Source organism: Lewinella sp. W8, from assembly GCF_004375085.3.
Taxonomy (GTDB): domain Bacteria; phylum Bacteroidota; class Bacteroidia; order Chitinophagales; family Saprospiraceae; genus Neolewinella.
The window spans coordinates 1-115,343 of the sequence record NZ_SNAQ03000022.1 but is presented as its reverse complement, the minus strand read 5'-3'; the positions used below and the strand labels follow the sequence as shown (position 1 = coordinate 115,343).

The window sequence follows — 115,343 nt, the reverse complement described above, 5'->3', positions numbered from 1 at the left end:
CAGGGGCACGAATCCCTCTTCCATCGGGATGAGGATGGGTTTGGCGGATGGATTTGCCATGGACTACGTTTTTCGGGCCACTGATGATTGAAAGTTAAGGGTTGCCGGCATACTGCCCGGGAGCGGCGGTTGGTAACTCCCGTTAAACCGCTAACGTCACGAAAAGGGGAAAGGGTGGGGCGGAACTTCCCCTGGCGTTCAGTTTTTGCTGTGCACAGCACAAAAGCCTCGTTAAAGAGGCGATGTATAGTCTTCTTCTTTCGTGGAGGGCCTTTACGTAGCGCGAGGTGCCCCGATAGCTATCGGGGGAACCGCCGACCATTCTCTACAGTCATCCACCTGGCTGGCTAAAAAGAGAAAAGGCCCTCCACATCGTGAAGGACCTTCTTTCGTAGCGCGAGGCGGACCCGAACCGCCGACCTCAGGATTATGAATCCTGCGCTCTAACCAGCTGAGCTACCGCGCCATGTGGTGCTTTAATCGCAAGCGTTGAGCTTGCCGGACGGTGGCCTCGTGGTTGTGAATCCTCCCCGATAGCTATCGGGGTAACCAGCTGAGCTACCGCGCCGTTTGGTTAAGCGGCTGCAAAGATAGGCGCTTTGTGGTTTTTGTGCAAGACCTGTGCGTTTTCTTGAAAGAATCTTCGGCCCCGACCCGGGAACACCACGCTGCCTGGCCACCGGAAGATTGCCGGCACCTGCGCTTGCGCCCAAATTTTATTTGCCTGCGATGACCGCTGCCCTTTGCGATGATACAATGGGCAGAGAGCGGTCAATGGTTTCGGTCACCACCAAAAAATGGGCAGCTGATGATAAATTTTGCAATTTTGCGGGTGACTTTATGAGGTTTAGGGGTCTAAAACCCCGGACACTACTCCGGAGTCTTTCGGTCGACCCTGGATATCATTTTACTTACCATCAAATTTTCACTCGTATGAAAAATTTTTTCCTGTTAACGCTACTGACGCTGCTGTCACTGAGCGGTTTGCAAGCCCAGACGCTGGAGGAGCTGAAGGCAAAAAAAGCCGAACTGGAAGCCAAGAAGAGCGAGATCATGGCGGAAGCCAATTCCTTCAATGGGGAGATTGCTGACCTGCAAAAGGAAATTACGCTGCTGTCTGGCTGGCAGACCGGGCTGACCGGCCTGGTGGGACTGAACTTCAATAGCTCCAGCAACTGGCAGGCTAACGCCAACCCCAACAGTTCTTCTTCTGCCCTGAACCTGGGCATCAACGCCTACGCCAACATCATCAAGGAGAAGTCCTTCTGGCGGAATACCCTGGCTACGAACATCAGCTGGCAGGGACTCGACAACAACACCAACGATGATGACGGTGGCACCGGCTTCCTGGCCAACCGCAATGGTGACGTGCTGATCGGTTCTTCCCTCTACGGCCTTCGCTTCAGCGAAAGCCTGGCCGCCACTGGTTTACTCGACCTGAATACCTCCGTGTTCAATTTCCTCTCTCCCGGTACGGTCGACGTCGGCGTGGGGGTTACCTGGACGCCAAAGACCATTCCTAACTTGGTCGTCGTGGCGCACCCCCTGACCTACAACTTCGCCTTCTCCGGTTTTGAGGGCATCGAAAGTCAGTCCGCACTCGGTGCGAAGGTCAAAGCGACCTACGCCCTGGAGCTGCCCGGTGGCGTTACCTGGTCTTCTAACCTGGGTATGTTCCTTCCCTACGACGACACCCAGACGCTCATCACCTTCATCGACGAAGACGGCGTAGAGCAAACCAGCGAAGAGGGATTGTTCTCCTACACCTGGATCAACTCCTTCAACATTGCTGACCTCTGGAAGGGCATCGGCGTCGGCTTTACGGTCGGTATCCGTCAGGCTGGATTTGAGTACCCTCCCGGACTGCAGTCCTACACCGCCATGGGCCTGACCTACAGCTTCTAAAGCTGCGGGGGCAACCCAAAAAAAAAGCCCGGTTCGATCTCGTCGAACCGGGCTTTTCTCTTTTACTTCCGTCCCTCTTCGTGGGGCGGAAGGGCCGGTCCGGCATCCGGACGGCTGTGGATTTCTACCCCCTCACTGGCCACCTTACTGAAGGGAACGATGAAGTCACTCTCATCTCCCCGCAGGGTGAGGGCATTGTTGTTGATGGTGATCACCTCACCGCGTTTTCCTTCGATGCTGATTTCATCGCCCACGCGGATCCGACCGCGGTTGTAAAAGGAAGCGAGGATGCTGCCCATCAGATGACGACTGGCCAGGCCGTAGCCAATGGCAAAGGCAGCGACCACGCCGGCCACGATGATGGAGATGTTGTCTTCCATGAATTCCGTTTGCAGCTGGGCCTGCCGCAACGAAATGAGGATGATGTTCAGGAGAATGAAGTAGAAGACAATGTTAGAGATCAGGTTGCCGGAGGAAATCCCGAGACCGCGGCAAGTGGCGGCGACTACCTTTTTAATGGAGTCGGCAATGAAGACCCCAATGAGCAGGACGACGAAGGCCGTAATGGCGTTGGGGATGTAGGCGATGGTGGACACCATCATGTCGGAGATGACCTTCATACCCAGGGCCTCAACGGTAGCCATCAGGAAGACGATGATCGTCAGGTAATAAATGATGGCCGCCCCGATTTTACTGGGGACAATTTCAAAGCTGGAATTTCGGATCAAATCCACTTCGCCGAGCTTCTTGGCGAGGCTGTCCAGGCCAATGGCCTTGAAGACCCGCTCCACTACCTTGGCCAGCACCTTCGCCAGAATCAGACCAATGATGAAAATGGCACCTGCCTTGAGCAGGGCGGGAATGACGGCGAATAAGGAATTAATCTGAGTGAGCAGTTCGTCTAACACGGGTGGTCTTACTTTTTATCTGATAATCTCGTCGTTGTTATCGGGGCCCTTGGGCGCTCCCGGACCGAGGGGAGGATTGTCGGACTCCTCGTCGTCGATTTCCTCGATGGTGCGGTATTCATCGTCATCGTCGATGGGGTCACTGCCCATAATGGCGGTCATGGTGTCGGCCATCATGGGAAGGTACATCTCAAAAAGAGATCCGATGAATTCATAAGTGCTGAGTTTGGTTTCGACCTGCTGGCGAACCCGATCCTGACGCAGTTCTACGAACTGGTTGATCTCTTCCTCCTTGATTTGCAGAAAACTGCTCATTTAAGAAAGGCTTTTTGCCGGAAAAAGCTTTTGGTGAATCTTGAGTGCTTTCTCCTTGGCGCGTTTGAGCTGCATCTTTACTGCAGATTCATTTTTTCCTAACATCTCGGCGATGGCTTTGATTTTTACGCCATCCTTATACTTCAGCAATAACAGCGTGCGATCAGCATCCGATAACTTATTGAGTACTTTCCGAAGTTCATTCAATTGTATCCGGGTCAGCTCTTCGTCGTTGTCATCTTCTTCCTCCACGTCGGGGGGATTGTCCAACTCATCAGCGAAAAGCGCACGGCTGCGCTTTTCCTTGCGGATTTTATCAATGCAGTAATTATACGTCACGGAATAAACCCAGGTAGAGAACTTAGACTGGCCCTGGAACTTGCCCAGGTTCAAAAAGACCTTGGTGAAAATTTCTTGTGTTGCGTCTTCGGCTTCGTCTTCATTACGAAGCATGGTGATCGCCTTACTGTATATTTTAGCTGCGTAGCGATCGTGTAATAGTCTAAAACAGGTAGCATGCCGCTTTTCCCGGTAAGCACGGATGATGTCCATGTCTTCCATGGTCGGCGTACAAGGTCCCGAGGCCGTTGCGCTTGCCATCTAAGCTGAATTGTGTTGCTTAGCCGAGGCCAACAACTGTTATTAAGACGTTAAGATTTTTGATCGGTCACAAGATAGACATTGTTGGTGGGCAAACAAGGTTGTTTGGGGGTAATTCTGTCAAATCTGGGGTCTAAAACTGTTGCAATCAGACACTTGTGGGTAGTGGTGGCGGTAGCGTATTTATCAAAGACAGGGGGGCAGAATGCGCTTTTTCGTTTTGCCCGGCTTACCCCGTCCCAAAAGTTTTCTCTTCCGGACCGCTAAAATCTAATCCCCGCTCAAAACGTTTACTGGTTTTCGGCCATTACAAAAAGCAATGCAACAGTACTGGGATACATTCAAGGCCTTCGCCGCGAAATACGGTAAGCTATGCTGGGCGTACCTCCGGGAACAGCCCCCCCTGAAGTTAATCTTCCTGGGGGTACTGATCCCCACGGTGTCGGTGGCGCTCCTGTTCGGAATTCTGTTCATGCGGGTGCTCAATGAGCGCTACGGCCACCTGCCCGAACACGAAGAACTGGCCCTGATCGAAAATGCCGAAGCCTCCTCCGTCCTCAGCGAAGACGGAGTACTGCTGGGTAAGTACTTCCGGGAAAACCGGATCAGCGTTTCCCAGGAAGACATCTCTCCCTACGTAGTGGACGCCCTCATCGCCACCGAAGACGCCCGCTTCTTTGAACACCAGGGCATCGACCTGCGGGCCCTCGCCCGCGTCGCCGTGCGCACCATCCTGCTCGGCGACCGGAGCAGCGGCGGCGGAAGTACCATCAGCCAACAGCTCGCCAAACAACTCTACCCCCGCCAGCCGAACGGCCGCTTCGGCATCCTTAAGACCAAACTGCGGGAAATGGTCATCGCCAGCCGCCTGGAAGAGGTCTACTCCAAGGAAGACCTCCTCAACCTGTACCTCAACACGGTCCCCTTCGGAGAAAACGCCTACGGTATCGAAGTAGCCTCGGGCCGCTTTTTCAGTAAATCCGCCAGCGAGCTTACCGTGGAGGAAGCCGCCGTGCTGGTGGGCCTGCTCAAGGCCAATACCACCTACAATCCCCGTCTGCGCCCCGAAGCGAGTCGCGGACGGCGCAACGTCGTCCTGTCGCTGATGGCCAGAAACGGCAACCTGTCGGTGGCGGAAGCCGACAGCCTCACCGCTCTGCCGCTGGAAATCAACTACCGCCGGGAAAACAATAAGGTGGGCGGAGCGGCCTACCTGCGCGATCGCCTCCGCCGGGAAGTCATGGACATCCTGCAGGACAAAACCCACGCCGACGGCCGCCCCTACGACATCGATCGGGACGGACTCCGGATCTATACCACCATCAACAGCAGCCTCCAGCGTTTTGCGGAGGAGGCTGTACGCGAACAGATGCCCACCATCCAGGGCAACCTGGCCATCGACTGGAAGTCGGCCAAACGGGCACCCTGGGAGGATGCCTTCCTCAAAGAAGTCCGGCGGAGCCAGCGCTACCAGTCCCTGGAAGCCAGGGGCATGGAAGAGGAGGCCATCTTTGCCGCCCTCCGCGAGCCGGCACCGATGACCATCTTCGACTGGAAGACGGCCGGCCCCAAGGACACCCTGATGCGCCCCATGGACAGCATCCGGCACTACTTCACCCTGCTGAACGCCGGCCTGCTCGCCACGGAACCCAAGACGGGAAAGGTCCTGGCCTGGGTGGGGGGCGTGGACTACAGCTACGTCCAGTACGACCACGTATCCGCCCGCCGGCAGGTGGGCTCGACCATCAAGCCCGTCATCTACGCCACCGCTCTGCAGGAGGGTATGCTGCCCTGTGAGTACACCCCGGCCCAGCAGTTTACCTACGAAGACTTCAACAACTACAACCCCCGCAACCCGAGCGGGGAATACGAGGGCGCCTACTCCATGCGGGGCGGCCTGGCGAAATCCATCAATACGGTGGCCGTGAACGTGGCCGTCCGGACCGGCCTGCCGCGGGTGGTCCGCGAAATCCACGAGATGGGCATTGAGGGGGAAGTGGAAGAAATCCCCAGCGTGGCCCTCGGTACGGTAGAGGCCAGCCTGATGGAAATGAACACCGTCTACGCGGGCTTCGCCAACCGCGGCCGCCGGCCGCGCGGGGTTTACTACCTCGATAAGATCGAAGACGCCTACGGCAACATCGTCTACGCCGCCGAACCGAGAACGGACTACGTGCGGGTGATGAGCGATACGGTGGCCAACGTGGCCACCTACCTCATGGCCGGAGTGGTCAACCGCGGCACGGCCAGCCGACTGCGCACCACCTACGGCCTCCGGGGCGCCATGGCCGGCAAAACGGGCACCACCCAGAACCAGAGCGACGGCTGGTTCATGGGCTACACCCCCAAGATGGTGGTCGGTGTGTGGGTGGGCGCCGAATATCCGGCGGTCCACTTCCGGACGCTGCGCCGGGGCTCGGCCACGGCCACGGCCCTGCCGGTGTGGGGCACCTTCATGCGTAAGGTGCAGGAGGCCGAGGAGGTAAAAGATTTCCGGGGGGGCTGGTTCCCGAAGCTGGACGAAATGACGACGGCCCTGCTCGAATGTCCGGACTACCTGGAGGAACTGCCCATCTACCGCGATCCGACGGAGTTCAACCCCGCCGACGATCTGCTGGCCCGCCTGCGGGCCTTCGAGGCCGAGGAAATCGAGCGGATGATGGCCGAAAAACGCCGCCGCGCCAACGAAACGCCCGAAGAATACGCGGACCGGATCGTGCGCCAGCTGGAACGCGACGCCCGTCGGGACGAACGCCGGGAGCGCCGGAAAGAATTCTGGTCCAAAACCCTTTTTGGGAAGAAGAAGGACGGTTAGTCCTGAGTAGCCCTTAGCTTTGTGCCCACCTTTCACCGATAAACCACCTGCCGATGGCTTCGCCGATTGAACAAATTCTGGAATCCGTAAAGAACCTGGACTTCTCCACCATCGAGAAGGTAACCGGGCACCGGGCCGATACGGTAGATGAGTTTATGGCGAGGACGCAGGTGCGGGGTAAAACCAATTTTGGCCGTGGTCTTGTGGCCGGCCTCATCGGTGGGTTGGTCGGCGCCGGGGTCAAAATGCTCGTGGATCGGGCCGTTACCCCGGACCAGGAGCACTTTGAAGACAAGGCCGCCGCCGCCGTGGTGGATTCCGCCGACCTCGAACTCACCGAAGATCAGCAGGCGCTGGCCGAAACGGTGGTGGAACTCGGCATGGGAGCACTGGTGGGTGGCCTCTACGGTCTGCTCGTCGAAGCCATGCCCGAGGCCCAGAACGAAGACGGCGCCGCACTGTGGACGACCACCCAGCAGGTGGCCGCCCCGCTCCTCGGACTGGCCCCGGCCGCCCTGCAGGACGAAGCCCAGGACCGCCTCGGCAACCTGGCCGGCCACGTGGCCTTCGGGGCCACGGTGGAGGTCGTGCGCCGGGGCGTACGCTACGCGATGGAAGAAGATATCCTATAGGATGCTGTACCTGGTCCCCACCCCCATCGGCAATCGGGAAGACATGACGGCCCGGGCCATTCGCCTCCTCGGGGAGGCCGACCTGATCCTCGCCGAAGACACCCGTACCAGCCGGCCGCTGATGCAACACTACGGCGTCGAGACTCCGCTGCGGGCCTACCACGCCCACAACGAGCACAAGGTAGTCGATGGCCTCGTCGCGGAGCTGAAGGAAGGCGCCACCTACGCCCTCATTACCGACGCCGGCACCCCCGGCATCAGTGACCCCGGTTTCTTGCTCGTCCGCGCCTGCCGGGAGGCGGGCGTCGAGGTGAGCTGCCTGCCCGGTCCGGCGGCCTTCGTGGCGGCGCTTGCCGCTAGCGGCATCCCCTGCGACCGCTTCCACTTCGAAGGCTTCCTGCCCCACAAAAAGGGCCGCCAGACCCGCCTGCAGTACCTGGCCGAGCTGCCCCATACCTTCGCCCTCTACGAGAGTCCGCACCGCATCGCCAAGCTGCTCGGCCAACTCGAAGAACACTGCGGCCCGGACCGGCTCGCCTGCGTCGCCCGCGAAATCTCCAAACTCCACGAAGAAATCACCACCGCTCCCCTGTCCGCCCTGAAGGCAGACTACGCAGCGCGAGGTAAGGTGAAGGGGGAGATTGTGGTGGTGGTGGCGGGAAGGTGATGGAGGCTGGGTGCTACTCCCTGGATATATGTCGTGGCGGACTTTTACCTGGCATGGACGTTTTAGCCTTTGTTAGCTGCTGGCTTCTTTTTTTATTCGATTATTTACCAAAACTTCCACCAGGGTTTTCCGCCATTTTCATCCACTTCAATAAATCCTTCGGGTATTTCTCCGTCAAAATTCATATATTTTTTTACTGCTATTGCCGTGTAATGATAGACATTATCCTCTTCGCCATTTTGTAGTCGTTTCATTACTCGATGAGCTGGAAACATTTCAGTTCCATTTGCCGAAACTAATTTGATATTTATTTCCCCTTGTGGATCATTATCATCGGTTACCCATTTTGTTGCTTTGGTATTTCGAATTATCACTTCTCCGATGTAGGAACTTATTGCAAATAATTTTCCTCCTAATCCGCTCGCAAATAACCCGTCAGGTCTTGGTTGCCCGTTTTCAAATTGTTCAGTTAAGACTGTTTCAATATGTTCCACACTTTTTACTGAGAAATCTAATTCTTTGTCGAGTGCTCGAAATGCTTGTACAAGCCAATTTGCTGATTTTTTAATGTCTTTTTTCAAAGATGCCATTCGTTAAATTTTGGTGTTTATTGATTCGTAATTAAAGGTTTACTCATTATTCGTCGCTACGAATATGCTGTTTTTTCTGTTTGCCACCAGCTCCGGACTTGGCTCTGTGCGAGGAACGAGTATTGTGGCAAAGCTAAAATTAGGCACCGTTTATTATTTCTTTTAAGTCAAAATAGTACTTCTTATGAATCGGTCCTTGTTGGAAGTCGTCACTTCTTAAGATCAATTCGATCGAAATCATGCATTCTGCATAATCACTTGGTAGAGCTCCAATTAGAATTTCATCCAGAAAAATGTTTTCCTCCCGATCTCTTTGAGAAATTGTTACTGCGTAACTTTCACTAGCTTTCCTTAGCCTCGAAACTTTGTATGAATCATGCTGCTGTTCTATCTCTAAATCAAGTATAGTGAGATCAATCTTTGGAGGAAAGTGTTGAGGATAAATTCCTGATAGCCCTTTATCTTCAGTCTTGTCTTTGAAGTCGAATTTTTTCTGAAGACTAATGCCTTCTTTGTACTGCAACCTCAGCTCTGCATCAAACCCGATTGATTTCCTTGATAGATTTTCAATCATAAAATCAATAAGAAAGAGCGATGGAATGCCCTTAATGGGCGATACAAAATATTTAGATATAAATGGCGTAACCTTCAAGTCTGATACCCGGTCTCTTGCCTCAAGTCTTTTAGTATAGATTTCTTCGTAGTCCTTTCTTGAAAGTTTTCGAGTACTAGTCCCAGTTCGAATAAAACCATCCCCTATTCTAAATTCTTGACTACCGCCATCCGTCCTTCGTAGGTGCTTCCTAAATAAATAAGGTCTTTCTTCATTATTCGATATGATGAACGCTGACAACGTATATCCCTTATATTCAAAAACTCTGTAAGCAAAGTTTATTCTTGGCTCAATATTGTCCTCAACAAACTGCTGGTAGCTTGCTTGATCAGTTGGCGATTCTATATTGACAAATTCAGATGCCATCCCATCGAGTTCTTTGACTCCTACTAATATATATTTTGGCTCTTTCGATGGATGATTAGCCATAGCCGAAATATCTTTTAGGAGTTCATTTTTCTTTGGATGCTTCCCTAAAGGATACTCGTAAGCCTTGAAGTCTACATGTACGCTCTCAGAGTGATATTCGATTATTTCAATTAATTTTTCAACCATGTCTTTTCTTCTGATCTCTTCGTACTTCTTCTAATGGGGCCTGACATGTTTACATCCGCATTACGCATGCACCAACTGTCTGTGGTTTCAAGTCCTGCTGTTCAGGATAACAACCCAACTTTCTTTCTTCACGTAGTCGTAAAATAGCACTTTGGCCCCGCATTTCGGGGAAAAACTTGACGTTGTTGCCGTCGGCGTCGCAATGACAAAGTTGACGTGGTCTCAAGGAATACACCAAAAACCACGCAACTCAATCACGGTCATCGCTTCCCTCCAAACGGTTCCGCTTCTGGATATCACATGACCACTGGTTAATAGAATGGGTAGGTTGTTCCGACCTCCACTAATTCCTTCTCCTCAGCCTCATCCTTCGCCTCCTCCTCCCCAGCCCAGGTTGACGCCGGGCGCAGTGTTGTGGCCAGTACCTTTATTCTTTTAGTAGTAAAAATAAATCTACGTTGATGTAGATGGTTTCTCGACCGACCCGTTTGCTTTTCAAAACACCAACCTCTTCCAGTTGCCGCAAGTACCGAGAAGCCGCCTTCCTTTCTACGCCCAATTTGTTAACGACGTATTCAATTTTTGAATATGGCTGCTCAAATATTAGTTCGACTAGTTCTCGCGAGTAGATTTTTGGAAGGCGTGATTTTATGAGCGCTATCTTTTCTTTTAGCTGGGATCGTATGGCTAGGATCTGCCGCTTTGTTTCTATGGCCGTTTTCTCCACGGCATCCAGCATAAATAGTATCCATTCCTCCCATTCACCCGTTTTATTTACCTGATTCAGTAGCCTGTAGTATTCTGGTTTGTTTTGAATAATATGTGAACTCAGGTATAGTATTGGAATATCGATCATGCCATTCATGATCAGAAATAGAATGTTGAGAATCCTTCCCGTTCGTCCGTTACCATCATAAAATGGATGAATGCTTTCAAACTGGAAATGCAGCACTGCTAACCATATCAAATCGGGCACTCCATCCCTCAGGCTTTTGTCATTGTAGTATTTTATAAAGTTTGACAGCAGGTTTTCTATTTCGATTTTGTCTTGAGGAGGAGTATAAACTACTTCTCCCGTTGCATCATTTTTAAGAACTGTTCCTGGCGTAGACCTTATGCCGGCATCGTTATTGATTAAGTCCTTCTGAATATTGACAATGTCGTTGACCCGGAGGAATCCTTGAACTTTGAAAATTTCAAATCCAAGCATGATGGATCTCCGGTAATTGACCACTTCTTTAGTTTGGGGTCTAACCGTACTGTCCTTAGTCGCTAGAGCTTCGTACAGTTCGTCCGTACTCGTGATGATGTTTTCGATCTCCGAACTATCTTTTGCTTCCTTTAGAATGATCGCATTGACCAGCATTTGCTGGCTAGGAATGGTTTCAGCAATTCCCTTCAGTTCAGCTATCGCAAAAGTAGCCGAAGTGGCTTTCTTCAGCGTGGCTATCGTTTGAATCTTCTCCGTTGCCGGCGGAAGATAGGGTAGTTGATATGGTGTCTTTTGTCCCACATCATAAATATAAGGGACTTTTTTTGTATTTTTGGTACACAAATGGCACGATTGCATTGGCCACAACCTTTGGATACATCTGCATAGCGCATGTGTAGCCTCCCCGGGAAACCACCCTCGCCCATCTAAAGGAGAAAGCTACCAACCGGTAAACACCTACTCCGACGGCTCGCCCAGGTGGCGGTCAAAGTATGCGATGATCTTGCCGAATAGGTAGCGATCGTAATGTTGCTCACGGCTCCATCCGTGCGTCGCCCCCGGGGCAAAGACAAAGTCGAAGTCTTTGCCCAGTTTGATCAATTCTTCCGCCAACGTGGCCGTCGTCTTGAAGGGGACCACCTGGTCCTGGAGGCCGTGGATGAACAGGAGCTTATCCTCCAGATTCGCCGCATACTTGAGCGCCTTTCGTTCGAATATCTCCGGGTGGGTCTGTGGGCGACGGACAATGGCGACGTCGTCCGTGCCAAAGAACATCGGATCAACGGCCGCTGCGGCCGCAACCCCCACCTGGAATAAGCCCGGCTTCATCAGCAGCGAATAAACGGAGAGGGTGCCCCCGTAACTACTGCCCCAGATGCCGATGCGGTCGGGGTCAACGTAATCCAGCGACTCCAGGTACGCAACGGCACTCGCGTAGTCCTCAATGTCCTGGTCGGCAAAGCCCAGCAGGAACTCTTCCCGGAACGCCCGGCCATAACCGTTGCTGCCCCGAGAATCCACCTGCACGACAATGTATCCCTTCTTGACCAGCAGCTGCTGCACTAAGCTGTAGTTACCGGCCCAGCGGTTCCGGGCGGTATTCGAGTACACGGGGCCAAATACCACCGGATACTGCTTGCCGGGCTGCAGATTGGCGGGTTTCAGGATCCGGGCGTGCAGCGTGTAGTCATCCACCAGGCTGGGGAAACTAACGTATTCCGCAGCCGTCCAGCTGCGCTCCGTGAAGGCGGGCAGGGGCGAGTGGGTGACGCGCGTAGCGTCACCTCCCTCACTGGTGACTACGTAAAGCTCGGGTGGGGAGGTGTCGTTGCTGTGCAGGAACGCCAGGTGCCGGCCATCCGGTGAGGGGTAGCCAAGGTTGCGGCCCGGAAGGTTTGTCACTCGCTCGGGGGCGCCATCGGACATACGCAGTCGATACACGTGTTGCTCGTACGGATTAACGCCGTTACCGGCATAGAACAGGGCATCCCCAGCAATGCTGGGGGTGGATAGCACATCGTAGGACGAATCCGTCAGGAGCCGCGGACGATCCCGCGACGGTGAGGCATCGATCTTGTACAGGCCGTAGCGATCCCCCATGTCGCTTAGGAAAACGACGTGCTGCCCGTCCGGATGCCAGGCAGACCCGAAGGAGGTGTACATACGGCTTTCCCGCACCCCTCGCCAAATCTCCCGCAGCCGGCCGTCGCCGGGAGCAACGACGAACAACTTACGGTCCACCGCCGTGTCGGATGCGGTATCCACCAGCAGGGCACCGTCCGGTGACCAGTTGAAGTCAATGACCTGGTTGGACTGCGGGTCGGGCAAATCGAGGAACGTTACGGCACCACTCGCTACGTCGAGCAGGCCAACCCTACGGATCTCGTTGGGGTCGCCCGGGTAACCCCGGCGTACCTCGTTGGGATTGGTTTCGTCTGCTAGGTAATCCGGGAACGGCACCTTGCGCATCTCGCGTCGGTCCACGGCGTGGAAAGCGATGGTCTTGCCGTCCGGCGACCACTTGTAGGTGGGCCCACTCCAGATGCCCGGACCGATCTCCCGTTCCGGTCGGCTGTAGCGCCCCTTCCGTAAGCTCGATAAACTGGCGATACCGATCTCGGTGAGCTGGCGATTCTGTTTGGAGGTAAGGTTAGCGAGCCACAGGTCACCGTCCCGGATATACGCCACCTGGTTGCCAGTTGGCGATACCGACAGGTTATGGGCACCTCCTTCGACGGGCATAAACTGGAGGTCGTCTCCCCGGTTCAGCGACGTTTGCCATAGGTGGTTGCCGCGCAGGCTGACGATGGTGTTCGCGTTGGTCCAGGCCATATCCCGCACGGCTCCGGATGCCGGATCGGAAAGGAGGCGTACTTCCTTTCCGTTGCTGGTGGATACCCAGAGGCCACGCCCAGGTTTTCCTGGTTCACTCCAGGAAAAGGCGAAGTGCTCGCCGTTCGGTGCCCACGCGGGCCGGGACGGGCTGGTGCCCGTCAGCTTCGGCGTGGCGAACAGGTCATCAAGCGTGAGATCACCTTCCTGTGCGGTAACGGTTGCGGAAAGCGCCATCAGTATCCCCGCCACTACCCAGGTTTGCCAAAAAGAAATCTGTTGCATTGGTTTGCTTTAGTAACTGTCTGGCAAAGTAATCATATCCTGCTCAAATAGCGTTTTTGGCAGTGGGGAGGGTGTTCGCTGGAGGTCTTCTAAATCGGATTTTTGGTTTTTTCGTGACGTCTTTTTAGTAGAACGGTCTCGGCTATGAACAGTTGCTTGGGTTACCACAGACTTGGCACGTATACGACAAGCTGAAAATTCAAGCTGAATTTTCAGGATAAGCCTGTAATGGCAATTGTTTATAGCCATTGATGTGGCACGTTTTTATTTAAATCTATTATATAATTCTTTAATAATATAAAATGTATTATCGACATTTGCATTTTGAAAAACAATTACTCCCAATTTATCTTTTTTATTAATGTACATTCTGGTGCTAACTCCAGGGTCTGAACCACCGTGATACCAGGTTGGATATAGACTTGGACTTTGAAACCAACATAATCCTTGGTCTTTATCTACATTAATTTCTTCAGAGAGCTGAGGACTCATCATAAATTCAATAGTTTCTTTTTTGAGAATACGCTTGCCTTTGTAAATCCCTCCATTCATGTAGGCTGTTGCAAACTTTGCTAAATCAAGTACCGATGTTCTAACTAATCCATCTGGATAATTCCAAAAACTATATTGGCAGTAAGGGTTGTAGTATGGAAGTTTACTATTTTGAGGTTCAGTCAAATTTTCCTGTAGAGGGCCTAAATATAAATACGAGGTCGCCAATCTGTTGGCATCAACTTCATTCAAGAAATATCCTGAATTACTCATTTCTAATGGTTCAAAAATTTTTACTTTTACGTATTCATTAAATGGAACACCTGAAATTTCTTCGACAATTAATCCTAGTAGGCCAAATCCAACATTTGAGTACTCTCTGAAAGATGCAGGTTCTTTATTGTGAAAATTATCAATTTCATTATAATATTCTCCATCGGTGTCAAAATAATTAAATAACCAATCTTTTAATTCTTTCTTTGGGTCTCCACATTGATAACCAACTTTTAATGAGCTTCCATCGGCTATTGAAGAGGTGTGAGTTAGAAGTTGTTTAATCGTTATAGGTGTATTTGGGAAATTAGGATTTGTTACACTGAAATCTAGATAGTTATTGACATCGGCATCCAATTTTAAAAGCCCCTTTTCCCAAAGTTGCATTATTGCAGTTGCTGTTATTGTTTTTGAAATGGAAGCGATATTAAGTATAGACTCAGAAGTCATTTTTTTTTCGTCCTCAATGTTGGCATAGCCATAACCATTATGCCAAACTATGCTATCCCCTTTGATGACGCAAGCTGCAATTCCGGGAACATGAAATCTCTCAGCCTGATTATTGATAAAATCATTCAAAGAATCTAAGCTTTGATCTTGGCCTAATAAAAGGTTAGTTAAACCGATGAAAAATATAAAATTGGTAAGAATTAGTTTTTTCATAACGTATTTTAGATGTGCCACAACGGTAAGGTGTATCTGCATTACGCCTGCACCAACGGTCTCTCTTGCTTGAAGAGGCTGGAATTGTAACAACGCAACGTAGTCCCCCTAAAAATAGGATAAAAACCACGGTGTACGACCGCATGGGTGAAATTGACGTCCTTACGAATAATACATCGCTAACCACGGCACTCAATCACGGTCATCGCCTCCCGTCAATCGGTACGGATTCCACTACTTCCTTCTCCTCAGCCTTCGCCTCCTCCCCCCCCGCACTCCTCGTCGGACGCGTTTGATCGCCCCCGGCGATCCCCTCGTCCGTCGAGTCGAGTGCCACGCAAGCCTCCATACCGACTCCTAAATCCTCGATCCTAAGACCTAAATCCTCCGCTTCTTACCTTTGCGCAAATTTCAGTTATGCTCGCAACTAAAGTGCTCGCCGCCGGCATCACCCACCTGACGGATGCCCGCTACTTTGCGGCCTGGGAGGTCGACTTCCTGGCCTTCCCCATCGGAGACGGGACGGGAGAAAACATCACCTGGACCTACCTAAACGCCATGCGGGAATGGGTGGAAGGACCGGCCATCGTGGCGGAGTTGGGGAGCATCACCGACGGCGCGGCCTGGGCCGCGCAACTCACCGAGCACCGGGTAAATATGGCGCTACTGGACCACACGGCACCTGCGTCCGCGCAACGTGATCTTCGTGCGGCGGGAATTGAACTGATCGCGCACGTGAAGGTGGAAGGCTATCAGGACGCGGAAACGGTGCGGGAAGCGATGGAGGACATGCCGGAAGCGCAGTACGTGGTGCTGGATTTTGCCCACGGCGGCATCACCTGGGAGGACCTGGAGGAGGGGCAGCCCCTCTCTCTGCCGGAACTGGAAGCGCTTGCGCAAGGACGGTCGGTGCTACTCCAAATCGACCTCGGCGACCGTGATCCGAAGGCCGTCAACGCGGCCTATTCCATTGCCGGCTTCGCCGTCCGCGGGAGCAGTGAAGAAAAGGTCGGCTACAAAAGCTTCGACGATTTGGACGGGCTTTTCGAGGGGCTGGAAGTTTTTGAGTAGTCAGATCCGTTCCCCGCACCTCGAAGCGTGCGCAGCGCCTTTGGGTGTGCTACCGGTCCTATTAAACATTGCATCACACCTGTAAGACTTCTCGCAAGTACACCCCCGGAAAAGGCTTGCTCCGCAAGCCGGTCGTAACGGCCACCCAAAACGGCGACGGCCCGCCAACTCCGGGAGGGAGCCGACGGGCCGTCATCAAAACAAGTGCGTTCCGGTAAGCCGGGTTCTGTCGTCCCGACGGAGTCGGGAGCTCCACCATTTATCCAGGCCGACCGTTACCGATCGGCTCGATCTACCTACCCGTATTGCTGGAGTGGCGAGCGGGCCGCCCGCGTTCCGCCCGAAGGCGGAAGGCAATACTGTTTGGTATTTCAACCCACGGGGTTTACCCCCGAATCGTATTACTACGAAACGGCGTGCGCTCTTACCGCACGTTTTCACCCTTACCCACGGCCAGGCCGGGGCGGTATAGCTTTCTGTGGCACTTTCCGTATCCTTCCCGTTGGAAGAACCCCGGCCGTTAGCCGGCGTGGCGCCCTGCGTTGCCCGGACTTTCCTCTTGCGGTCACCGAAGTACCGCAAGCGGTGGAGTGGACGTACTTGCGCGGGGAAAACACCCCGTCCGCCCATAAAGTTGCCCAGTGAAAGGGAGGGAATACGGACCAAAAGCTGACCGGAAACCGCAACAAATTGCCGGGAGCCAGTCTTTCCTATGGACAAAGCAATTGGATGAAAACCGCAATCATTGGTGCCGGAATCGCCGGCCTGGCCGCCGCCGTACGCTTAGCCGCCGACGGCCACCGGGTAGAAGTTTTCGAGGCCAACGACGGGCCGGGCGGTAAGCTGAGCCAGTTCAGTTTGCCGGGAGGCTACCGCTTCGACTTCGGTCCCTCCCTGTTCACCATGCCCCAGTACGTCGACGAACTCTTCTCGCTGGCCGGGGAAGACCCCAAGGAGCATTTTCACTACGTCCGCCTGCCCGAGGTCTGCCGCTACTGGTGGGCGGACGGCACCCGCTTTACCGCCCCCGCCACTACGGAAGCTCTGGCGACCGGGGCCGCGGCCACCTTCGGCGTTCCCCGGGAGCGCATCGCCGACTTTATGGACGAGGCCGCCCGCAAGTACGAACTCACCGGAAGGACCTTCCTGGAGAAAAGCCTTCACCAGATGGATACCTGGCTGGACCCCAAAGTGGCCGCCGCGATGCTCCGGATTCCCGGTCTGGACCTCCTCAACAGCATGCACGAGGTACACGCCCGGGACCTGGGCCACCCCAAACTGGTGCAGCTCTTCGACCGCTTTGCCACCTACAATGGCTCAAATCCCTACAAGGCACCGGGCCTGCTGTCCATGATCCCCCACTTTGAACACCACTTCGGGGCCTACCTCCCCGAAGGCGGGATGTTCGACATCAGCAAGAGCATCCACGCGCTCGGCGAGCGCCTCGGCGTAACCTACCACTTCGGACGGCGGGTGGACGAAATCCTCCGCGAAGGCGGACGGGTTACCGGGGTGCGCGTGGACGGAGAAGACCTTCCCTTTGATCTGGTCGTTTGCAACATGGACGTCTGGCTGGCCTACGAGCGGTTGCTGCCCGGGGCCCGCCAACCCCGGCGGACCCTCAACCAGCAAAAAAGTACCAGCGCGGTGATCTTCTACTGGGGAATGGCCGATAGCTTCCCCGAACTGGGCCTCCATAACATCTTCTTCAGCCAGGATTACGCCCGGGAATTTGCGGAACTGGAAGCGGGCCGCCTGAGCGACGACGTGACGACCTACGTCAACATCAGCTCCAAGCTCGTGGCCGAAGATGCTCCGGCCGGTCACGAAAACTGGTTCGTGATGGTCAATGCGCCGGCGGACGTCGGACAGGACTGGCCGCAAATCACGGCCGGTCTACGGCAACGGGTGATTGATCAGCTCGACCGGGCGGGCCTGGCCCGCCGACTATCCCCCGCGGCCACGTCGATCGGGGAGTTGATCGCCGCCGAGCGGATCATTACTCCGCCGGACATCGAAAAACTGACCGGCTCCCACCAGGGTGCGCTCTACGGCACCAGCAGCAACAATCCCATGGCGGCCTTCCTGCGTCACCCCAATTTCAGTCGGCGGATCGGTGGCCTCTACTTCCTTGGGGGCAGCGTTCATCCCGGGGGAGGGGTGCCCCTTTGCCTGCTGTCGGCAAAGATTACGGCGGAGTTGATTGCGAAACGCGAGGAAAAAATCGTTGTGTGAGTTTTGAACCTTAACAAACCTGTGAGCTGAATTCCGGGTTACGGAGGAAATAACCCAAGGAACATGCAAACCTTCAAAAATTATTTCCTGGTCTTCCTGGTGGCCATTTCACTGCCCTTTGCACAGGGCTGTAATACCAGCAAAGCCGTTAAGGGCGGCGCCATTGGCGGTGCCGTGGGCGGCGTCGTCGGCGGTGCCATCGGCAAGAAAAGCGGTGACGGTACCAAGGGAGTCATCATCGGCTCCGTAATCGGCGGTACCGCCGGTGCCATCATCGGTAAGTACATGGACAAACAGGCCGAAGAAATCGAGCAAATCCCCGGAGCAGAAGTAGAACGCGTCGGGGAAGGCATTATGGTCACCTTCGACAGTGGTGTACTGTTCGGTTTCGACAGCTACCAGCTTACTGACGCCAGTAAGGCTGAAGTCCGCAGAATGGCGGAAATCTTCCAGCGTTATCCGGAAACGGACATTCTGGTGGACGGCCATACCGACAGCAAGGGCGCCGAAGATTACAACCAGCGCCTGAGTGAACAACGGGCCGCGGCGGTGTCCGATTACCTCGTCGTTCAGGGGATTACCCGCAGCCGCATCCAGACAGTTGGTCACGGAGAAATGCAGCCCGTGGCCACCAACGAAACGGAGGCTGGCAGAGCCCAGAACCGTCGGGTGGAAATTGCCATTACGGCCAACGAAGAACTCCAGGAGAAAGCGGAGAACGGTACCCTGACCGTACCCGAATAAACCAACGAAATTCATCCTGATTACCCGAGCGGCGATTTGTCAAAATCGCCGCTTTTTTATTGCGTTATACCGGAGGAAATTGATGCATGCCGGGCTGCCATGGCGGGGCGGGTCAGTTGTCTGGAAAAGAAGATGCCCCCGCAAAAAACGGAGGTGATCGGGAATAGTAAGACTGATTATGGAACAGGAAGGTAGCGGCAGGAAATTTCCTGCTGCTACCGTTTGCCCTACGGAACAACCGCGATTCCCCCGGAATCGCTGATCACCCGTCGCGGTGCATGCAGCATTTGCGGGTAGGGCCAGGCTCCGGGGTGACGGAAATTTTGGTGCCGTTGTCATAAAAAAAGCCCGCAACCAAAGCTGGTTGCGGGCACCCAATAAATCGAAATCTGGATACAAGGAATGAAGCTGTGCTATGATAGTTTACGATGCTTGAATTCCCAGCGATTGAGCATCATTGCTTCAGTACCCTACGCGTAATTGTGCTACCGTCCCGCAGCGGGACACGCACCAGATAGATGCCGTTGGGCAACTGCTCGATTCTCAGGGTTTGTTGGCTACGTAAGGCCTGGCTAATGACCACCTTTCCGTTGACGTCCATCACCTGGAGTAGGTCGGAGGAGGAAATATCTTCCTCCGAGACACGGACGTTAAGCAGGTCCTGCGTCGGGTTGGGGTAAAGGCTGATCGTGGCGCCGCTGGCCACGGTGCTCACTTGCTGAATGTCCGTCGGATGGGTGGCCCCGTCGAAGTCTTTCTGCAGCAGTCGGTAATAGTAGGTTTCTCCCCGCACGATGTCGGCATCCGTGAACTGATACGTAGTTCCTTCGGGGAAGTCTTTCTCCGGTTGAATCCAGCCGATGTCGCGGAATCCGTCGGTTGGGGTGCTGGACCGCTGAACGACGAAACCTTCGTTGTCACGCTCCTGGGAGGTAGCCCAGTTCAGTTGGTTATGATCCCCCTCGTTTTGTGCGTAGAAGCTGCTGAAGAGGACGGGTAAGGAGGAATCTTCCATGCCCAGGGAGAAAAATTCGTCTCCGGAACGCACGGAGGTGAAGATGGCCACCCCGCCCTCAATGTCGTCCATGAGGGTGAACTCAGCCTCGCGGCGGCGGTCGGACCCGGTGGCGCAAACGTAGGACCGGCTGCTGTAGGCGACCACGTCCTCCATTGACTGCCCACTCGAGTTTTCGAAACCAGTAGCTTCCGCGTCGCTGACGTACCAGGTGATTTCCAGTGGTTTGTTGTTGGACCTTCTTTCTGGCACAATCCGGAAGGTCTTATCCAGGAATACACCGCCCGAACAACGGTTCTTACCCGTACCGGAAGTCACGATTTGTACGGAAGTACACCCGAAGTCATGGTTGCTCAGGTTGGTGATTTTGGCAATCGTTTCGGTGCCGGAAGCATCCAGGAAATAGATGGTTTCCTGCGGGCCAAGGGGCTCCTCCGTGGCCATGGTCTGGGTGGCGATACCCGGATGGCTGGCGTTGAGGTTTACGTTTTCGAAGGAAAAACTATAGGCCGATCCCACCAGTGGGTCGTTGCGCCAGCGCCACCCGAGGTAAAACTGGGTGCCCTGGAGGTAGTCGGGGAGCACTTCATTAAAGGAACCGGAGGCGACGGTCGCCAGTATGCTGACGAAGGCATCGTATTCCGGGAAATCTTCCCAGGTCTCTCCGTCGAAGGAGTACGCCAGGTTACCGTAGTCCAGCGGCACGGCGGTTACCCCGCCATCCACCGAGACGTCGGTGGGTACGTCAGTTTCTCCACCGGCTCGCCAGTCGAAGGACAGCTGCAGGCTGTGCATCCCACGAGCGTCAATTTTGGGTGAGGCCAGAATGACGTCAACGGATACTTGCTCGTTACCGTCGTAGGTAGGCGTCGCTCCGCCCGCGGCGGTAATGCCGATTTGTGCGCCATTGGCCACCGATGCAAACCAGCTGTTGGCGCCACCGCTCTGGGTAACCACCGACCAACCGGGAGGAAGACTGGAGGCCCGCATGGTGTGGTTCAGCAGGCTCTCGGCGGGACTGCCCACGGAAAGATCGGTGTCGTTATCGATGATGGTCAGCCGGTGGGTTGGTCCGCCGGGAAGACTCAGCGTAATGGTCTCGTCGCCCTCGATGCTGGCGTCGTCGTAGACCAGTACCTGGAAGTTGTGGACGCCGAAGCCCGCGCTCCCGGTAGAGAAAAACTTGTTGAGGACGTCGTAATCCTCGCCTTCGGTGGCGTTGCCGCCGAGGGATACCTGTCCGCTGCCCACTACGGCCGCTTCCACGGTAATTATCTTACCCGCATCGCAATCGTTGCTGGACATCACCAGTTCGCTGGTGAAGGACTTGCGTTCGGTAAAGGAAGCCACCTGGGCGCAACTGAAGGCTTCACCCACGCCAACGGCGAACCAGGCATCGGTCAAGACTCTTTCGTAGGTGCCACATTGTCCACCACCGGCTTCCGTCATGTTACGGACGAAGGCAATGGAGGCCGCCCGTGCCTCGGCAAAGGTGGCGTTGGGCGTGAGCAGCAATTCCGTACCGTAGGCAATGCGTTCGGAAACTTCGAACCCAAGCCCGTTGACCGCGTAGTTGTCGCCCAGGTCGTTGGTGCCGGCGTCGCCCGCGGTGATGATGTAGTACCATTTGTTAAGAACGCCACTGTTGGTGTGAACGCCACACTGGTCGTTGGCGAGGTTGGGGCTACAGTCCTGGTCCACCCAGTTGGCGCCCCCGTAGGTGTCGGGGTCTCCGGCCCTGCCGGGTTCGTCCATGTAGCGCAGGGCCCTCCATCCGTTATCCGGATACTGAATGCCGCCGTCGCGCTCGTCAATTTGTTCGCCGATGCCCCAGGGGTTCATGATCGCTCCCAGGGAAGGATCAACCGCCCGGGCGACGTAGGCTTCGATGGCCGCACCCCAGATGTCGCTGAAGCCTTCGTTCATGGCGCCGGATTCGTTGGCGTACACCAGATCCGCCGTGAAGGTGCAAATGGCGTGGCCGATCTCGTGGCCGCACACGTCCAGGCTCATCAGGGGCGCAAAGGTGCCGTCGGGGTTAGCCCCTCCCTGGTAACTGCCGTCACCGTAGGTCATGGCGGTACCGTTCCAGAAAGCGTTGTCGTAAGCTACCCCGTAGTGGAGGAAGCTCTTGATAGCGATGCCGTTATCGTCGTAGCTGTTTCTTCCGTGGACGTCTAGCCAGTAGTCGTACACCACCTGAGTGCCCCAGTGGGCGTCCCAGGCGATGTCGTCGTTTTCGGCCTCGTTGATGGTGCCTCCGCGGCGGTGTTCGCTCAGGCTCCAGTTCAGGTCGTCGTCCGTGAAGGCCTTGCCCTGAGCGTACAGCAAAGGGAGCGAAAGCGGTACGCCGCCCACGCCGTTGAGGTCGTAGGTCTCCAGTCCGTCACCGCGCGTATCGTCGCGGAGTACGTACAGCGGCCCCGCGGCGGGGGCGTTGGTGCGGCTGTCCAGCAGGGGCAGTCCGTTATGGGGGTCCGTGCCGCTGGTCTCCAGGTCGACCATGATGGTACGCGGACCGGCGTACCGTGTCTGCACGTTCACGGGCTCGGAGGCGTGCTTGATGATCCGGTCCTTGAGCATGATTTTTCCGGAATGAGCGTTGACGTAAATCCAGGCGCGGCTGAGGGGAGCACTGGCGTAGACGTTGAATTTCCAGGCCAGATCGGGATCGGCTTCCGGGGTGTCGTAATCGTCAACGATCGTCAGTTCACCGCCGGGTTGGACGGCCCGAAGCTCTTCGTCAATCTGCTTTACGAGATCCAGAGACCAAACGTACCGGACGTAGTCCTGGTCAATCTGTTCCCAGGCGTAGGTCGTGGCGCCCACGTAGTTCAGGGCGATCTTCAGCGCCGCAGCCCTGGTGAGCGTCGGCTTCGTGCGCAGGTTGTTCGGCAGGTCGTAGTGCTCGGCGGCAATGACCCGCGGACCCGCCGGTCCACTGAGTACGTTGTACCGCTCGTGTTCAACCGGAATACCCCGGTGAATGCGCTGGTACTTGTTGACCGCAAAGCCCCGGGCCGGCTGGGTGGTGGAGAGGGGGCTAACCGCGTCTACCCCCGCCTTCAGGCCGTAGTAGCGCTGCACCAGCACGGGGGCAACGTTGGCGTTTTGCTGGGATTTGGGCAGGTCCCCCAGTTCAATGATGGAAGCAGTGCTGCGTGCGGGGTTGAGGGAAACCGCGTTAACTTCCTGGAAACGCTCGGGAAGTTGGTTAAGGTCAGTTTTTTGGGCCGTGAGGCTGGTGGTGGAAAGGGTGAAGAAGAGGGAGCAAGTCAGAATGAGCAAGCGTATGGGTGATACCATGGAATTTGGTTTTAATGGTTGTATGCACCACCACATACGTCAGCTAGCCGACAATCGGATTCACGTATTTTGAAAAAATCTAAATACTCCGAATATTCTTCTTTGCTGAGGCTCGATTGCCTCATGAAATTGTACAATTCCCCGGAAGTATGAAGCATCTGGAAAACACCACTGATTTACGCACCTTTCTCCCCGCCAAAGACTTTGCGCTCTCGCGAGAATTCTACGCCGAGCTGGGGGCCAAAGAGCTGTGGTCCTCCAACGATATGGTCCTTTTTCGCCTGGGGCAGTCCACTTTTTACCTCCAGGATTACTACGTGAAGGACTGGGCCGAAAACCTGATGATGTTTCTCATGGTCCCGGAACTGGACGCTTTCTGGGAGGAGCTCCGGGCGCTCGATCTGCCCAGTCGGTATGCCGGCGTGCGTTGGAAAGCGCCCACGGACTACGACTGGGGCTTACGGGAAATTCACCTGATTGATCCGGCCGGTACCCTGTGGCACTTCGCCAAAGATATCGGGTAGGGGAACGGTTCGGGTTTGGGGAGCTACGACCGGATGAAGTCCAGCAGGTCCTGCTCCCGCCAGTGGTCGGCCATGAGCTGATAGCCCACCGGGAGTTGATCGATCTCCCCGGTCGGGACGGCTACGGCGGGTAGGCCCGCCAGGTTGGCGATGACCGTGTAGATGTCGGCCAGGTAGTTGGCCACGGGATCATCAACCTGCTCGCCGACCAGCCAGGGCAGGCTCGGGCTGACGGGCATGAGGATGAAGTCGTGTTCGGCCAGGATGTTCCGCAGCTGGTCCCGAATCAGCCGGCGTGCCCGCTGGGCCTGCCCGTAGTAGGCGTCGTAGTAACCGCTGCTGAGTACGAAGGTCCCGAGCAGGATTCGCCGCTGAACTTCCGTGCCGAAACCCTCACTCCGGCTTTTGGTGTAGGTATCCTGCAGGTCGCGGGCCTCGGGGCTGCGGTAGCCGTAGCGCATCCCGTCAAACCGGCTGAGGTTGCTGCTGGCCTCCGCCGTGGTGAGCACGTAGTAGGTCGGCACCACGTAGTCGAAGTAGTCGAAGGTGACCGCCGTTACTTCGTGGCCTTCGTTGCGAAATTCATCCAGGGCGTTTTGGGCGACGGCGCGCAGGTGCGGGGCCAGCCCGTCGGAGGCCATGACTTCGGGGAAGTAGGCAATCTTTTTCTTCTCTCCGCTGGCGGGAGGCCGGGAGTAGGGTGGGACGATTTTATTGGGGGCCGTGCCGTCGTACGGGTCAGCACCGGCGGAAATTTCCAGGGCCAGGGCGATGTCCGCCGGGTCGTGGGCGAGAAAACCGATCTGGTCAAAACTGGAGCCGTAGGCGATCAGCCCGTGCCGGCTGATCCTGCCGTAGGTGGGCTTGAAGCCGTAGAGTCCGCAGAAGGAGGCCGGCTGCCGCACCGAGCCCCCGGTGCTGGAGCCAAGGGCCAGCAAACAGGTGCCCGCCTGCACGGATACGGCGGCCCCGCCGGAGCTGCCGCCCGGCACCCGGGCGGGGTCGGCGGCGTTGCGGGTCGGGCCGTAGTGGCTGTTCTCGTTGCCGGAACCCATGGCAAATTCATCACAGTTGGTACGGCCGATGACGATGGCGTCTTCGGCCAGCAGCCGCTCCAGGCAGGTAGCGGTGTAGGGGGAAACGAAGCCCTCCAGGATGCGGGACCCGGCGCTTACCCCGTGTCCGGCGTAACAGATCACGTCCTTGATGCTGATTACGACTCCGGCCAAACGACCTAGCTGGGCACCTGCGCTCCGCGCCTCATCCTGCCTTGCCGCTTCCGCCAGGGCTTCCTCGTCAAATACTTCCACGTAGACATTGAGGTGCCGCTGCGCCTCGATGGCCCGGAGGTATCCGCGGACCAGATCGACCGTCGTCATTTTTCCCGAATCGAGGGCTTCCCGGGTGGCGGCTATGGATTTTGGCAACATGCGGTAAAGGTAGATTAGCCCACCGGAAATCTGGTGGCGGGCGAATAATATTTGGCCCTTTTTTACGGAATCTACACCCGCCCCGTCCGCATCCACCACCACTGCATCCCCGCCCGGTAAACCATGAAAAGCAGCAGGCTGACCCACAGCCCCCAGTTGCCGTAGAACTGTCCGAAGGCGTAGTAGGTCAGCAGGTAGGCGGCAAAGGCCAGGATCATGGTTTGCCGCATCGCCTTTGCTGCCGTCAGCCCCACGTAGATGCCGTCAAACAGGTAACAGGGCGTGGCCAGAATGCAGAAGGCAATCACCAGCGGCAGGTACCGCAGGGCGGCGGCCAGGGTGTCCTCGGCGGTGTTTTCGGGGGCAAATAACTGCAGCAGGGCCGTGTCGCCAAAGTAGTAGATCAGGGCATACAGGACGGCCAGTCCCATCCCCCAGTAAAACACCAGCCGGATGGCCCGCCGCAGGGCCGCGGGATTGCCCGCACCGTGGTATTTACCCACCAGGCTTTCCGCCGCAAAGGCGAAACCATCCACGCCGTAGCTGAGCCAGTTGACGAGCTGAAGCAGGATGACGTTGGCCGCCACGACGGCCGTGCTGACGTCCAGCGCGTTGGCCCGGTTGTAGAAAAAAACGAAACTCAGTGTGAGGCAGACGGTGCGGATGAAGATGTCCCGGTTGATGTGGAAAAAGTCCTTTAGTGAGGTAACCGTTGCGGCTTCCGCATCCGGTCGCAGGGCGGCCCGGATTGTTTTTAGGGAGATTCCGTAGCGCGTAGCCAGCAGGACCCCCAAAGCGCAGGTGAGCCCCAGGTACTGCGCCGCTACCGTCCCCCAGGCCACCCCCTTGATGCCCCAGTCCAGTTCGGTGACCAGGTAATAGCTCATCGCCATATTGCCCAGGTTGATGATCAGGGTCAGGACCAGCGGGACGACCGCATTCTGCCGCCCGAAGAACCACCCGAACAGTACCATGAGCAATAGGGCGGCCGGGGCGGCCAGGAGCCGGGTGTAGAAGTATTCGTCGACCATCATGATCTGGTCGGCCCGCAGGTTGAGCAGCCAGTGGGTGAGCTCGGCGAAGGGGTACTGAAAAACCAGGAGCAGGAATGAAATTCCCAGCGCCAGCAAAGCCGCCCGCCCGAGGGCCGCGGCCTGGCCGCGGGCGTCTTCCCGGCCGTAGGCCTGGGCGGTCAGACCCGTAGTGCTCATGCGCAAAAAACCAAAATTCCAGTAGACGAAATTGAAGGCCATGCTACCCAATCCGACGGCCGCAATGTGGGCGCCGCTGAGTTGCCCCATCAGAATGGTATCGAAACTGGACAGTAACGGGACCGAAATGTTGCTGAGGATGTTGGGAACGGCCAGCCGGAGGATTTCTCGGTTCATGGGGGGAGGGGGAGGATTGAGGAGCTAGGATTGAGGATCCAGGACGCAGGAATCAAGAGTGCCTAAAATAGCTTGCCCTCAACCTCAATCCTAAATCCTTCCGCCTTAATCCTATTTTTTAAGACATCTTTATCAACCCTTCCCTGGCCTGCGGCTTTCTTTTGTACGACCTTTGGTGTGAACAAGAAAATAACCCGGACCATGAAAACGAATTCCCTTACCCTGTTACTCCTTCTTGTCGTCGGGCTGCTGAGCTGGACGGGCTGCGAAGACGACGATCCGATCCGCCCGGATCAGTTAAGCTACGATGGGCCCAATTTCACCTCCCCGCAGATTGTGCCGGGAACCACCGTATTTGCGGCTTACTTCCCCCCGAGCGAAACCGAGCCCTTCGTGGGCCGGCTGCTGGACCGGGTCAGCTTTGACCTGATCCGCGTCCCCAACAGCACCAGTGTGGTGATTTATGAGGAAGGCGCCTCGGCCAACGCCCCCGGTAACGAAATTTACCGGGTGGACCTCAGTGGCCGCATCAACAACGTCGGAGAAATCGTTCACCGCCTGCCGAGTCCCATCGAAATTACGCAGGATGGCATCTGGATTGGCGTGGAAGTGGTCGTGGACGATATCGTCCAGTCCGTAGGCTGCGACCAGGGAGAGAACTATAATCCCAATGGTGACCGTATCCTTACCCCGGAAGATCCTTCCGGCTGGACGAACTTCAACGCGCTGCGTTCACCCGAGCGGGTCAACTGGAACATTCGTGGTATCCTGGCGGACGAAGAATAGCTTCGCCAAAGTGGGATAGTCGTCGGGGATTGGACATCAACGATTAGGCGTGAAACCGTATCTTGCGGCCAACGTCCCCCATAAAGACCAGATTTCTACTTGCGCGCTCCGTTTCACATACTTCTCCTGCTGATGGTCCTGTGCGTGACCACCGCCTGCGGGCCCGATTTCCGGGACCCCGGCGAAGTATTTGAGGTGCGGGGAGTGGACGTGAGTCACTATCAGGGCGTCATTGACTGGGAAGCCCTGGCTAAAGACAATCACCATTTCTCCTTCATCAAGGCTACGGAAGGTCGCGAACTTCGGGACAAGGCCTTTGCAGCCAACTGGTCCTCGGCGGGCCAGTGGGGATTCTGCCGGGGTGCCTACCATTTTTTCCGACCCGAGGTACCCGCCTCCATTCAGGCCAGGCACTTTTTTGACGTAGTGGAGTTAGAAGTTGGTGACTTACCTCCGGTACTGGACGTGGAAGAACGGGGCCGCCTTTCCCCGGCGGATCTGGTCACCTCGGTGAAGCAGTGGCTCAAGATGGCCGAACTGCACTACGGCGTCAAGCCCATTCTTTATACCGGTCAGAATTTCTACAATCGCTACCTGGCCGGTCAGTTCGACGAGTACCCGCTGTGGATTGCCCGCTACGACGCCGAAGAACCCGTAACCGTTTGCGGCCGGGATTACCAGTTCTGGCAGTATACGGATGAGGGGCAGCTACCGGGTGTCGTTGGCGACGTCGACCGTAACGTTTTCTACGGCACGCGGATCGACCTGGCGCTGCTCTGCATTCCGCCACGGTCGGCCAACCCGGTGGATGATCTGGCTAAGTTTGGGGAGTAGGCCGGGCTCCCCTATGGCCTACACCTCTTCCGACCCCGGAAGGGCAAACGACCGTCCGCCCAGTCCGTCGGTAAAGGCCCGTCTGGTGGCTTCGTTGATGGTGAGCTGATCGGCGAGGAAGTCGGCCAGCAGCCGACCAATGGTGGGCGTCTCCACCAGGAAGCCATCGTGTCCGTAATCCGACTGCATGACGTCCAGTCGGCTGTTGGGAATGTAACGGCTGAGGAGAGACTGCTCTTCGGTGGGGAAAAGTAAGTCGGTGTCAATACTGATGATCAGGGTGGGGCAGCTGATGGTGGCCAGCGCTTCCTCTTTGCTGCCGCGGCCCCGACCGAGATTATGGGTGTCCATACCCCGGGAAAGCGAGTAGTAGCAGGTGGGGTCAAAGCGCTTCCAAAGCTTGTACCCCTGGTACCGCTGGTAGCTACTGGCCCGGAAATCGTCGGTGGTGCTTTCGGAAGGTTCCTGCTGGGTGTCTGCGTAGGTCCGGTAGTGGCGGTACGACAGGATGGCGATCGCCCGGGCGGCTTCCAGTCCGGCGCGCCCCGCCTCGGGATGATCGGTGCCCAGGGTGGGGTCCGCCCGCAGGGCCATTCGTTGCGATTCGTTGAAGGCTACTCCAAAGGGAGAGTGCTTGGCGTTGGTGGCCAGGGCACAGAGCAGGTCAAAACGATTGGGTTGCAGGCAGGCCCATTCCAGTGCACACTGCCCACCCATGCTTCCGCCCATCAGGAGGCGGATGGCGCGAATGCCCAGATAATCTGCGACGAGGGAAAAGAATCTGGCCTGGTCGCGGGTCGTAATCAGGGGGAAGTCCAGCCCGTAGGCTCGCCCGGTCGCGGGATTAAGATCAAGGGGGCCGGTACTGCCGTAACTGCTGCCGAGCATATTGACGCAGACGATGAAGTACCGATCGGGGTCAATGGTGAACCCCCGGCCCACGAGGCCGGGCCACCAGTCCTCGGCGTCGCTGTTGGCCGTCAGGGCGTGACAGATCCAGATCACGTTATTACGTTCCTCGTTAAGCCTGCCGTAGGTATGGTAGGCGGCCCGGAGCGCGGGAAGCGCTTGGCCCGATTCCAACGTAAAGGGATGATCGATGTAGAGGTATTTGGTCAAGGGGGCAACGAAAATTTAGCGTTGTGGGGAATAAAAAACGGAATTACTGTTCCGCCCTGGTCTTAAGGATGGCGGCAATCAGGTTGATCTGTCCGAGATGGTAGATGTCGTGGTGTACCCCACCTTCCAGGAGGTCGACATTGGTGTAGTCATAGTCCGGATGAAGTTTATCCTGCAGGGTGGAGTAATCAAATTTGTCCAGGCCTTCCCGGATCAGTTGAGCGGCCTCCTGAAAGGCCTTGATGTACTCGTCCCGGGTTTTTCCGGAGGGCGTCGGCCAGTCCTGCGGACTGTTAAGCTCGATTTTCTCCCGGGGAATTCCGTTGAGGCGTTTACCTAGATCGTGCCTCCAGGCCAGCATGTGCTCCAGTAACTCGGCAATCGACCGGTGACCCACTTGCTCGTGAAAATGTTCCTCGGGAATCCGCTCCAGGCTCTCCTCTATACCGGAACCGAAAAAGGGCATTTCGCGGTGAATGAGGTCGTATAAATGGTGGAAGTAATCATTCATGGGAGGGGGTTCTGGTTCGTTAGTTTTTTAGTCTGTTAGTCTGTTAGTCTGTTAGTTTTTTAGTTCGTTGGTCGTTTAGTCTGTTGGTTTATTAGTTCGTTATTATGTGGGGCTAACCGGTGGCCGGGGTAGCCGAACCGGCTAGCCACAACAAATTTCGCAGTGGAGGACCAAATGCTAACTTCAGTCATTCAGTCATTCAGTCATTCAATCCTTCAGTCCTTCAATCCATTAAATCAGGGCGAGGGCCTGGTCGAGGTCCGCTTTGATGTCTTCGATGTGCTCGATGCCGACGCTGATCCTCAGGGCGGTAGGCAAGACCCCGGCGGCCTTTTGCTCCGCCTCTGAAAGCTGCTGATGCGTAGTGGCGGAGGGCTGGATGATGAGCGTCTTGGCGTCGCCGACGTTGGCCAGGTGACTGATGAGCTTTAGGTTGTCCACTACCTTGGTGGCGTCTTCCTTGCTGCCCTTGACGGTGAAGCTCAGTACGCCGCCGAAGCCGTTTTGCAGATATTTCTTGGCGTTTTCGTGGCCGGGGTGCCCGGGTAGGCCGGCGTAGCTGACTTCGTCAACCTTATCGTGGGCGGCCAGCCATTCCGCCAGTGCCTGGGCGTTGTCTACGGTACGTTGTACCCGGAGACTTAGGGTCTCGAGGCCCTGAACGTGCAACCAGGCATTGAAGGGACTGGCGGCGGGGCCGAAGTCCCGGAGGCCTTCCACCCGGGCGCGGATGGCGAAGGCGATGTTGCCGAAGGGGCCATCTTTACCGAAGACGTCGTTGAATACCAGGCCGTGATATCCCGGGCTGGGATCGGTAAACTGGGGGTATTTCCCGTTGCCGAAATCATAGGTTCCCGCGTCGACGATTACGCCGCCGATACTAGTCCCGTGGCCGCCGATCCACTTGGTGGCGGACTGCACCACGATGTTAGCACCGTGCTCAATGGGCCGGCAAAGGTACCCGCAGGCCCCGAAGGTATTGTCCACGATCAGGGGGAGGTCACGCTCTTTGGCCAGCGCACTTAGTCCGGCAAAATCGGGCACCAGGAAGCTGGGGTTGGGCAGCGTTTCGGTGTAAATGGCCTTGGTGTTTTCGTCGATCAGCTTCGCAAAGTCAGCCGGATCGGTACTCGCGGCAAAGCGCACCTCAATGCCGATGCGCTTGAAGGCAACCTTAAACTGGTTGTAGGTGCCGCCGTAGAGGTTGGCACTGGAAACAATGTTGTCTCCCGCCTGGGCGAGGTTGTTGATGGCCAGGAACTGGGCGGCCTGTCCCGAAGCGGTGGCCAGGGCCATTACGCCTCCTTCCAGGGCCGCCACCCGCTTTTCGAAGGCGTCCGTGGTGGGGTTCATGATCCGGGTATAGATATTACCGAATTCCTGAAGGGCAAAAAGTTTGGCACCGTGTTCGCTGTCGCGGAAGGTGAAACTGGTCGTTTGGTAGAGGGGGAGCGCACGGCTGCGGGTGGTCTCGTCGACCTCCTGACCGGCGTGTAATTGCAAGGTTTCAAAACGCATTGGGGGAATATTTAAATTGTTAGTAATGGGTTATGAGAGGAAGGTGAGCAGCTTTTCAGCGCGCCGCCTCACGGATTTTCGGGGTTCTTTCAGTCGTTCCTTTAGCCGGGGAAGCAACCAGGCCCTGAGTTCGGGCTGGTGCACGGACCACTCGGCCAGCGTCTGCAGGCTGTGATTCTGTACGATCCAGTCATCACAACTTTCCAGGTTGTGCTGCAGGATTGAGGTAGCCCGAGCCAGTTGCCTGGGCGTCAGATCAGTAGTGTAGCACTGAAAAAGCTGCGCCAGCGTCCATTTGGTGGAGGCTTGCTCGATCTGACTGACGTCGTCTAGTAGGCCCTGCAGGTAGGGTAGGAGTAGCGGCCGGTTAGCCTGTGCAATCCGTTTCATGGCGTTGGAAACCCGCAGCCGCACGACTTCATCTTCGCTGAAGTAACACCGGTATAGGGCTTCCAGCCGGTCCGGATGTTGCAGTACCTCCTCGACCACCTCAATCGTGTTGCCCAATGAATTGGGGTGCCCTCCGCTGAGACGTTTTTCGTAGTTCATGGGAGTCGTTTTCGTTGAAAACCGCTGGTCTTGCCCGTTCCCGCTGTGGTTTTCCGGAAATGAGTACAGATGTACGAAAGGGGAAAGAGGGTGAAGCGGGCGACGCCGCGCGGGGTGCCGCGTAGATTCCAGACAGCCGACAACAAGCCGAGCGCTGTAGGAAGCACACGGAGCCTTTCCAGTGGCATTAAACCAGTGGACAAAACCAACAAGCGAGTGGTAGATTCGGACCATGCTGCGCTACAATCGACCCCCCGCAAACGGGGTAGGGGATAGCGCAAAAAGAGATGGAGGAGAAATCATGGGCAGTACGATTTTATATTTTCCCGAAAAATTTCGGGACAGGATTTGGCACCTTTTCTCCCAGCGGGAGAGTGGTTGCCAGGGTTTCGTAGAGCCTGGTCTCTCCACCCTTCGTTATAAAATCACTCCGTCGGTCCGGAATGAGGGGCAAAGTTATGGCGCCCAGCCGGACCAGACAAATGATGAATCTTTCATGTAATTTTACTTGATAGTAAAGCTATCATGTTTAAAAGTTATGCTATCTTTGTGCCGTCGCACAGGAATCAGTTGATGAATGTGCGGAATTAGTGCATTAGACTTGTTGTGGTGGGCCTCTGGTCCCGTACCGTGGCCCGCTGCCACAAGTCCCCTAAACGGACCCCAACATGAAAACCAGTAACCTCGTTCCCTTCTTCCGGGCTTTTTGCCTCATCCTCGCCGGAGTATTTCTGAAGATTCAGCAATCTGACCCCACTTCCTCCAACGGTACCCTGACCATCGTCTGCATTGTGGTAGCGCTGGCCGCGCTGGCCCTTTTTGCCCGTGACCAGGCCTCCGTGAGTAAGGACCGCTCTCGCTTAGACGCCTAGCCCGCTGGAGCAAACTGTGGCAAGGGTAACCCCGTCGTTCCTGCTACCGGGAATCGCCCTTGATACTAGCGAAACACCCCTTCGCCCCGGACATCGGTTGTGCCGCCTGACGCGAGCAAGCGGATTGCGGTCAACCGGATGACTCACGGGGCCGATGGCCTCCGTAACTTTGCGGTATGCCCCTCCAGTTTCGTCTTTCGGTACTGCTCTTTCTTCAGTTTTTTGTCTGGTCTTCCTGGTTAATCAACCTGGGGACCTACATGCTGCAGAGTCTGGACTTCTCCGGCCGGCAGGTGGGTATGATTTACGCCACCAACGCCATCGCCGCCACCATCACCCCGCCACTGATGGGCTTACTGGCGGACCGGCTCTTTAGTGCCGATCGCCTGATGGTTCTCCTGAATATTCTGGGGGGTGGCGCACTCATTGGTTGTTACTTTACTACCTCCTTCCTGCCCTTTTACACGCTGATGCTGGTGTATAACCTTTGCTTTATTCCCACCTTCAGTCTGGCGGCTTCCCTCTGTTTTCACCACCTTCCGGAGCCCAGCCGCCAGTACCCGGCCATCCGGGTGTGGGGCACGGTCTCGTTCATGATGATGGGCCTGCTGCTGAGTTACTTTCGGGTAGAAAACTCTCCCTATCCGCTGCTGGCGGGCGGCATCACGAGCGTACTGCTCGGCTTCTATTGCCTTACCTTGCCCCATACTCCGCCGCAGCCGGGCTTTAACTGGGCGGCGGTGAAGGGGGAGAATGTTCAGAAAATTTTCCGAGAGCGGGGCATGGTCATCCTGCTGCTGGCGATGCTCGCCAGCTGCGTGCCCTCCTCTTTCTACTACAGCTTCCTCAATCCCTTCCTCAACGAAGTAGGGTGGCCGGCCGCGGCGGCAAAAATGGCGCTGGGACAGTTCCTGGAAATCTGGATCGTACTCCTCCTACCCTGGTGCTTCCACACACTACGGTTTCGTACCATCCTGTTCTGGGGGCTCATGGCCTGGGGGCTGCGCTATTTCGCCTTTGGTATCGGTCGGCCCGGTTACTACGAGTGGCTGCTGTACGCCGGCATCGCCGTTCAGGGCTTCGCCTTCGCCTGGATCATCATTGCCGCCCAGATTTACGTGGACAACCGGGTGCCTTCCTACCTGCGCAGTACGGCCCAGGGGCTGATTTCCTTCGCCAACCTGGGGGTAGGCGCCTTTCTGGGCAACTGGATTGCCGGAGAGGTGGTCAACGCGAACCTCGTGGCGGCGGGCCAGCACGACTGGTGGTCCATCTGGCTGGTGCCCGGCACGGTCGGGGTGCTGGCCGCCCTGTTCTTTTGGGGCTTTTTCCCGAAGGACGGGAAATTGTAAATGATCGCTGGCCCCCGGGATTATGTCGCCATTTTTTTCGGTCGAGCTTGATGAATTGATACGGCTACACGTCGCTTTTACCCATCGACCCGGCACCCGCGGTGACCGCCCAACTACTTAAACTCACCAACCGTCACCGGGCCTCCCACCGGAAAGATTCCATGATGGTGAAAATGTCTTCCTTCACGTAATCGATGACCGGCGCGAGTGAATCCGGTTGAATGGTCGTGTCGAAATACAGCGCTCCCCGCAAGAAGTGGTTGGTGGAATCGGTCAGGAAAAACTGAAACGGACTGGCGGCGGGACCCGCAATGTCAAAGGCGATGCCGTGGACGTCGTTTTCCTCCCGGTGAATGACGATTTCCTCAATGTCACTGGCCCGGGAATTGTGCACCCCCACGAGTTCAAAGGCCTGGTCCCGCAGCTCCTCCCACTGAGCGTAAGAGGTCACGGGATAGTAGGAAAAATGGATTTTCCCGTTCAGGGCCGGATCCAGTTTCAGGTCGAACCAGCAGGAATCCGGCGGGGCTTCGTCGAAGAACAACTCCTCCCGCACCATCTGGGCGCTCACCGGAGCGTTGAAGGTGAAGTCACAGTATTCGCTGCTTACCGGCCGGTAGTCGCGGTCCGGGTACATGATCCGGGGGTAGGAACGGGGCTTGGGAACGGGCGGAACGTCTCCGTCGCAGCCCGTGCCGCAAAGGGCGAGGCAAACCAGCAGAAAGATAGTGGGAAGGGAAAACCGCATAGAGGGGAATGAATCTTACTGTTAAGAGCATGCTTGGATGTTGGCCAGATGACCAAAATTCAAGCATGCTCTAATTAATCGTTCCCCGACCGGGAATAGTTTGTGGCGGCGGGAAAAACCGCTGCTTGGGGCAAAAAAAAACGCGCCGGATAATTCCGGCGCGGAGATAATGCTTAAGAACTGGAATAAACTAGAATGCTCTTAAAACCGGTTGTGCCCCGGCAGGAGCCGTGGGGCCGGTTATTTCCATTCACTGCACATCACCCCGTGATCGGCAATCAGGATCACTTGTTGGCGTACGGTGTTGTTCTTGGTTACGGAAAGGAGGTAACGCCCCTTGGGGAGCTTGTTGAGGTTCAGGTTGTAACTGTACCCGTTGTGGTTGCGAACGATGTCGGAATACACCACCTTTTCCTGATCCAGATTTTCCAGTTTCAGGGTGGTGCGGGTTTTTTCCAGGTTGGCCAGGGTGATCTCCAGTCCGTCGGTCACCAGGTAGGAACGAACGATTAGTGGTTCCTGAGGATCTTCGACGGGAGTGTTGGCCGCGGCGTTAGTGGAAAACAGGCAAAACAACAGGCATAAAGTGAACAAAGAGGTTTTCATGGTACTTGGGTTACTGGGTTGGCAATCAGGCGGTTCTTGTGTGTAATACGGTTGAAAGACGAGGGGCTTGCCCGCGGGGTTGCACCTTCGGCCCCCGGGATCGATGAATCTTCCCAAATTGTCGATGAATGACCCCGTCGGTCGATGAACGGCGGAAATTATTTGTCCTCTTCTCCCCAGCGGTAGGTTTCGGGCGGCGTGAATGCGGCCAGGTCAAGGACCCGGTCTACGACGGTCAGCGCCAGCTCCTCGCGGGTTGCTGCCCCGGAGTAGAAACTGGGGATGGCCGGACAGATAATGGCGCCGGCCTCGGTCAGGGCCGTCATGTTACGGAGGTGGATCAGGCTGAGGGGCGTTTCCCGCGGCACGAGGATCAGCCGGCGCCGTTCCTTCAGGACGACGTCCGCCGCCCGGGTGATGAGATCCTGGCTGATGCCCGCATTGATGCGGCCCAGTAACCCCATACTGCAGGGACAGATCATCATGGTGTCGTAGCGGGCGGAGCCGGAGGCGAAGGGGGCGTGAAAGTCCTTGTTATCGTAAAAATCAAAGGGATAGTCCTGCGGATCAAAGGCACCTAGTTCCAGCTCCCAGTTGTACTTCCCGTTGGCGGTCATGACCACGCCCACCTTGTCCCACTGATCGGACATGCTCACGAGCCGGTCCAGGAGACATTTGGCGTAAATACTTCCACTGCTGCCACCGATGGCCACGACAATTTTTCTGCTAGTTGCTTGCACGCCAACGGAACGGTTCAGGGGACTAATGGTTGTTGAAAACCAGTAGTTCACGGCCCGAAAAGGAGAAAGCGACGACTCCGTCTCCAGAGCCGCCGCCTATTCATAACACTATGAACAACATCTTTAAGCCGTTTCGGCAATACGCTCGTTTTCGCGCGCCTTGCGGAAGACGACTACATCGTCAAATACGTCAAGCACCATTTGGCTCCCGGCCTGAACGCTTCCTTCGAGCATTTGCTTGGAAAGCTGACGAAGGACCCGCTTTTTGATCACTCGCTTAAGCGGACGGGCACCAAACTCCGGACTGTAGCCTTCGGCGGCCAACCAATCCATCGCTTCTGGTGCTATACTAAGTATAATGTTTTGTTCTTCCAATTGTTCGCGAACTTTAATTAATTGTAACTCAACAATTTCGCGAATGTCTTTCCGGCTCAACGGTTTGAACATGACAATGTCGTCGATTCGGTTCAGGAACTCGGGTCGTACCGTTTGCTTGAGCAGGCCAAAGAGTTCCTCCTTCGTGGAGGCAACAATTTCGTCTTCGTTGTTGCCATCGATCTGACTGAACCGCTCCCGGATGATGTCCGATCCCATGTTCGAGGTCATGATGATGATGGTGTTTTTGAAGTTGGCCACCCGGCCCTTATTGTCCGTCAGTCGGCCGTCGTCCAGCACCTGCAGCAGGATGTTGAACACATCGGGGTGCGCTTTTTCAATCTCGTCCAGCAGCACGACGGAGTAGGGCTTACGACGGACGGCTTCGGTGAGCTGGCCCCCTTCGTCGTAGCCGACGTATCCCGGAGGCGCTCCCACCAGCCGGCTGACGGCGTGCCGTTCCTGGTATTCGCTCATGTCGATCCGGGTCATCATGTTCTCGTCGTTGAACAGGTATTCGGCCAGCGCCTTGGCCAGCTCCGTCTTACCGACGCCGGTAGTACCCAGGAACAGGAAGCTACCGATGGGGCGTTCCTGATTGCTCAGCCCCGTGCGGCTCAGGCGAATGGCGTCGGCTACGGCCTCCACCGCTTCCTCCTGACCCACTACCCGCTGGTGCAGTTCGTGCTCGAGTTGCAGGAGCTTGTCGCGCTCCGATTGTAGCATCCGGGTGACGGGGATGCCCGTCCAGCGGGCGACGATTTCGGCAATGTCTTCCGCGTCCACCTCTTCCTTGACCAGCATCTTGGCCGTCGTCTGCATGTCGGTGAGTCGCTCGTTGTAGCTGGCGAGTTCTCCCTCAATTTCGGGAATACGCCCGTAGCGGATTTCGGCGACCTTGCTGAATTCACCGGCCCGTTCGGCCCGCTTGGCTTCGTTGCGAAGCTCTTCTATCCGCTCCTTGGCCTGCTGGATGCCCAGCACAACTTCCCGCTCACTTTCCCACTGGGCCCGCAGGCCGTTGCGCTGTTCTTCCAGGTTGGCCAGGTCTTCGTTGATCCGGCTGATTTTATCGGCATCGTTTTCCCGCTTCACGGCCTCCCGCTCGATCTCCAGCTGTCGGATTTTACGCTCGATCTCGTCGAGCTCTTCCGGCATGGAGTTCATCTCCAAACGCAGGCGGGCGGCCGCCTCGTCGATCAGGTCGATGGCCTTATCGGGCAGGAAACGGTCCGAAATGTAGCGCTCGGAAAGTTGCACGGCCGCCACGATGGCTTCGTCCAGAATGTTGATCTTGTGGTGGGTTTCGTACCGCTCCTTAAGGCCGCGCAGGATGGAGATGGCGTCCTCTTCGCTGGGTTCGGCCACCAGTACCTGCTGGAAGCGACGTTCGAGTGCCTTATCCGTTTCGAAGTACTTCTGGTATTCCCCGAGGGTCGTCGCGCCGATGGCGCGAAGCTCCCCGCGCGCCAGCGCGGGCTTCAGGATATTGGCCGCATCCATCGCGCCCTGCCCCTTACCCGCACCCACGAGGGTGTGGATTTCGTCGATGAAGAGGAAAATCTGTCCGTCAGCCTGGGTGACTTCGTTAATCACCGCCTTGAGCCGTTCCTCAAACTCCCCTTGATATTTGGCCCCGGCGATCAGGGCACCCATGTCAAGGGAGTAAATGTCCTTATCCCGCAGGTCTTCGGGGACGTCGCCGTTGACGATCCGGTGCGCCAGTCCCTCCACGATGGCGGTCTTACCAACCCCGGGTTCTCCGATCAGGATGGGATTGTTCTTGGACCGGCGGGCCAGAATGTGCAGCACCCGGCGAATTTCTTCGTCCCGCCCGATGACGGGGTCCAGTTTACCGTTACGCGCCCGTTCGTTCAGGTTGACGGCATACTTTTCCAGGGAGTTGTAGCTGTTCTCCGCGGAGTTGGAGGTCACCCGCTTTCCCTTGCGCAGTTCCTCAATGGCCAGCTTCAACCCCTTTTCGTTTACCCCGGCGTCGCGGAGCACCTGAGCGGTCTGGTCACTGATCTTCAAAGTGGCGAGTAGGAGATGTTCCAGGGAAACGAATTCGTCTTTCATCTCCTTGGCCACCACGTTGGCGTGCTGAATTAATTCGGCGGCCGTCCGGCTGAGCATCTGCTGCCCCCCGGATACCTTCGGGTAGCCAGCCACAATACTGTCAATCGCCTGCCGGACGGCAGTGATGTTCGCCCCCATCTTTTTAAAGAGAAAGGGCGTAACGTTTTCATCAATCTCAAAAACCGCCTTCAACAAATGCCCGGGCTCAATGGACTGCTGCTGGTTACCCAGCGCAATTTCTCCCGCCCGCTGCAGTGCCTCCTGGCTCTTGATCGTGAAGTTGTTGAAATTCATAAATTTTATGCTTTGCGGTTTCGGTGCGAAACCGGTTTACTAATGGGAACCGGTTCCTAGATCGAACGCCCTCTGAGGGCATTCAAGTTTATCAACCAGTCGCCATTTAGCGCACAAAGCGCGTTCCCAAAGCAGTTGGTGGAAAATTTGTCAGGCAATTGAAGGCTTCGGGTGACTTTTTGTCGCGTATGGCGTGACCGCAGGTGCAGCGAAACGCAGTGGAGCGGAATCCTCGCGCGCTGCCGGGATGCAAGGAACGCAGTGGAGCGGAATCCTCGCGCGCTGCCGGGATGCAGTACGAGCAATTGGAGCGTAAGCTCCTTGTCTGGGCGGCGGGGAAGCAATGGGCTGGCGGGACTTAGCCAGGGCAAAGAGTTTCGATCAATCTCTTTTCACCCCTCCATCAGCAATCCGGCACGGGCTCGGTGGGGGTAACCTTGCTGTTCTCGATGACCTCGCGGTAGTAGGACTCGTATTTAGGAATCATTTCCTCGATGTCAAAGCGGGCGGCCTGGGCCAGGGCGCCGGCCCGGAACCGGCCGAGGGTCTGGTCATCCCGTAAAATCTTGAGGGCGTCTTCGGCCATTTTATCCACCATGCCCACCCCGGAGGTGTAGCCGGTCTCCCCGTCGATGTTTACTTCGGGAATACCCCCGACGTCGCTGGAGATGACGGGGACCTGGCAAGCCATAGCCTCCAGGGCCGCCAGCCCGAAGCTTTCACTGGCCGAGGGCAACAGGAAGAGGTCAGACACGGCAAGCAATTCCTCTACGGCATCCTGCTTGCCTAGGAAGCGAATGTCCTGACTGAGTTTCAGCCGGCGACTGAGTTCTTCACACCGGCTCCGCTCCGGACCGTCACCGATCAGCAGCAACTTGCTGGGGATCGCGTCGTTGACGATCTTGAAGATGTAAATGACGTCATCCACCCGCTTGACGGGCCGGAAATTGGACACGTGGATCAGAATGCGCTCTCCGTTGGGCGCAATGGCGGCCTTGAAGTGGTCCTTGTTGTTGCGTTGAAACCGCTTGAAGTCGATGAAGTTATAAATCACCTCAATGGGCCGACAAATCTCAAAATTATTGAGGGTGTCTTCCCGCAGAGACTTTGAAACGGCCGTGACCCCGTCGGATTTGTTGATGGCGAAGGTAATCGTGGGGGCGAAGGCGGGATTAGTACCCACCAGGGTGATGTCCGTGCCGTGGAGGGTGGTGACGAAGGGGACGTACCTCCCCCGGCTGATCAGAATTTTTCGGGCCATGTAGGCTACGGACGCGTGCGGTACGGCGTAGTGCACGTGCAACAGGTCAAGGCCGTAGTTCTCGACCACGTCCACCAGCTTGGAGGCCAGGGAGGTTTCGTAGGGGGCGTATTCGAACAGGGGGTAATCGGCGTTTCCGTCCACTTCGTGATAAAAGACGTTGGCCTGAAAGTGCCCCAGCCGCGCAGGACGCCGGTAAGTAATGAAGTGAATCTCGTGACCCTTACGGGCCAGACCGAGGCCTAACTCAGTAGCCAAAACACCACTTCCACCGTAAGTGGGATAACAAACAACACCGATTTTCATAGTAGAGCTGGAAACGTCCTGAAATAAACCCCGCGAAGCAATCTTTACTTCGCGGGGTTATTTCAAAATGCCCGAAGGGGGGATTAAGTTCTATCGGCGAATCACCCGCAGCGTTCGGCTGGCGTCAACCGTCCTCAACTGGAGGAAGTACAACCCGGCCGGATAGGCACTCAGGTCAAGGGGAGCATCCAGCCGGACGTTACGGCCAAAATCAAGCACCCGCAGTTGCCGTCCGGTAACGTCCATCAGGATGATCGAAAGCGGCGCGGCCTCTTCCAGCTGAAGTTGGACCAGAAGCATCCCCGACGTTGGGTTCGGGAATACCTGAAGGTCCGCCAGAATGCCCTCCGGATCGTCGGTGTCCACCGTCAGGTCAATGTCGAAGCGGATGGTATCCGTACAGCCCAGGACGTCGGTCACCACCACCTGGTAGGGACCACGGGCCAGCCCGTCAAGCGTTTGCTCCGTGTCTCCGGTATTCCAGTCGAAGGTATAGGGAGGCGTACCCGCTCCGGGGAAAATGGTTGCCGCCCCGTCGGTAGCCAGGCGGTCGGTCACAGCAATGACGTCAGCGGTCAGGCTCAGGCTTTCCGGGCAGCGGACGATGTTGATGTTGTCGAAATCCACGGTGACTTCCCCGGACTCCCGTTCGAGGTAAAAACCGAAGCGAGCCAGGCCGTTCGCACTGGGCGTTACAGCCACCGCGTAGGTTCCGGCTACGAGGGTGTCGATCTCGAAGATGTCGGTGGAAACGTCACAGAAGTCCACGTCGATCCGCAGGCTGACGATTCCGTCACCCTCCAGGGCCACGTCGAAGCGCAGGGTGTCCTGGGCGGATAAATCTCCGTAAGTGGCCGTGAAGAACAGCATCGTGGAGTCCGTGTCGTTGAAGGTGTCGTAGAGGGTGACCGAGGGGCTGCCCGCTCGCTGGCCGATGACCGCGTCGCCGTCCAGCGCCCAGCTGTCGGGTAGTTGTCCGTTCTCGAAGTCTTCGTAGAAGGGCAGCTCCATGATGCCGGGGAAGCTCAGGAAGGTGGTGTCGTTATTGAGCTGGACGTCGCCGGCGATGCTGACCCAGGCCGTGATGCCGTCGGGGAAGGCCCCGCCGTTGAGCGGGTCGGTAAAGGTGAAGGTAGACTGCTCACCCGGCAACAGACTGCCCGGGAAGGGCTCGCTGATGATGTCCGTGCCGTTGAGGGTGTAGTTCACGGTAAAGTCGCTGGCGATCGTGGTGCCGAGGTTGACGACGGTGAAATTGAGGTTACTGTTGTCGAAGGCGATGCATCCCGCGTCCAGGCCCGCCTGCAGGGCGGCCAGGTTGATCTCCGCCCGCTCGCCGATGCTGACGGCGTCGACGAGCACGCCCTCCAGCACGTCACTGCGTCCGCTGCTGAAGACGTAGCGCAGCTGAATTTCGTTACCGGCGGCACCCGAGAGCAGCTGGGCGACCATGGACGGCCCGTTGCCGAAGCCACCGTCACCTTCCCACCACTGGTTGCCCCGGTCGTTGTACCAGCGGATGTCGGCGGGACTGGTTTCCACTCGTCGCCAGTTCTCCCCGCGGTCGGTGGTCATCTCCAGGTACACCTCATCGAAGTTTTCCTCGGTTTCGATGTACATTATGGCGGAGAAGAGCGGGTCTTCTTCCATGTCCGTCAGGTCAAAACAGGGGCTAATGAGGTAGCTCTCTTCGTTGTTGAAGTAGTTGCCGCGTAGGTTGGTTACCCAGGCGCGGGAGCCCTGGGGCGCCCGGTTGATGAAGGTGCCCTGGGGTGTTCCCCACTGCCAGCTGACCGGCCCACGACCCGCGCGCTCTGCCCGCCAGAATCCGTCGTTGTTTTCGAAGTTCTCGACGTAGGGGAATTCCGTGATTACCGGCACGTGGCGGACGATGATGCTCAGGGTATCGTTCGTGGGGTCCTGATCGCCTTCGAGTTCCGTCCAGAGCTTGAATTCGTAGTCTCCCGGCGTGGTGAGGAAGGCACGGACGTCGAAGGTGAAGAACTCAATGCTGTCCACCCCAACGACGCCGGTGAAGATGCCGTCGGCGGGGCGGCTGACGCCGCCGCCGTTGCCGTTGATGGTGAAGTCGACGTTGAAGAATTGCTGCGGAGCGCCCCCGTAGTTGCGGATGCCGATGGTTACTTCCTCGCTGCCCAGGTCACAACCCGTCATGGGCGACATCAGCTCGGCGATGCCCACGTCTTTCTCCTTCTGGGTAACGATCTGGAAGGGGCCACGGCGCACCGTCGTATCGTCGCTGGCCCGGCAGATGGTGCTGAGCCAGAAGGTGTACAATACGTCAGACTCCAGGTCGTTGATGCGCAGGAAGGTGTCCTGGGTCGTCAGGCTCTCCCCGTTGGTGGAGACTTCGGGGTCATAGTCCCCCGTGCCGTACTCGAAAAGGTAGACCGGATCGGCCGCACTGCTACTCGGCTGGAAGTTGACTTCCGCGGAATTGAAGCGGACCCGGGAAAAGACAATGCTGGCGGCGGGCGGTGGCGCACAGTCCACGCAGGCGGCGGTGAAGCTGAACACGTTGGTGCTGTTTTCGGGGGCGGTGTCGGCCCGGAAGATCAGACTGTCGGCGTTGTTGAGGATGGAGAAACTGGTTTCCTCCGGGAACGGGCCGCGTGCGTAGCCCAGCACCACTTCGTCGCCGTTGTTTACGTCAAAAAAAACCGAAAAGGAACGCCCTTCCCCCAATTCCTCAGTGAGGGTGTAGGTGCTGGGAACTCCGGCAACGGTAATGGTCAGTTCGCCACCGTTCCATCCGTCTTCCGAAACGAGGTCTTCCATGAGCAATTGGTAGCGACAATCCTGGGCCCTCAATCCGCTGGCAAAGCAGATCAGCAGGAAGAACAGCGGTAAAAGACGGTTGAGCATAATTTTAGGTTTAGGCTGAAAGCCGTGATGTTTGGGTTGAACGAGGCGCGGGCGCGGAGCGCAGGTGCCGGGTCAAGGCGGTGCTGCCAGCCGTAGGCCCGGGATCAATCACCAGATACCCGGAAATGCGGCGCTATATTGTTACATTGCATCCTGCGGTCACGCCCGAATCAAGTTCGGAGGCGAAAAATAGCCAAAAGCGAATAAAGAACCCGTGTCCGGCGCACTGAACTATTCTGGAAGACCGATGTTAGTCCCCCGGCTTCCATTTCTGACAAGTTTAAATACCCTCCTAACCCCGCATTTTGGCCGTTTACTCCATTAGTGATCTCGAAAAGCTTACCGGCATCAAGGCGGCCACGCTACGCGCGTGGGAGCAGCGGTATGCGATCGTGACACCCAAAAGAACGGCTTCCAACATCCGCTACTACCTCGACGAGGACCTCCGCGAATTACTCAACGTGGCCCTGTTGAACAAGAACGGCATGCGCATCTCGAAGATCGCCAAGATGCCGTCGGATGAGCGGGCCGAACGGGTGGCGGCCATCAGCTCCATCAACGTCAGCGCCGATACCCAGCTGGACGCCCTGACCCTTTCCACCGTGGAGATGGATGAATTCAAGTTCAGCCACATCATCGACACGAACATCAAGCAACGGGGCTTCGAGGAAACGATGCTGGAGGTGATCTACCCCTTTCTGGATAAACTCGGCGTGCTCTACTTCACGGGCTCGGTTACTCCGGTACAGGAAGCCTTCATCGGGAACCTAATTCGCCAGAAGGTGATCGCGGCTACGGATGCACTACCGCCGCTCAAACAGCGGCGGGGGCCGACCTTTGCGCTCTATCTGCCCGAAGGCGAACGCCAGGAACTCAGTTTACTCTTCGTTCAGTATCTGCTCCGCAAGCGGCAGTTCTCCACCCTCTACCTGGGGGGAGACGTGAGCGCCGTGGACCTGGCGGATGCCGCCCGCTGCACCCGCATCGATTACTTGTTCACCATCCTGTCCAACGCCTTCGTCCACGAACCCGTGGAGGCCCACGTGGAGAGCGTGCTGACGGGCTGCCCGGACGCCACCCTTCTCCTGACGGGCTACCAGGCCTCCCTGCACGATTTTTCGGAATTTGATCGCGTAAAGATCGTCGGCGGCCTCGATGAAATGATGACCTTCATCGGTGCCCTGCACGGAGCCGAAGCCGTTTCCGACTAGGGATTTCATTTCAGTTTTTAGTGGTGCTTCAGGTCGGAAAAGGCGGCCAGGGAGATGATCTGCCAATCGTTGAGGCAGCGTTCTACTTCGGCGGGGTGGATGGCGGCGATGGCCGCCAGGGTCGTGCCGTGATCTTCCCGGGGGAGCAAATCGCTGTAGTACTCCGGAAAGGCCTTCCGCTCGGCGTCGGAGGCCAGGGTCGGACTCAGTTGGATGGCCCGACTGGCGTTACTCCAAACCTCAAAGCCCAGTCCCGCCTCGAAGCAAAGCTGCTCCAGCTGGCGAATGCTTTTTTCGTCGCTGGTGTGCAGCAGGCAACTGAAGGTCTGGTAGGGAGACCGCTTGAGGCGGTCCAGCGACTGAAAAATGGGTACCCGCCGGCGTTGCACGACGTTGGTTCCCCGCTGGGAACGGCGGTCGTAGAGCATCAGGTCACGGTAGCGCATGCCGCTGGCGGGGTGGGGGATGCTCAGAATGCGCCCGCGGGCGGCGTCGAGGGGCTGCATCCAGAGGATTTCGTAGCCGTCGGGGGTGCGAAGTTCCAGCCCCAGGGGCTGGCCGAGTGGCACTTCCCTGAACCCGAATTTTCCCCAGACGGTAGCGGCCACCCGTTTCCGGCCGAGGGCGATGGCGGCCAGACCGAGGTGCCACCAGGCCTCCCGGTCGTCGGCGTCGAGGGCAACGGTCTTTTTCCAGTAGTGGAAGGCGGGCTTCCATTCTCTGCGGCGGTGATAAATCTTGCCCAGCACGGCAAAGGAATCGGGCCAGTCGGGCACCAGCCGCCCCACCTTCTTGAGCAATTTCACGGCCGTGTACACGTCCCCCACCTTATCGTAGCGGAGCGCCTCCTCGTAGAGGGCCCAGTGGTTAGGATCGTTCAGTTGGCCGTGAGACAATGCAGGAGTAATTTTTCTATTCGTGAGGGTGAAGGTAACGTACCAGACGGATTGAAGTTGCATATCCTGGCCGGCAATTCTGACGGGTGAATCCGTTTTGGAAAGCTGGCGGACAGGGGAAAGTAGTCGCTAGGTCCTTTTTTTAAGGGCTTATTTTTTACGGACGGGGGAGCGTCATGGGTGAGGAACATACTTTTTCGGACCACCCGACGGTTTTCCGGGAATTTCTTTCGCCCTATCTTTGCGGCCGTTTTACAACTGCCTAAGTTTTTGGGTGTTGTATCGAAAATGTGGGGCGACGGGGCGCAGGTGCCATGGTATTCCCAATGGGCATCGCACATAATGCATGCCCACGAAACCGTAGAGACAAGGCATGCCTTGTCTCTACGGTTGCGGCCCTTAACCTAACACGCTGCACCTGCGCCCCGTCGCCCAATTGATTACAAGCATTATCCATGTCTGCCTCTACCGCCACCACACTAACCGATATCCGGAGCCTTTCCCTCGAAGAGCTCACCTCCGCCCTCGTGCTGATGGGCGAACGGCCCTTCCGTGCCAAGCAGGTCTACGAGTGGTTGTGGAAAAAGGGCGCCCGGAATTTCGACGAGATGACCAACCTCTCGCTGGCCCTCCGGGAGCAACTCAAGGCACAGTTCAGTTTTCCGGTCATGACGCTCGACAAACAGCAGCGGAGCCTGGACGGCACCATCAAAAACCGCTTCCGGCTGCACGACGGCCACCTGATCGAATCGGTGCTGATTCCCGTGGAGGCCGACGACCGGTTTACCGTCTGCGTCAGCAGCCAGGTGGGGTGCAGCCTCACCTGTACTTTTTGCGCCACGGGCCGCATGAAACGACTGCGCAACCTGACGGCCGCAGAAATCTACGACCAGGTCTTCCTGGTCAACGAGCAGTGCCTGGAGGTCTACGGCAAGCCCCTGACCAACATTGTCTACATGGGCATGGGCGAACCCCTGCTGGCCTTCAACTCCGTCCTGGGCAGCATCGACCGGATCACCTCCCACACCGGACTGCACATGGCCCCCCGCCGCCTGACGGTCTCGACCGCCGGCATCGCCAAGATGATCAAAAAACTCGCCGATGCGGACACCAAGGTCAACCTCGCCCTGAGCCTCCACGCGGCCGACGACGAGAAGCGCAACGAGATCATGCCGATCAACGAGACCAACAACCTCGAGGTGCTCATGGAATCCCTGGAATACTTCTACGCCAAAACCAAAAAGCGGATCGGCTACGAATACATCACCTTCCAGGACTTTAACGATACCCTCGAAGACGCCGAGCGCCTCTACCAGATCTGCCGGCGGGTACCCAGCATGGTCAACATCATCGAATACAACCCGATCGACAACGCCCCCTTCCGCAAATCCACCGAGCACCGCATCGACGATTTTGCCACCTACCTCCGCGACCGGGGCATCATGGTCACCGTCCGTCGCAGCCGGGGCAAGGACATCGACGCGGCCTGCGGGCAGCTGGCGAATAAGGAGTAGGGGGAACACTTAATTAGCGAGGGCCCTGGAAGGGTCCTCCTACGTGAGCGAGGTCTGCAGACCGTTCGCAGAACGGACCAGGGCCTCTGCGATCATCGCCTACCGCCCGGCTACCTCCGTCAGTACCCGCAACAATTCCTCCTGTTTTCCCCCGTCGGCCACCAGGTAGATGGGCAGCATGGTTTCTCCGCCCACGTGGCTGATCTTCAGGTCCCGGACGTTCACCCGCTCGACGGACTGAATATCCGCCAGCGGCAGGCTCTCCTCTCCGTCCTGCTGGCAGAGGTGCCAGCGCAGGGTGTCTTCGCCCACGCGAACGAAGCGGTCTTCGGCGCCGTCGCTGGCGTTGGCCATGCGGTAGCCAAAAACCGCCAGCGCCAGACCGACCACCAGGTACCCGACGCCAAGGATCAGTTCCCACCAGTGCGGATCGGCGTCCCCCCAGTGGGTGAAGTAGCGGTACAATTCAACGGTGGCGGCCACGAGCAGCAACAGGGCGCCAACGAAGACGATAAAATGACGCCAGCGGTCGGTGGTGGCGGCATTGTGGGCCGAGTGGTAGCTGTAGCGGAGCTTCATAGGGCTCAAGGTAAGTCGCTTACCGGATAAACACAATCTTGCCCGTTGCGGAGTCGGGGTTGGTAAGCCCGAAACGGCCGTTGCTGGAGGCGAAAATCAGGTACACCCCGCTCGTTACCCGCCGTCCGTTGTAGTCGGCCCCGTCCCAGATGAACTGCCCGCCGGTGGCGTTGCCTTCGGCCACGAGTTTGCCACTCACGTCGGTAATCTTGACCCGCGCGTCCCGCGCCAGGCCGTTGATGGCAATCGGTCCCCCGTAGCTGGGCTCCACGGGATTGGGGAAGATGACCAGCTCCTCCCGAAAGCGCCGGGTGGCGGTGGTGGCCTCCGCCCGGTAGCTGATGATGCCCAGTTCCGTGCCAAAGTAAACGATGCCGGTGTTGGGGTCGATGGCAATGTCGCGGACGATGTTGTCCAGTAACGGACTGTTCCCCTGATCAAAAAAGAGCAGCTGCTCGTCGCCGGTGGGCGAGAGCAGGTAGGCGCCTCCACTGGTGCCGATCCACTTGCGGTTGCCCCCGTCGACGGTGATGGAGCGGATTTCTTCCGTTTCGAGCAGGAAACCCCCGAACTCATCCTCCGCCTCGACGATCGGCCGACGGCCGATGCAGATGTCCGTGTCGAACACGGAGGCGCCACACTCGAAGAGCACGATGCCCTGCGAAGTACCGACCCAGACGTTCCCGTCCAGGTCCACGGCGATGCTCCGGACGTTGTTCGAGGGCAGCTCGCTGTTGCTGGAGGTGATGCTCCGGCAGCGGTCGTCGCTGGGGTCCAGGGGCGTGCCCATGGGGTCCGTGACGGTCAGTCCGCCACCCACGCTGGTGGCGTGGACGGTCCACAGGTAGCCAAATTGGTCAATGTCGATGGCGATGGCGTCGTTGACGCCGCAGTTTCCCCCCAGGGCGGCCCAGTCGCCTTCGGGACTGACTACGCTGATGAAGTCGCCGTTGGTCGCCTTGTTGTTGGTCAGGTAAGTGAACCCCTGCGGGTCCGTTACCGCCCCCGACACCCGGACGCGCCCGGGCCCCGCCCCCGCACTCAGTTGCAGGCTGCTGTTGGTCTCGTCAAAGAGTTCACCGGTTTCGGTTTCGGGGTCAAAGGCAATCGCCCCTTCAAAATAGGAACCAAACCAGTAGCGGTCGTTGATCTCGTCGTAGTGCACGTCAACGATGGAGGCGACGTCATCGTCGCCTCCCTGCTGCCCGTCCCGGCCGAGGAAGACGGCGGTATTGTCGCGGTTGAAGGTGCTCCAGTCTCCGTCCCGGAACCGGTAAACGCCCCCGAAGGAAAAGCTGGGGGAGAAGTTTTCGTCCAGGACGCCGGGGGCGACCCATAGGCTGGTCCCGTCGTGCAGCATCCGGTAGTTGTTGTCGTCGCGGGGGCCGCTGTACTCAATTTCGTTACAGTCGCCGTCGTCAATGCCGTCGAGGTAGCGAATGAGTGGGGTTTCCTCGTCTTCGCCAAACCAGATGCGGCCACGGTCGTCTTCGATTGCGTAGTTGGTGCGGATGATGCACTGAGCAAAGATCCTTTTGCGCTGCCCTTCCTCATCCAGAAAAATGAGCTGGCGGCTGTTACAGCTGTTGGTCGTGCAACGGTAACCCGCCAGCAGGAAGGTAGGGCCGACGCTGAGGTACTGTAATCGCCACTCCCGCTCGTCGTCGGTGTCAAAGAAGAGCTCGGCACCGGATGCGGTGAGCTTGAAGACGTCTTTGTCCACGCCGAAGTAGAGACTGTCCCGGTAGACGTTTACGGCATTGCTACTGTAGTCGCCGGGGAGGCCGATTTCCGGGCCGAGCAGGGCCCAGTTGCCGAAGTCGTTCAGGTTGACCCCTTCCCTGGGCGCCCGGTAGAGCCCCTCTTCGGTGGCGGCGTAAATGAAGCCGTCGTGGATCGCCGTCCCCTCTACCCGTACGCCGGTGAAGGTGGTGAAACGGAAGGTCTGGTCGTCCAGGCTCAGGGCCGATACCCCGTATCCCGCCGCGAGGTAAATGAGGTTGTTTTCTCCCAGGAAGAGGTCGTAGATCGTTTTGTCGCCGCTGAAGTTGAAGTTGTCAATTTGCCGCAGCGTGAAGAACTGCCCGTCCCGCAACAGGTCAATGACGCTGTTCTGGTACACGATGATCAGCGTTTGGGTGGGGGCGTGGTAGCGGATCAGTCGGATGCGACCCTCCGCGAGCCCGTCTTCCCGGGCCAACCGGGTGATGCTCAGGTCTTCTTTATCGAGGTAAAAGATGGCCTTTCCCGTGGTGTAAATGATCGAATTTTCGCTCTCCGTTACGTAGGTGCCAAACCGGTAGGATTGATGCGTGGTCCACTGGCCCAGGCTGTCCGTTTGGGCGGACAGGCAGCAGGCAAGGGACAGAAAAAGGAAAAAGAAAATCGTCTTTAGGGGCATACGGCAAAGGTAGGGTTATGTAGCCGGTCGGCGGTTCCCTATTGATACGGTGAAGGGAACGAACGTCGTCTGGGAAACGACGTTGGCGGGAGAAATCTGCTGTCCGATGTATGACAGTTCTCGCTTCCGGTGGTGCGATGGCTTTGGGCGAGGGGCCGCAGGTGCCGGGCAAATCGGTAAGTGCATCACCGATACAGACCGGACACTGCCAATTCCTTCGCCACGGCTTCCGGCACCAGGTAGCGGACGCTGTGCCCTTCGCGGAGGCACTGCCGGATGTAGGTGGCCGAAAGGTGCATCAGGGGAGCGTCATGAACGAACACCCGGGGGTGGTCCTGCAGCTCCCCCAACTCGTATCCGGGGCGGTTGTAGACGTGAATGTCGAAGTCCCGAAGCAGTATGTCCGAGTTTTTCCACTTTGGCAAGGTCGGCAGGTTGTCTCCCCCCATGATGAGCGAAAAGGTCCGCTCCGGGAACTGTTCCCTCAAGACGGCCAGGGTGTCGATGGTATAACTGGGTTTGGGCAGGTCAAATTCCACCGCGCTGGCCCGCAGGTTGGGGGTGTCGCCGATGGCGAGCCGCACCAGGTGGAGCCGGTCGTGGTCCCGGGCCAGCGACTGCCGCTTTTTGAAGGGATTCTGCGGACTCACCACCATCCAGACTTCGTCCAGCGCCGTCTGGGTGGCCATGTAGTTGGCGATGATCATGTGCCCCACGTGGACGGGGTTGAACGATCCGAAGAATAAGCCGGTGGAGCGCTGCATAAGATTTTAGTGTGGGCCTTCCGGTGAGGACATTCGGGAGTTGTTCCGCCATTACCTGCCCGGGGAGTTAATAGGCGGTGGATTTATGATAGTCCCGAACGATAAAAAAGCCCTCCTTGCCCAGCTTTTGGTACAGGGGCATGAGGAGGTAACCATCTTCGGGGCACAGGATGGGGCCGTTGCGATCGTGGGCCAGCTCTTCCCCCTGCCTGACGCGCTGGAAGTTGTGGTAGCCCGACTTCATCTGAAAATGATCTGAGCCATCTTTGCTGATGTTGTGGACGTAGACCAGCTCCGTCATGCGGGGTAAGGCCGCCGAAGCCTCGCGCAGCTTTTCGTCGTGGAGGGTGTTGACGTCCTCTTCCCGCACGCAGCCCAGGGCACGGAGTAGGTTGATGGTGCCGGCCACGGCCAGGTCCACCGAAGCGGGGTCGTGGTGGTTGCCCGACTCAAAGACGACGGCCCGTACGGGCCGGCCGTTGGTCGCCTGTCCGGTCCGGAAATATTCGAGGGTGGTGCCCTGCAGGCCATCCAGCATACCCTTGACGACGGGAACGTACATCTCCGCCGCCAGGGAAAGGCTCGGGAGATCGTCTCCCGTGATGGCGAACAGTCCACCGTCGGCCGTGGTGGTGTGCAGGTCCAGGAGCACCAGCTCACTCAGGGGGGATTCTTCAATGGCATGTTCGATCACGGCCAGTAATTCGTCCAGCTCCTGGTCCTCCCGGGTGCGGGGGCGGTTCTTCCGGCGTTCGGCGGGCTCCCAGATGCGGTTCAGGTCCGTATCAATGTAGCGGACGCCCGCCGCCAGGGCCGACAGGTTACCCCGCAGGGCCAGAAGTTCTCCCCGGAAACTGAAGGAAGGGTTGATGAAGGGTTCTTCGGCCAGCAGATCGAAAAGGCGTTCGAGCCCCTGCACGCCGGCGGGTTCGTTGCCGTGGATCCCCCCCAGTGCAATCACCAGTGGGCCCGGTTCGGCACCCCGATAGTGGCCAATGACCCGGCTTTGGGATGTTTCGATGTATTCCATGTACCCTCTATCCTTGAAAATAATACAACAGGGCCGCGAGCTGCGCAATAAAGCCTACGGCGTATCCCACGTAAAGCTGACCGGGAGCATGCGCCTTCAGGGCCAGGCGGGCGGAGCCGACGAGGCCGGCAAGAATTACCGTCAGCAGCACCAGCAACCCAAGACTGAAGGTCAGTCCGCTGATCTGAATGCCGTTGGCGCCAAAAATGGCCATGGTGATCATCGCCATTCCCACCAGGCCGCCCATACCGACGGCGTGGAGGCTGATTTTATCCGCCACGTTAATGACGAAACTGGCCCCGAGCGCCATCACGATGCCCAGCATGTAGCTGGAGAAAATGGTCGGAATGTCGTTGCTCTGGCTGAAGTTGTAATACACCCAGAAGTAAAGCACCATCACCAGCAGCAGGGGCCCGATCCGCTCCATCCGATCGTCGATCATCAGACTGCTGATCATCCCGAGCGCCAGCATCAATACCACGGATACCAGTGGAATGACGAAGGTATACAGGAAGATCATCAGCAGGGTGATCGCCGAGCGGGTATCCAGGAAATTGTTGGACCCGAACAGGTAGGGATTCACCGCCACCAGAAGCAAAAACATGTAGGTAGGAACCAGCAGCGGATGAAATAAGCCGCTGAGCATTAAGGCCCACGCCGGTTTGCGGGCCGGTAACGATTCTGCTTGATCGGTCATGGCGCAAAAGTAGCCATTTCCGGCCTACTGCACGCTGCCTCGGCGGACCTTCCCCAATGATTTAGCGCAGTTTTGACCTTTTGCGATTGATCCGCCTATTCACTCGTGAGCAAGCGGAAGGTTGTCCGACGGTTTTTGCTGCGTCCCGCTTCCGTGTCGTTGGTCGCTACGGGTTTTTGTTCTCCATAACCCTTCGTAATCAGGCGGTCCTCCGCGATCCCCTTTGCCTCCAGGTAAGCCTTCACGGCTTCTGCCCGTAGTAGGCTAAGCTGGAGGTTGTCGTCTTCCTCACCGACGTTGTCGGTGTGGCCGGCAATCTCCACCATCAGGTCCTGACGGTTGTTCAGCAGGGCATAGAGCCGATCCAGTTCGTCGCCGGAGACGGGAAGTAAGTCCGCGCTGCCCGTGGCGAAAAGTACGTTTTTGAGCGGGATCGCTCCGTCGTCTTCGGCCGTGGCGTCGAGGGGGATTTCGGAGCCAATTTCTTCCAGGGGCTGCAATTGGATGGTGAGTAGGAAGGGATTGTCAACGGCGTAACCTTCGTCCAGGGAGAACCGATCGGTGTAGTACAGGTATCCCTCCCGGTCTACGGTCAGTGCGTACTCGCGGCCCGTCGGTAAGACCGACAAGAAGCGTCCCTCCGCATTCGAAGTCTGGACGAAGGGGGGTGTCTCCTGATCGAGTGGGCGTAGGCGTACGCTGGCCACGAGGGCTTCCCCGGTGACCGCGTCCGTGACGGTAGCTTCCACGTAGGTGGCCGGATCGGGTCGGAGGCTGGGAGGAAGGTCGAACTCAAAGATGTCTACGTCGGGCCTGGGGTTATCTGCACGGTTGATGCTCTTACTGAAGTAGGCCTGCTCACCGTTGAGGGAAATGAAGAGGTTGGCTTCGTCTTCCGGGGTGTTGATGGGATAGCCGAGGTTGCCGGGCGTCCCCCAGGCATTATCGGGGGTGAGCTGACTACGAAACAGGTCATCTCCTCCCATTCCCGGGTGGCCGTTACTGGTAAAAAACAAGGTTTTACCATCGTTGGCCCAGAAGGGGAACTGATCGTTACCCTTCGTATTGATGACCGGCCCCAAATTCACGGGAGGAGACCAATTCCCGGATGGCCCCCTCCCCGTAACGTACAAGTCATCACCCCCGTATCCTCCGGGGCGATTGCTGGAAAAGAATAGTAAGCGGCCATCGGCGGAGATGCTCGGTTGCCGGTCGGTGGCTCCGGAATTGATCACTTCGCCCATATTTTGGGGAGTACTCCATTTGCCGTCGCGTTTTTCACTGAAGTAAAGGTCGCAACTGCCCAGACCGTCGGGCCGCAAGCAGGCGGTAAACACCATGTATTGCTCATCGGCCGTCAGCGTTTGGGCGGCTTCGCCGTATTCGGAATTCAGACTGGTAATGGGCGCTCCGGGCCCCCAACTGCCGTCGGGTTGACGTTCGCTCTGGTAGAAGTCTTCAAAGTTTCCCCGGCCGGGAGTCCGCCGGGTAAAGATCATCCGCTGGCCATCCACGCTCAGGGAGGGGAAGTATTCAAGATTTTCTTTGGTGTTGATCATACCTTTTACGGGTCGAGGGGTAAAAGGCACGGGGTTGGCGGCCAGCTCTGCGGCCACCTTTGCCTCGCTTAGTTTGGCTTCCGCTGCCTCACGGCGATTGGGAGGAACTGCTTGAGAGAGTCTGCTCAGGTAGGTCTCGTAGGAGCTTACGGCCCCCGCAAATGCTCCCGCTCGTTGCTGTAGGTCCCCGAGTACGCGGTACGCAACGGTACTCTTATCCCCGTCGAGTTCAATGCCCCTTTGCATGTCCGCGATCGCCGCATCATAATCCTGCTGCCCTCCACTGGCCTGTGCCCTACGGAAGTAGAGGTCGGCAATTTGCGGATACTTGTCGAGCAACAAGGAAAACTTCTCCCGGGCCACGGCATACTGCTCCCGGTCCAGCGCCAGCTGCGCTTCATCCAGGATCTTGGTTTCCTTCTTTTTGAGCTCACTGAGCGTGGTCGCACCAGACTGAGCTACCGCGCAGGCGGTGAGTAAGCTACCAAAGAAAAGTAAGAGGAAAAGTTCTTTCAAAGCCACCAGTGGGTTCTTTTGGACGTGATCCCCACGGCGTCCTGCGGTGCAAGTGCACCTTCTAAGGCCGGATGAGGGAACAAGCGCAGTTGTTTACCCTACATAACGTCCGGCGAAGAGCAATGTTATCAGGCGTCTACCCGACTTTGCTCCAGGGCCTGATGGGCTTCGGGCACGTCGGCGGCGGCTTGCTCAAAATTACTAATCGCTTCGGCCGTCAGGCCTTTTTTTTGGAGCGCCAGCCCCAGGTGGTAGCGAATCTGCGATTCTTCGGGAGCCTTATCGTCGGGAGCAGCTTCCAGCGCCCGCTCAAAAGCACTGATGGCGTCTTCCGTACGCCCAGCCTTATCCAGTAGCTGGCCGAGCAGGAAATTGATGCGGCGGTTATAGCGATCCAGACTTCCGATTCGCTGCTTCCGCTTGGTGAACATATTGTATACCCGTAGCGCATCGGCAGGGCGCTTCAGTTGCATGTACGTGTCACCCAGCGCAACCTGGGCCATCCAGTAGATGGCCTGGTGCGGGATGCTGTTCTTCGTGACGGCATCAAAGTCAGCCGCCGCTTCTTCCCACTGCTCCTTCCGGGCGTATACCAGTCCCCGGCCGTAGTGGCTTTCGGGCATGGAAGGATTGATGGACAGGCTCTTGTTGTAGTCATAAAGAGCGTCGTCCATATTGTTGAGTCGGAAGTTGACGTAGCCCCTGCGTTCGTAAGCCTGGGCGTGACGGGCAAATCGACCGACGACCTTGGTCATCATGGCGAGGGCCTCCTGTTCTTTTTCTTCCTGATTGACCAGCTTCCGCCCGCGGTTGAACAATTGCACCGTGGTTCGGTCACTCTTGGGCTCCAGGATGTGATGATCGAGAATCTTGCCCGCTTCCAGCCGCCAGAGGTTGAGGCTGCCGGCCATACTGAAGGAGACTACCCGCTCAAGTAAGTTCAGGGTGTTCAGCCAGTGTCGCTCACTCCCCACGACAACCGTCCTCGGAATATCCAGGGTAAGCTCTTCTTCTTTGAAGATGTTTTCGGCCTTTAACAGAATATCATTTTTGTAGTAGTTCTCCATCCGGTGGTTGTACTGTTCGACCACCTGATTGAAAACCCGCTCTGAGCCAAATTCCAATTGACCAGCAATGATAATTCTGTATTCTGACATATTTGAGTGCTTTTCCCTTTTCTTGATTTGACGTTGAATAACAGGTTGATCCATGGCTCCTTCTGCCCCGACAGAATTACCGTAAGTCATGATCGTGAGTGGTGGAAACCACCAAAGTATATTAGAAGCGACCTCTGGAAGGATAGTATACCATGCTGCCTTTGATAACTTGTTGAAAAACAAGACGGCAGGAGTACAAAAATGCAATGATCAGGGTGTTTTTTCCAAATTATGTGGACGCTAAATTTTGAAAATGGGCGAATATTCGCTTTTTAGCCAGTGTTTACCTTGTTGGGGTGGAGTGGGCGCTTGCCCGACCCGCTGAAATCCATCCGGCCAGACGCAAAAAGGCAAAAAAAAGGACGCCGCTTCCGGGAGGGAAGCGGCGCCCAATGCACCCGCCGATCATTCCTGATCGGTTGCGGTGGGTAGTTTACTTTAGTTGTCGGTGACCATCCGGGTAGGCTCGGAAGCTACGGGGATTACCACACGGTTTTCGCGCAGCGTTTCGCCCACGGGCTTCTGCTCACCAAAGCCGATGGTGCTCAGTTTGTCCTGAGTAGCACCTTTGTCGAGGCTGTACTTCTCGGCGGAACCGGCACGACGCTCGGAGAGACGCTGGTTGTACTCGTCAGAAGCACGACGGTCAGCGTGGCCTTCGTAGCGGATGCTGAATTCAGAAGCACCGGGCAGCGCCAGGAAGCGATCAATCTCTTCAATGATGAGACGGTCAGGACGGTTCAGGCTGGATACGTCCGTGGGGAAGTAGATGCGGTCGATGGCGATCGTTCCCGTCACGCTGTCCACGCGGATGTGGTTGAAGTCCTGTCCTTCCAGCAGCTGGCTGTAGCGAGCAATACGCTCTTCTAGCGACTCGGGGCGCTCGGTGGGCTCAGGACATCCGTTGCGGCTGGCTACACCAGCTTCGTCCGGACACTCGTCGTCTTTGTCGGCAATACCGTCACCGTCGCGGTCGGGGCAGCCGTTCAGGGCAGCGGGACCTGCTTCGGCAGGACAGTCATCGTCTTTGTCGGCAATGCCGTCACCGTCACCGTCGGGGCAACCCATCAGGCTGGCTACACCAGCTTCGGTGGGACAGGCATCATCTTTATCAGCAACACCGTCACCGTCCTGGTCAGGACAGCCGTTCAGGCTGGCCACACCGGCTTCGGTAGGACAGTCATCGTCTTTGTCGGCAACACCATCACCGTCACCGTCGGGGCAACCCATCAGGGTCGCCAGACCGGCAACCGTAGGACAAGCGTCGTCTTTGTCGGCAACACCGTCACCGTCCTGGTCAGGACAGCCCATGGTAGATTCGGGACCAGCCTCCTCGGGACAGGCGTCGAGTTCGTCAACGATACCGTCTTTGTCACTGTCGGGCTTGCCGAAGCCAGTAGCAAAGGTCAGGGCGAAGAAACCGTAGGTGTCATTTTCGTCGGGGTTGCCAGACTCGCTGACACCGTCGATCAGGTCATCACCGGTAATGCGTGCGCTGAAGTCGAGACCGAGAGAAGAACGCTCAGAAACGTAGTACTTCAGACCAACACCTACCGGGAAAACAATGCCGCCGGAATCGTCGGCATCAGCCATCATGTCGTTGCTGATGGGCGTACCGCTATCTCCGTTAAAGTCCGTGTCGACGTCTCCCCAGATACCGTAGGCAACACCCGCAGAGATGTAGGGAGAAAGAATTTTCTTGAATCCGTCAGCTCCGAAACGACTCTTGGCGAAGGGTTCCAGTTCGAGGATCAGACCGGGTTCGATGACGGAGGTACTGAAGGAGTAACCACGTTCAGCGTTTACATCGTCATCAATGCTCAGTCCACCGTACATCAGGTGAAGGCGGAGGGCCAGAGCCGTTCCAATCCGACGACGGACCATAAGGCCGGCGCTGATGGACGGTTCGTTGAATAGGGGCAGGTCATTTTCGGAAAGATCACCACCGTAGCTGGAGGTTCCGAGTTGAAGACCAAATTCCCAGGGATATTGTTTTTGTAATTGACCGTACATGCTGGCACAAGTGAGCATGGCGACGGCAAAAAGTAAGTGCTTAAGCATTAGCGCTGGATTTGACGTAAGTTGAAATTTGTGTGTGAGTGATCCGTAGAAAGGTTTTCCGAACCACATTAAGTATATCGCATGGTCCGTGGAATTGTTCGGAGCCTTCCGAACGAAGCTACAATTTTAGTGGTTTCGCGGGGAATTGTCATAACTATCGACGGACTGCCTACCACATATCCCCTTTTTTCTGCTTTTTTTTTGTTTTCATACTCATTTTCGCCGATGAAAACGCAGCAAATGGTCTTTCGCTGCCTCGTGGTACAACTCTAAAATGAGACTTCCCCGCCGGCCGCCGGGAGGGGGATACAGGATTTTTACCGGATTGTGGACGTATCCGTCTTCCCCAAAAAGGGAAAGCTGGTGACGGAGTTTTTGGGGGAGTCGGAAATAGGATAATTCTTCCGCAGTTTGCGGGATCGGGGTCGCTGCGTACCCCTGTTCAAGCAAAAAAGCCCGGACCATTTGGTAGCTATTTTCGTAGCGCCCTCCGGCAAACACCATGCGAAAGCAGTATCCGTCGGAATGGCCTCCCTCGACCTCTCCGGGCTCGGTGGGAAAATTGTACCTTAAGCCGCGCCGGGAGTGCGGAACCTCTCTGCTTTCCGGGGAGAAGTTGGCCCCGGAGAACGCGTCCACGGTCGTTTGGGCCGCTGGGGAGTGCGCTTCCGATTTTGGCGAGGCCGCAGGTGCCGCGTCACTGCGGTAATTAGCAATGAATACCGGGCGGCCTCCCAGGCGGGCGGTTGCTTTGCCACTCATTGTTTGGTTTTTTACAAATTTAAACACAAAAGTTTGCTTGAGCAATCCCCCCTACACGAATTGCTGGATTTCCGGGTAGCGGCCGCGGCCGTCGGCCCCCACCAACACCTGACCCCGCCACACCTCATCAGGATGTTGCAGGAGGCGGCCATGAGAAATACGGTGCGGCTGAACATTTCTAGCCCCGAACTGATGGAGGCCTACGGGTTATCCTGGGTTCTGCGTCGGCAGAACATCGACTGCCAGCGATGGCCAAGGCTGGGGGAACGGATTCGGGTGCTGACGGCCCCGACCGGCTTTGCGGGAAAGCTGCAGACCTTCCGCGACTTTCACCTGCTGGACGAAGCGGGTAACCGCATCATCTCGGCCACGACCGCCTGGCTGATCATGGACGTCGCCAATCGGCGTCTGAAGCCAATACCCGAGCGCGTGGCTGCCCTGAAAAAAGACCTGGCACCTGCGTCCGCGCACCTGCCACGTCCCCTCGAAAAGGTGCCGCCACCAAGCTCCGTAGACGCGACCATTGATTCCCGGGTAGCGTTTTACCAGCTGGACTTCAATGACCACCTCACTAATCCGGTTTTCCCCGAGTTGATGCTGGAGCCCCTCGGGCACGACTACCTGCTGGGGCACCTTCCCACGCGCATCATGATCGCCTACCACCGCGAAGCCCGTTACGGCGAAAAGGTACGGGCCGGGGTGCAAACGGATACGGCCACCCACCATCATCAACACGTGCTTTTGCGCGGTGAGGAGGTGCTGGCGACCATGGATACGCGGTGGCAACCCCTGGAATAAAAAAAGCGGAAGCGATCTGATCGCTTCCGCTTTTTTTATTCGGAGACTACGGTTAAAGTTCGCGGGCCTGGAAGAAGTAATCCAGCGATTTCTTGCTGGCATCTCCGCTGCGGTAGCCTGCGGTGAAGTACCGGACCCGCTGGGCGGAAGTGCCGTGGGTGAAGCTGTCCGGTACCACGTAGCCCTGGCTCTGTTTCTGGATTTTGTCATCCCCGATGGCCGAGGCCGCCTGGATGGCTTCCTCAATATCCCCGTCGCTGAGCAGATCGGAATACCGGTCTGCATAATGGGCCCAAACGCCGGCCAGGTAGTCGGCCTGCAATTCGAGGCGCACGGACATGGCGTTGGCGTCCTTTTCCCGCATCCGACGACGCGCCTGACTGACCTGCTGACTGTATCCAAGCTGGTTTTGGATGTGGTGCCCGACCTCATGGGCCACCACGTAGGCGAGGGCAAAGTCGCCCGGGGCACCAAACCGCCGCCGCAATAAGTCGGCGAACGACAGGTCGATGTATACCTGTTTATCTGCCGGGCAGTAGAAGGGCCCGGTGGCTGCGCTGGCAAAACCACAGGCTGAGCTGGTCTGGCCGTCGAAGAGGACGAGCGTGGGTTCCTGGTAATTGCGGCCGAATTCCTGGGGGAATTTCTGGCCCCAGAGTTTTTCGGTGTCGCGCAGGGTGACGGAGACGATCTGGGCGTTCGTGGTTTCTTCCACTACGCCGCCGGTGGTCTGCGCGGGCGCGGGTGCCGCCGCGCCTCCCGACGATTCCAGCAGCTCCGAAGGATCTCCACCCATCAGCAGTACAATGATGACGATGATCAGGGTGCCCAGGCCAAAGCCTCCGGCGGTTTTGGTCCGACCACTCATTCCGCGGCCACGGTTTCCACGACGGTCGTCAATGTTACGACTGCCTTCTTTTCCTTGAAGTTTCATATCTCTCGGAGTGATTGATGGGTGATGGGGCTAAGCTACGAATCCTGCAGGGCAAATACCCGGCGAAGTAGTTCGGAGGTACGTGCGGCGATGTTGGCGCGGATGTTTTCTTCCTCGAGGGCTACCTTTCGGAAGAGGCCGTCCAGTGCCCGCTGGGTGACGTGATCGGCCAGGTCAGTGTTGACGGGTTCCCGCGTCAGTGGGAAGTTGTTGTAGGCGTTGGCGGCATCCCCCCAGACCTTATCGGCGTCAAATTTGGCCAGCGAATTCTGGATGACAGGGTTGAATTCTCCGTACAGCCGGTCGTAGGTGGTTCGCTGAAGGTACTGCGTTGCGGCGTGCTTGTCGCCCTTGAGGATGTTGAGGGCATCCTGAATGGTCATTTGGCGGATGGCTTCCACGAAGATGGGGGCCGCTGATCGGGCGGCGTCTTCCGCGCCCTGATTGATTTTTCGGATGACGACCTCTTCCAGGTCCCGGAAGCCGGGAACGCCCTGCAGCCGGTCGGTTACCTTGCGGGCTTCTTCGGGCAGGAGGATGCGGTAGGCAAGATCGTCAAAATATCCGCCGTCGGTGGAAAGGTCGCTGGCGCCCTTCTGTGCTCCGATCCGGAGCGCTTCTTTCAGACCGTTGGCGATGTCTTCGGAGGTGAGCCCCCCGGTGCCTCCGAGTACGGTGTTGAGGGTTTGGTTGATTTGTTGACTGGTGCACCCAAACAGTAGAAAAGGAAGGACCAGGAGTAATAAACGGCGGTTCATCGATGAAAAGATTTATTAGAATGATGGTGGGGTACCCGGGGGCGGCCCACAGTTAGCTGACGAGAAGAACGAAAATAAGTAACGGCTCTCGTGCGGGCTTTGGATATTCTTAATAAACCTTCCTGGTCCTTCCTTTGGTTCGCTGGCTCCGGCTTAGAGGGTCAAATTGTGGTGCAGACTGAGCTGGGTCTGCCATTTGGCCCAGTTAACGGTGGTCTGTCGCATGGCGCCGATTTGTACGCGCACTTGATCGGAGAGACTGTAGCCCAGGCCCAGGTACGTGCGGTTACGGTCAAACAGTTGTACCGTACGCCCGTCACCAATTTCCGTTTCTCCGTTGATGAATAATTCATTGTAGAGGGCCAGATAAACGGCCTGCTTCTCGAGCTTGTCCTTGTTGAGGAGTACGTTCAGGAAGAGGTTGTAGCGGAAGCGCGTCCGCAAATCCTGGTCATCGACCCACCGCTGCTCATAGCGGAATCGGTGCGTGAGGAGAAAGCGGGTCCCAACCTTTTGGGGAAGCAGGGCTTCTTGATAAATCCGGTTCTCCCCGATGGTGGCATCACTTTCGCCAAAGGCTCCGGTGGTAATGTTGGCGTAACCCAGGGTGAAGAGAATATTGGCGTTCTCCGGTTTGTAGGTCAGGCCGCTGCGCAGCAGCAATTGCTCCATGTCGCCGAGTTGGTCCCAGGCACGGTACTGGAAGTCTCCCTGAATACCGAAAGGGCCATCACCGAAGGTGGCGTTATAGAAGTACATATACCAGCTGCCGAGCTGGTCTTCATCCGGACCACCCTGAGCAAATAACGGACTGCAGAACACCGCGAGTACGGTGACGATGAGTAGCTTTTTCATGATAATTGTAAGAATTAGGAGTTGGGGGAATAAAATGCCCGACAGTATACGCGATACTGTCGGGCATTCGCTGAATTAGGAAGGATTACTTTTCGGAATCGGCGGTTAGCCCCTCCTGGAACTTGGGTAAGCTCGTAATGGTCTCCTCGATAAATTCGACCGCGCCGGTGTGTAAATTGTATACGGCACCGACGATCAGTACCTCACCGCGGTCGAACTGCCGGCTGAGTACGGGCTCCAGTCCCCGCAGCTCGTTGACCTGCTCGATTACGTTGCGACGCACGGCCAGGTCAAGGGTTTCCTTGTCGTCACCGCCAACCTTTTTGGCGTACAGGGATGCGGGCTTGATGGCGTTGATGAGCGTTACGACGTGTCCGGGTGGGTTTTCGGGCAGCTTCATGGCGGCCTGCACGGCTCCGCAGGATTCGTGCCCCAGGACTACGATCAGGCGGGTGTTGAGTACGGCCGTGGCGTATTCGATGGTGCCGTAGGAGGCTTCCGCCATTACCTGGCCGGCGGTTCTGGTGATGAAGAGGTCGCCAACACCCTGATCAAAAATGATCTCGTTGGGCACCCGGCTGTCGGCACATCCGATGATGGTGGCGAAGGGCTTTTGACCTAATTCGTTGTTTTTGAGGTCCGCATCCGTTTGTCGGGGCTTGATGCTCTTGTTTTCGGCGAAACGACGGTTGCCGTAAATGAGCTTCTTCAAGCCGTAGTAGGGGTCCAGGTAGGCGCTGTCGCGGTCGGCAAAGTATTGCCGGGGTTCCACTTTGAGTAAGCGGTTGATCGTTGCGGTTTGCTGGGCGCTCAGGGAAGTCGTTCCGATCAGGAGCAACAGGAGCAGGAATGAATTTCGAAACAATGGTTTCATTTGGGGGAATTTGGTTGTGATGATTAGTGTATTCACCAGCAGAAACTACCCCCGAGGAAAGTTGTTCGTGAATTTTGATAGTTTTACTATCAAAACTGGAAAGTTATACTCGCTTTTACAATAGTATGACTATCAAGTATTGTTAGTCAAGCTCTTTCGTGTGATTGTATAACTATTTTTCAATGAAAAAGTTGTGGCCCGAAATGAAAACTCTGTTGTCGATAGACTCGGCAATTCTACCCTTATCCCAGGTTAAATCCACTTAGGTCCAGACCTTCGTAACCTCCGTCATCGTCAAAATCATCGTCGAAGTCATCATCGAAATCACCTTCATCCTCGAAGGTCATTTGCCGCTGAGGCGGCATGGGGCCTCCTCCGGCCCCTCCGAGATTTATTTCAACGACCGCGGCCCCCACTTTACCCCCCAGCGGTGGGTGGAGCTTTCGTAGTCGTAGGCGTACGGACTTTACCCCGTCGAATTGCTGCAGAATGCGGTTTCCCATGCGGTAAGCCAGGGCCTCCAGTAATTGGGTAGGTTTCTTCATCTCTGCCTGCAATAGATAATATATGGTTGCGTAATTCACCGTGCCACCCAGATCATCATTATGGGCTGCCCCGGTAATGGAGGCTTCCACTTCTACGTCAATACTGAATTCATTACCCATCAGGTGTTCCTCCTCGTAAAACCCGTGGGGCGCGTGAAAGCGTACGTCTTCCAGTCCGATCTTTGCCGTCATGGGGGAAAGTTACGGATTAGGAATGAGGCGGGAGGTTAAGGATGAGGCTAAGGCTGAGGAGAAAAAGAGTAAAGAATGAAGAAGGATTCCGGAATAGGCTTGCTCCCGCAAGCCGGTCGTAGGGCTGGGGAGAAAAAAGAATGAAGAATGAAGAAGGAAGGCGGGCTGAGATGGTAAAGGTTACACCAGGGCGTTCACCAACGGGTAAGACCCCGGAATAGGCTTGCTCCCGCAAGCCGGTCGTAAGGCTGAGGAGAAAAAAGAATGAAGAAGAAAGGCGGACCGAGATGGTAAAGGCTACACCAAGGCGCCCACCAACGGAGCAAGACCCCCGGAATAGGCTTGCTCCCGCAAGCCGGTCGTAATGAAGAGAGGCCCCGCAAGCCGGTCGTGATGGACACGTCGTTTGGGCGCAAAGCACAAGCAGACTGGTCAGGCCCCGGCGGCTAATGCGATAAAATCCGGTCTGGTGCGCTCGGTAGGTACTACCCTAACCGAGCGCACCGGAAATCGACCGTGATGTCAAGGTGTGATGGTTTACGGGGTTACCGAATTTTAGCCAGCAACTCCGCCGCTTCCTGGGCCATGGGGTGCCCGGGAGTTTCGGAAATACCGAGAAGCTCATTTGCCGCTTCGTCGGAAGCTCCGGTGCCGAGGAGGGCCAGGGCGTGGAAATATTCACTTTCGGCGGACAGGGCGAAATCGGGCAGTTGGCTCAATGCTTGAAAGAGCGGACTGGCCGCGGCAAAGTTTTCCTGTGCCAGCTCACTCTGTGCCCGGTAAAAGCGGTTGGTGGGGGTGTCATCAAGTTCTCGGAACCGGGTGGCGGCGCTGGCAAAATCACCCGCTTCGTAGGCCACGAAGGCCAGTGCTTCGGGCGATGGTTCCTCCGTGCCGCTTCGTTCCAGTTGGTAGGCAATGTTGGGGTAGGCCTCAAAGTTGGCCATGGCCAACTGTTGGGGGCTCTGCCCGAAGCTGGGGCTCAGAGCCCACCAGCCAATGGCCAGTACCAGCAGCAGGGAAGCCGCGTAGGCGAGGTAGCGCAGCGTGCCGCTGCGCCGGGGCTTCAGGCCAACTACTTTGGCTTCACTGGTCCCGTTTCCCTCCCGAAGGCTGGTTTCAAGGCCTTGCAGCCGTGCCTTCAGGGCCCGGTCTTCGGCCAGCTCAATGGCGGCCATGGCGGACTTGGTGTCTTCCAGCCCCTTCAGGAGCTCTTCGTCCCGAGTACTTTCCTCCTCAAATTCCCGGCGGGAATTTTTGTCGGCCTTGCCGAGGAGATATTGGTCAATGCGATCCTGTTTTTCTTCCGATGTCATGCTTCCCGAGATTTTTTATAACCGAGGCGCACGCGGGTCCCTAAACCTTGCCGGAGGGGAATTCCGGACTAATGCTTTTCCGTGGGTACACTACGTTTGCCGATAGACTACGATTGGGGGTTGATAAATTTTTTCAGTTTGTCGAGGCAGCGCATTTTTTTGATGCGTACCGCCCCGGGAGAGCTAAAATCCAGGGTATTCTGTATGCTTTCGATGGGATAACGGTGATAGTAGAATAAGGTGAGAATCCGCTGGCATTCGTCGCCTAGTTTGGCGAGAGCACCGGCGAGCATCTCCTTGCGGTGATCGTCCTCGAAGCGATTGAGTAAACTCATGTCCAACTCCGCACTGGGGTCGTTACCCAGGCCAATTCCGGCATCGGGGTCCGTGGGGGATTCCCGCTGGCGTTGTTGATTGCGTCGATACACCAGGCGCTTGCCAATGGCAAACAGGTAGGTTCGGATACCACAGGTGAGTACCTCCAGCTTTCCGCTCACAATATTCTTATAAAAGGCGATGACGGCGTCCTGAAAACAATCCGCGGCGTCTTCCTCGGTGGCGAACAACTGTCGTTGTGCGTAGGTAAGAAATGCGCCCCGGTGCTGGCGGTATAATTCGTCCAGAAGCTCGTGGCGCCCGGACTTAATTGCCGCAAACAGTTCTGCATCATCAAGTGGCTTAACCTTCACGTAATTGGGATTCATTGAGTGAGTTCCCCAAATGTAGGGCTTTCGCCAACCTTTCGCGTGCCGTTGCCCGCATTGTCCCTTTATACCCCTGACCAGCGAGGTGTTACAGAAACTTTAAAAATATTTTGATGTTAGTGATCGCCACAATTGCCGGCGGAGAAATACCCGGCCCACGGCCATACCCACGTAGGCTGCACCTGCACGCGCTGCCAAGTATTTCGTCTCACGTCACGCCTGCGCCCCAGGGCCACCTCGTTGAAGGGGACAATCAAGTATTCAACCGCCCGGGCCACGCAACTACCCAGACTCTTTCCTTGTTCGTACCTTTGCGAAATCATTGCTTATGGTAAAGATTGCCGACATTGAACTCGGGGAATTCCCCCTGCTCCTGGCGCCGATGGAAGACGTCAGTGATCCCCCCTTCCGGGCCCTGTGTAAAAGCCAGGGCTGCGACATGATGTACACGGAGTTCATCAGCGTCGAGGGGCTGATCCGGGACGCCAGAAAGAGCGTGGAAAAACTCGACATCTACGATTATGAACGGCCCATCGGCATTCAGATCTTCGGGGCCAACCTCGACAGCATGGTCAAGGCCGCCGACATCGTGGAGGAAGCCCAGCCGGAACTGCTGGACATCAATTTCGGTTGTCCCGTAAAGAAGGTGACGTGTAAAGGCGCCGGAGCGGGTATCCTGCAGGACATCCCCAAAATGGTGCGGCTGACCAAGGCCATCGTGGACCGGACCTCCCTGCCCGTGACCGTAAAAACGCGCCTGGGCTGGGACGACAACACCAAGTACATTGAAGAAGTGGCTGAACGCCTGCAGGACGTGGGCATCAAGGCGCTGAGCATCCACGGCCGCACCCGGAAGCAAATGTATAAGGGGGAGGCCGACTGGACCCTCATCGGCCGGATCAAGGACAACCCCCGCATCACCATGCCCATCTTTGGAAACGGAGATATTGACAGCCCCGAAAAGGCCGCCGCCTACCGCGACCGCTACGGGGTGGACGGCATCATGATCGGCCGGGCCGCCATTGGCTACCCCTGGATCTTCCGGGAAATCAAGCATTACTTCGCCACCGGAGAACTCCTGCCCCCGCCGGACATCCACGAACGCGTTGCGGCCGCCCGGGAGCACCTGGAACGCAGCCTCGACTGGAAGGGCCCCAAGCTCGGCGTCCTGGAAATGAGACGCCACTACACCAATTACTTCCGCGGCCTGCCGGGCATCAAGGAATACCGCAAAATCCTCGTTTCCGAATACGAGCCGGAAACCCTCTTCGGCACGCTGGCCGAAATTGAGGAAGTTTACGCCGGCGTGGAGGTATAACACTTCGTTTTTGCGTGGGCTTTCTATCTTGTCGGAATGAGAAGCCACCTACTTTGTTTCGCCGCAGTTTTGCTTTTAGGTGCGGCCGCCCCGACGCTGCGGGCCCAGTCGCCATTGGTTGACTCCATCCAGCAGATTCTGGAAGAGGGAATCGCCGCCGGCGCCTTCCCCGGCGCCCAGGTACTCGCCCTGCACCGCGGCAAACCCCTCCTGCACCTGACGGCCGGTTACCACACCTACGCCGCCCAGCGACCGGTGAGCCGCGATGACGTCTATGACCTGGCCTCGGTGACGAAGACCAGCTCGGCCTTGCTCTACCTGATGTGGCAGTATGATCGTGGCGAACTGGAGCTGGACGCTCCCCTCGGCGAACTATTCCCCGTGTGGAAGGGCACCAAAAAGGGGAAGCGCAGCCTGCGGTCGGCCCTGGCCCACCGGGCCGGCCTCCTGCCCTGGGTGCCCTACTGGCAGGGCACCCTGAAGGGCAATGCCCGCTACCCCTGGAAAAAGAAATGGGATACTTCCCGGACCAACGATTACCGCTTTCGGCCCCGCACCATCGCCCGCGACAGCACGGCCGATTATCCCATTCGCCTGAATACGGACCTGTGGCTCTACAAGGATTTCCGGGAACGCAACATCTATCGCTCCATCCGGAAGTCGCCCCTGAAGGAAGAAGGTAAGTATGCGTACTCGGGTCTGCTGTTTTATCTCCTTCCCGACTACGTGGAGCGGTCTTCCGGGCAGGACTACCGCCAGTGGTTACGGACCAACATCTATAATCCGCTGGGCGCGGGTACCCTCGGGTACCGTCCCCTGGACCGGATGATTCCCCGCGAGTGGATCGTACCCACGGAGGTCGACACCTTTTTCCGGATGGATACCCTCCACGGCGTCGTGCACGACGAGGGCGCGGCGATGATGGATGGCGTCAGCGCCAACGCCGGTCTCTTTGCGAAAGCGGAGGATCTTGCCAAGTTGTATCAGATGCTGCTCAACGGGGGGCAGTTACACGGGAAGCGGTATTTCTCGGAGGCCACCGTACGGGAGTTTACCCGCTACCAGTACCCTCAGGAGGGCAATCGCCGGGGACTGGGCTTCGATAAGCCCCTGCTGGAATACGATCCCAACCTCAGCTCCGTGGCCGAGGCGGCTTCCCCGGAAAGCTTCGGACACAGCGGTTACACGGGCACCATGGTCTGGGCCGACCCCGAGGCGGAGCTCCTCTTCATTTTCCTCTCCAACCGGGTGCACCCCAGCCGCAATCGTCGCGCCATCTACACGCTGGGCATCCGTCCGCGCATCCACAGCTTCCTCTACCAGATGATTGCCGAGGTCGAGTAGTTGGATTGGGCCTGACGGCAGGTGCCGGCCGGTGCCGTAGGAGCAAAAAATATGGGCGGACCGCCGTTGCGGACCGCCCACTCTAATGCTGGATTGTTTCTTGCTTATTGTTTGACGAAGCGCAGTACACTGACCTCCTGCCGGCCTTCGATCCGGAGGAGGTAGATGCCGGGCTTCAGGTCGCGGACGTCGAGGTCCGGCCGCAGGGGAAATTCCCGTAGCTGGCGGCCATCGGCCGCCAGGAGGGTGAGCCTTTCCTCACCGCTCAGGCTACCCGTAAGCCGTAAGGTCTCCCGGGCCGGGTTGGGGTAGAGGGTAAAGGAGCTCCCCTCGAAGACGACGCTCACCGGGCCGTAAATGGCGTGGCTGCCGTCCAGGTCCACCTGCCGCAGGCGGTAGTAGTTCTGCCCGGCCAGCGGTGCCTGGTCGACGAAGGTATACTGGCGGTCGGCATTGCGCCCGCCCCCCCGGGCGGGAACGCTGGAGAGCTGCCGGAAAGACTGTCCGTCGGCGCTACGCTCCACGATAAATTTATCGTTGTTCTCTTCGTGGACGGTCGTCCACTCCAGCAGTACTGATTTTTCCCGGGCGGTGCCGGTGAAGGACGTCAGTTCCACGGGAAGGGTGAAGTTGGGGTCGTCGTTTTCGATGCAGGCCGACTGTACTACCGGGTTGGTTGCAATCGTCGTGTGAAGCACGTAGCCCCCCGCAAGGTCGCCGTCGGGCGCAAGGGAAAGCGACTGGTCGTTACCTCCCTCGGGGCCGTAGCTCATCTGGGAGACAATTTTGCCGTCACCGTCGCGGACGACCACGAAATCACCGCCGTTGTTGAGCCCGATGAAGGGGGTGACGTTGGCGATGTCCGTCAGGCAACTGAGGTTCGGGGCGCCGCCACCGAAGACCACGAAGGCGGTACGGCGGGGAATGATGGTGCCCGCACCGAACTGGTAAAAGATGCCGGAGTTTTGTTCGATGGTCCAGCCGGATACGTCTAAATCGGTCTCTGCGATGTTGAAAAGTTCCACGAATTCATCGTCAGAATCCGTGGTGGACCCATCGTTATTGGCGTCGATGGCGCCATCGTCGGCCAGGACTTCGTTGATGATGAAGTCCGATTGGGTGCACTGATCGGTGGGGACGGTGAAGTCAAAGACGAATTCTCCGTTTACGCAGTCTCCCCCCCGGATGGTAATGTTGTAGGTGCCTCCCTCCACGAGTCCGGTGAAGTCGATGAAGCCGTCTTCGTCGGTGGCGGGGTCGTCTCCGGATACGGTAACGGTCGTTGATCCCGTAGCCGTGATCATGGTACTGGGCTCAATGCCCGTATAGCCAATTTCTACGGACACGCCATCGAGACCGGAGGTGAGGGCATCACAAAAAATCCGGAAGTCCTCGGGAGCGATGCTGAGGTCACAGGAGGGCGTACAGAAATCGGAGGCCACCGAACCACTGACCGGGAGCAGGCAGTCGCCTCCCCGGAGGGTGATCTCGTAGGTAGTTCCTTCAATGAAGCTGGCGCTGTTGATGAGTAATTCTCCGTCGGCAACGGAGGTCGGGTCGTCTCCGTTATTGGTAAACGCCACGGAAGCTCCCCCGACGGTAACGTTGATGGTGACGTCTGCATCCACGCCGGTGTAGCCGACCCGGACCTGGTACTCATCCGTGTTGTCGGCGGCGGTAGACGCCACGCATTCTTCACTTCGGGGGCCGATACCGGTGATGCCACAGGGTTGGCCGGGGTTGTCGGCGGAGACGATGAAGTTGTCGAAGGCGGCCTGGTCGCTATCTCCATTTTGGATAATGATGAGCTCCAGGGACACACTATTGGTTCCGTCGGGGATGACGATGTTTTCGGTTCCCTGGTCGGATACTCCACCGGTTCCCCCGTCGATCAGCTGGATTCTTCCCTGGGGGACGCCATCTAAATTAAGTTGGTAGAATACGTCATCTCCTCCATCAAAACCTACTACGTCGTAGTCAAAGGAGAACAATAAATCCGTCTGACCGGCTACGGAAACGGGCCCAAACGTTACGGTCGCCTCGCCCGTAGTACCGTTGTCTCCTTCGTCGTCCAGGTCGTTGACGAAAAGGAAGTCACGAATGATGGAAGGGAGTGTGATGGCGCCGATATCGGTAGCGTTTCCGTCTCCGGTATCGGTAGGTACCCCGTCATTTGGGTTAGCGTTGCCGTCGTGGATGCCAAAAAATCCGTCACTGTTGTTGTCAAAGAACGGAACGTCCGTACTCACGCCCATTTCTGGCGTGGAACCGTCAAAATTCATGACGGCCACGGTGGTTTGTCCAAAGAGAAAGACTGGGGCAAGGGAAAGTAACAGGGTGAGGAATAAATTATAAGCGTGCTTCATAATGTTGGTCGGGTGTTCCTGGTGAATAGAAGGGTGATGGTTTAAGCTACTACAAAATACGGTATTTGACTGTTAACTCAGGTTTACCTTTGTATTGATGGGACAGAATTGCCGACTACCGTATCTTCGCCGCCCGTATGATTTTTCAGATTCGAGAAAATGAGCGTAAAATTTTTGAGGTGATCAGTCGTGCGGCTGATGACCTCGGATTTCCTACCTACATCGTGGGGGGGTACGTTCGTGACCGCCTGCTGGCCCGTCCGAGTAAGGATCTGGATATCGTCTGTGTGGGTAACGGCATTGAGCTGGCCCGCAAGGTTGGTGACAGCCTCCACCCACGGAGCCGGGTGACCGTTTACAAGCGCTTCGGCACGGCGGCCCTCAAACACCTTGATCTGGAAATCGAGTTTGTGGGCGCGCGCAAGGAAAGCTACCGCTCCGATAGCCGGAAACCCACGGTGGAGTCCGGTACCCTGGCCGACGATCAGAACCGCCGCGACTTTACCATCAACGCCCTGGCCATCAGCCTGAATGCGGCCGATTACGGCACCATCATTGATCCCTTCAACGGCCTGGAGGACCTGGAAGCCAAACGCATCGTTACGCCCCTGGAACCCGGCAAGACCTTCAGCGACGACCCCCTGCGGATGATGCGGGGAGTGCGCTTCGCCAGCCAGCTGGGTTTTCAGATTGACCCGCAGACCCTGGCGGCCATCAAGGACAATCGCCACCGGCTCAAGATCATCAGCTGGGAGCGCATCGCCACCGAGCTTCATAAAATTCTGCTATCGCCGGTGCCCAGCGTCGGCCTGCGGTTGATGAATGACACCGGCCTGCTGGAATACGTACTGCCCGAACTGGCGGCACTGCGCGGCGTGGAAAGCCGGAACGGCCGTAAGCACAAGGATAATTTCTACCACACCATCAAGGTTGTGGATAACCTGGCCCAGCGGAGCAACAACCTCTGGCTGCGGTGGGCCAGCCTGCTGCACGACATCGGCAAGGCCAAAACCAAACGCTGGGAAGCCGACGCCGGCTGGACCTTCCACGCCCACGATGCCGTGGGCGCCAACATGGTACCCCGCATCTTCCGCCGCCTGCGTCTACCCAACGACAAGCTCAAATACGTACAAAAACTGGTGGCCCTCCACCAGCGGCCCATCTCCCTGACCCAGGAAGAAATCTCGGATTCCGCCATCCGCCGCATTCTCTACGAAGCCGGAGAAGACATCGACGATTTAATGGTGCTCTGCGAAAGCGACATCACCAGCAAAAATCCGCAGCGGGTGAAGCGCTACCTGGAGAACTACGAATTGCTGCGGCAACGCATGGCCGAAATCGAGGAAAAGGACCAACTGCGTAACTGGCAGCCCCCAATTTCCGGGGAGATCATCATGGAGACCTTTGACCTCAAGCCCAGCCGTGAAGTAGGGATGATCAAGGACGCCGTACGCGAAGCCATCCTCGACGGAGAAATCAGCAACGAGTACGCAGCGGCCCACCAAAAGATGCTGGAAGCCGCCGCCAACCTGGACATTTTCCCGGTCCAGCATCCGGAAAGCTAAAAAAAGCGTTAAATCGCACCTTTTTGTGCCGAATTTCCTGCTTTACCCCACCATACCCCATCGCGATGGGGTGTCCCCCCCCTCCCCCCACACGTTACCTTTGTGTCAGATGATGGAGATGGTGCAACATCTCTTTCTCTGAGTTTTCCAAAAAGCGTGTTCATTTTTAAGGACGGAGAATTGTTGGTTTTTCTCCCTCCATCTGAAAGGTTTTTTCCTGGCGCACAGCGCCCTAGATTCCAGTTATTACTAGGTAGTTTTGAAAGCTACACCACAAGGGTTCGGACGGTGCAACGTCCGACCCTTTTTTTTATTCCGGTGATACCGTCCGCTTCCCCAGATAACCCCGCCACTCGGCCAGCCCAAAGAGGAGCACCAGGATATATTCCGCGGCCACCAACCACAGGTTTTCCTGATAGGGGACGGTCAGGTAGTTGGTGTAGGTGAGCATGATGAGAAATGACCACAGCAATGGGAAACGCCAGTTGGTAAATACGCACAGGGCAATGGGCACACTAAGGTACCAGGGGTGGACGGTGGTGGCGCACAACAGATACAGCACAAAGGCAAAGAGCCAGACGGTGGGCAGCTTCCTCCAGGACGGGCGTCGTTCCAGGAGTGCCATGAGGAGGATACCCCCGGCGGCCATTTTGGCCAGGAGCGGTCCGAAGCGGGCAATCTGATTCCATCCCACTTCGTAGTACCCATAGGCCCGCGCCAGGTAATACAGGCTGGCGTTAAACTCGAATTTCCGAAAGTACAGATCGAGACTACTCCCGAATCCGGTCAGAAAGCCCGAGGCCAGCAGGGGCGTAAAACACAGCAGCAGCAGGGCACCAAAACTGACCGAAAAAATCCAGAAGGGCCGCCCCCAGAGCCTTTTTATCAGGAAGGGGAGGAGCATCAGAGGGAGTAGCTTGCTGGCCACCGACAGGGCCATGGCCCCCGCCGCCGCGATCCAGCGGCTCCGGACCAGCCACCAAAGGGCCAACAACAGAAAACAGACCATCGCCCCCTCAAAGTGGAGGTTGCCCAGAATTTCGACGATGATCAGGGGGTTGAGCCAGTACCACAACAATTGGGAGGCATCTGACCGCACGGCTCCCTGAGCGTCTGCCTGGCATCCTGCGTCCTCGCCCTTATGCAGCAGAAAATGCCGCAAAGAAGGCGCTTTTTCGTCGTGCAGCAGGCGGGGAAGCAACTTCCAGAAGAGCAGCAGGGAAGACAGCTCGCAAATGAACAGGAACACCTTCATGACGATGCTGGCGCCGAACCAGCTGCCCGGACTCAGGTAGACGGCCAGCGTGAAAACGCCCTGGGCGACGGGCGGGTAAATGGTGTAGTAATCCGGACTGTTGAGGGCCGCGAACAGCTCCTTAGACAAGCCCGGGATTTGCTCCAGTTTGCCGGCTTCGAGGTATTCCGTGGGTAGGAAAGCGAAGGGGTTCTGCCCCGCCACGATTAAGTGCCCATCCCAGAGAAAGCGATAGATGTCGTCACTCAGCCGGGGAAACGCAAAGATCAGCGCAAGGCGGAGCACAATCCCGAGGACAATCGACCACCGCAGGTAGCGGGGATGGTGGCGGCGTATCAGCCCCCAGAAGCCCAAAAAGGACACGCTGAAGGCCAGAAAGAGGGACCAGAAGGCCGTGCGGTCCACCCCGAAGCCGAGGTAAAGTACGCCCAGACTCAGCAGCAGCGCGGACCCTAACCAGGGGAGGAATCCCGCCGACTTCATGCGAGTACTTTTGCGGCAATCGCCCGGGCTACGTTCTGGCCGTCCATGGCGGCAGAAAGAATGCCGCCCGCGAAGCCCGCGCCCTCCCCGCAGGGGTAGAGGGTCGGAAAGTCCGGGTGTTGGTAGGTCTTACGGTCACGGGGGATGCGCACGGGCGAGGACGTCCGGCTTTCCGTGCCGATCACGTTGGCCTCTTCGGTGAAGTAGCCCCGCATCTTGCGGCCAAAGTCTTCCACCCCGCGCTGTAATCGTCGGTAAATGCCCGCGGGCAACAACTCGTGGAGTGGGGCGGGAAACAAGCCGGGGATGTAGCTGGTCTCCGGAAGGTTCCGGGAAACCTTCCCCCGGACGAAATCCGTCAGCCGCGCGGCGGGAGCCGCCTGGCTCCCGTCGCCCGCGCCAAACATGGCCTGCTCCACGGAGCGCTGGAAGGCCAGTCCGGCAAATATCCCGTGGTCTCGGAACGGGGCGAGGTCTTCCAGTTCCACGGCCACCACCGTGCCGGAGTTGGCGTAGGGACTGTCCCGCCGGCTCAGACTCATCCCGTTCACCACGATTTCACCGGGGGCCGTAGCGGCCGGAACGACGAGACCGCCCGGGCACATGCAAAAGCTGAAGACCCCCCGGTCCTTAACCTGGGTAACCAGTTTGTAGCTGCTGGCGGGAAGATTGTCTTCCCGTTTTTCCTGGCCGTACTGAATCTTGTCGATGAGGGGCTGCGGATGTTCGATGCGAACGCCGAGGGCAAAGGGCTTGGCCTCCATGCGGATTCCCTCTTCGTGGAGGAGGGCATAGACGTCTCGGGCGGAGTGGCCCGTGGCCAGCACGAAAGCTTCCGCCGCCAGGCGGTAGGTGCTTCCCCGCTCGTCCGTGATGATCAGGGCGGCCAGGTTTTTTCCGTCAGCAGTCTTTTCCAGGCCGGTCATCCGGTGCCCGAACCGGATCTCGCCGCCGTGCCGCAGGATGCTTTCCCGCATGTTGGCGACCACCTTGGGCAGCTTGTTCGACCCGATGTGGGGGTGTGCGTCGATGAGGATTTCCGATTGGGCGCCGTGTTCCACCAGGGTACGCAGGGCCTTCAGGTAGTTTCCCCGCTTCAGGCTGCGGGTGTAGAGTTTCCCGTCGCTGTAGGTTCCCGCTCCCCCTTCCCCGAAACAGTAATTGGAGTTCGGGTCAACTTCCCCGAATTGCTGGATCGCCCGGAGGCTGCGCCGCCGGGCCTGCACGTCTTTTCCCCGCTCAATGATGATGGGGCGGAGCCCCAGCTCAAGCATCTCCAGGGCGGCAAACATTCCCGCCGGCCCGCAACCGACAATGGCCACGATGGGGGCGTCCTGCACCTCACGGTAATCGTCCATGAGCGGTGCTTCGGCCTCGGGGTCTTCCCCTGACGGGAAGACCTCTACCCGCAGCCGAAAAACCGGCCGCGAGCCCCGGGCATCAATACTCCGACGGCGCACCACGGCTTTTCCGATCTGGTCGGCGCCAAGCTTAGTCTGCCGGACCAGCGCACGGCGGAGCGCCTGCTCGTCGTGCAAGTCCGGAGGAGATAATTTTATTTCTACGGTAGTCGACATCGAGGCGCAAAGTTACGCCGGTCGCCGGGAAGTCGCGGGGTATTTAGCGACTTACCCGCCGGAAGAGATTCTCCCCGGCCTGGTCAAATTCTTCGGGCATGTAGACCACGATGTTGACCGTTTCGGAAGATGTACCTTCCGTGCCCTGGACCATTCGTCGCACTTTGTCACTGCTGACCAGCTGTAACTGGTCTCCGGTAACTTTCTCTTTGAGGTCCCAGCGGCCCTTTTCGAGGAAGAATTTGAGAATGTGTGGCTTGCCGTTATTGAGTTTCACGCTGGTCTCAATGAGGATGTCATCTCCGGGCCACTGCCGGACTTCGAGCAAGTCGTTGGCGTAGACGTCGAGGCTTACCTCATTGATCTCGTCGAGATCAACGGTCTTGTGGAAGATGTCCGCTGGATCCTGTGCAAAGGATACCGCTGCGGCGAGGAGTAAGGAGAAGGTCAGAGAAAGACGCATTATTACTAAGTTGTTCAAAAAGCTGAGGGGGCGGGTGGTGTGTCAGACACTAAACGCTTTACGCTCCCCTTTTGGTGTGGGGGGCTGAACGATAACAATTTACGTCGGGGAACGGGTTGATCCGATATAGGGTGGTGAAAGTTCGGTGCTTGAGCTATACATCAAATCGTGGTCTGAACAGTGGATTTTATCACCCTGGCCCCGATATATCGGTTGTTTTCCTGCCCGACCTGCTGCGTTTTGGAGCAGCGGAGGGCCTTCATTTGGCCAAAGGCAGGTGCCGGCGCCTTCCCGGCGGCACAGGACGTGTACCTAGGCGTCCTCGCTGAGTTGCTCGGCCGGATGTTTGGCGCTCGGCTCCGGAAGTTTCTTCCCCAGGTAGACCAACTGGTACCCTTCGTTTCCGACGGTGATGTTGTCCAGATCGTAGGGTAGGGGGTCCAGGTTGCCGTCCGGCATCTTCAGAAAGAGCGGAATGACGTATTTGCGCTCTTCTCTGATGGTGGCCATCAGCTCGATGAATTCCTCCTTGCCGCTCAACGGATACTCATAAATGGTGTTGGCTTCCCGGTGTGCGTCGCTGAAGTTGATGAAGTCATCGTGGTAACTGAAAATACTGGCGTCCTCGATGGGGTCTTTTTGCTTCAGCTCCTTGGCCGAAATCAGCCGGTAAGCTCCCCGTTCACCGAAGATGTCTTCGTAGCGATTGATGGCGTAGGTATTAACCGGGTTGCTGCCCGTCAGGGCCAGCAGGTAGCCAACGTCAAGGAGTTCATATTCTTCGGCCAGTTCATCGTTATAGATGTTGGCCACGAAACCTTCCAGTCCCTCTTCCCGGGCGGTGTCAATATTGTTGCTGTTGCTGTCCACCAGATGGACACTCCGGCCCTGTTCCTTGAGGTACTTGCCAATCGTTATGGCGAAGTCGCTGGCGCCCAGAATGAGCACACCGTTAGATACGTTCTGGATGACGCCGAGTAGTCGGGCCATCAGTCGGGCCGTCGTGGCGTTCAGTAAGACCGTACCCAGCACGATCATGAACACCAGGGGCGTGATGTATTCCGCTCCGGGTACGTTCTTTTCGGCCAGGGTCAGCCCGAACAGGGAGGCGATACCGGCGGCCACGATACCCCGTGGCCCCACCCAGCTGATGAACAGCTTCTCGTTGGTGGAAAGGTTCCCCTGATACGTACTGGCAAATACACTGATGGGCCGCAGAATGAGGGCCACAAACCCGAAGAGGGCGATCGGTCGCCAGTCTTCCGTCAGCAGCCTCAGTTCGGACATATTGATGTTGGCCGCCAGCAGGATGAACAGGATCGAAATCAGCAGCACGCTGAGGCTTTCCTTGAACGACAAAATTTCTTTAATTCTGGGCACGTCCTTGTTGGCCAGCACCAGTCCCATGACCACTACGGCCAGCAGTCCCGATTCGTGGGCCAGGACGTCGCTGAGCACGAAGTCCAGCAGGACGTACGCCAACACAAACACGTTCATCAGGTAGTGGGGGACCAGCTGCCGTTTAATGATGTGGTAGAGCCCGATACCGGCCAAATACCCCAGGGTGCCCCCGTAAATCACAATTTCCACGAAGGTGAGCAGGGCATGGCTGGTGAAGCCCATACCGTGGTCCGTGGAGCTGATGAACTCGAAAACCAGTACGGCCACCAGGGCCCCGATCGGATCGATGAGAATGCCCTCCCACTTCAGTACGGTCGATACGTTGCGGGTCAGGGGGATGTTCTGCAGGATCGGAGCAATGACCGTCGGGCCGGTCACAATGATGAGACCGGCAAACAGGAAGCTGATGCTCCAGCCAAGCCCCATGATGAAGTGAGCCGCCAATCCGGCCCCGATAAAGGTGATCAGACTTCCGAGCGAAATCAGACGGAGGATGGACCGTTGGGTGCCCTGGACTTCCTTGAATTTCAGGGTCAGTCCCCCCTCGAAGAGAATCACGCCGATGGCCAAACTCACGAAATAGAAAAGGGACCTGCCGGGAAACAAGCCCTTGCCGGCGTCATTCTCAAAAATTGGACTGATGAGTTTGGCGCCGTCCTCCGTCCACAGGGTCGACAGGGGCCCCACCAGCAAACCAATCACGATCAGCGGAAGGATGGCGGGGACACGAATGCGCCAGGCCAGCCATTGGGCAAATATTCCGAGAATAATTATTCCGGCGAGTTCCTCCATAATCGATTATCGGGGATTTAAAACGGGGACGTAAAAATATTGTAAGCGAGCTTATCCGCCGAACAGGCCGCCAAGTCCGCCCGGAAGCATGTTGTTCATCATGCTGCCCGCCTGCTCCTGCTCGTAGGCCGCGGCCTTTTCCAGGGCCCGGTTGGTGGCTACCACCACCAGGTCTTCTACTCCCTCGATATCCTCCAGATCAATCTGCTCGGGATCAATACTGACGTTGGTGATGGCCCGTGCTCCGTTACAGGTAACCTTTACCGCACCACCACCGGCTTCACCGGTAAAAGATTCGGCAGCGAGCTGCTCCTGCATCTTCTGTTGCATCTCCTGCATCTGGTTCATCATGTCTCCAAACATAGCCGGCTGTTTTGATTGTGGACACTTTAAAGGTTTTACGAGCCCGTTTTGTTGGCCTGGGGTGGGAACTAAAAAAATCCTGATTAGCTTTGTGGCCCGAAAAACAAGCAAATTCATGGGATTACTCGAAGGAAAAATTGCGCTCATCACCGGAGGATCTCGCGGTATCGGCGCCGCATTGGTTCGCGCTTTTGCCGCGGAGGGCGCAAAGGTGGCCTTTACTTACCGCAGTTCTGCGGGACCAGCTGAGGAACTAGTGGCCGAACTCGGAGAGCACGTTCGTGCCTACCAAAGTGATGCCTCCGATACGGCGGCGGCCGAAGAGCTGATCAAGGCCGTTACGGCCGATCTGGGCAACATCAACGTACTCATCAACAATGCCGGCGTGACCCGCGACACCCTCATGCTGCGCATGAGCGAGGACCAGTGGGATACGGTTATCGACAATAACCTCAAATCCGTATTCAACCTCACCAAACCCGCCCTGCGTCCCATGATGAAGGCCGGTGGTGGCTCCATCATCAATATGTCCAGCATCGTGGGCGTTACCGGCCAGGCCGGTCAGGCCAACTACGCGGCTTCCAAGGCGGGCATCATTGGCTTCAGTAAGTCCATCGCCAAGGAAATGGGACGCCGCAAGATCCGCTGCAACGTGGTGGCTCCCGGCTTCATCGTCACGGACATGACCGACGAACTCCCCGAAGACCTCAAGCAGTCCTACCTCAGCAACATTCCCCTCAACCGACTGGGAGAGCCCGAGGAAATCGCCAAGGCCTGCATCTTCCTGGCCTCCGACATGAGCTCCTACGTAAACGGCCAGGTACTGGGCGTGGACGGCGGCCTGTCGTAGCCATACCCCCTCAAGTTGACGGGTGAAATCGGAGCAGGTCGGAGCTTGCTCCGGCTACATGTTGTTACCGGTTATCGGTCAGAATAGGGTAGACTTGTCTCCTTTCCCAGTCATTATACGGGAGCCAGCAACCAGCAACTAGCAACCAGGAACGAATACTCTGTCCCCTCACGACATCCCGCCAAGGGCGGTGGTTGTATCTTTGCCCCTCAACAACCGACAGCACATTGGCCCCACAGGCGCCCGTCATCGACGTGATCATTCCCGCTTACAACGAAGAGGCCAGCATTGGCCTGGTGGTTAATGAATTGCCTGAATCCATGGTCCGGGAGATCATCGTATGTAATAACAACAGCAAAGACGATACGGCCCGCGTGGCCCGGGAAGCCGGTGCGACGGTAGTTGATGAGCCCCGACCGGGCTACGGTAGTGCCTGCCTGCGCGGAATGGCCCACATTGCCGCCCGCCCTCCGGCCGAATGGCCGGACATCGTGGTCTTCATCGACGGGGACCACAGTGACTACCCCGAACAACTGCCCGAACTGGTGGCGCCCATCGTCGAGCAGGATATGGACCTCGTTATCGGCTCCCGGGCCCTCGGGGATCTGGAACCGGGAAGTATGCAACCCCAGCAGATTTTCGGAAACTGGCTGGCGACAACGTTGATTAAACTTATTTACGGTTACGAGTTCACGGACCTTGGCCCCTTCCGCGCCGTACGCTACCCCGCCCTCCGGGAAATGGGCATGCGTGACCCCGACTTCGGTTGGACCGTCGAAATGCAGGTACGCGCGGCAAAGGCCGGACTTCGTTGCACCGAAGTCCCCGTCCGATACCGCCGCCGTATCGGGGTGTCCAAAATATCCGGGACCATTCGTGGAACCCTGCTGGCTGGACACAAGATTCTGTGGACCATTTTTAAAATGATCTGATTCATGACCGGACTCGCTTTATTTGTACTTGCCGTCTACACCGTCTCCCTCCTCTACATTACGGTGTACTGCGTCCTTCAGTTTAACCTGCTGTATCACTACAAGCAGAGTAATAACCCGACGGACCATTCGGTCTCCTTCGCGGACCTAAGATCCAACGAGGTGGGCGTAGAAACGCCCGTGCTGGCCGAAGCCGGTACGGAGATGGCACTTCCCCAAAAAGACACGGCACCTGCGTCCGCGCCCTACTTCCCCTTCGTGACGGTACAGCTGCCCATCTACAACGAATACTACGTGATCGGCCGACTGATCGACGCCGTGACAAAATTTGATTACCCCCGCGATCGCTTCGAAATCCACATTCTCGACGACAGCACCGACGAAACGGTGGACCTGGTGGCCGCCAAGGTAGAGGAGTATCGGGCCCAGGGATTCAACATCGAGCAGATCATCCGGGAAAAGCGAGAAGGCTTTAAGGCCGGTGCCCTCCGGGACGCCATGTCGGTCGCCCGCGGAGAGTTTCTGGCCATTTTTGACGCCGATTTCGTCCCGGAACCCGACTTCCTCCAGCGCACCATTCCCCACTTCGCCGATCCCGAAGTGGGCGTCGTGCAGACCCGCTGGGAGCACATCAACCAGGATTACAGCCTCATTACCCGCCTGCAGGCCCTGCAGCTTAACGTCCACTTCACCGTGGAGCAGGTCGGCCGCATGAACGGCGGTCACCTCCTGCAGTTCAACGGTACGGCCGGCGTCTGGCGGCGGGACACCATCGAAGCGGGCGGCGGCTGGCAACCCGATACGCTCACCGAAGACCTTGACCTGAGCATCCGCTCCCAGCTGGCGGGCTACAAGATTCACTTCCTCGAAGAAGTGGGCAGCCCGGCGGAACTGCCGGTGGAGATGAATAGCTTCAAGAGCCAGCAGCACCGCTGGATGAAGGGCGGAGCGGAAACCGCCCGCAAAATGCTGCCCTCCGTCTGGAAAAGCGACCTGAGCTTTGGGCACAAGGTGCACGCCACGGCCCACCTGCTGGGCAGTACCATTTTCCTCTTCGTTTTCCTCTGCGGCGTCTTCAGTGTGCCGCTACTGTTCCTCTACGGGGAACTGGTGGAATTCGGGTTCAGCAAGAACTTCTTCGCTATTTTCCTGGCGGGGTTACTGTCGGTCATCGGCATTTACTACACCGCCAACGTCCAGAGTCCGGCGAACAAGGAACAGAGCTTCCTGAAGTCCGTCTTCAAGTTTTTGGTGTTGTTCCCGCTGTTCCTGGCCCTGAGCATGGGCCTGTCCCTTCACAATACGGTCGCCGTGCTGCAGGGATACCGGGGCAAGAAGAGTCCCTTCGTGCGCACGCCGAAGTTCAACATCAACAGCATCAAGGACCGCCTGCAGTCCAGGAAGTACCTGAACGGCCGCCTGAACCTGATCACGATCGGGGAGGGGCTGCTGAGCCTTTACTTCGCCTTTGCGGTCCTGAGCGCCTTCTACCTGCAAAACACCACCTTCATCATTTTCCACGCCCTGCTGGCCCTGGGGTACGGCACGATCTTCTTCTTCAGCGTGAAGCATCTGAGCCTGTCACGTTAGCGGAGGTCTTTCTCCGGGCGACGGGGCGTGAAGCGCAGCGGAATGCTCGGCTCAGCCGGTACAGGTGCCATGCGCATGAGGTGAGGGCCATGCACCAATGAAAAGGCCCCTTGTTCCAGCCAAGAACAAGGGGCCTTCGCGTTTTAGCCGGATAACGCTAGTTCGCCATTTCGCTAAGGAACTTGATGCGCACCAACTTGATTTCCTCGAGGGTGACGTCTTCTTCCTTCAGTTCCTGAAAGGCCAGGTCGACGTCGTCGGTATCCGCCTGCATGAAGTACTCGTAGGTATCCTCCAGGCTGTATTCATCGACGTTGTCTTCGATGTAGTAGTTGATGTCCAGCTTGGTGCCGGAGTTCACCACCGCGACGAGTTCGTCAAGTAATTCGTCCATCGAAAGCTGATTGCCGCTGGCCACGTCTTCGAGGGGCAGCTTGCGGTCAATGCCCTGGATGATGTTGATCTTCTTTTTGGACTTGTTGGCGACCTGCTTGACGACAAAATCCGTGGGGCGGTCAATATCGTTGTCTTCCACGTACCGCTCGATGAGGGTGAGGAAGGGCGCGCCGTAGCGCCGCGCCTTACCGATGCTGACGCCGTTGATGTTCTTCATTTCCTCCAGCGTGATGGGGTAGCGGGTGGCCATCTCCATCAGCGAGGGGTCCTGAAAAATCACGAAGGGAGGCACGTCCAGTCGGCGCGCTTCTTTTTTGCGCAGGTCCTTGAGGGCCAGGAGCAGCGGCTCGTCCAGGACGACCGCCCGGGCGTCGTCCGCGGCCGTTTGCATGTCGGCGGCGAGTTCCTTTTCGAAATCGTGATCGATGGGGATTTCAAAATCCGTGGGGTTCTTTACGAAGGCTTCACCCGCTTCGGTGACCTTGATCAGGCCGTAGGATTCGATGTCCTTGCGGACGAGGTTGTTCAGCAGCGCCTGCCGGTAGACGGAGGACCAGAATACTTCGTCCTTGTCCTTTCCGATGCCGAAACTGGGACGCTGGTCGAAGCCGTAGTCCTTCATTTGCTTGGTGCCCTTGCCGAGCACGAACTCGATCAGGGTCTTGAGGGGGTAGTTCTCGTCGAGCTCCCGTACGGCGACGATGGCCTGCTGGACTTCCTGCTTGACGTTGATCCGTTCCTTGGGATGGCGGCAGTTGTCGCACATCTTATTGCAGTTGGCCTCGTCGTACTCCTCCCCGAAGTAGTGGAGCAGGAAGCGCCGCCGGCAGGCGGTGGTCTCGGAGTAGGCCATCACCTCCTGCATGAGCTGGGCACCCATTTCCCGTTCCATGAGGGGTTTGTCCCGCAGGAATTTTTCCAGCTTCAGAATATCCTTATAGGCGTAGAAGGCCACGCAGCGGCCATCCAGCCCGTCTCGGCCGGCCCGTCCGGTTTCCTGATAGTAATTCTCGATGGACTTGGGGATGTCGTAGTGGATGACGAAGCGTACGTCCGGTTTGTCGATGCCCATGCCGAAGGCAATGGTGGCGCAGATGACGTCGACCTCCTCCATCAGGAAATCGTCCTGGGTTTTCGAACGGGTCTTGGGGTCCAGTCCGGCGTGGTAGGGGGCCGCCTTGACGTCGTTCACCCGGAGGGCTTCGGCGATCTCTTCGGCCGATTTGCGGCTCTGCACGTAGACGATACCCGATTGATTGGGCATCTCCTTGACCACCTGGATGATTTGGCGGATGGTATAGTCCTTCTTGCCTTTCGGGCGGACCTCATAGTAGAGGTTGTCGCGGTTGAAGGAAGAAACGAAGGTGTTGTGATCATCGCCCATCCGGAGATTCTTGACGATGTCCGATTGTACTTTAGGGGTAGCCGTAGCCGTCAGCGCAATGATGGGGATGTCGTGACCGATCTGGTCCAGCATTTCGCGGATGCGGCGGTATTCCGGCCGGAAATCGTGCCCCCATTCCGAAATGCAGTGGGCTTCGTCGATGGCGACGAACGAAATGTTGGTCGACCGGAAGAACTCAATGTTCTCCTCCTTCGTCAGGGTTTCGGGAGCAACGAAGAGTAGCTTCGTTTTTCCGGAGGTAATGTCTTCCTTGACCTGCCGCATCTGCGTTTTGGAGAGCGAGGAGTTCAGGAAGTGGGCAACTTCATCCCCTTCGCTGTGGGCGCGGATGGAGTCTACCTGGTTTTTCATCAGGGCGATCAGGGGAGAGATAACGAGGGCGCATCCGTCCATCATCAGGCCCGGAAGCTGATAACAGAGGCTTTTGCCCCCACCCGTAGGCATGATGACAAAAGTATCTTTTCCTTCAAACAGGGATTCGATGATGGCCTTCTGATTGCCCTTGAAGGAGTCAAATCCAAAGTGCTCGAATAAAGCCTCTTCTAAGTGGCTTGTGGCTGGCTTTGCAGTCATTTCTTGATTCGCTTTGCTCCGTAGTTTTCGTGTACTTTTGCCGGGCCGGTATGAAGATCACCACGACTAAAACATACCAGCTGGCTTCGGAGAATTTTTATAAACTCGATTATTTGCCGAGTACCGACAGGTTTTCGGGATATGAAAAATGGGCAAAGTGTTACTCGCTAGAATGCCTGAGGGAGCATCTAACCGTTAAATTAAGGATTTAAGTATTTATTTTCTCGAACCATCAGCGAAATTTCGCCGAAATTTTTCCGATTGTCGCCGGAGGGGCCCGAAAAGGCGCTCAAAAATACACTTTTACGTGAAAAATGCAAATCAGATTGAGCAGGTTGCCCGAGAAACGCTGCGTATTGAAGTTGAAACATTACGTGCACTTGAGGGAAGCATTGGGGCATCCTTCGTGGCCAGTGTACGTGCCATTTTCAATTGCGGCGGCCGCCTCGTAGTTACGGGCGTTGGGAAAACGGCTATTGTAGCCAAAAAGATCGTCGCTACAATGAACTCTACCGGAACCCCCTCGCTTTTTTTACACGCAGCAGACGCAATTCACGGCGATATCGGGATGGTACAAGAGCAGGACGTGGTGCTTTGTTTAAGTAAAAGCGGAGAAACTGCCGAAATCAAGGTGCTGGCGATGCTCGTCCGGCAACTGGGGAACCCGCTGATTGCGATGGTCAGTAAGGCCGATTGTACCCTCGGTCGCCTGGCCGATCACGTGTTGTTGACCCCCATCATCCGGGAAGCAGATCCTAACGATCTGGCCCCCACGGCAAGCACGACCGCCCAAATGGCCCTCGGTGACGCCATGGCCTCCGCACTGCTGACGCTCAAGGGATTCACTCACCGCGACTTTGCTAAATATCACCCCGGGGGATCCTTGGGAAAACAACTCTACCTGCGGGTGCGGGATCTGGCGACGCACAACGCCGCGCCGGCCGTAGGACCGGCCGCCCCCCTGCGGGATGTTTTACTGGAAATGTCTTCTAAACGCCTGGGGGCAACCGCCGTTTTGGACCCCCGGAATAAAGAGCTGCTGGGCATCGTGACCGACGGAGACCTGCGCCGTATGCTGAGCAAGAGCCGGAACCTCGAGGAAATTACGGCCACGGACATCATGACCGTAGGCCCCAAGACCATCCGGGAGGACGCCCTGGCGGTGAAGGCGCTTGACGTGCTGCGGACCCACAACATCAGCCAACTCATTGTGATGGACGAAGCGGACCAGTACGTTGGCTTCCTGCACCTCCACGATTTGATTCGGGAGGGTATCGTCTGAGTCAATGCCGGCTCCCGGCACGGTAAATGTCGGTGGGACGATACCCGGAAGGGCCGTTGCCGACACTTTCGGCCCTTTACGGGCACTGGGTAAACTGAACGTCCGCTGCGGGGCGTTCCCCGGGTAACTCATCCACCCCGAGCGGTAGACGCTGAAACTGAACGAGCATGAAATATTTAATCTTTTTGGGCCTCCTTATTTCTCCGGCCCTGTTTTTACGTTGGCTCCCCGGTGATGCCGCGGCACCTGCGGTCCCTCGCCCGCTCGCTGCGGAGGCGCCGGAAAAGACCGCGGAGCTTGCGGAAGGACTTGCCGTGCTGGAATTGTTTACCAGCCAGGGGTGCAGCAGCTGCCCGCCCGCCGATCGGGTGCTGGCGGAGTACGCCCGGGCGGCCAAAGACAACGTGATCGCCCTGTCCTTTCACGTCGATTACTGGAATCGCCTGGGATGGGCGGACCCCTACAGCTCTCCCTGGTTCTCGGCCCGCCAGACGGATTATACCGACCGCCTGTCTTCCCGCACCTACACCCCGCAATTGGTCGTGAACGGACGGCAGGAAATGATCGGGAGCCGAAGTAAGGAAGTCGCGGCGGCGGTTCGTCGCGGACTGGCAACCCCGCCTCGGGTGGCCGTAAAGCTGGAAGCGCTCACCGCGGAGGATCGGGCGCTGTCGGTAAAGTATTCCCTTGCGGATGACTGGGAGGGTCTGGAGATTACGGGCCTCCTGGTGCAAAATTATGCCGCTACCGACGTTACCCGCGGAGAGAACCGGGGGCGGGCGCTCGAGCACCATAATGTAGTCCGGGAGCTGAAGCAACTTCCGGCGAGTCGCCACGCCAGTGGTGAAGGCGTACTGGAATTTGAACTTCCCGACGATCTGGAGAAGGCCGCCAGCGCCGTGGCGATTTTGGTGGCGGAACCGGAATCCGGGGAGATTGTTGGTGCGCGACTGCTGCGGATGTCGGCCCGGTAGCGTTTCTTTGCGCCAGCTATGGCGGTATACTTCGCATCCGATTTTCACCTGGGCGTGGACGCCCGACAAACCACCCGCGAGCGCGAAGCGCGGATTGTGGCCTGGCTGGAGCATTGCGCCCACGACGCCGAAGCCATTTACCTGGTGGGAGATTTGTTCGAGTTCTGGTTTGAGTGGAAGCACGTTATTCCCCGGGGCTACGTCCGCTTCCTCGGGGCGCTGGCCCGACTGGCGGACCGGGGCATCGAGCTGCACATCTTCACCGGTAACCACGATATGTGGATGGAAGATTACTTCATGCAGGAACTAGGGGCCACCCTTCACCGGAGCCCCATCCGTACCCGGTTGCTGGGACACGAATTGCTGATCGGGCACGGCGACGGTCTGGGGCCGGGGGACTACGGCTACAAACGACTCAAGAAATTGCTGGCGGCCGGCTGGTCGCGCTGGCTCTTTGCCCGGCTTCACCCCAATTTTGCGATGGCAACGGCACTCTTCTTCAGCGGTAAGAGTCGCTCCAGCCAACCGCCAGAAACGGAGTTTTTGGGGCCAGATAAAGAATGGCTGGTGGCCTACAGCGAGCGCAAGCTCGCGCAGGACCCGTCCCTGGATTACCTGATTTTTGGCCACCGTCACCTCCCCATTGATTACCGCCTGAGCAATGATCGCTCCCGCTACGTGAATCTGGGCGAATGGCTGCACTACGATTCCTACGCTCGCCTGGATGAGCGTGGACTGGAGCTGAAGTACTGGCCCAAGTAAACGGTCCGGTAATCGTTTACGGGCGGATACTCCGCAACCGCTCGAAGTTTTATTTCTCATCGGGCGGCATCAGCCCGTCGATGAAGTTTCTGCGGCCCTTTTCCTCGGAAAATTTGCGGGCATTGTAGGTGGCCGATTTGCCGCGCGGGACGGACAGCGATTCCCACGCTTCCCCCCGGATCTGTTTGGCGAGCAGCACGATCTGCCCTACGTGATAGGCGTAGTGCGCCAGTTGCCGGTTGAGGGCTTCGACGACCAGATGGCCCTCGTTGCGGATGTAGACGATGTCGTGTAGCTGTTCGGGGGCGAGGTCGTTCAGGGCGCCCTCGAGGACCGCCCAGCCGGCGTCCCAGGCGGCCGTCAGGGCCGCCCGATTGGCAAAATCGGCTTCGAATTCCTGGTCGCGGTTGCGCCAGGGTTTTTCGCCGTCCGTGGTCAGAAAGTCCGTCCAGCGACTGTGCATGTTGCCCGCCAGGTGTTTGACGATAACGGCTACGGAATTCGACCGTGCCTCATCGTCCCGAAAGAGTTGCTCCTCCGACAACTGGGCCATTGCGCCCGCGCCGAGGTGGCGGTAGTAGGCAAATTGCTTTTGGTAGTTGGTCAGTAGTTCGGACTCGAAGGAGGGCATGGATAAGAGCTTGTTTGGAGTTTAGAAATCGACCTCCATTTGGCCTTTTTTGGCGCTGGCTGCGTTGGGAATATCCTCATTTCGCGCTGCTAGACTCCGGTATTCCCGCCTTGCCAGCACCAAAAATACGCTCAAATCCGGCCAGATGACCAACATTCAAACAAGCTCTAGATCAGGCTTACGTAATGGGGAAGCATCTCCAGCCACAGGGGCCAGTCGTGCTCGATGTCGCCGCGGACGTCCAGCCAGTGAGGGATGTTTTTGCGGCGGAGGATTTCACTGAATTTGAGGTTGTTGTCCAGGCAGATGTCCCAGTTGCTGGTGCCGAGGACGATCTTCATGTTCCACAGGTCAGGGTGATTGGCCTCGGGCATGAAGTCCACCGGATTGTTGAAGTAGACGTTGTCGTCGTAGTATCCGTAGAGGAAGGACTTGATGTCGAAGGCCCCGCTGAGGCAGAACAGGTGGCTGACCATGTCTGGATGGCGGAAGGCGAAGTTGCTGGCACTGAAGCCGCCGAAGCTGATCCCGCAGGCGGCGATTCTTCCGGTCCCGGTATTGTGTCGGATCTGGGGGACGAACTCTTCGGCCAGGAAGCGGTCGTACTGGATGTGCCGCTCTACCTTGTGTTTCGGGTGGATGTCGGCGTACCAGCTGGCGTTGTTGATGCTGTCCGGACAGAATACCTGCACGAAGCCCCGGTCGATGAACCAGCGGATGGACTCCAGCATACCCCGGTCTTTGGCCTCAAAGTAGCTACCCAGCGTGGTGGGGAAAATTACCAGCGGATAACCGTGGGTTCCGAAGGTGAGCATCTTGACGTTGTGGCCCAGGTGGTGGCTGTAGAATTCGGTGTAGGTTTCTTTCATAATCGGGGGTCCTGAGCGGGTGAATATAGCGCCTGAGGCAGAATATCCGGCCGGGTAGCGCTTGTATTTGGGGAATATTTTTGCGGCCGGGGCTGCGGCCATCTTTTTCCGGGATAGTACCTTTAGGGCATGCAGCCATTACCCTTTGTCCGGCAATTGCTGGGGAGTCTCCTTTCCCGGCGGCGCTTAATCAAGCGGTCCTACCTGATGCCCAGTGTGCACCTGAATCGGGAGGTGATGGTTGATTTGTACCGCCCCGCGGTGCCTCCCTGGCGGTTACTTCGCCTGGCGGTCTTCAACGATGGCCAGGATTTACCCCGGATGGATATGCTCAACCGCCTGCAGGAACAGTACACGAACAAGACCCTCTCGCCCACCCTGGTGGTGGGCATCCACGCCGAAGACCGCATGGCTGAATACGGTACGGCCAAGCGAAAGGATTACCTGGGACGGGGCGCGAAGGCCGCCGCCTACCAGGCCTTTATCCTCGAAGAGCTAATCCCCTGGCTTGACCGCCGCAACAACATTTTCCACGCCCGGAAGTACCGGGCCATCGCCGGCTTTAGCCTGGGAGGACTCAATGCCTTCGACCTGGCCTGGAACAACCCCTCCGCCTTCGGGGCGGCGGGCGTATTCAGCGGTTCCCTGTGGTGGAGACACAAGGCCTTTGATCCCAAAAAACCCGATGCGGACCGCATCGTACACGACTACGTCAGGAAGGCCAAAAAAGCACCACCGGTACGGTTTTGGTTTATGGCGGGCACCGAAGACGAAAAGGAAGACCGCAACAATAACGGCATCATTGATGCCATTGACGATACCCTCCAGCTGATGTCGTTACTTTCCGAAAAGGGCCTGAAGGAACACGAGGATTTTGAATACCTCGAGGTGGAAGGCGGAGAGCACAATCCCGAAACCTGGGGGAGGGTAGTAATGGATTTTCTGCACTGGTTGTAAGCATCGCTACATTTTCAATGGGACGGATACGGACGTGGAGTCAACCTAGCTGCGGGGTGGATTGTACCCTGTGTGCCCGGTGGTAAAATGCTTCGGGCGTATTGATCACGTAATTCTATTTGCCATGCCCCGCATGACTTTACTCCTTCTGTCGATGATTTTCGGCCTTAACCTTTCCGCGCAGGACTTCAGCAACCTGGACGTAAGTCCGCTGGACGCTGCCTACTACCCCGCCCGTGCGGCTTTTCGGGCCTTCGCCAAAACGGATAGTGCCGCCCAGGCGCTGGAACCCAAAATCCGGGTTCTTTACAGTCGCCCCTTCAAAAAGGGAAGAGCCATCTTCGGTGAATTGGTGCCCTACAACGAGCCTTCTCGCCTCGGGGCGAACGAAACGACCGAAATCACCTTCTACGCTCCGGTGATGATCGGTGACCAACTCGTTCCCGCCGGTCGCTACACCATGGGCGCCATCCCCACCGAAAACGAGTGGGAGGTTTTCTTCAGCGTTGACGTGGACGGCTGGGGCGTGTACGCCTACAAACCCGAGCACAATGTGGCGACCATCACCGTGCCTACGGCGAAGGTGGCGGACGTCATCGAAAACTTCTCCGTTGCCCTCTACGAGGCCGGTCCCCAAACGGTGCACCTGAAAATGGGCTGGGACCAGACGGTCGTCGAAGTGCCCATTAAGCTGCTGGGCGAATAGGGACTTTGGGCGCTAGCGCGCAGGTGCCGTGAAGTAAAGGTAGCGCAAGCGGCGAAAGAGCTTGAATCATCCCTGTTTGCTTCCCGTAATCTTTGCTCCTTCCGTAGTTGGTCGGCACCTGCGGTGATCGCCTACATAAAAGCCTCCTCCTGGTATGCCGGGAGGAGGCTTTTTAGGTGGGCCAACACTTCCGTCAGGAGGTCAGGATAACCAGTTGTCCCGCGGGGCCCACCAGCTCCAGCCGGAGGACATCCTCCGGTCCGGGCGTAAAAGTCACCCCTTCGACTGCCCGCACAAAGGATGGCAGCTGCCGGGCGTGCCGACCGGTAAAGGAGCGGATACTGACCCCGGCCTCCGGTAATTTTTCGGCGGGCGTCAATTGCCCGAACCAGTCAATCAGGAAGGGCGCGGCCCTGACGGCCGGCTCCGCTCCGGGTGCGGTGAGCCGCCACTTCAACGTACTGCCGTCGGCCAGTTGCCGGCTGCCCGGCTCCGAAACGCCCATGGCCGGAGAGATGGCGGCCAGTTCCCGACGACTCATGTCGTATTGTTCACCGGTGGTGGCCACCGCCCACCGACTCAACCTTCCCACTACCGTCGGGGGAAGCAGGTCCACACCCATCCACCGCGGAGCGGCTATTGCGTTATTGTCGGGGTCGATGGCCAGCAGTTCCAGATAGGTTTTCGGGCCCACCCGGAGCAGTACATTACGGGTTCCACGGTCCTGATGGCGGCCACCCGGACGAAAAGCAACGCCCAACTGGTGGCCAATCTGATCGGCCATCCCCTCCAGGTCATGAACGAGGTATACGAAGTGGTCGATGTGGTACATGCCCGGTTAATGAAGAGTAAAAAGTTGACCGGTGGCCATCAAGCAACCCAGTGGTCCGGGGCCTTTAACCCCGCATCGGCAGGTCTTCCGCCAGCGCAAACATTTCCTTGCGGAGGGCCTTTAGGGTTGCGTCATGCTTCCCGGAGCCGGAAAAACGTCCTTTCCAGTAGGCACGATAGGTCAACCAGTATTTGAGGGTGAAAAGGCCCACCACGGGAAGACTGAAAAAGTACAGCCAACCCCAGCCTTCCGGATAAACCCAGTTAAACACCAGCGTCTGGAGCAGGTAGGTAAGGGGGAGGAGGAACCAGGAGGCCAGCATCTGGAAGGTAGCCTTATAGCCGCGGTCAATCCCCAGCGCATTCCAGATGCTGGTGATCAGGATAAGCCAGAGGCCATGGTTCAGTAATCCATAGAGGTAGAAGGGGATGCCCAGGATCAGACCGGCACTGAGTTTGCGATCGGGGTGGTTACTGAATTCGACGTCCAATTGTCCGGTTTCCCGTAGGAGGCCCTCGTATTTGGTGGCTACTGCTCCGAGTTTTTCCCGGCGGTCTTCCGGAAGTTCCCGCAGCCAGCTCAGGATGGCTTTGGTGCGATAATGGTGGTCGCTGACCTTCATCGGGACTTCATTCTGCACGGCCCGTTCAATGGGGCGCAGCACCCGCTCTTCGGCCTTGTTTTTGGTTTGGATGAGGAGGTCCTGCATCCGCTCCGTGAGCAGATTGGTCAGGGCCCGGATGGCGCGCATGGGGCTTTCCTCGTACTGCTCGCGAAATTGCAGCAGGTCAATCGGCTCCCCGTAGCGAATGAAGGCGCGGCTGAAACAGGTGGTGGGACTCTCATAGTTGGCGCCTACCGGTTGCAGCGAAACCCCCAGTTTCCAATCGTTCCGCTTCTCGACCTCCAGGGCCATGCTGGCCGCGCCGCCCTTGAGGCGGCGCAGTTTACGCTCGAGTTCACTGTAGCCCTCCGGTGCGATGTACATGATCTTGCCCGTTTCCAGTCCGGCGAAGGTCCGGTTGAATACTTCGTCTTTATCGCCTCCTTGAGCGCCCGCCTGCCGGTCCTTGGGCCGGGCCACGGGAATACAGAAGGGGTCAATGAGGAAGGCCATCACGGGATTGAGCCACAGGCCGGCGTTAGCCAGGAAGTACATCTGGTAGTCCAGATGGATACCCACGATCAGCGGGTCCGCCAGGGTGTTGGGGTGGTTGCCGCAAAGTAAGGTCGGACCGGGGTGGTTGACGTGGTGCCGACCCTCCACCTCCATGCCCGGATAGTACAGCCGGAGCATCCAGCGACTCAAGAAGTGAAATAACCAGAAGACGAGTTTTGCCATGCGGCGAAGATAAGACGCACTTCCCGCTTTAAAACCTGCCTCCGTTTTCCCCCAACCAGCAACCAGCAACCAGATACCAGCAACCAACAACTAGCAACCGGCAACCAGATAACCAGCAACCAGATACAACCCTACGCCTTAAAGTTCAGCAGGAAGTCCCGCACCAGGGTGTCAAACTCGGGGCCCTGGTCAAAATGGAACCTGACGGCCAGGGGGAGGACAAAGATGGGAAGCCGTTCTTTTTGAATGAAGGAGCGGTGGAGTTCGAGGCGGGTGGCGTCCTTTTCCGTCGTGACGATGGCCTTGTGCTGTCCGGGCATTTCCCGGAAGCGGAGTTGCAGATTTCCCAGGTCACGCCGGTCGAAGTAGTGGTGGTCTTCGTAGTCCAGAGAGTGGACGTCGGCGGCCTTTTCCTTCAGGTGGCGGATGAGGTAATCGGTGTTGGCGATGGCGGAGATCAGCAGCACACTGACGTTTTCTTCCATCTTTAGCCGGTAGCGGTGATCGAGGATGTAGTAGGGGGCGGCATAATCGTAGTAGCTGAAGAAGACCCGCTGATGGGGTAGGGGGGCGATCTCTTCGATCAGCTGGTCGGCGGCTTCCCGGGACAGTTCCCGGGGGCACTTGCTGACGATGATGACGTCGGCCCGTTCGTAGCCGGATCGCCATTCCCGGAGGCGGCCGGAGGGGAGGAGGTAATCTCTGGTGAAGGGGCGGTCATACTCGGTAAGCAGGATGTTGAGGCCGGGCCGTACGGCCCGGTGCTGGAAGGCGTCATCCAGCAAAATCAGCTGGGTGTCCGGCCGCCGGGACATGATCTCCGGGATCGCAAAGGCCCGCTCCTCGGCTACCGTGACGGTGATGCCCGGAAACTTCCGGGCGTACTGCAGGGGCTCGTCTCCCACCTCCTCGGCGTTCATCTGCCGGTCCACCATGAGGAATCCCCGGGTTTTGCGCCGGTACCCCCGGCTCAGGGTGGCCAGCTCCAGGTAGGGACTCAGGCCACGGATCAGGTACTCAATGTGCGGCGTCTTACCCGCACCACCCACGGAGAGGTTACCGACGCTGATCACCGGCACCGAAAAATTGATGCTCTTTTGTATTCCCTGCCGGTAGGTCCAGTTACGAAAGCTTACCCCCAGGCCATACAGCAGAGAAAAAGGGGCAAGAAGTGCCTTGGCGAGTGCAGACTGGACCATGGTGTTGTTTTTTTCGGACGGCCGCGAAGGCCTGGATAGGTAGTTAGAGCTTGTTTGGACTTTAATAATCGACCTCCATTTGGCCTTTTTGGGCGCTAGCTTCGTTGGGAAAATCCTCATTTAGCGCTGCTATACTCCGGTTTTCCCGCCTTGCTACCACCAAAAAATTCTCAAATTCGGCCAGACGACCAAAATCCAAACAAGCTCTTAACAATAATCGGGCCTTCTGGATGACTCCGGGAGCCACCAATCGAAAGTCCAATAATCGTGCCAGAATAATTTCGCCCCCATCGGAACCCACTACCTCCCGGTCCCGATGCACCGCACAATGTCAGTTGACCAACAAAACGGAAGGAAATGGCCACCAAAATACCTGGCGGGGATGTTTAAGTGAAGGAGGTCACCAAGTTATGGTGTCTTAACCCCGGACCTTTAATTGAATTTCCGACCGGAACCACCTTTCGTTTACCCAAAACAAAAATCTGAATGAAATACGCTGCACTTTTTGCCCTCTTACTGGTCATGTTCTTTGCCGGATGTGACGACGACGACCCCGTTGCCGGCGCGGTCGACTTTACCATCGATTTCCGGGCGGACTTCGGCGGCGATCCGCTGGCGATTTCCAGCGAGACTTATAACTATCCCACGGGCGCAGACCTGAAGGTCCTCCTTTTTCAGTACTACATCTCTGACCTGGAACTGATTCCGGCGGACGGTAGTGGTGCCGTTCAGTTGACGGACATTGACATGATCCGCTGGCAGTCGGCGACCGAAAATAGCGTCACGAGCCGCACCTACGAAGTGCCGGCGGGGGAATACTCCGGTATCCGTTTCGGGCTGGGCGTAAGCCCGGACCTCAACGCCCGGGAACCCTCCGATTTTGCGGCCGATTTTGTGCTCAACGAAAATGAGTTCTGGAACGCTAACGCCCGCTACGTTTTCGCAAAAATTGAGGCCAACGCCGACCTGGAAACCGACGGCACCTTCGATACGGCCCTGACCTACCACATGGGAAGTGATGCACTGTATACGACGGTAACCTTTGACCAGGACTTTACTGTTGATGGTGAAGGAGACCCGGCCCTGACGATTGTGGCGGACGTACTGGCCGCCATGTCTGACGGTACCGATACTTTTGATATCTCCGACCCCGACCAGCAACGCGTTCACGGTGGCAACCAGGCCGTTGCCCAGGACATCTGGAATCGCCTGGCGGCACAGTTCGTGCTCGAAGTTCGCTAAATGAATTGGAGGGGAAGAACGGTTGTGGCCGGATTGGTCTTTACGGCGATGCTGGTGGCCTGTGGCTCCCCGGAGCCTACGCCCTATTCCCCGGCGGAGCCGGATCATTTTGCCAAAATCCTTTACCCGGAAGATAATCCGACCACGGAGGAAGGGCTGGCGCTGGGAAGGCGTTTGTTTTTTGATCCCATCCTGTCCGCCGACAGCACGATAAGTTGCTCCAGTTGTCATTTGCCGGAGCGGGCATTTTCTGACGGCCGCCGGGTGAGTGTGGGCATCAACGGGCGACCCGGCACGCGTAACGCGCCCGGACTGGCCAACGTGGGCTACCTCCACCGGACCTTGTTCTGGGACGGGCGGGCGGACAATCTCGAAAATCAGGCCATTCACCCGGTGGGTAACCCCAACGAAATGGGGGGAAGTTGGGAGTTGGCGCTGGACCGCCTGCAACGCCATCCCGACTATCGCGAACGATTCCGGGCGGCCTTTGGTCTTTCCCGGGCGGAAGCCATTCAACGAGACCACGTGGGCAAAGCCCTGGCCCAGTTTCAGCGGGCCCTCATTTCCGGCAACAGCAAGTACGACCGGGTACAAATGGGACGGGCCAGCTTTACCGAAGCGGAAGCACTGGGGGAGGCCATTTTCTTTGATTTTGCCGATGATCCCACGGGGCCTTACGCGGCTTTGCCGACGGGAGAATGCGCGCATTGCCATACGCCACCCCACTTCACCAACCAGCAGTTTGCCAACAACGGACTGGAGGAGGCCCGGGCCCTCACGGACTTTACGGACCGTGGGCGGGGGATGGTCAGCGGTACCCCCTTTGATTTTGGTCGGTTTCGGACGCCGCCCCTGCGCAACGTGGCCCTGACGGCCCCCTACATGCACGATGGGCGCTTCCAAACCCTGGAGGAGGTCATTGCTCACTACAATCGTGGGGGGCATTACGCCGAGAACAAAAGTCCTAACGTCGTCCCGCTTGGCCTGGACAGTACGGAGGCTGCCGCACTGGTCGCCTTCCTGACGACGCTGACGGATTCTGCCTTTTTGAACAACCAGAGCTTCCACTCGCCGTTTTAATTTCCCATGAAGCAATTGATGAAAAACGGTCCGCATACCAAACAAGTGTCCAGGGAGTACGTACCCGATCACCCCCGAACATCGGATGGAAAGTGCCCTGGGCGGCGGAGCGCGGGTGCCCTGCTTTCGCCGGAGCGCCCTGCACCTGCGGTCCCTCGCCCTAAAGGCCATGCTCTACGGCTGTCGCCCCGATTCTACGGGTTGTCAAAGGTGACCCGATGGGCCCTGCTGCTGGCCGGCTTCCTGCTGTTTACGGCTTCTTCCTGCGACCCTGATCCGGTGGTGGTCTGTCCGGAATGTCCCGCGGGAGAAACTGACCGGGAAATCACCGGCCCCAACATCTCCACGCCCTACGTGCTGGAGGTGCCGGATTACATGCCCGCGCCCATCCTTAACCCCGACAATCCCCTGACGGTGGAAGGCATCGAACTGGGGCGGCGGCTGTTTTACGATCCCATTCTGAGTGTGGACAGTACGATTTCCTGCGCCAGCTGCCACCGCCAGGAACTGGCCTTTACCGACGGGCGGGCCCTGGCCGTTGGGGTGGAGGGGAGAATGGTTAACCGTAGTGCAATGTCTCTGGTAAACCTGGCTTTCAACCCCAATGGGTTCAACTGGGACGGCAGTGCCATCCAACTCTGGGAACAGGCCATCCATCCGGTGGAAAACATGCTGGAGATGGACGAAAGCTGGGATAATGTCCTCCGAAAATTGCGCCGCCATCCCGATTACCCGCAGCGATTCCGCGCCGCCTTCGGCGTTGACCGGACCAGTGAAATCACGCGGGAAATGGCGGCAAAGGCCATGGCCCAGTTTGAGCGTACCATCATCAGCGCGGATAGTCACTACGACCGGGTCGTTTACCAAAATACCGAATTCTTCACCGAAGAGGAGCAACTGGGGGCCGATAGCCTCTTCTTCGTGGAGGACGTTCCGGCCGGGGTGCTGCACCCGGGTTGTGGTCACTGCCATAACCAACCGTCCTTCGGAAACAATCGCTTTTCCAATAATGGCATTGAAGACGTGGAAAGCCTGGAGGATTTTCCTGACCTGGGACTAGGGGGCGTTACGGGATCCCGCTTCGATAACGGAAAGTTCCGGGCACCGACGCTGAGGAATATTGCCGTGACGGCTCCCTACATGCACGACGGAAGGTTTGCGACCCTGGAAGAAGTGCTGGACAGTTACGCCGCCGGCGGGCATGGCGTCGAAAACGAAGATCCCAACATCACGGGCTTCCCACTTTCCGCAAGAGAAAAAACGGCCTTGCTGGCGTTTTTGCGTTCCCTTACCGACGAAACTTTACTGACCGATGAGCGATACGCTAACCCTTTTGAATAAAAAGAGCGTAAGTAGGAGTGAAAAATTTTTCGCAAAAAATAAGTGTAACTAGTTGACTTTAAGTAGTTAGTGATGATTTTTTTCAATAAAAATTTTCACAATTAATTTTTTATGTCTTTTTTCTGGCCTGGGTTGTGCCCGATAATTGTATTGTCAAACGAAAGCAAATACCAGCGAACGCGTTGGTTTTTGGAAATACACAGAGTTCGCCGAAGGTAGTAAGTCAGTCTGGAATCAAGGAAAGGCTAACTTACTACCCGAAGTTTTCTCCCCTCGTTTTGACCACTAACGCAGAGATTATCGGGCATTCGCCCACCTTTTTCGCAATATTTTCATGAGATTACGATTTGTCGAATAGGTCATATTCCGCCACCAATGCGGAATGTGACCTTTTCTTTTTTAGGGCGTCTACCAACTGTTAAAAAGTTAAGTATTTGTCATTACGATGGCGGAGGCTTTTCTTTGTGTAGGGCGAAAATTATCTGTTTCGCCGAAGAAAGAGCTTTAGGGGGTTATTTACGATCAAACATTTTTCTTGTGTATCCGGTAGTTCCTGATTAGGGGCCGGTACCTGTGCTATTGTCTAAGCAGGGTCTCTCCGATTTAAGCCGAATGCTAGATTGCTCGTTCAATCTAGCCAATAATCATTCCCAAAATCTGCTCACTTATCATAATTCCACTATGAAGAAATCTTTACCCCTAGCGACACCGCCCGGCAAGTTGCTGGCCCTGCTTTTTCTTTTTTTACCCATGGCCGTTTTTGGCCAACTTTCGATTTCCGTTACCGGCCAGGATATCAGCTGTTTTGGCCTGGCTAACGGTGTTGCCCAGGTAACCGTAAGCGACGCCACGCCTCCGGTATCTTTTTCCTGGAGCAATGGCGGGGACACTCCCGTAATCGATAACCTCACTGCCGGCACCTACGAAGTTACCGTTACGGACGGCGCCGGAGGTTCTGCTTCCGGATCCGTCACACTCTTCGAACCCGAAAGAGTGACGGCAACCATTACGGATGCCGAGGGCTGTGAAGGCCCCTTCATGATTGCTGCTGAACCCATGGGTGGCGTCACCCCCTACCGGTACAACTGGTCTACGGGGGCCGAGACCCGTGCCGTGGTGGTACCCGCCGGTGACTACTGCGTTACGGTCGTAGACGCGAACCTCTGCGGCTACGTGGCCTGTACGACGATCGTCGAAGACCCTCCGGTGATTACGCTGGTGGACGTTGACGCCCAGTGTGCCGATTCCAACGATGGTAGCCTTACGGCAACCACTACCGGTGGAACGCCTCCCTTCACTTTTGCCTGGTCCAACGGTGGCTCAGGACCAATGATCTCCGGACTGGCTCCCGGCACCTACGGGGTAACCCTGACGGACGCCCGGGGATGTACCGCTACCGCTACCGGAACCGTTGGCGCCCCTCCGGCACTGACCGGAAGCATCTTTGGTGATGAGACGGTTTGCCCGGGAGAAGCCGACGCCTTCCTGCGCATCGCTCCGTCCGGAGGTACACCGCCCTATTCCTACAACTGGGAGCCCGGAGCATTTACCGGCCAGGGCATCGGGCCCCTCCCCGCCGGCACCTACTCGGTCACCGTAACCGACGCCAACGAATGTACCCTCGTCGATACTTACGTAATTACCGAGTCTCCTGAAGTCGAAATTGAAATTGTGGGTGACCTGCTGCTTTGCGGCAGTGACGCCACGGGATCATTGACCGCCCGGCCCCTCTCCGGCCCCACCAGTCAGTATACCTACGCCTGGAGTACCGGCGCTGTCGGTCCTACCGTATCCGGACTTGGTGCCGGCACCTATACCGTGACGGCAACGGACGTGAACGGATGTACGGCGGAGGCTAGTGCCACCATTCGAACGATAGAAATCTCAGTAAGCCTGAGCAGCACCCCCACCAGTTGTGCCGACGAGAATGACGGAACGGCGACGGCCACCGTAACCGGTGGCGATGCCCCCATCACCTACGCCTGGAGCAATGGCGGGACAACGGCAACCATTACTGGCCTGGCGCCGGGTACCTATACCGTGACGGTCACGGAAGCGAATGACTGTAAGGCAACGGGTTCCGTTGTGGTCGGGTCCCCCGACGAGCTGGTACTGGCCGTTGACCCGGAAAACGTGGATTGTCCCGGAGACGCCACGGGCAGCATTGACCTGACGGTCACTGGCGGCACGGCCCCCTTCACCTACCTGTGGAGCAATGGTGCTACGACTGAGGACATTTCCGGCCTGATGGCGGGTACCTACTCCAACACCACCACCGACGCCAACGGCTGTACCGAGACCATCACGGTCCAGATCAACCAGCCGGCTAACCTGATGATCACGGACAATGTGGTTGACGTAGATTGTAACGGAGCGGCTACCGGCCGGATCACCGTCCTGGCCTCCGGAGGTACCCCCGTCTACACCTACGCCTGGAATACCGGGGCCACTACCCGGACCATCACCGACCTGACGGCCGGCACCTACGTAGTAACCGTAACCGACGCGAACGATTGTGAAATCGTGGCCAGTTTCACGGTCAACGAGCCGACGGCAATCATGGTCAGCGGAACCGTGACCGATAACGACTGCTTCGGTGAAGACGAAGGAGCGATCGACTTAACGGTCGCCGGAGGAACGGGTGGATACGCCTTCCAGTGGAGCAACGGCGCCACGACCGAAGACATCACGGGGCTGACCGCCGGCACCTATGACGTGACGGTCACGGACGTGAACGACTGTGAGGCCACGGCCTCCTTCACGGTAGAAGAAGCCGACGAGATCGATCTTTCCGTGGTTCCCACCAACGTTTTGTGTTTCGGAGGGAATGACGGCTCCATTGACCTTACCGTCATGGGAGGCCTTGCCCCCTACACCTACCTCTGGACTACCGGAGCGACCACGGAAGATCTCAGTGGCCTGACCGCAGGAACTTACACGGTAGTCGTTACGGATGCGGGTGCCTGCCAGGCTTCCATTTCCGTTTCCATCCAGCAGCCCTCGGCACTGGAAGCTTCGGCAGCCCTGACGAACGTCGCCTGCCCCGGCGATGCAACCGGTTCCATCAATCTGACCGTTTCCGGGGGCACGCCAGCCTATACTTTTGCCTGGAGTAATGGTGCCACCACGGAAGACATCGGTAACCTGATGGCCGGTACCTACGGGGTCACCATCACGGACGCCAATAACTGTACCCTGGAGCAGTCCTACACCCTCACGGCCAACGACGAAATTATGATTTCCGGCGTGGTTACGGACGCAGATTGTAATGGCGAAGCTTCCGGAAGTATCGACCTTACCGTATCCGGGGGCTCCGGGACCTTTGCCTTTCTGTGGAGCAACGGCGCCACGACGGAAGACCTCACCGACGTGGCTGCCGGAACCTACACCGTGACGGTCACCGACGGGAACGAATGTCAGTCGGTAGCCTCCTTCACGGTAGGAGAACCAGACGAAATCCTACTCACCGCGACCACGCCAACGATCACCTGTGGCGGAACGGAAAGCGGAATGATTACCCTTACGGTAGTCGGGGGCACAGAACCCTATACGTACGCCTGGAGTAATGGAACCTCCGGTGAAATTCTGGAAAACGTGCCCGCCGGATCTTACTCCGTCACGGTAACGGATGCTAACGGCTGTATGGCCACGACCTCCAGCCTGCTCCTGACGGAGCTCCCCGAATTAGTTTGTTCCGTAGTTGTAGACCAGGAATCTACGGCGGGCGATAATGGTGCCCTGTCCGTAATGGCTTCTGGGGGTACGCAACCTTACACCTACAGCTGGAGTAACGGTGAAACGACCGAGTCCATCACGGACCTGGCTCCGGGTACTTACTCCGTGACCGTTACGGACGCCAACGGCTGTACTACTTCCTGTACGGGAACCCTGACGGCCTTTGCCGGCATCGGCGACTTTGTCTGGCAGGACTTCAACGTCAACGGACAGCAGGACCCCGGTGAACCCGGCATTGCCGATTACCCCGTCTACCTCAAGAATGCCGCCGGTGAAATCATCGATTCTACCCGGACGGACGAGAACGGTAATTACGCTTTCCTGGGACTGGTCCCCGGAACCTACTCCATTCTCTTCATCGAGCCTCCCGGGGGAATTCGCACCCTGGCCAACTCCGGAGACGACGCAACGGACAGTGACGGAGATCCGGACATGGACGGGATGACCCAGACGTACACGCTGGAGCCCGGTGAGTATAACATGACGGTGGATGCCGGTTTCTTTGCCGAACCCGGTGCAGCCATCGTGGACCCCTGTAATTGTTTGAACAACAACACCAACGACATTGACGGACAGTTCAGCGAGGTGCTAGAAATTACCGCTGACCCCGGTCAGACCTGGACCATCCTCTCCAACCAGAACATGTATCTGCTGGAGAGTGAAGACCCGCCGGCGGCTCCGATTCCGGTGCCCGTAGGTACCGTGCTGGAGGAAGTCAGCCCGGGCGTGTACAGAATCGAATTCAAACTCGTGGATGAATTCGTGTACTCCTCTACCCTGACGAACGGCGTATTTACCCTGACCATCAGTAATCAGTGTTTTTACCCCACAATCAGCTTTGAAGACAATCTCCCGGAAAGCGTTTGTCGCTTTGAGCCGCCCTTCCAGCTCTTTGCCATTGCAAGCATCCCCGGAACGATCGTCTACACGGTAAACGGAGAAGAGGTCGATGAACTGGACCCCTCCATGTTGCCCCAGGGAGAGGTGGTGATTACCGCTTCACTGATTCCCGATGATCCCGAAGAGTGTATCACCTTCACGGAGCGTCAGGTGCTGATCACCGAAGATTGTGACGCGAAGATTGGAGATTTCGTCTGGAATGACCTGGACAACGACGGCATTCAGGACCCCGGAGAGCCGGGTATTCCGAACGTAACGGTCATCGTTACGAGCGAGGATGGAACCTACATGGACCAGACCATGACCGACGAAACGGGCATGTATATGTTTGCCGTTCCTCCCGGAACCTACAAGGTGACCTTCATCGCTCCGGACGGTTTTGATCCCAGCCCCGACAACAACGGGTCCGACGACGAACTGGATAGCGACATGGATCCCGTCACCTTCATGACGCCCTTCTACACGGTAGGGCCCGATGAAATGGACTTCTCCATCGACGCTGGTTTCTTCAATCCCTGTATTGAAAATGTGAATGATCCGGGCGTCATCGGCTTTAGCCAGGAAATCTGCGGACCGGGGAATACGCCGGATCCCTTCATCGAAGTATCTCCCGCCACGGGAGGTGTTGGTGAAATTGAGTACCTGTGGATGTTCAACGAGGAAGATCCTTCTCAGGATATTTCCTTCTGGACGCCGATTCCGAATACCAACAGCCCCAACTACGCTCCCGGTCCCGTTTCCCGCACTACCTATTTCGTGCGTTGTGTACGCCGGAATAATTGCCCCTATATCGAGGGTAATGTGCTGACGGTGGACGTTGGTGACGATGCCGTAGCCGAAATCAGTGGACCCAACGTCCTTTGTGTCGGAGAATCGGCGACCTTCACCGCCGAAGGCGTCGAACAAGGTGCCGTAATAAACTGGGTATTTACCGGACTCTCTGCGGTAGAGACGAGTAGCGCTGCTTCCGTTACCACCAGTTGGGCAACCTTTGGTTCCTTCAGCATTACCCTTACGGTTACGGCCAACGGTTGTACGTCTACCCAAACCCGCCAGATCACGATTATCAATAATCCTAGTGCCTGCGGAGACGACTTAGTGGCCGGGGGAACCATCAACAGTCTGCAGGCTCGCGAGGTGACCATTGACTGGACGGTACCCTACGACGGCTCCGATTATGACTTTACCGTGGAGCGTTCCCTCAACGGTGAAGACTTTACGGATCTGGTGTCCGTCAATACGCCTGCCTTCATTTCCGCTAACGGAAATACGGCCCGCTTCGAGTTGGACGACGTCAGCCCGCTGGCGGGACGGACCTTCTACCGGGTACGCCTTAACGACGCCGAATATGGCGATCTGTGGTCCAATGTGGTCGCGCTGCAGCTGGCTCCTCCGACCACGGCCATCGGCCGGGTGTTCCCGAACCCGATCCAGGGTTCCATGATGCACGTGGAAATGACCGAGGAAGCTTCCGAAGAACTACCCATGAGCGTTCAGCTCTACGACGTGCGCGGTAACGTCGTTGGGCCACGGACTTTCCTCCGCCCGGGTAGGGGAGTGGTTAACCTGAACATCGGTCAGCAGGCTGCGGGCGTATATATCCTGCGCTTAACGGCCGGCGATCGAAGTGAAACCCACCGGGTGATCATCGATTAACGCCAATACATCACGGAGGTGATGATTAGCGTCCCCAGCGCCTTAATTGAGCGCTGGGGACGCTTTTTTTTTCGGTCGTCGGGGCGTGGAGTAAAGCGGAATACTCGGCACAGCCGGTGCAGGTGCAGTGCGCTTAGTGGGGCCATGAAGCCAAATTTTAACCCCCGAAAACCCATCCTACTTTTCGGGCGTTAAGGATTCTTGGTAATCAGCCAATTAAAGGCCTTACCTTTGCAGCTTCAAAATTGAAATGTCCATGCTGACGGTTAATGATCTTACGGTACAATTTGGCAAAAGAATACTCTTCAATGAGGTCAATTTGCAGTTTACGCACGGAAACTGCTATGGCATCATCGGGGCCAATGGAGCCGGAAAGTCTACTTTCCTCAAGGTGATCTCCGGAGACCTCGATCCCACCAGAGGATCGGTGAGCCTGGAGCCCGGTAACCGGATGGCCGTCCTGAGTCAGAACCACTTTGGCTTCGAAGAACAAACTGTCCTGGACGTGGTCAAAATGGGGCACGAAGAGCTCTTCGCCATCGAGCAGGAAAAAAACGCCATCTACATGAATCCGGACGCCACGGATGAAGATGGTATGCGCGCCGCAGAACTAGAGAATACCTACGGGGAAATGGGCGGCTGGACGGCCGATTCTGACGCCGCCGAATTGCTTTCCAATATGGGAATCCGGGAGGATTTACACTACAAATTAATGGCGGAGTTGAGCGGCCCCGAGAAGGTAAAAGTGCTCCTTGCACAGGCGCTGTTCGGCAGTCCGGATATCCTCCTGCTGGACGAGCCGACCAACGACCTGGACGCCAACACCGTCCACTGGCTGGCCGACTTCCTGGCGGATTTTCCAAATACCGTGATCGTAGTGAGCCACGACCGCTATTTCCTCGATATGGTCTGTACGCACATCGTGGATATTGATCGGCAGCAGGCAACCATTTACACGGGTAACTACAGCTTCTGGTACCAATCCAGTCAGCTGGCCGCCCAGCAACTGGCCAACAAGAACAAAAAGATGGAGCAGAAGCGGGCAGAAATGCTTGAATTTATTCAGCGCTTCTCCGCAAATGCTTCCAAGTCACGGCAGGCAACCAGCCGGAAAAAGGCGTTGGAAAAGCTTAACATCGAAGAAATTAAGCCCAGTAGTCGCAAGTACCCCTTCATCGCTTTTCAACCCGAGCGGGAGCCAGGCGACCAGATCCTCAAGGTGGAGAACCTGAGTAAGCGCTCGCCGGAAGGCGAATTGTTGTTCGGCAACGTTTCCTTCACGATGAACAGTGGAGACAAAATTGCCTTGCTGGCCAAGGAGGCCACTGCCCTGACCGCATTCTATGAAGTGCTCGCCGGGGAAACCGAAGCAGACTCCGGAACAATTGAGTGGGGCCAGACGATCACCCGGCAGTACCTGCCCAACGAGAACGCTGACTTCTTTAGTGGCGCCAACAACCTCGATCTGGTAGAGTGGCTCCGGCAGTATTCCGCCAATAAAGACGAACAATTCATCCGGGGATTCCTGGGTAGAATGCTATTTGCGGGCGAAGAGGTGCACAAAAAATCAAGCGTCCTTTCCGGAGGCGAAAAAGTGCGGTGTATGCTCAGTAAGATGATGCTGAACAGTCCAAACTTTCTGCTGTTGGACGAGCCGACCAACCACCTGGATCTGGAATCAATTACGGCGCTCAACAATTCGCTCAGAGATTTTCCCGGAAACTTCATCATGAGCAGCCACGACCACCAGCTCGTAGAGACCAGTTGTAATCGCATCATTGAAATCACGCCGAATGGTGTCATTGATAGCCTGATGAATTATGATGAGTATCTGGTGTCTCCCGCAATTGCGGAGAAACGGGCGGCCCTGAACGGAGCTACCGTCTAGTGCTAGGCTGTTTCGTGAATTAATCATTTGGCAATCAAGCCCCTGAATTTTCTAGTAGCGGCAGGTAATTACCTGCCGCTACTATGCGCCCCTCTGAACTGCCGCGATTCCGCAGGAATCGCTGATGAAACCTCACGACAGCTTACGTCTAGTGTGCCCTTCAGATTGAATAATGCGTACCTGTATCAAGGGAAAGCAGCCCCCAGGTTTAATTAAGTTGACGAGAGCTGTTGTGTGTCGGAGTTCGGGGCTTCCGGCTGAGTTTATGGTGTGCAAACAAGTAAACTTAACGTAACACTTGCTTTACAATAGGTTAACGCAGGTTACCTTCGCGGGCCAACGATAAAAACCTTGCAAAGCTTTAATTACTTCATTGCCGTTGATTGGTCTTCACGGGCCAAGCCCAGCCCCCGTCGTCCGAGTAAGGATGCGATTTGGGTGGCGCAGGCCAGCGCGCAGGGGAGGATGAAGGTTTCTTATTTCCGCACCCGGGAAGCCTGTCACCAGTATCTGCGGAAGCGTTTGCTCGAGCTGGTAAAACAGGAACAAAGGGTTGTAGTTGGCTGGGATTTTTCCTTCGGCTATCCCAAGGGCTTCGCCAAAGCGCTCCGGCTAAAGGAGAAACCCCGGTGGAAGGCCGTCTGGCGCTTGCTGAATAAACTGGTGGAAGACGGGGCAGACAACCAGAATAACCGTTTTCAGGTTGGCGCGGATTTGAACCGGAAGATCACGGGTGGAAGTGGGCCCTTCTGGGGTGTTCCTACGGGGCAAAGTGGAATATTTCTGGGCCCTAAGAAGGATTTTCGTTATCCGGTTACCAATCGCCGGAGCAGCCTGGCCGAACGCCGGATTGTTGAGCAAAGTGTCCCCAGGATGCAACCCGCCTGGAAATTGGCCTACACGGGCAGCGTAGGTAGTCAGTCCCTGTTGGGCATCCCCAGAGTGTATCGCCTGGCCATTGAAGACCCGGAACTGGCCAACGTAAGTGACATTTGGCCGTTTACGACCCATTTTGACCAGAAAGTCCGCCGCGGCCCCTGCGTATTGCACGCCGAAATCTACCCCAGTATGCTGCCGATAAATCGGTCCGATGCTATCCCGGATCGGGCCCAGGTTAAGGCGCTGGTAAACTATTTACGGAATGCCTCCACGGCGGGAGAATTACCTTATTTACTGTCGGCCCCCGATCGATTATCCCGGCGAGAAGTGCGTCAGGTGATCCGCCACGAAGGGTGGGTACTGGGAATCCGATGAGGAACAGGCCAATTATGCTTATCTTCGCGCCTTCTAAATCGAAAGGCTCGCATGACCTCCAGGAAAATAAAATCCGCGCTCGTTTCCGTATACCATAAAGAAGGGCTGGGCCCCATTGTCGATGCACTCGATCGACTGGGCGTTACCATTTACAGCACCGGAGGAACGGAAACCTTTATTCGTGACCGGGGCATTGAGGTCGTTCCGGTGGAAGACCTTACGGGCTATCCTTCCATTCTGGACGGCCGGGTTAAAACGCTTCACCCCAAAGTCCATGGCGGCATTCTGGCTCGTCGGGAGGAGAATCACCTCGGCCAGTTATCTAAGTACAACATTCCGGAGATCGACCTGATCATCGTTGATCTTTATCCCTTTGAGGAAACGGTGGCCAATACGGAAGACGAAGCTCAGATCATTGAAAAAATTGATATCGGTGGCATTGCCCTGATTCGGGCCGCCGCGAAGAACCACCACGATGTGGTAATCGTGCCCAGTAGGGACGATTATCCCACCCTGCTGGCCATTCTGGAAGGACAAAGCGGGGAAAGCAGTCTGGAGGACCGTAAGGCCCTGGCGCGCCGGGCGTTCGCCGTGAGCAGTCATTACGACACGGCTATTTTCAACTACTTTAATGAGGATGGGCAACTTCCCGCCTTCAAACGCAGTGAAATGCGGGCCACTACGCTGCGCTACGGAGAAAACCCCCATCAGGAGGCGGCCTTCTTCGGGCGTTTGGAAGAAATGTTCACGAAGCTGAACGGAAAGGACATCAGCTACAACAACCTGGTGGACATTGACGCTGCCGTTGGCATTATGGGGGAATTCGAAGCGGGAAATCCGGCTTTTGCGATCCTCAAGCACACCAATGCCTGCGGGGTGGCCGTAAGACCCTCTCAGTTGGAAGCCTGGAAAGCCGCACTCGCCGGCGATCCGGTATCGGCCTTTGGCGGTATTCTGATCACCAACCGTCCCCTGGACCTGGAAACCGCCTCCGCGATCGATGAGTTGTTCTATGAAGTCCTCATCGCCCCGGATTTTACGGACGCTGCCCTGGAGCTGCTGAGCAAGAAAAAGAAGCGCATTCTTTTGCAGTACCACCACCTGGATTTACAGGCCAAGCAATTCAAGAGCCTGCTGAATGGGGTAGCCGTACAGGATGCCGACCGTAAAACGGAGTCCGCGGCCGACTTTACGACGGTAACGGACCGCGCTCCCGACGAAAGAGAACTGGCGGACCTGGTCTTTGCCAATAAGTGTGCCAAGCACCTTAAATCCAATACCATCGCCCTGGTGAAGAACGGTCAATTGATCGGTATGGGCTGCGGTCAAACCAGTAGGGTGGATGCCCTTAAGCAGGCCATTCTCAAGGCCAGAGCCTTTGGGTTTGACCCCGCCGGTTCGGTTATGGCCTCCGATGCTTTCTTCCCCTTCAGCGATTGCGTGGAGATTGCTCACGAGGCCGGCGTTACTGCGGTAGTGCAGCCGGGAGGCTCCATTCGGGATAAAGATTCAATTGCCGCAGCGAATACTGCGGAAATGGCGATGGTCACTACCGGAATTCGCCACTTTAAGCATTAAACCAAATTTTAACGCGCCCATAAGAACCCTCCAAGGGAGTTTTTACGTCTTATGGGCGACTTGTGAGATGAGTACCTCAATACATCAACTAGCCATCGATATTGGCAATACGGGCACCAAAGCCGCGCTGTTCCACTTTCGGAGGATGATTGATGTACCTTTTTCGGTTTCCGGCCAGGATTGGTCAACGCTGGATGAGGTGGTAACCAACCACGGGGTGAAAAATATCATCTATTCCACGGTAGCTAACGAGCCGCCATTAGTGTGGATAGATAAATGGGAAAGCGAGCATCGTCGCGTTGTCCGGCTTCATCATGGCCTGCCGCTGCCCTTTGGCAGTCGGTATCGCACCATGGATACGCTGGGTTTGGATCGCATGGCGGCCATGGCGGGAGCCATGGGCCTGCGAAAGACCCCGGCACCTGCACGCCGTTGCCCTCCGGATCAACCGGGCCAAACAGCCCAACTGATCGTGGATGCGGGAACTTGTGCCACCATCGATCTGCTGGATGCCGAAGGCGTTTTCGTCGGAGGAAACATCAGCCCTGGACTGCACATGCGCCTTCGGGCAATGCATGAGTTTACCGCCAGACTGCCGTTGCCATCCGCCGAAAATCCGGTGGGTATCCTGGGAGACTCCACGCTGAACGCACTGCGTCACGGAGGTCAGATGGGCCTGGTGTACGAGATTGAAGGCTTGTATGAGCGTTTGTCCGCCACCTATCCCGGTCTGGAACTCCTGCTCACGGGAGGAGATGCCGCCTGGATCGGTAGCCACCTGAAGATTGCTTACTCCCATCACCCTTATCTGGTCCTCGAAGGGCTCATTCAAATTTTGTCAAATTATGTTGAAAACGAATTGTAAACTAAGTCTGCTCTTCCTGCTCCTGCTCTGTGGTAGTGGGCTGAAGGTGGGTGCGCAAAACCTGCTCTCCGACTTTGTTGACATTCGCCCAAAACTGAACAGCCCCCTAAGCCGCTTTGGCCTGGGAGATCCCCTGGATCAGGTGCACGCCGCGCAGGCGGGTATGGGTGGTTTGGAAACGGTATACCAAAATGCCTTCCACCTCAACGTACAGAACCCCGCAAGCCTGGCGAACCTTCAGTCGACCAGCTTTGAAGTGGGCGTTTACGCCCGCAATGCTTCGCTGCAGGATCAGACCAGTTCCGCCAACACCTGGCAGGGTAACATTCGTTACCTGGCCCTTGGCTTTCCGCTGAGGAACCCGATCAACCTCAACCTTGACCGGATTCAGAACGAATGGAACGCGGGTATGGCTTTCAGCCTCGCGCCCACCACCCTGGTGGGCTACGACCTGCGCCTGGCCGGTGAGGATGAAGAACTCGGCGCCACGTCTAACTCCCTGAAGGGAAACGGCGGCACCTATCGTTTCTCCTGGTCGACGGCTTTCCGCTACCGCTTTCTCTCCGCGGGACTGAACGTGAACTACAACTTTGGTAAAATCACCAACAGCCGCATCGTTTCCTTCGACGATATTCCGGAAGCCCTGGCGACGGAGTTTCTGGAAGAATTCAGTGTTGGCGGGGTGAGCCTCGGGTACGGGGTTCAGTATACCATCAACTTCAAGGAGGTGAACGACGAGGGGATTAAGGTTCCCAACGGGAAGCGTTTAATCCTGGGCGTAAACGGAAACTTACAGACGGACATCGAATCGGAGTCCAGCTTGCTTTTCCGCCGCTTTAGCCCCAATGGCGCCCTCTTCGTGTCTGATACCCTGCAGGCCGTGGACGGCGAGATTAATAACCTGACCCTGCCCTCTTCCTTCAACGTCGGGGTAGGCTACGAAGACCTCAACAAGTTTTTTGTTGGTGTCGAATACGGAAACCGCTTCTTCAGTAATTACCTGAACGAAGCGCAACCGGAAGATTTATCGGACGCCAACCGCCTCGCGCTGGGTGTCCAGTATATTCCCAACGCCAACTCCTATAACCGGTATTGGCAGCGGGTGCGCTACCGCCTCGGCCTCCGCCTGGAGGAGGATGCTCGTAGCGTTGATGGGGTGCAGGCCCGCCGTAATGCCATTACCTTAGGCCTCGGTATGCCCATCAGTTTACCACGTCAGCAGGTATCTTTCCTTGACCTTGCCCTAGAATTCGGTAAGTTTGGGGTTCCGGATATCCTTGACGAAAACTACGTACAACTCACCCTGGGGTTCTCGTTAAACGATAACACCTGGTTCTTTAAACGCAAACTCAACTAAGCCAACATGCAAACTATCCTTCGCCCCCTGGCACTGTTGCTGATATTCTGTGCTTCTGTTTCCCTGGTTAACGCTCAGTGCGAAAACTGGGTAAACTCTCCCGATAAGGAAGAAGCGGAAAACGCACACGTGGCCTACCGTAACTTCGTAAAGGGAAAAACGGACGCAGACCTTGCGGCCCTTTCCGAAGAAGAATTCAACACCGCCTTCAATAACTGGCAGAAAGCCTACGAGATCGCTCCCGCAGCTGATGGCCAGCGTCCTTTCCACTACCGGGACGGTCGGAAGTTCTACCGCGCGATGTACACCAAAGCTACTGACCCGGAAAAGAAGAAGGAGTACGCAGCCCGTCTGCTGTCCTTCTACGACGAAGAACTGGCTTGTTACCCCGACGCCGAAGCCTTCCTGCTCGGTCGGAAGGGCTACGACATGTTCTACCTCCAGGGCTACTCCATGGATGCCCTCACTACGCTCGAAATGGCGATGGACAAAGGTGGAGATGACGCTGAATACATCGTACTCCCTCCCCTGGGCCAGCTGCTGAACTACTACTTCAAAACCGAACAGATCGATAACGGTCGGGTGCGGGAGCTCTACGACAAGGGCAACGCCATCGCTGACTACAACATCGAAAATAACGAAGCCTATAGTCAGTACTATAAGGATGCGAAAGCCAACCTGGAAGCCAGTGTGCTGGAGTACGAAGATCAAATCTTCGACTGTGCCTACTTCAAGGGAGAGCTGATGCCCAAGTTCCGCGAAAACCAGGAAGACCTGGAGGTCATGCGATTCATCATTACCAAGCTTAAGGCCCAGGGATGTGATGAAATCGATCCCGCCGTCAAGGAAGTCCAGGCGCAGTACGATAAGGTGTACGCCGAGAAAGCGGCAGAATTCGAGGCCGAGCGTCGTCGGATGAACCCCGCTTACGACGCCAGTCTCCTGGTGCAGGAGGAAGACTACGAAGGAGCCATCCGCCGCTACCAGGAGGCCATTGACCAGGCCGAAGATGACGAGAAGAAGGCCCAGTCCTACTACCAGATGGCGTCCATCCAGTCCGGTAAGCTGGGGCAGTACGGTTCCGCTCGCCAGAACGCCAACAAGGCGGCCTCCCTCAGCGATGGCTGGGGTAAGCCCTACCTGCTCATCGGCGACATCTACGCCCGGATGGGTAGCCGCTGCGGTGATCCCTGGCAGCAGCGCCTGGCGGTACTGGCCGCTCTTGACAAGTACGCCTACGCCAGGAGCATCGACCCCGACGTGGCCGCCGATGCCAACAAGCGTATCAACAGCTACAGTGGCTCCAAGCCGCTGAAGACGGATGCCTTTAGCCGGAGCCTCAAGGAAGGAGACCGGGTTACGGTCGGTTGCGGAATCGGAGAAACGGTTTCTCTGCGATTCTAAATCGTTATCCCTTTAGCTAAAGCCACGCTGGCCCGCTCGGTTATCCGGGTGGGCCAGTTTGGTTTAGGAATGACCTCAACCAACCTTATATATATCATACACCGAGACCTACGAACAGTAATCCGGGGCTGCGGCCGATGGAAACAGCCCGGTGGGCCAGCTATACTAACCTTCCCCCCACTGTGCTCCTTAGAGCCGTCGAATGGATACGTGGCTAGTTTGGGCGACGGCGCGCAGGTGCAATGAAATGGAATCGTCGTGCTCTGCCGGGATGCAGTAAAACTGGATGCTGAGCTGCTGTCACGAGGTGATAAAATGGTGCTACGGGTTGAGACTGATCCCCAAAAAAACACCCCGCCGAACCCGAAACTGTTAAAGTTGTTCGGTATCGCATGAATAAAATGATGATTTTTTCGGTGATGCTTTGCGGTATTCGCAGGGCTTTGTAGTTTTACGCGGTAAATCCGACCTAAAGACACTTCGACCTCACTCGAAGAACGTTTAACCATATTTAAAGCCCCTTTTTGGGGTCGTGTACTTTTAACTTTTCTTAAATCGTAATCTTATGAAGCAAGCAAGACAATTGCTTATGTTGGCCTTCTGCTGCCTTTTCAGCGTAGCGCTAGCAGCCCAAGACCCCGTTTACGAGGTCAACCTCGGAAATATTTCCGACATCAACCTGACGCTCAATGACGACTGTCAGGCGCTCCTTATCCCCGAGATGGTACTTACCGGCGACCGTGACGTAGACGGCGACGGTATTGTTGCTCCCTGGGAACTCTTCTGCATCACCGTAATGGATAGCAACCCCGCTAACGGTCCTATCATCGACGGTTGTGGTGAGTACTCTTACAAGATCGAGGCTAAGGAAGAAGTGGAAGTAACTCCTCCCGTTGCTGGTTTCCTGGCTAACGACGGAGTTGCCTACGACCTTAACCTCTTCACCATTAGCGATGACAACTTCGGCTTTTTCGACTTCATCGTAACTGACGACCTCGTTGGCGTTGCTACCGACGGTAACTTCTTTGCCGGTGGTGATGATTACGCCCTGTTTGCCCAGTTCGACTTCTTCGAAACGGGTACTTTCAGCTTTGACTACTCTTTCACGCGTACCAACGAATTGGAAGATGACCTCGGGTTCCTCCTTTTTGACTTTGAAGGTTTCCCCATCGAGGACGTAGTTGAATTCTTTGACGAAAACATTACCGGCTCCGCCTCTTTCGACGTACAGCCCGGTTCTGTACTGCGTGCAGGTATCATTGACGACGGTGACTTTGACTTCCAGTTCGAAGTATTCGAACTCACCAACGGTGTTTTCGATCCCATGGACATCATCTTCCCTGTTGAAGGTTACACGACCTCCTGGGGCCGCGTTAACGCTGAAGACAAGACGCCTCCCGCAGTAGTCTCTACTCCCGATGACGAAGTGCTTCCCTGCACCGACTTCGAGGAGATCATGCTGACCATGCTCGACATCAACATCAGCCGTTGTTGGGAAGTAGCTCGTGGCACCGACGGTGTATTCCGCACCGTTCCCGGCACCATGGCTACCGCTCTGCGCGACCGTCTGGACCTGATCGCCTTCGATCCCGGTGCTGGTACCGCTGTTGTTCCTGAATTCACCGACGGATGTGCTCCTCGCCTCCAGGTTTGTGTGAACGACGTAGCTACCTTCGGCGAAGACCCCGCCTGTGATGACATCACCATCACGCGTACCTTCACCGCTACCGAAATCAGCGACTGTGAAAGCGCTGCTGGCGAAGAGAACGGTCCTGCCGTTACTTCTTTCGACATTGACTTTGTTCGTCCCGAACTCGGTGACATCGAACCCGCTGGCGACCAGCTGGACGTAGCTGAGTACGAGTGTGACGAGACCCTGACGCTCGACGCTAACGGTAACCCCGTTCCCCGCGCCGGCGATCTGCCTTTCTGGACCTTCGAAGACCGTACCATTCCTCTGGTACTCGACGGCTCTGTTTGTAACATCGCCCTGACCTACGAGGACGGTCCCCGGATCCAGACCTGCCCCAACACTTACAAGTTCGTACGGACTTACACCGTTATCGACTGGTGTGCTCCCCAGACCGTACGTACCTACACGCAGGTAGTTAAGGTTGGTGACACCACCGCTCCTGACTTCACTGCTCCCACGCAAGACCGCGACTTCGACGGCATCATCGACGATGGCCCGCTGGAGTTCAGCACCAACGCTGGTGACATCTGTGCTGCCTACATCCGCCTGGACGATCCTAGCATCCGCCTGACGGACAACTGTAGCGCCGGCATCGAGCTGAAAGCTGACATTTACCCCTTCCAGAACCTGAACGGCGCCCCCATCGGCACCTTCTTCCTGGACCTGAACGACGGCGACGCTGAGATTGCCGGTCCGATCCCCGCTGGTACGCACACCCTGCGTTACACCTACACGGACGACTGTGGTAACTCTGACTTCACCGACGTACCCTTCACGGTCATCGACCGTACGGCTCCCGTAGCCATCTGTGAAGACGGCCTGAACATCAGCCTGACTTCCGGCTCTTCTACCGGTGGCCCCAGCACTGGTGTAGCTGTTCTGACCCCCGAAATGATTGACAACGGTTCTTACGACGACTGTGGCGACGTAACGCTGCACATCGGCCGCGTACGCCAGCTGGCTAACGGCACCTACGAACTGCTGCCCGGCGCTGTTTACACGGACCAGCTGCTGCTGACCTGTGAGGACCTCGGTAACGTACTCGTTGGCCTCCGTGTTACGGACGAGCGTGGTAACGTAAACTACTGCTGGCTCGAAGTACTGGTGGAAGACAAGGCACGTCCTATCTGTTTTGCTCCGGCTCCGATCAACATCAGCTGCATTGCCTACAATGCTGAACTTCCCGCTGACATCAGCGAAGCTACCGACGAGGAGCTGGACGCTGCCTTCGGTGCTGCTACCGGTATCGACAACTGTGAAGTAACGATCACCCAGACGATCAGCGGTGACGTGAACAGCTGTGGTGTTGGCCAGTTCACCCGTGTATTCACGGCTACTGACGGCCAGGGCCTGACCAACGCTGCTGCCTGTACGCAGCGCATCACGGTCTACGGCATCCACGACTACACGCTGACCTTCCCCACGGATGAGGAAGCTGACTGTGCCGTAGTTCCCGACTACGACGGTATCGGCATCGACGAGCGTGCCTGTGACCTGATCACGATCAACCCCAGCGTTGACACCTTCCGCACGACGGGTACTGCTTCCGAGGAGTGCTTCAAGCTGGAAGTTACTTACGACATCATCAACTGGT

The 115,343-nt window shown here is 57.0% G+C and carries 88 protein-coding genes, 1 tRNA gene, 1 other RNA gene and 1 riboswitch (1 of these 91 running past the window's edge); of the genes, 37 read left to right on the top strand and 53 right to left on the bottom strand.

The window, feature by feature from the left end; genetic code table 11:
- Positions 1–60, bottom strand: partial view of a GAF domain-containing protein gene (locus E1J53_RS20765; RefSeq protein ID WP_134269847.1) — the beginning only. The gene continues 2,319 nt to the left of window position 1, outside the view; 60 of the gene's 2,379 nt are visible here — the first part of the coding sequence; the start codon lies at positions 58–60; its stop codon lies off the left edge, out of view.
- A 332-nt stretch (positions 61–392) separates the two neighbouring features.
- Positions 393–466, bottom strand: a tRNA-Met gene (locus tag E1J53_RS20760).
- Positions 467–933: 467 nt separating this feature from the next.
- Here E1J53_RS20760 and E1J53_RS20755 point away from each other — a divergent pair.
- Positions 934–1,905, top strand: coding sequence for a DUF3078 domain-containing protein (locus E1J53_RS20755; RefSeq protein ID WP_173021584.1), 972 nt, complete (start codon positions 934–936; stop codon positions 1,903–1,905).
- Positions 1,906–1,967: 62 nt separating this feature from the next.
- Here E1J53_RS20755 and E1J53_RS20750 read toward each other — a convergent pair whose 3' ends face one another.
- The 3 genes from E1J53_RS20750 to E1J53_RS20740 are packed head-to-tail and all read right to left on the bottom strand — an operon-like array spanning position 1,968 to position 3,728.
- Positions 1,968–2,813, bottom strand: coding sequence for a hypothetical protein (locus tag E1J53_RS20750; protein ID WP_134269849.1), 846 nt, complete (start codon positions 2,811–2,813; stop codon positions 1,968–1,970).
- A gap of 15 nt (positions 2,814–2,828) precedes the next feature.
- On the bottom strand, positions 2,829–3,128 hold the full coding sequence (locus E1J53_RS20745) for a hypothetical protein (RefSeq protein WP_134269850.1): 300 nt from the start codon (positions 3,126–3,128) through the stop codon (positions 2,829–2,831).
- Entirely contained in the window at positions 3,129–3,728 is a 600-nt protein-coding gene (locus E1J53_RS20740; RefSeq protein WP_253932180.1) for an RNA polymerase sigma factor, read from the bottom strand.
- Between the two features lie 319 nt (positions 3,729–4,047).
- Here E1J53_RS20740 and E1J53_RS20735 point away from each other — a divergent pair, with 319 nt between their 5' ends.
- Genes E1J53_RS20735 through rsmI form a run of 3 tightly spaced genes read left to right on the top strand, consistent with a single transcriptional unit; the run spans position 4,048 to position 7,842 of the window.
- Positions 4,048–6,543 carry a transglycosylase domain-containing protein gene (locus E1J53_RS20735; protein ID WP_134269851.1) on the top strand — a complete coding sequence of 832 codons (2,496 nt, stop codon included), beginning with the start codon at positions 4,048–4,050 and terminating at the stop codon, positions 6,541–6,543.
- A gap of 53 nt (positions 6,544–6,596) precedes the next feature.
- Positions 6,597–7,175: a hypothetical protein gene (locus tag E1J53_RS20730; RefSeq protein ID WP_134269852.1), complete on the top strand. Its 579-nt coding sequence runs from the start codon at positions 6,597–6,599 to the stop codon at positions 7,173–7,175.
- Between the two features lies 1 nt (position 7,176).
- Complete coding sequence (gene rsmI, locus E1J53_RS20725) at positions 7,177–7,842, top strand: 16S rRNA (cytidine(1402)-2'-O)-methyltransferase (protein ID WP_134269853.1); 666 nt, start codon at positions 7,177–7,179, stop codon at positions 7,840–7,842.
- A 104-nt stretch (positions 7,843–7,946) separates the two neighbouring features.
- Here rsmI and E1J53_RS20720 read toward each other — a convergent pair whose 3' ends face one another.
- The 5 genes from E1J53_RS20720 to E1J53_RS20700 form a co-directional block, all read right to left on the bottom strand.
- Positions 7,947–8,432, bottom strand: a complete 486-nt coding sequence (locus tag E1J53_RS20720; RefSeq protein WP_134269854.1) for a hypothetical protein — start codon at positions 8,430–8,432, stop codon at positions 7,947–7,949.
- Positions 8,433–8,571: 139 nt separating this feature from the next.
- Positions 8,572–9,600 carry a helix-turn-helix domain-containing protein gene (locus E1J53_RS20715; RefSeq protein ID WP_134269855.1) on the bottom strand — a complete coding sequence of 343 codons (1,029 nt, stop codon included), beginning with the start codon at positions 9,598–9,600 and terminating at the stop codon, positions 8,572–8,574.
- A gap of 427 nt (positions 9,601–10,027) precedes the next feature.
- Positions 10,028–11,113 carry a Fic family protein gene (locus tag E1J53_RS20710; protein WP_216650084.1) on the bottom strand — a complete coding sequence of 362 codons (1,086 nt, stop codon included), beginning with the start codon at positions 11,111–11,113 and terminating at the stop codon, positions 10,028–10,030.
- A 156-nt stretch (positions 11,114–11,269) separates the two neighbouring features.
- A complete protein-coding gene (locus E1J53_RS20705; RefSeq protein ID WP_134269857.1) occupies positions 11,270–13,429 on the bottom strand; it encodes a prolyl oligopeptidase family serine peptidase in 2,160 nt (719 codons plus the stop codon).
- Between the two features lie 264 nt (positions 13,430–13,693).
- Positions 13,694–14,857, bottom strand: a complete 1,164-nt coding sequence (locus E1J53_RS20700; protein ID WP_173021583.1) for a serine hydrolase — start codon at positions 14,855–14,857, stop codon at positions 13,694–13,696.
- A gap of 417 nt (positions 14,858–15,274) precedes the next feature.
- Here E1J53_RS20700 and E1J53_RS20695 point away from each other — a divergent pair, with 417 nt between their 5' ends.
- Positions 15,275–15,928: a hypothetical protein gene (locus E1J53_RS20695; RefSeq protein ID WP_134269859.1), complete on the top strand. Its 654-nt coding sequence runs from the start codon at positions 15,275–15,277 to the stop codon at positions 15,926–15,928.
- A 197-nt stretch (positions 15,929–16,125) separates the two neighbouring features.
- On the opposite strand, the gene rnpB is transcribed toward E1J53_RS20695, so the two are convergent.
- Positions 16,126–16,531, bottom strand: an RNA gene (gene rnpB, locus E1J53_RS20690) — RNase P RNA component class A.
- A gap of 126 nt (positions 16,532–16,657) precedes the next feature.
- Between rnpB and crtD the strand changes: the two genes are divergently transcribed.
- Positions 16,658–18,163, top strand: a complete 1,506-nt coding sequence (gene crtD / locus E1J53_RS20685; protein WP_134269860.1) for a 1-hydroxycarotenoid 3,4-desaturase CrtD — start codon at positions 16,658–16,660, stop codon at positions 18,161–18,163.
- Positions 18,164–18,226: 63 nt separating this feature from the next.
- Positions 18,227–18,907, top strand: a complete 681-nt coding sequence (locus tag E1J53_RS20680; protein WP_134269861.1) for an OmpA family protein — start codon at positions 18,227–18,229, stop codon at positions 18,905–18,907.
- Positions 18,908–19,361: 454 nt separating this feature from the next.
- Here E1J53_RS20680 and E1J53_RS20675 read toward each other — a convergent pair whose 3' ends face one another.
- Positions 19,362–23,228, bottom strand: coding sequence for a M4 family metallopeptidase (locus tag E1J53_RS20675; RefSeq protein ID WP_173021582.1), 3,867 nt, complete (start codon positions 23,226–23,228; stop codon positions 19,362–19,364).
- A 149-nt stretch (positions 23,229–23,377) separates the two neighbouring features.
- On the opposite strand from E1J53_RS20675, the gene E1J53_RS20670 reads away from it, so the two are divergent.
- On the top strand, positions 23,378–23,752 hold the full coding sequence (locus E1J53_RS20670; RefSeq protein WP_134269863.1) for a VOC family protein: 375 nt from the start codon (positions 23,378–23,380) through the stop codon (positions 23,750–23,752).
- A gap of 23 nt (positions 23,753–23,775) precedes the next feature.
- On the opposite strand, the gene gatA is transcribed toward E1J53_RS20670, so the two are convergent.
- Together gatA and E1J53_RS20660 are read right to left on the bottom strand one after the other, a co-directional pair.
- Complete coding sequence (gene gatA / locus E1J53_RS20665) at positions 23,776–25,182, bottom strand: Asp-tRNA(Asn)/Glu-tRNA(Gln) amidotransferase subunit GatA (RefSeq protein WP_134269864.1); 1,407 nt, start codon at positions 25,180–25,182, stop codon at positions 23,776–23,778.
- Positions 25,183–25,253: 71 nt separating this feature from the next.
- The gene (locus tag E1J53_RS20660) at positions 25,254–26,570 is read right to left on the bottom strand and encodes an MATE family efflux transporter (protein WP_134269865.1); all 1,317 of its coding nucleotides are present in this window, start codon (positions 26,568–26,570) and stop codon (positions 25,254–25,256) included.
- 201 nt (positions 26,571–26,771) lie between these two features.
- Here E1J53_RS20660 and E1J53_RS20655 point away from each other — a divergent pair, with 201 nt between their 5' ends.
- Both E1J53_RS20655 and E1J53_RS20650 read left to right on the top strand, forming a co-directional pair.
- Positions 26,772–27,356, top strand: coding sequence for a hypothetical protein (locus tag E1J53_RS20655; protein ID WP_134269866.1), 585 nt, complete (start codon positions 26,772–26,774; stop codon positions 27,354–27,356).
- 99 nt (positions 27,357–27,455) lie between these two features.
- The gene (locus tag E1J53_RS20650) at positions 27,456–28,190 is read left to right on the top strand and encodes a glycoside hydrolase family 25 protein (protein ID WP_253932177.1); all 735 of its coding nucleotides are present in this window, start codon (positions 27,456–27,458) and stop codon (positions 28,188–28,190) included.
- An 18-nt stretch (positions 28,191–28,208) separates the two neighbouring features.
- Here E1J53_RS20650 and metX read toward each other — a convergent pair whose 3' ends face one another.
- The 4 genes from metX to E1J53_RS20630 form a co-directional block, all read right to left on the bottom strand.
- The gene (gene metX, locus E1J53_RS20645) at positions 28,209–29,309 is read right to left on the bottom strand and encodes a homoserine O-acetyltransferase (protein WP_134269867.1); all 1,101 of its coding nucleotides are present in this window, start codon (positions 29,307–29,309) and stop codon (positions 28,209–28,211) included.
- Between the two features lie 43 nt (positions 29,310–29,352).
- Positions 29,353–29,820, bottom strand: coding sequence for a DinB family protein (locus E1J53_RS20640; RefSeq protein ID WP_134269868.1), 468 nt, complete (start codon positions 29,818–29,820; stop codon positions 29,353–29,355).
- Between the two features lie 231 nt (positions 29,821–30,051).
- A complete protein-coding gene (locus tag E1J53_RS20635) occupies positions 30,052–31,338 on the bottom strand; it encodes an O-acetylhomoserine aminocarboxypropyltransferase/cysteine synthase family protein (RefSeq protein WP_134269869.1) in 1,287 nt (428 codons plus the stop codon).
- Between the two features lie 30 nt (positions 31,339–31,368).
- Positions 31,369–31,887, bottom strand: a complete 519-nt coding sequence (locus E1J53_RS20630; RefSeq protein ID WP_134269870.1) for a hypothetical protein — start codon at positions 31,885–31,887, stop codon at positions 31,369–31,371.
- Positions 31,888–32,200: 313 nt separating this feature from the next.
- Positions 32,201–32,313, bottom strand: a riboswitch (SAM riboswitch).
- Between the two features lie 242 nt (positions 32,314–32,555).
- On the opposite strand from E1J53_RS20630, the gene E1J53_RS20625 reads away from it, so the two are divergent.
- A complete protein-coding gene (locus E1J53_RS20625) occupies positions 32,556–32,759 on the top strand; it encodes a hypothetical protein (protein WP_134269871.1) in 204 nt (67 codons plus the stop codon).
- 176 nt (positions 32,760–32,935) lie between these two features.
- Entirely contained in the window at positions 32,936–34,111 is a 1,176-nt protein-coding gene (locus E1J53_RS20620) for an MFS transporter (RefSeq protein ID WP_134269872.1), read from the top strand.
- 133 nt (positions 34,112–34,244) lie between these two features.
- Here the strand turns inward: E1J53_RS20620 and E1J53_RS20615 are convergent, their stop codons facing one another.
- The 6 genes from E1J53_RS20615 to E1J53_RS20590 all read right to left on the bottom strand — a co-directional run bounded on the left by E1J53_RS20615 (position 34,245) and on the right by E1J53_RS20590 (position 43,406).
- On the bottom strand, positions 34,245–34,859 hold the full coding sequence (locus tag E1J53_RS20615; protein WP_134269873.1) for a hypothetical protein: 615 nt from the start codon (positions 34,857–34,859) through the stop codon (positions 34,245–34,247).
- A 240-nt stretch (positions 34,860–35,099) separates the two neighbouring features.
- On the bottom strand, positions 35,100–35,465 hold the full coding sequence (locus tag E1J53_RS20610) for a DUF3244 domain-containing protein (RefSeq protein ID WP_134269874.1): 366 nt from the start codon (positions 35,463–35,465) through the stop codon (positions 35,100–35,102).
- Between the two features lie 158 nt (positions 35,466–35,623).
- Positions 35,624–36,205 carry a UbiX family flavin prenyltransferase gene (locus E1J53_RS20605; protein ID WP_134269875.1) on the bottom strand — a complete coding sequence of 194 codons (582 nt, stop codon included), beginning with the start codon at positions 36,203–36,205 and terminating at the stop codon, positions 35,624–35,626.
- 123 nt (positions 36,206–36,328) lie between these two features.
- Positions 36,329–38,953 carry an ATP-dependent chaperone ClpB gene (clpB, locus tag E1J53_RS20600; RefSeq protein ID WP_134269876.1) on the bottom strand — a complete coding sequence of 875 codons (2,625 nt, stop codon included), beginning with the start codon at positions 38,951–38,953 and terminating at the stop codon, positions 36,329–36,331.
- A gap of 403 nt (positions 38,954–39,356) precedes the next feature.
- Positions 39,357–40,520, bottom strand: coding sequence for an N-acetyl-alpha-D-glucosaminyl L-malate synthase BshA (gene bshA, locus E1J53_RS20595; RefSeq protein ID WP_134269877.1), 1,164 nt, complete (start codon positions 40,518–40,520; stop codon positions 39,357–39,359).
- Positions 40,521–40,610: 90 nt separating this feature from the next.
- On the bottom strand, positions 40,611–43,406 hold the full coding sequence (locus E1J53_RS20590) for a T9SS type A sorting domain-containing protein (RefSeq protein ID WP_134269878.1): 2,796 nt from the start codon (positions 43,404–43,406) through the stop codon (positions 40,611–40,613).
- A gap of 305 nt (positions 43,407–43,711) precedes the next feature.
- Between E1J53_RS20590 and E1J53_RS20585 the strand changes: the two genes are divergently transcribed.
- Positions 43,712–44,617 (top strand): MerR family transcriptional regulator, encoded by a 906-nt coding sequence (locus E1J53_RS20585; protein ID WP_134269879.1) that lies wholly within the window; start codon positions 43,712–43,714, stop codon positions 44,615–44,617.
- 17 nt (positions 44,618–44,634) lie between these two features.
- Here E1J53_RS20585 and E1J53_RS20580 read toward each other — a convergent pair whose 3' ends face one another.
- Positions 44,635–45,576, bottom strand: a complete 942-nt coding sequence (locus tag E1J53_RS20580; RefSeq protein ID WP_134269880.1) for a M48 family metallopeptidase — start codon at positions 45,574–45,576, stop codon at positions 44,635–44,637.
- A 392-nt stretch (positions 45,577–45,968) separates the two neighbouring features.
- On the opposite strand from E1J53_RS20580, the gene rlmN reads away from it, so the two are divergent.
- Positions 45,969–47,027 carry a 23S rRNA (adenine(2503)-C(2))-methyltransferase RlmN gene (gene rlmN / locus E1J53_RS20575; protein WP_134269881.1) on the top strand — a complete coding sequence of 353 codons (1,059 nt, stop codon included), beginning with the start codon at positions 45,969–45,971 and terminating at the stop codon, positions 47,025–47,027.
- A 99-nt stretch (positions 47,028–47,126) separates the two neighbouring features.
- Here the strand turns inward: rlmN and E1J53_RS20570 are convergent, their stop codons facing one another.
- The 9 genes from E1J53_RS20570 to E1J53_RS24160 all read right to left on the bottom strand — a co-directional run bounded on the left by E1J53_RS20570 (position 47,127) and on the right by E1J53_RS24160 (position 58,553).
- Positions 47,127–47,606, bottom strand: a complete 480-nt coding sequence (locus E1J53_RS20570; protein WP_134269882.1) for a DUF308 domain-containing protein — start codon at positions 47,604–47,606, stop codon at positions 47,127–47,129.
- A 19-nt stretch (positions 47,607–47,625) separates the two neighbouring features.
- Entirely contained in the window at positions 47,626–50,007 is a 2,382-nt protein-coding gene (locus tag E1J53_RS20565) for a two-component regulator propeller domain-containing protein (RefSeq protein ID WP_134269883.1), read from the bottom strand.
- 185 nt (positions 50,008–50,192) lie between these two features.
- Positions 50,193–50,771 (bottom strand): nicotinate (nicotinamide) nucleotide adenylyltransferase, encoded by a 579-nt coding sequence (nadD, locus tag E1J53_RS20560; RefSeq protein WP_134269884.1) that lies wholly within the window; start codon positions 50,769–50,771, stop codon positions 50,193–50,195.
- A 67-nt stretch (positions 50,772–50,838) separates the two neighbouring features.
- Positions 50,839–51,801: a succinylglutamate desuccinylase/aspartoacylase family protein gene (locus tag E1J53_RS20555; protein WP_134269885.1), complete on the bottom strand. Its 963-nt coding sequence runs from the start codon at positions 51,799–51,801 to the stop codon at positions 50,839–50,841.
- Between the two features lie 7 nt (positions 51,802–51,808).
- Positions 51,809–52,498 carry a hypothetical protein gene (locus tag E1J53_RS20550; protein WP_134269886.1) on the bottom strand — a complete coding sequence of 230 codons (690 nt, stop codon included), beginning with the start codon at positions 52,496–52,498 and terminating at the stop codon, positions 51,809–51,811.
- 95 nt (positions 52,499–52,593) lie between these two features.
- On the bottom strand, positions 52,594–54,573 hold the full coding sequence (locus E1J53_RS20545; RefSeq protein WP_134269887.1) for an OmpA family protein: 1,980 nt from the start codon (positions 54,571–54,573) through the stop codon (positions 52,594–52,596).
- 128 nt (positions 54,574–54,701) lie between these two features.
- Entirely contained in the window at positions 54,702–55,730 is a 1,029-nt protein-coding gene (locus E1J53_RS20540; RefSeq protein ID WP_173021581.1) for a tetratricopeptide repeat protein, read from the bottom strand.
- Positions 55,731–56,168: 438 nt separating this feature from the next.
- Positions 56,169–57,791, bottom strand: coding sequence for a DUF6089 family protein (locus E1J53_RS20535; RefSeq protein ID WP_173021580.1), 1,623 nt, complete (start codon positions 57,789–57,791; stop codon positions 56,169–56,171).
- 213 nt (positions 57,792–58,004) lie between these two features.
- Positions 58,005–58,553: a hypothetical protein gene (locus tag E1J53_RS24160; RefSeq protein ID WP_216650083.1), complete on the bottom strand. Its 549-nt coding sequence runs from the start codon at positions 58,551–58,553 to the stop codon at positions 58,005–58,007.
- A 33-nt stretch (positions 58,554–58,586) separates the two neighbouring features.
- On the opposite strand from E1J53_RS24160, the gene E1J53_RS20525 reads away from it, so the two are divergent.
- Positions 58,587–59,351, top strand: a complete 765-nt coding sequence (locus tag E1J53_RS20525) for an acyl-[acyl-carrier-protein] thioesterase (protein WP_173021579.1) — start codon at positions 58,587–58,589, stop codon at positions 59,349–59,351.
- Positions 59,352–59,403: 52 nt separating this feature from the next.
- Here the strand turns inward: E1J53_RS20525 and E1J53_RS20520 are convergent, their stop codons facing one another.
- The 7 genes from E1J53_RS20520 to E1J53_RS20490 all read right to left on the bottom strand — a co-directional run bounded on the left by E1J53_RS20520 (position 59,404) and on the right by E1J53_RS20490 (position 65,529).
- Positions 59,404–60,285: a neutral zinc metallopeptidase gene (locus E1J53_RS20520; RefSeq protein ID WP_134269891.1), complete on the bottom strand. Its 882-nt coding sequence runs from the start codon at positions 60,283–60,285 to the stop codon at positions 59,404–59,406.
- Between the two features lie 35 nt (positions 60,286–60,320).
- Complete coding sequence (locus E1J53_RS20515) at positions 60,321–61,043, bottom strand: DUF4197 domain-containing protein (protein ID WP_134269892.1); 723 nt, start codon at positions 61,041–61,043, stop codon at positions 60,321–60,323.
- A 153-nt stretch (positions 61,044–61,196) separates the two neighbouring features.
- Positions 61,197–61,898: a DUF2490 domain-containing protein gene (locus E1J53_RS20510; protein ID WP_134269893.1), complete on the bottom strand. Its 702-nt coding sequence runs from the start codon at positions 61,896–61,898 to the stop codon at positions 61,197–61,199.
- Positions 61,899–61,983: 85 nt separating this feature from the next.
- Positions 61,984–62,772, bottom strand: coding sequence for a carbonic anhydrase (locus E1J53_RS20505; protein ID WP_134269894.1), 789 nt, complete (start codon positions 62,770–62,772; stop codon positions 61,984–61,986).
- A 242-nt stretch (positions 62,773–63,014) separates the two neighbouring features.
- Positions 63,015–63,509 carry a dihydroneopterin aldolase gene (gene folB / locus E1J53_RS20500; RefSeq protein ID WP_134269895.1) on the bottom strand — a complete coding sequence of 165 codons (495 nt, stop codon included), beginning with the start codon at positions 63,507–63,509 and terminating at the stop codon, positions 63,015–63,017.
- Positions 63,510–64,054: 545 nt separating this feature from the next.
- Positions 64,055–64,825 carry a tol-pal system YbgF family protein gene (locus tag E1J53_RS20495; protein ID WP_134269896.1) on the bottom strand — a complete coding sequence of 257 codons (771 nt, stop codon included), beginning with the start codon at positions 64,823–64,825 and terminating at the stop codon, positions 64,055–64,057.
- A gap of 107 nt (positions 64,826–64,932) precedes the next feature.
- Positions 64,933–65,529 (bottom strand): RNA polymerase sigma factor, encoded by a 597-nt coding sequence (locus E1J53_RS20490; RefSeq protein ID WP_134269897.1) that lies wholly within the window; start codon positions 65,527–65,529, stop codon positions 64,933–64,935.
- Between the two features lie 328 nt (positions 65,530–65,857).
- Between E1J53_RS20490 and dusB the strand changes: the two genes are divergently transcribed.
- Together dusB and E1J53_RS20480 are read left to right on the top strand one after the other, a co-directional pair.
- Complete coding sequence (gene dusB, locus E1J53_RS20485; RefSeq protein ID WP_134269898.1) at positions 65,858–66,847, top strand: tRNA dihydrouridine synthase DusB; 990 nt, start codon at positions 65,858–65,860, stop codon at positions 66,845–66,847.
- Positions 66,848–66,883: 36 nt separating this feature from the next.
- A complete protein-coding gene (locus E1J53_RS20480; RefSeq protein WP_134269899.1) occupies positions 66,884–68,191 on the top strand; it encodes a serine hydrolase in 1,308 nt (435 codons plus the stop codon).
- Positions 68,192–68,295: 104 nt separating this feature from the next.
- Here the strand turns inward: E1J53_RS20480 and E1J53_RS20475 are convergent, their stop codons facing one another.
- Positions 68,296–70,557 carry a lamin tail domain-containing protein gene (locus E1J53_RS20475; protein ID WP_134269900.1) on the bottom strand — a complete coding sequence of 754 codons (2,262 nt, stop codon included), beginning with the start codon at positions 70,555–70,557 and terminating at the stop codon, positions 68,296–68,298.
- 137 nt (positions 70,558–70,694) lie between these two features.
- Here E1J53_RS20475 and E1J53_RS20470 point away from each other — a divergent pair, with 137 nt between their 5' ends.
- Entirely contained in the window at positions 70,695–72,122 is a 1,428-nt protein-coding gene (locus E1J53_RS20470) for a CCA tRNA nucleotidyltransferase (RefSeq protein WP_134269901.1), read from the top strand.
- Between the two features lie 310 nt (positions 72,123–72,432).
- On the opposite strand, the gene E1J53_RS20465 is transcribed toward E1J53_RS20470, so the two are convergent.
- From E1J53_RS20465 to E1J53_RS20445, 5 genes are all read right to left on the bottom strand, one after another.
- Entirely contained in the window at positions 72,433–73,860 is a 1,428-nt protein-coding gene (locus E1J53_RS20465) for a hypothetical protein (RefSeq protein WP_134269902.1), read from the bottom strand.
- A complete protein-coding gene (locus E1J53_RS20460; RefSeq protein WP_134269903.1) occupies positions 73,857–75,437 on the bottom strand; it encodes an NAD(P)/FAD-dependent oxidoreductase in 1,581 nt (526 codons plus the stop codon). Before E1J53_RS20460 ends, E1J53_RS20465 begins: the two co-directional genes overlap by 4 nt.
- A 43-nt stretch (positions 75,438–75,480) precedes the next feature.
- A complete protein-coding gene (locus E1J53_RS20455; RefSeq protein ID WP_134269904.1) occupies positions 75,481–75,900 on the bottom strand; it encodes a hypothetical protein in 420 nt (139 codons plus the stop codon).
- Between the two features lie 312 nt (positions 75,901–76,212).
- Positions 76,213–78,093: a sodium:proton antiporter gene (locus tag E1J53_RS20450; protein WP_134269905.1), complete on the bottom strand. Its 1,881-nt coding sequence runs from the start codon at positions 78,091–78,093 to the stop codon at positions 76,213–76,215.
- Positions 78,094–78,144: 51 nt separating this feature from the next.
- Complete coding sequence (locus E1J53_RS20445) at positions 78,145–78,456, bottom strand: YbaB/EbfC family nucleoid-associated protein (protein ID WP_134269906.1); 312 nt, start codon at positions 78,454–78,456, stop codon at positions 78,145–78,147.
- Positions 78,457–78,571: 115 nt separating this feature from the next.
- On the opposite strand from E1J53_RS20445, the gene fabG reads away from it, so the two are divergent.
- From fabG to E1J53_RS20430, 3 genes are all read left to right on the top strand, one after another.
- Positions 78,572–79,306 carry a 3-oxoacyl-[acyl-carrier-protein] reductase gene (gene fabG, locus E1J53_RS20440; RefSeq protein WP_134269907.1) on the top strand — a complete coding sequence of 245 codons (735 nt, stop codon included), beginning with the start codon at positions 78,572–78,574 and terminating at the stop codon, positions 79,304–79,306.
- 227 nt (positions 79,307–79,533) lie between these two features.
- The gene (locus tag E1J53_RS20435) at positions 79,534–80,238 is read left to right on the top strand and encodes a glycosyltransferase family 2 protein (protein ID WP_134269908.1); all 705 of its coding nucleotides are present in this window, start codon (positions 79,534–79,536) and stop codon (positions 80,236–80,238) included.
- 3 nt (positions 80,239–80,241) lie between these two features.
- Positions 80,242–81,828 (top strand): cellulose synthase family protein, encoded by a 1,587-nt coding sequence (locus E1J53_RS20430; protein WP_134269909.1) that lies wholly within the window; start codon positions 80,242–80,244, stop codon positions 81,826–81,828.
- Between the two features lie 157 nt (positions 81,829–81,985).
- On the opposite strand, the gene E1J53_RS20425 is transcribed toward E1J53_RS20430, so the two are convergent.
- A complete protein-coding gene (locus E1J53_RS20425; RefSeq protein WP_134269910.1) occupies positions 81,986–84,202 on the bottom strand; it encodes an ATP-dependent DNA helicase RecQ in 2,217 nt (738 codons plus the stop codon).
- Positions 84,203–84,509: 307 nt separating this feature from the next.
- Here E1J53_RS20425 and E1J53_RS20420 point away from each other — a divergent pair, with 307 nt between their 5' ends.
- From E1J53_RS20420 to E1J53_RS20410, 3 genes are all read left to right on the top strand, one after another.
- A complete protein-coding gene (locus E1J53_RS20420; RefSeq protein ID WP_134269911.1) occupies positions 84,510–85,484 on the top strand; it encodes a KpsF/GutQ family sugar-phosphate isomerase in 975 nt (324 codons plus the stop codon).
- A gap of 167 nt (positions 85,485–85,651) precedes the next feature.
- On the top strand, positions 85,652–86,458 hold the full coding sequence (locus E1J53_RS20415) for a thioredoxin family protein (protein ID WP_134269912.1): 807 nt from the start codon (positions 85,652–85,654) through the stop codon (positions 86,456–86,458).
- An 18-nt stretch (positions 86,459–86,476) separates the two neighbouring features.
- Entirely contained in the window at positions 86,477–87,220 is a 744-nt protein-coding gene (locus E1J53_RS20410) for a UDP-2,3-diacylglucosamine diphosphatase (RefSeq protein WP_134269913.1), read from the top strand.
- Positions 87,221–87,269: 49 nt separating this feature from the next.
- On the opposite strand, the gene E1J53_RS20405 is transcribed toward E1J53_RS20410, so the two are convergent.
- Positions 87,270–87,851, bottom strand: coding sequence for a DinB family protein (locus tag E1J53_RS20405; protein WP_134269914.1), 582 nt, complete (start codon positions 87,849–87,851; stop codon positions 87,270–87,272).
- Between the two features lie 167 nt (positions 87,852–88,018).
- Entirely contained in the window at positions 88,019–88,720 is a 702-nt protein-coding gene (locus tag E1J53_RS20400; RefSeq protein ID WP_134269915.1) for an alpha/beta hydrolase-fold protein, read from the bottom strand.
- A 129-nt stretch (positions 88,721–88,849) separates the two neighbouring features.
- On the opposite strand from E1J53_RS20400, the gene E1J53_RS20395 reads away from it, so the two are divergent.
- Positions 88,850–89,677: an esterase family protein gene (locus E1J53_RS20395; protein ID WP_134269916.1), complete on the top strand. Its 828-nt coding sequence runs from the start codon at positions 88,850–88,852 to the stop codon at positions 89,675–89,677.
- Between the two features lie 124 nt (positions 89,678–89,801).
- The gene (locus E1J53_RS20390) at positions 89,802–90,383 is read left to right on the top strand and encodes a DUF2911 domain-containing protein (protein ID WP_253932166.1); all 582 of its coding nucleotides are present in this window, start codon (positions 89,802–89,804) and stop codon (positions 90,381–90,383) included.
- 193 nt (positions 90,384–90,576) lie between these two features.
- Here the strand turns inward: E1J53_RS20390 and E1J53_RS20385 are convergent, their stop codons facing one another.
- From E1J53_RS20385 to lpxK, 3 genes are all read right to left on the bottom strand, one after another.
- The gene (locus tag E1J53_RS20385; protein WP_134269917.1) at positions 90,577–91,215 is read right to left on the bottom strand and encodes a VOC family protein; all 639 of its coding nucleotides are present in this window, start codon (positions 91,213–91,215) and stop codon (positions 90,577–90,579) included.
- A 64-nt stretch (positions 91,216–91,279) separates the two neighbouring features.
- Positions 91,280–92,557, bottom strand: coding sequence for a 1-acyl-sn-glycerol-3-phosphate acyltransferase (locus E1J53_RS20380; RefSeq protein ID WP_134269918.1), 1,278 nt, complete (start codon positions 92,555–92,557; stop codon positions 91,280–91,282).
- 131 nt (positions 92,558–92,688) lie between these two features.
- The gene (lpxK, locus tag E1J53_RS20375) at positions 92,689–93,756 is read right to left on the bottom strand and encodes a tetraacyldisaccharide 4'-kinase (RefSeq protein WP_134269919.1); all 1,068 of its coding nucleotides are present in this window, start codon (positions 93,754–93,756) and stop codon (positions 92,689–92,691) included.
- 486 nt (positions 93,757–94,242) lie between these two features.
- On the opposite strand from lpxK, the gene E1J53_RS20370 reads away from it, so the two are divergent.
- The 11 genes from E1J53_RS20370 to E1J53_RS20320 form a co-directional block, all read left to right on the top strand.
- Positions 94,243–94,998 carry an MbnP family protein gene (locus E1J53_RS20370; RefSeq protein WP_134269920.1) on the top strand — a complete coding sequence of 252 codons (756 nt, stop codon included), beginning with the start codon at positions 94,243–94,245 and terminating at the stop codon, positions 94,996–94,998.
- Positions 94,999–96,078 (top strand): cytochrome-c peroxidase, encoded by a 1,080-nt coding sequence (locus E1J53_RS20365; RefSeq protein WP_253932164.1) that lies wholly within the window; start codon positions 94,999–95,001, stop codon positions 96,076–96,078.
- 210 nt (positions 96,079–96,288) lie between these two features.
- The gene (locus tag E1J53_RS20360; protein ID WP_368671766.1) at positions 96,289–97,419 is read left to right on the top strand and encodes a cytochrome-c peroxidase; all 1,131 of its coding nucleotides are present in this window, start codon (positions 96,289–96,291) and stop codon (positions 97,417–97,419) included.
- 681 nt (positions 97,420–98,100) lie between these two features.
- Positions 98,101–103,710: an SdrD B-like domain-containing protein gene (locus E1J53_RS20355; RefSeq protein ID WP_173021577.1), complete on the top strand. Its 5,610-nt coding sequence runs from the start codon at positions 98,101–98,103 to the stop codon at positions 103,708–103,710.
- 256 nt (positions 103,711–103,966) lie between these two features.
- On the top strand, positions 103,967–105,598 hold the full coding sequence (locus tag E1J53_RS20350) for an ABC-F family ATP-binding cassette domain-containing protein (protein WP_134269922.1): 1,632 nt from the start codon (positions 103,967–103,969) through the stop codon (positions 105,596–105,598).
- A gap of 351 nt (positions 105,599–105,949) precedes the next feature.
- Positions 105,950–106,852, top strand: coding sequence for a hypothetical protein (locus E1J53_RS20345; protein ID WP_134269923.1), 903 nt, complete (start codon positions 105,950–105,952; stop codon positions 106,850–106,852).
- Between the two features lie 51 nt (positions 106,853–106,903).
- A complete protein-coding gene (gene purH / locus E1J53_RS20340) occupies positions 106,904–108,430 on the top strand; it encodes a bifunctional phosphoribosylaminoimidazolecarboxamide formyltransferase/IMP cyclohydrolase (RefSeq protein ID WP_134269924.1) in 1,527 nt (508 codons plus the stop codon).
- Between the two features lie 67 nt (positions 108,431–108,497).
- A complete protein-coding gene (locus E1J53_RS20335) occupies positions 108,498–109,295 on the top strand; it encodes a type III pantothenate kinase (RefSeq protein ID WP_134269925.1) in 798 nt (265 codons plus the stop codon).
- A complete protein-coding gene (locus tag E1J53_RS20330; protein ID WP_134269926.1) occupies positions 109,276–110,652 on the top strand; it encodes a hypothetical protein in 1,377 nt (458 codons plus the stop codon). The genes E1J53_RS20335 and E1J53_RS20330 overlap by 20 nt, the downstream gene beginning before the upstream one ends.
- A 6-nt stretch (positions 110,653–110,658) precedes the next feature.
- Positions 110,659–112,056: a lipopolysaccharide assembly protein LapB gene (locus E1J53_RS20325; protein WP_134269927.1), complete on the top strand. Its 1,398-nt coding sequence runs from the start codon at positions 110,659–110,661 to the stop codon at positions 112,054–112,056.
- Between the two features lie 565 nt (positions 112,057–112,621).
- Positions 112,622–115,343 (top strand): hypothetical protein (locus E1J53_RS20320; RefSeq protein WP_154640258.1); only part of this gene is annotated, 2,722 nt, incomplete at its 3' end.

Excerpts from the sequence above, each read along its gene's own strand:
- E1J53_RS20755 (WP_173021584.1), top strand. The coding sequence starts at position 934 with ATGAAAAATTTTTTCCTGTTAACGCTACTGACGCTGCTGTCACTGAGC.
- E1J53_RS20745 (WP_134269850.1), bottom strand. The coding sequence starts at position 3,128 with ATGAGCAGTTTTCTGCAAATCAAGGAGGAAGAGATCAACCAGTTCGTA.
- E1J53_RS20740 (WP_253932180.1), bottom strand. The coding sequence starts at position 3,728 with ATGGCAAGCGCAACGGCCTCGGGACCTTGTACGCCGACCATGGAAGAC.
- E1J53_RS20735 (WP_134269851.1), top strand. The coding sequence starts at position 4,048 with ATGCAACAGTACTGGGATACATTCAAGGCCTTCGCCGCGAAATACGGT.
- E1J53_RS20730 (WP_134269852.1), top strand. The coding sequence starts at position 6,597 with ATGGCTTCGCCGATTGAACAAATTCTGGAATCCGTAAAGAACCTGGAC.
- rsmI (WP_134269853.1), top strand. The coding sequence starts at position 7,177 with ATGCTGTACCTGGTCCCCACCCCCATCGGCAATCGGGAAGACATGACG.
- E1J53_RS20720 (WP_134269854.1), bottom strand. The coding sequence starts at position 8,432 with ATGGCATCTTTGAAAAAAGACATTAAAAAATCAGCAAATTGGCTTGTA.
- E1J53_RS20715 (WP_134269855.1), bottom strand. The coding sequence starts at position 9,600 with ATGGTTGAAAAATTAATTGAAATAATCGAATATCACTCTGAGAGCGTA.
- E1J53_RS20705 (WP_134269857.1), bottom strand. The coding sequence starts at position 13,429 with ATGCAACAGATTTCTTTTTGGCAAACCTGGGTAGTGGCGGGGATACTG.
- E1J53_RS20700 (WP_173021583.1), bottom strand. The coding sequence starts at position 14,857 with ATGAAAAAACTAATTCTTACCAATTTTATATTTTTCATCGGTTTAACT.
- E1J53_RS20695 (WP_134269859.1), top strand. The coding sequence starts at position 15,275 with ATGCTCGCAACTAAAGTGCTCGCCGCCGGCATCACCCACCTGACGGAT.
- crtD (WP_134269860.1), top strand. The coding sequence starts at position 16,658 with ATGAAAACCGCAATCATTGGTGCCGGAATCGCCGGCCTGGCCGCCGCC.
- E1J53_RS20680 (WP_134269861.1), top strand. The coding sequence starts at position 18,227 with ATGCAAACCTTCAAAAATTATTTCCTGGTCTTCCTGGTGGCCATTTCA.
- E1J53_RS20675 (WP_173021582.1), bottom strand. The coding sequence starts at position 23,228 with ATGGTATCACCCATACGCTTGCTCATTCTGACTTGCTCCCTCTTCTTC.
- E1J53_RS20670 (WP_134269863.1), top strand. The coding sequence starts at position 23,378 with ATGAAGCATCTGGAAAACACCACTGATTTACGCACCTTTCTCCCCGCC.
- gatA (WP_134269864.1), bottom strand. The coding sequence starts at position 25,182 with ATGTTGCCAAAATCCATAGCCGCCACCCGGGAAGCCCTCGATTCGGGA.
- E1J53_RS20660 (WP_134269865.1), bottom strand. The coding sequence starts at position 26,570 with ATGAACCGAGAAATCCTCCGGCTGGCCGTTCCCAACATCCTCAGCAAC.
- E1J53_RS20655 (WP_134269866.1), top strand. The coding sequence starts at position 26,772 with ATGAAAACGAATTCCCTTACCCTGTTACTCCTTCTTGTCGTCGGGCTG.
- E1J53_RS20640 (WP_134269868.1), bottom strand. The coding sequence starts at position 29,820 with ATGAATGATTACTTCCACCATTTATACGACCTCATTCACCGCGAAATG.
- E1J53_RS20635 (WP_134269869.1), bottom strand. The coding sequence starts at position 31,338 with ATGCGTTTTGAAACCTTGCAATTACACGCCGGTCAGGAGGTCGACGAG.
- E1J53_RS20630 (WP_134269870.1), bottom strand. The coding sequence starts at position 31,887 with ATGAACTACGAAAAACGTCTCAGCGGAGGGCACCCCAATTCATTGGGC.
- E1J53_RS20625 (WP_134269871.1), top strand. The coding sequence starts at position 32,556 with ATGAAAACCAGTAACCTCGTTCCCTTCTTCCGGGCTTTTTGCCTCATC.
- E1J53_RS20620 (WP_134269872.1), top strand. The coding sequence starts at position 32,936 with ATGCCCCTCCAGTTTCGTCTTTCGGTACTGCTCTTTCTTCAGTTTTTT.
- E1J53_RS20615 (WP_134269873.1), bottom strand. The coding sequence starts at position 34,859 with ATGCGGTTTTCCCTTCCCACTATCTTTCTGCTGGTTTGCCTCGCCCTT.
- E1J53_RS20610 (WP_134269874.1), bottom strand. The coding sequence starts at position 35,465 with ATGAAAACCTCTTTGTTCACTTTATGCCTGTTGTTTTGCCTGTTTTCC.
- clpB (WP_134269876.1), bottom strand. The coding sequence starts at position 38,953 with ATGAATTTCAACAACTTCACGATCAAGAGCCAGGAGGCACTGCAGCGG.
- bshA (WP_134269877.1), bottom strand. The coding sequence starts at position 40,520 with ATGAAAATCGGTGTTGTTTGTTATCCCACTTACGGTGGAAGTGGTGTT.
- E1J53_RS20590 (WP_134269878.1), bottom strand. The coding sequence starts at position 43,406 with ATGCTCAACCGTCTTTTACCGCTGTTCTTCCTGCTGATCTGCTTTGCC.
- E1J53_RS20580 (WP_134269880.1), bottom strand. The coding sequence starts at position 45,576 with ATGCAACTTCAATCCGTCTGGTACGTTACCTTCACCCTCACGAATAGA.
- rlmN (WP_134269881.1), top strand. The coding sequence starts at position 45,969 with ATGTCTGCCTCTACCGCCACCACACTAACCGATATCCGGAGCCTTTCC.
- E1J53_RS20570 (WP_134269882.1), bottom strand. The coding sequence starts at position 47,606 with ATGAAGCTCCGCTACAGCTACCACTCGGCCCACAATGCCGCCACCACC.
- E1J53_RS20565 (WP_134269883.1), bottom strand. The coding sequence starts at position 50,007 with ATGCCCCTAAAGACGATTTTCTTTTTCCTTTTTCTGTCCCTTGCCTGC.
- nadD (WP_134269884.1), bottom strand. The coding sequence starts at position 50,771 with ATGCAGCGCTCCACCGGCTTATTCTTCGGATCGTTCAACCCCGTCCAC.
- E1J53_RS20555 (WP_134269885.1), bottom strand. The coding sequence starts at position 51,801 with ATGGAATACATCGAAACATCCCAAAGCCGGGTCATTGGCCACTATCGG.
- E1J53_RS20550 (WP_134269886.1), bottom strand. The coding sequence starts at position 52,498 with ATGACCGATCAAGCAGAATCGTTACCGGCCCGCAAACCGGCGTGGGCC.
- E1J53_RS20540 (WP_173021581.1), bottom strand. The coding sequence starts at position 55,730 with ATGTCAGAATACAGAATTATCATTGCTGGTCAATTGGAATTTGGCTCA.
- E1J53_RS20535 (WP_173021580.1), bottom strand. The coding sequence starts at position 57,791 with ATGCTTAAGCACTTACTTTTTGCCGTCGCCATGCTCACTTGTGCCAGC.
- E1J53_RS24160 (WP_216650083.1), bottom strand. The coding sequence starts at position 58,553 with ATGAGTGGCAAAGCAACCGCCCGCCTGGGAGGCCGCCCGGTATTCATT.
- E1J53_RS20520 (WP_134269891.1), bottom strand. The coding sequence starts at position 60,285 with ATGAAACTTCAAGGAAAAGAAGGCAGTCGTAACATTGACGACCGTCGT.
- E1J53_RS20515 (WP_134269892.1), bottom strand. The coding sequence starts at position 61,043 with ATGAACCGCCGTTTATTACTCCTGGTCCTTCCTTTTCTACTGTTTGGG.
- E1J53_RS20510 (WP_134269893.1), bottom strand. The coding sequence starts at position 61,898 with ATGAAAAAGCTACTCATCGTCACCGTACTCGCGGTGTTCTGCAGTCCG.
- E1J53_RS20505 (WP_134269894.1), bottom strand. The coding sequence starts at position 62,772 with ATGAAACCATTGTTTCGAAATTCATTCCTGCTCCTGTTGCTCCTGATC.
- folB (WP_134269895.1), bottom strand. The coding sequence starts at position 63,509 with ATGACGGCAAAGATCGGACTGGAAGACGTACGCTTTCACGCGCCCCAC.
- E1J53_RS20495 (WP_134269896.1), bottom strand. The coding sequence starts at position 64,825 with ATGACATCGGAAGAAAAACAGGATCGCATTGACCAATATCTCCTCGGC.
- E1J53_RS20490 (WP_134269897.1), bottom strand. The coding sequence starts at position 65,529 with ATGAATCCCAATTACGTGAAGGTTAAGCCACTTGATGATGCAGAACTG.
- dusB (WP_134269898.1), top strand. The coding sequence starts at position 65,858 with ATGGTAAAGATTGCCGACATTGAACTCGGGGAATTCCCCCTGCTCCTG.
- E1J53_RS20480 (WP_134269899.1), top strand. The coding sequence starts at position 66,884 with ATGAGAAGCCACCTACTTTGTTTCGCCGCAGTTTTGCTTTTAGGTGCG.
- E1J53_RS20475 (WP_134269900.1), bottom strand. The coding sequence starts at position 70,557 with ATGAAGCACGCTTATAATTTATTCCTCACCCTGTTACTTTCCCTTGCC.
- E1J53_RS20470 (WP_134269901.1), top strand. The coding sequence starts at position 70,695 with ATGATTTTTCAGATTCGAGAAAATGAGCGTAAAATTTTTGAGGTGATC.
- E1J53_RS20465 (WP_134269902.1), bottom strand. The coding sequence starts at position 73,860 with ATGAAGTCGGCGGGATTCCTCCCCTGGTTAGGGTCCGCGCTGCTGCTG.
- E1J53_RS20460 (WP_134269903.1), bottom strand. The coding sequence starts at position 75,437 with ATGTCGACTACCGTAGAAATAAAATTATCTCCTCCGGACTTGCACGAC.
- E1J53_RS20455 (WP_134269904.1), bottom strand. The coding sequence starts at position 75,900 with ATGCGTCTTTCTCTGACCTTCTCCTTACTCCTCGCCGCAGCGGTATCC.
- E1J53_RS20450 (WP_134269905.1), bottom strand. The coding sequence starts at position 78,093 with ATGGAGGAACTCGCCGGAATAATTATTCTCGGAATATTTGCCCAATGG.
- E1J53_RS20445 (WP_134269906.1), bottom strand. The coding sequence starts at position 78,456 with ATGTTTGGAGACATGATGAACCAGATGCAGGAGATGCAACAGAAGATG.
- fabG (WP_134269907.1), top strand. The coding sequence starts at position 78,572 with ATGGGATTACTCGAAGGAAAAATTGCGCTCATCACCGGAGGATCTCGC.
- E1J53_RS20430 (WP_134269909.1), top strand. The coding sequence starts at position 80,242 with ATGACCGGACTCGCTTTATTTGTACTTGCCGTCTACACCGTCTCCCTC.
- E1J53_RS20425 (WP_134269910.1), bottom strand. The coding sequence starts at position 84,202 with ATGACTGCAAAGCCAGCCACAAGCCACTTAGAAGAGGCTTTATTCGAG.
- E1J53_RS20415 (WP_134269912.1), top strand. The coding sequence starts at position 85,652 with ATGAAATATTTAATCTTTTTGGGCCTCCTTATTTCTCCGGCCCTGTTT.
- E1J53_RS20410 (WP_134269913.1), top strand. The coding sequence starts at position 86,477 with ATGGCGGTATACTTCGCATCCGATTTTCACCTGGGCGTGGACGCCCGA.
- E1J53_RS20405 (WP_134269914.1), bottom strand. The coding sequence starts at position 87,851 with ATGCCCTCCTTCGAGTCCGAACTACTGACCAACTACCAAAAGCAATTT.
- E1J53_RS20400 (WP_134269915.1), bottom strand. The coding sequence starts at position 88,720 with ATGAAAGAAACCTACACCGAATTCTACAGCCACCACCTGGGCCACAAC.
- E1J53_RS20395 (WP_134269916.1), top strand. The coding sequence starts at position 88,850 with ATGCAGCCATTACCCTTTGTCCGGCAATTGCTGGGGAGTCTCCTTTCC.
- E1J53_RS20390 (WP_253932166.1), top strand. The coding sequence starts at position 89,802 with ATGCCCCGCATGACTTTACTCCTTCTGTCGATGATTTTCGGCCTTAAC.
- E1J53_RS20385 (WP_134269917.1), bottom strand. The coding sequence starts at position 91,215 with ATGTACCACATCGACCACTTCGTATACCTCGTTCATGACCTGGAGGGG.
- E1J53_RS20380 (WP_134269918.1), bottom strand. The coding sequence starts at position 92,557 with ATGGCAAAACTCGTCTTCTGGTTATTTCACTTCTTGAGTCGCTGGATG.
- lpxK (WP_134269919.1), bottom strand. The coding sequence starts at position 93,756 with ATGGTCCAGTCTGCACTCGCCAAGGCACTTCTTGCCCCTTTTTCTCTG.
- E1J53_RS20370 (WP_134269920.1), top strand. The coding sequence starts at position 94,243 with ATGAAATACGCTGCACTTTTTGCCCTCTTACTGGTCATGTTCTTTGCC.
- E1J53_RS20365 (WP_253932164.1), top strand. The coding sequence starts at position 94,999 with ATGAATTGGAGGGGAAGAACGGTTGTGGCCGGATTGGTCTTTACGGCG.
- E1J53_RS20355 (WP_173021577.1), top strand. The coding sequence starts at position 98,101 with ATGAAGAAATCTTTACCCCTAGCGACACCGCCCGGCAAGTTGCTGGCC.
- E1J53_RS20350 (WP_134269922.1), top strand. The coding sequence starts at position 103,967 with ATGCTGACGGTTAATGATCTTACGGTACAATTTGGCAAAAGAATACTC.
- purH (WP_134269924.1), top strand. The coding sequence starts at position 106,904 with ATGACCTCCAGGAAAATAAAATCCGCGCTCGTTTCCGTATACCATAAA.
- E1J53_RS20335 (WP_134269925.1), top strand. The coding sequence starts at position 108,498 with ATGAGTACCTCAATACATCAACTAGCCATCGATATTGGCAATACGGGC.
- E1J53_RS20330 (WP_134269926.1), top strand. The coding sequence starts at position 109,276 with ATGTTGAAAACGAATTGTAAACTAAGTCTGCTCTTCCTGCTCCTGCTC.
- E1J53_RS20325 (WP_134269927.1), top strand. The coding sequence starts at position 110,659 with ATGCAAACTATCCTTCGCCCCCTGGCACTGTTGCTGATATTCTGTGCT.